Below are 111,465 nucleotides of genomic sequence, written 5' to 3'. Positions count from 1 at the left end.
GAAGGCCAGCAGTTTGCTGCCGCTCATGCGCGGCGCGACGCGCGCGGTGCGCACGCCTTGCTTCATCAATGCGGCCAGCTGGTTTTGCGCCGCGCCTTCGGTCTTGAACACGCCCAGCGAAATCCCCCAGCGCAGCGGCGAATTGTCGTTCATGATGAAGTAGTTGGTCACGCCCAGCGCGCGCAGTTCGCCGGCCTTCTTGTCGGCGCCTTCCTTGCTGCCCTGCGGCGGCATATAAACGATATAGCTCGATACTTCGCTGCCTGGCAGGTTGTGGCGCGACTGGCGGTCGCCCAGCTTGAGCGGCGCGAGCTGGGTTTCGAAGCGGCGCGCGTCGGCCAGCACGAAGCTGCCGATCTCCACGCAGGCCAGCACTTCCGGCGCCGGCTTGGCGCTGGCGGCGGCGCTGGCTGTTGCTGCCGTCGCCGCCGATGCCTCATTTGCCTTTTCGGCGGAGATGATGGCCAGCTTGTCGGCGTTGAGTTGATTGAGCAGGCGCTCCGGCTCACGCTCGTTGCCGCTGAAATGGCCGAGATATCCTTTGCCGTACGCGAACAGCGCGGCATTGACGGCGACCAGCGACCAGAAAATAAATTTCAGCACGGAGCTTCCCTTGCAACCTTAGTCGGCGCTGCCGGCGGCAGCATGCAAACCGATTAACACGATATTTTCGACGATACGGTACGGCACCTTCAGCATCGGCGCGATGTAGGGCGCCGCACCGCCGGAGATGATGCACTCGCTGGCCTTGTGCCACGCGAACGCATGCTCGATGGCGCCGCTCTGCGCGGCCAGGCAGCCGCTCAGGATGGCGTCGTCGGTGTTGTCGGCGAATCCGTCCGGCAGCTTACCGTCTTGCGCAATTTGCGGCAACTGCGCCGTGTTGCGCGCCAGCGAACTGGCCATCAGGCCCAGTCCCGGCAGGATCATCCCGCCCAGGAACATGCCGTCGGCCGTGATGGCGTCGATGGTGGTGGCGGTGCCGCAGTTGGCGACGATGACTTCGCGCCCGACCGCCAGCGCATGGCCGGCGATGGCGGCGGCGAAACGGTCGCAGCCCAGCTGCCCGGGATTGCGGTAGCCGTTGGTGACGCCGGCCAGCGCGGGCAGCGAGGCAAACCATTCGATGGCCTGCTCCGGCAGGATCATCGCGGGGAAGGTCCGTTGCAGCACATATTCCAGCTGCACGCGCAGCGCGCCGCCGGCCACGTTGGCGATCAGGATGCGGTCGACGCCGCGGTCGGCCACGGCCTCGCTCAGGTGCAGTTCCAGCTGTTGCAGGTCGGCGTGCATGACGGCGCCGTGGGCGATCCATGCGCCCAGTTCAGTACCCGTTTCGGCCAGCGCCCATTTGACGCGGGTGTTGCCGGCATCGATCAATAAAATCATGTTGGTCCGATAGAAGAAGCGATGGTTGACGACAGGCGCAGCGAGACGTCGCCGGACAGCACTTCGGCGCGGCCCTGTTCCGTGTCCAGCATCAGGCGGCCGATGGCGTCGACGCCGGCGGCGCGGCCCTGTTGCAGCACCTTGCCGTTGTCGAGGATGACGACTTCCTGGCCCTGCCACGCGTGCAGCTGGTTCCAGCGTTCGGCGAAGGGGGCGAAACCGGTGTCGTCGAATTCGGCCAGCACGGCGGCCAGGCGGCTGAGCAGGGCCGCCATCAACTGGTTGCGGTCCATCTTGGCCAGCCATGGCGCGGCGGCCACTTCGCGGCCGATCTGCGCTTCCAGCTCGTCCGGCATCAGCAGGTTGATGCCGACGCCGATCACGGCCCAGATGGCACCGTCGCCGTCCTTGCGGGCGGCCTGGGTTTCGACCAGGATGCCGGCCAGTTTTTTACCGTCGCGCAGCAGGTCGTTGGGCCACTTGATCTGCACCGGCACGCCCAGCGAGGCGATGGTTTCGGCCAGCGCCACGCCGACCGCCATCGGCAGGCCGGACATGCTGTGCAGCGGGCCCTTGAAGCGCCAGGCCAGCGAGAACATCAGCGCGGCGCCTGGCGCGGACAGCCAGCTGCGGCCGGCGCGGCCGCGTCCCGCCGTCTGGTTGCCGGCGATGCGCAGCACCGGGCCGGCCAGCGTGTCGACGCGGGCCAGCAGGTCGGCGTTGGTGGAGCCGGTTTCGGCGACGGTTTCTATCGCCACGTGCGAGGCGCTGGTGGCGCAGCTGGCGCGGATGGCGTCGGCGTCGAGAGTATTCATCATGCGGCCTTGCGTGGTTTGTGCGGCGCCTTGGCGAAGGCCAGGTCGTAGAGTGGGTTCGGCAGCATGCGCAGCACCTTGGCGACGACGCCCATCTGCCACGGGATCACCTTGTAGCTGCTGCCGGCGGCGATGGTGCGCGCGGCCTTGGCGGCGAATTTTTCAGGCGCCATCAGGAAGGGCATCGGGTAGGGATTCACCTGCGTCATCGGCGTGTCGATGTAGCCGGGGCAGATGGTGACGACGCGGATGCCGTAGGGTTTCATCTCCAGCCGCAGCGATTCGCAGTAGCTGATCACGGCGGCCTTGGAGGCGCTGTACGCCTCGGCGCCCGGCAGCCCGCGTATGCCGGCCACGCTGCCGATGCCGACCAGCCGCGCCGGTCGGTTTTGCGTTTTCATCTGGGCTTTCATCGCCGGAATGAAGGGCGCGAAGGTGGCGGCGGTGGCCACTACGTTGGTGGCGATGACGGCTTCGAATACCGGGATGTCTTCGGCGAACTCGGTCAGCGTGCCGACCGAGATGCCGGCGTTGGCGATCACCACGTCGATGCCGCCGGCGTGCGCCAGAAAGGCTTGCGCGGCGGCGGCGATGGCGGCGTGGTCGCGCACATCGACCGCGTAGGCGCGGTGGCGTTCAGGGTTGGGGAGGGAGGCGATCAGCTGGTCCAGCATCTCGCTGCGGCGGGCCAGCAGGCCCAGGGTGGCGCCCTGCGCCGCATACTGTGCGGCGAGAGCCGCACCGAGGCCGCTTGAGGCGCCGGTGATGAAGACCCGCTCCGGCCCGGCGCCCTGGTTGTTCATCTTTATTTCTTTTCCGCTTTCGCCTTGGCGACCAGGATGTCCATGACCTGCGTGGCCTGGGTGTGCAGTTCGGCCTCGGTGGTGGCGGACTTGGAACCTTCATTGGCCATGGTCGGCGAGGTGACGTACTTGCCGTCGATGGCGATCATCGGCCACGAATCGACGCCGTAGGCATCCATCATCGATGCCGAGCGGCGCACGCTGCCGCTCACGCCCAGGCCGCGATAGATCTCGATGAACTTCTGGCGGTCCGCGCCCTGCTTGGCGACGAAGTCGAAGGCCATCTCGTCGCGGTTCATGCGGTTGCGGTTGACGTGCATCTCGGTGAAGATCTTGGTGTGCATGGCGTCGTTGAGCAGGCCCATGGCGCTGAGCGTGAGGAACATCTTTTGCTGCGGCAGGTCGGTGCCGCTGCGCGAGATGTGCACGCGCTTGAAGACGATGGCGTCGCCCTGTTTCTTGATCCAGGCGGACAGCGATGGATCGAACGCGAAGCAGTGCGGGCAGGCATAGTCGAAGAACTCGATGACTTCGACCTTCTTGCCGCTGTTGACCGGCTGCGGCGCGGCCAGCGTCTTGTATTCGACGCCGTTTTTTGGATCGGCAGGGGAGGCTTGCGACAGGGCCGCAACGCTCAGCATCAACGCACCAACAACGAATTTCATGAATCGCATCTGGATACTCCTGGCTTATTTTTGATTGCGGACGACGGCGACATCGATGCCGTTTTCGGACAGTTTGCTACGAACTTTGTTCATGGTTTCGACCTGGTTGAACGGGCCCAGTCGCACGCGGTGCAGCACGCCGGTGTCGGTGGCGCGGTCGGAGACGTTGGCCTCGAAGCCCAGCAGGGCCAGCTTGGCGCGCGCGCTTTCGGCGTCGGCGATCTCGCGGAAGGCGCCCGCTTGCAGGTAGTAGATGAATTTGTCGTCGCCGCTGTCGGCAGCGGCGGCAGGTGCGGCCTTGGCCGGTACCGGCGCGACGTTGGCGGCGGCCGGCGTGGCCGGTGCAGCTTTCGGCTTTTCGGCAGGAGCCGGCGCCGGTGCTGGCGCCGCAGGCGCCGCCGGTGCGGCCGCGCCCTGGATCTTGTCGACCACCGCTTGCAATGGATCTGCCGGAGGCGGCGCCTTAGGCGGTTCCTTGGCGAAGTCCTTGGCCGCCTCGCGCGCCGCTTCCTTGTTGCCGTACATCGGCTTGTTCGGATCGGCGGCTTGTCCCGCAGTCGGTTCCGCGGCCTTGCTGGTACGCCCTTTGTCGGTGAACGGCGTCGAGCCCTTGTTGATCACCAGGGCCACGACCACGGCGATCGCCAGGCCGATGACCAGGCCGATGACGATGCCGATGATGGTGTTGCCGTTCTGACGGGTACGTGGGGTAAGGCTGGAGCGGAAATTCATTGTGCGGGATGTCCTTCGCAATTACATTTTGTTGGGAGCGGAGACGCCGATCAGCGCCAGGCCGTTGCGCAGCACCTGGCGGGTGGCGACCATCAGCGCGATACGGGCCGCCTTCAATGCCTCGTCGTCGACCAGCACGCGCTCGGCGAAGTAGAAGCTGTGCAGGTTGGCGGCCAGGTCGCGCAGATAGAACGCGATCTGGTGCGGGCCCAGTTCCGCTTGCGCGCGCGCCAGCGTTTCCGGGTAGGCGGCCAGGGTTGCCAGCAGCGTCGCTTCGGTCGGCGCGGTCAGCGGCGACAGGTCGACGCTGGCCAGGTCGGCTTCGGCGCCGGTCCACTGTTCCAGCATGCGGCAGATGCGCGCGTGGGCGTACTGCACGTAATACACCGGATTTTCGTCCGAGGTTTTCAGCGCGACGTCGACGTCGAATACGAATTCGGTGTCGGCCTTGCGGGAGATGAGGAAGAAGCGCACGGCGTCGCGGCCCTTCTCGATGTCGCCGCCGCCCGACCATTCGATCAGGTCGCGCACCGTCACGTAGGAGCCGGCGCGCTTGGAGATCTTGACCTCTTCGCCGCCCTTCATCACCGTGACCATCTTGTGCAGCACGTAGTCGGGGTAGCCCTGCGGGATGCCGACGTTGACCGCCTGCAGGCCGGCGCGCACGCGGGCGATGGTGCCGTGGTGGTCCGAACCCTGGACGTTGATCGCCTGGGTAAAGCCGCGCTGGAACTTGACGATGTGGTAGGCCACGTCCGGCACGAAGTAGGTGTAGGTGCCGTCCTTCTTGCGCATCACGCGGTTCTTGTCGTCGCCGTAGTCTTCGGTGCGCAGCCACAGCGCGCCTTCTTCTTCGTAGGTCTTGCCGGATTTGTTGAGCATGTCGACGGCGGCGTCCACCTTGCCGTCGGCGTACAGCGACGATTCGAGGTAGTAGTTGTCGAACTTGACGCCGAAGGCTTGCAGGTCGATGTCCTGCTCGTTGCGCAGGTAGGTGACGGCGAAGTGGCGGATCGATTCGATGTCTTCGATGTCGCCCGAGGCGGTGGCCGGCGAGCCGTCCGAGGCCGATACGGTTTTCTTCAGCAGGAAGTCGGCTGCGATGTCGGCGATGTAGTCGCCGTTGTAGGCCGATTCAGGCCAGGCGGCGTCGCCCGGCTTGTGGCCGCGCAGGCGGGCCTGCACCGAGTTGGCCAGGGTCTGGATCTGCACGCCGGCGTCGTTGTAGTAGAACTCGCGGGTGACGGCGTAGCCCTGGGAGCCGAACAGCGACGACAGCGCGTCGCCCAGCGCCGCCTGGCGGCCGTGGCCCACGTGCAGCGGGCCGGTCGGGTTGGCGGAGACGAATTCGATGATGACGCTCTTGCCTTTGCCGGCTTCGGCGGTGCCGAAAGCGGCGCCCTGCGCCAGCACGGCCTTGACCACGGCCTGCTTGGCGGCGGCGCTCACGCGCAGGTTGATGAAGCCCGGGCCGGCGATGTCCGCCGATTCGACCAGGCCTTGGCCGGCCGGGTTGGCCAGCAGAGCGTCGACCACTTTGGTGGCCAGTTCACGCGGGTTCATTTTCAGCTGCTTGGCCAGTTGCATGGCGATGTTGCAGGCCACGTCGCCATGGGACGGGTCGCGCGGTCGCTCCAGCACGACGTTGGCGGCGACTTCGGTGCCGGCCAGGATGGGAGCGAGGGCGGCCTGGAACAGGGCGGTGATATCTTGTTTTTGTTGGGCGAGCATGAGCAAAATGGCGGCTGAACCGCGTGTGTAAGTACATCCAGAAGCGAAAACGGACGGCGCGCTGGCACCGGCCAAACAGCGGTAATTATACTGGTTTGCCGCTGCCGGGTCATCGTAGCGGGACGGCGGGGCCTGGCAGCACAGTCTAGCCCGATTGTTGACGCAAAACAGAGGGGGAGTACTGAAAAAGTAAAACCATAGTCGCTGTGAACAACCAGCTGGAATGGACGAGCCAATGTTTCGACGATTCAGATCGCATCTTCCGCATGAGCACCGGAAGACGTATGCGGAATCGGTGATCGGCCTGGTCGGTCACTTGTTGGGGACCGGGGTAATTTTCGCTTCCTTCTTTCTGGTTGGCTGGGCAGTTTCCTTCTTCCTTCATTTTTTGAATGGAATTCATCCTTTTCCCTGCGGAGATATTGGACTTTATTACAAAGTTTGAACTATATTTGGTTTATGGTGACTCAGTGTTATGCGCGTTCGTGTTGTTGGGCGGCGCATTTCGCTTTATCGCCGAAGGATGGGAGGATCGGAAATGAAGAACAGACTGCTTAACGCGTTCTCCGAGGGCTTTAAAAACAGTTTCCGTCTATCGACGTCGCTTGTTACGTCGGTCGCCGCTACTATCGCCACCTTTGCCCATCATAGTCGTGCAGACATTCCTGCTGCATCCGGCAACCAGAAGGCGCCGAGAAAACACAGGAAGCGCTAGCCATCTATTGCCCCCAGTCCCCGCTATCGGGACGCGAAGGTTACAAGCGTTACAATCGTCTTCATCGCCTTGTCATATGCACTGCTGTATACTGCGCGATCACGCCCGCCGGCAATACCTGGAATTAGCATATGAACAAGCGTCCGACGCTCTCCTTAAAGTCCCCCGCCAAGGCGGCTGCGCCCAAGCTGCGCGCCAGCCATGCACGAGAGTTCAAGCCGGCGCTGCAAACCAGCTTCCAGACCGGCCTCAAGCCCGATTCGCTGGCCTACAGCCTGATTGGCGCCGCCCAGGCGGTGGCCCAGGTCCGCACCGGCACCAATCTGCCGCAGGCGCTGGCCCAGGTCTGGGCCAAGGGCGAGGCCACTCCGCAGGCGCGCGGCGCGATGCAGGACATCGCCTACCGCTGCATGCGCCAGTTGGGCCAGAGCGAAACCCTGATCGGCCTGATGGCGCCGAAAGCACCGGAGCCGCTGGTGGCGGCCCTGCTGGCCTGCGCGCTGGCGCTGATGACGGCGCCGGACGAGGTCTCGCCGTACGAAGAATTCACCGTGGTCGACCAGACCGTGACGGCGGCCGACGCCCACCCGGACACCGCCCGCGCCAAGGGCATGGTCAACGCCGTGCTGCGCCGCTTCCTGCGTGAGCGCAAGGCGCTGCTGGAGACCGCGCTGCTGCAGCCGCTGGCCAAGTGGAACTACCCGCAATGGTGGATCGACGCCGCCAAGGCGGCCTGGCCGCAGGACTGGCAGGGCGTGCTCACCACCGGCAACAGCGCGCCGCCGCTGACCTTGCGCATCAACGCCCGCAAGACCACGATGACCGCCTACCTGGCCACTCTGGAAGCGGCCGGCATGGCGGCGACCCAGATCGGGCCGTATGCGGTACGGCTGGCCAAGCCGGTCGGCGTGACGCTGATCCCCGGCTTCAGCGACGGCCTGGTGTCGGTGCAGGACGCCGGCGCCCAGCTGGCCGCGCCGCTGCTGGACGTGCGGGACGGCATGCGCGTGCTCGACGCCTGCGCCGCTCCCGGCGGCAAGACTTGTCACATCCTGGAACTGGCCGACGCCAGCGTGACGGCGCTGGACGCCGACGCCAAGCGCCTGGCCCGGGTCGGCGAGAACCTGGAACGGCTCGGCCAGCAGGCCACGCTGCGCACCGCCGACGCCCAGAGCGCCGGCTGGTGGGATGGCAAACCGTTCGACCGCATCCTGGCCGACGTGCCGTGCACGGCCTCGGGCATCGTGCGTCGCCACCCGGATATCCGCTGGCTGCGCCGCAAGGGCGACACGCTCCAACTTGCAACACTTTCGTCCAAAATCCTCGACAACCTTTGGCAGATGCTTGCACCGGGTGGTAAATTGCTATTCGTGACATGTTCCTTGTGGCCGCAGGAATCGGAGGCGCAGGCAGCCGCGTTTGCAGTACGAAACCAGGCTGTGCGGCTCGATGCGCCAGGCCAGTTGCTCCCCGCCGGTGGCGCAGGGCAGGATCACGATGGTTTGTTCTACGCGCTGTTCCAGAAAAATGCGTAACCGTTTTGCCTGTTTAGTTGCCAACCTAGCTGCCCATTTGCTACCGACGGACCTTTTGAGCACCGGCCCCCACGTGACATCACGATTTTTTCGCCTCCTGATCGGACAACTGCTGCTGGTACTGGCCTGCGTGCTGCCGCAGGCCGCGAACGCCGCCGACGGCGTGGAAATCCGCCGCTGGCTGATCGAGGCCAGCGACGAGGGCTACAAGCTCAACGCCAAATACAGCTTCGAACTGACCCACGACATGGAGGACACGCTGCAGTACGGCGTGACCCTGTACTTCACCACCGAAATCGAATTCACCCGTCCGCGCTGGTACTGGTTCGACGAGAAAGCCATCGTCAAGCGCCAGACCATCAGCCTGTACTACAACGTGCTGACCCGCCAGTACCATGTGACGGTCGACGGCAATGTGCGCCAGACCTTCTCGTCGCTGGACGATGCGCTGTTCCTGATCCGCAGCCCCAACCGCTGGCTGGTGGCGCCGCGCGGCGCGCTGGAGGTGGGCAAGACCTATAACGTCAAGCTGAGCATGGGGCTGGACCCGAACTATGTGTCCAAGCCGCTCAAGGTCACAGCCCTGAACAGCAGCGAATGGCGCCTGGCGTCCGACAAGAAAATCTTCCAGTACAAGGCGGAGTAAGTGAGCACGGCCTTGCGGTACTTTTCCGTCGTCGGCGGCGCCCTCATCAGTATCCTGCTGTTCCTGCTGGCCTCCGCCTCCGACAATTCCGGCTTCTTCGACCGCTACTACGCCTGGCTGCTGGGCTTGAACGCGGCCGTGGCCGGCGCGCTGCTGCTGCTGGTGGCGGTGTCGCTGTTCCGGCTCTACGCGCGCTACAAGAGCGGCAAGTTCGGCTCCAAGCTGATGACGCGGCTGGTGCTGCTGTTCGCCGCCATCGGCGTGCTGCCGGGGCTGGTGATCTTCCTGGTGTCGGTGCAGTTCGTCTCCCATTCGATCGAATCGTGGTTCAACGTGCCGGTCGAGGAGGCGCTGGAGTCCGGCATCAACCTCAGCCGCGCCGGCCTGGACACGGCGCTCAAGGACTTGAGCGCGACCGCCAACAAGACCGTGCTGCAACTGGCCGAACGGCCCTACGGCACCGAGCGCGCCGCGCTGGCCGGCCTGGTCAAGGAACACAGCGGCATGCAGAATGCCATCATCGTCGACGCCGATGGCGGCCTGATCATCAGCGCCCGCGCCAACCGCAGCGGCAACCTCAGCGCCGACCTGCCAACCCGCGAAATGATGGCCAAGGCCAAGGACGGCGGCTACGGCGCGCCCGAGGGCGGCAGCGAGCTGCGCAGCAACCTGATCAACGCCCCCGTCAACGCCCAGGACAGCGCCAGCCAGCTGCGGCTGCGGGTGGTGATGGCCATCCCGGACTTCGTGCAGGCCAACGGCACCCACCTGGCGCCGCGCTATCTGCAATTGATCCAGCTGGCGCCGGCGCAGCTGGCGGCCGACGGCGAGACCATCCGCAGCGCCTATTCGGACTACAAGGAACGCTTCGTGGCCCGCGTCGGCCTGCGCAAGATGTACATCGTGACGCTGACGCTGACCCTGCTGCTGGCGGTGTTTGGCGCCATCGCCAGTGCCTTCCTGATCGCCAGCGACCTGGCCCAGCCGCTGCTGCTGCTGGCCGAGGGCACGCGCGCGGTGGCCGAGGGCGACCTGTCACCGCGCCCCATCGTCGCCACCTCGGACGAGCTGGGCACGCTGACGCAATCGTTCAACACCATGACGCGCCAGCTGTCGGACGCCCGCAGCGCGGTCGAGCGCAACCGCGCCGCGCTGCAAAACGCCAAGACCCACCTGGAATCGGTGCTGGCCAATATGTCGGCCGGGGTGATGGTGCTGGACCATGAGTTCCACCTGATCAGCTGCAACGACTCGGTCGAGCGCATCCTGCAGCAGGCCGGCGTGACGATGATAGGCCAGAAGCTCGACGAGATCGAAGGCTTGCAGGAATTCGGCGGCGCCATCGTGGCGGCGTTCGCGGCGCAGAGCGCGCAGTCGGCGGCCGGGCGCAACCTGCAGCGGCTGCACTGGCAGCGCCAGATCGAGGTGCCGCGCCGCAGCGCCGCGCTGGACGACAACGACCAGACCCTGCTCACGCGCGGCTCGCGCCTGCCGATCGAGGGCGGCGGCAGCGGCTACCTGGTGGTGTTCGACGATATTTCCGACGTGATTTCGGCGCAGCGCTCGATCGCCTGGGGCGAGGTGGCGCGCCGCCTGGCGCACGAGATCAAGAATCCGCTGACGCCTATCCAGCTGTCGGCCGAGCGCCTGCAGATGAAGCTGGAAGGCAAGCTGGCGCCGGCCGACAACGAGCTGCTCAACAAGGGCACGGCCACCATCGTCAACCAGGTGGCGGCGATGAAGCGCATGGTCGACGACTTCCGCGACTATGCCAAGACCCCGCCGGCCATGCTGGAGCCGCTGGACCTGAACGCGCTGGTGGAGGAGATCCTGCACCTGTACCTGCGCGGCGAGGGCGACGACATCATCCACCCGCAACTGGCCCCCGGCCTGCCGCTGGTGATGGGCGATGCGACCCAGCTGCGCCAGGTCATCCACAATCTGCTGCAGAATTCCCAGGACGCGATGGCCGAGCTGCCGGCGGGCGCACCGCAGCCGCACATTGACGTGATCAGCGAAGCCATTCATTATCAGGGCGCGGACGGCAGCACGCGCACGGCGGTGCGGCTGGCGATCTCCGACAACGGCCCCGGATTCGCGCCGAAAATCCTGGCGCGGGCGTTCGAACCGTATGTCACCTCGAAGGCCAAAGGCACAGGCCTGGGGCTGGCGATGGTGAAAAAAATTATCGATGAACATGGGGGCAGGATCGATATCCAGAACCATGTCGATAGAAGTGGCGCGTCGGTAGTGATTTTGCTGTTAAAGTTAGCACCGGCGATGCAAATTACCTGAGTAGCACGGATTAGAAAAATCATTGCCGGCCATGAGCTGGCGAAATGAGGAAGGCAAGGGAAGATGGCAAACATTCTGGTAGTGGACGATGAAATGGGTATCCGTGAGTTGCTCTCGGAAATCTTGAGCGACGAAGGACATGCGATACAACTGGCGGAAAACGCCCAGCAGGCGCGTGAGGCGCGGGCCGGCGGTGCGCCCGACCTGGTGCTGCTCGATATCTGGATGCCGGATACCGACGGCGTCACGCTGCTCAAGGAGTGGCAGCGCGACGGTCTGCTGACCATGCCGGTGATTATGATGTCGGGTCATGCGACCATCGATACGGCGGTCGAGGCGACCCGCATCGGTGCGCTCAATTTCCTGGAAAAGCCGATCGCCCTGCAAAAACTGCTGAAGGCGGTCCAGCAAGGCCTGACCCGCGCGCAGGAAACGGTGCGCGCGCCGGCGCTGGCGCCGCGTCCGGTGGCGGCGGCCCAGCCCGAGGAGGCGCCCAACGCCGGCTTCAACCAGCCCAACCCGGCTGCGGCGATTGCCGTGCGCGGCGGCGCCACCATCGCCGGCGCCGACAACCACATGTTCAACCTGTCGTTCGACCTGCCGCTGCGCGAGGCGCGCGACGCTTTCGAGCGCATGTATTTCGAACACCACCTGGGCCGCGAAGGCGGCAGCATGACGCGCGTGGCCGAGAAAACCGGCCTGGAACGCACGCACTTGTACCGCAAGCTCAAGCAATTGGGCGTGGAGCCGGGCAAACTCGCAAAAAAGGGCGTCTGAGCCCGTGACCGGACCCAAGTCCGCCGGCGCAGCCCCATCACGGGCGCCGGTGCCGACCTGGCTGGTCATTGGCTCCCGCGCCCGCGAGCGCGAAACCGCCATCGCCGCACGCCTGGAAACAGGCGTGCCCAGCGTCGTTATCCTGGAAGGCCTGTCGGACGGTTGTCCGGCACTGGTCTTCGACCCCGCCGACGGCCCCATCCCCTTCGATCCCGTACCGCAAGTGTTGCGTATTGCCCCAGGCTGTCTCCATTGCAGCGGCAATCTCATTTTGCGAGTAACATTGAATCGCGTGCTGCGCCGTCCTCCGGCGCGGCTCTACATCAGTCTGGCTTCCGCCGAGCACCTTGAACTGCTGCGTTCCTGGTTGTCCGAGGCGCCCTACGGCGCGTTGCTGGAGTTGCAACCCGACATCGCGGCCTAAGCCCCGCCCGCTGATCGGCCTGTTTTTGGCCTTGAATCGTCCGCTTTCAGCCCCATTTCGGTACTGAAGGCGCAACCGAGTAGTGTTACGCCCCTTGTGAAAGGAAGCAACATGAACCTCATCTATAACAGCGAGCAATACAGTGTTGTCGAATTCGGCGCCGACCGTACCCTGGATGCGCTGCGTTTCGGCGGCTACGAAATCGTCGACAAAGGCGGCAAGCGCGAAATCTTCATCAACGGCATCCTGGCGCAGAACTTCCGCCGCGACGTCAACGAGTTGATCGCGGGCGAGCCGACGATGGCGGAAATCGACGAGTTTTTGGGCAGTTATGATGAGCTGATGAGCCATCCGGTGCTGCTGCACTAAAAAAAGCACGCGGCGCATGGTATGGTTCGCCTGTAACAACAGAGAACCAGACCATGTGCCAACTCCTAGGAATGAACTGCAATGTCCCGACCGACATTGTGTTCAGCTTTACCGGCTTCGCCATGCGCGGCGGCCAGACCGATACCCACCATGACGGCTGGGGCATCGCCTTTTTCGAAGGCGCCGGCGTGCGCCACTTCGTCGACCACCAGGCGGCGATCGCCTCGCCGATTGCCGAGCTGATCAAGCGCTACCCGATCAAGTCCACCAACGTCATCGCCCATATCCGCAAGGCCACGCAGGGCCAGGTGGCGCTGGAGAATTGCCATCCCTTCGTGCGTGAGCTGTGGGGCCAGTACTGGGTGTTCGCCCACAACGGCGACCTGAAGGAATTCGCGCCGGTGCTCAATGGCGCCTATCGCCCGGTCGGCAATACCGACAGCGAACAGGCGTTCTGCTACATCCTGCAGCACCTGCGGGCCCGCTTCGGCGAGCAGCGCCCGCCGCTGGCCGAGCTGCGCGCCGCGCTGGCCGACCTGACGCGCGAGATCGCCGGCTATGGCACGTTCAACATGCTGCTGTCGTCCGGCGGCGAGCTGTTCGCCCATTGCTCGACCAACTTGTTCTACCTGGTGCGCCAGCACCCGTTCGACAAGGCCGTCCTGTCGGACGAGGATGTCAGCGTCGATTTTTCTCAAGTGACCACGCCCAACGACCGCGTCGCCATCATCGTCACCCAGCCGCTGACCACCAACGAGCAATGGACGGCCTTCGGCGCCGGCGAGCTGAAACTGTTCATCGACGGCGTTCCGCAGGCCGGGGACTGAGCCAAATTATCCAAGACAGGGCCAGATATTGCTGTCAAAATATTAGTACGGCGAAATATCAGCCCCATGTTTTGTACTGATAGAAGCAATGATCGATCTCTCCCTACACGATACCGGTCCCCGGAATCTGCGCGTGCGCGAATTCTATCTGGGGCGCCAGCCCATCCTGGACCGTAACCAGACCCTGTTCGGCTACGAGTTGCTTTTCCGCAACGCTCCGGTGGGTCCGGCCAACGTCACCAACGAGCTGGCGGCGACGGCGGCGGTGATCGCCCATGCCTCGCAGCTGGGCATGGAAAAGACCATCGGCGACGCCCTGGGCTTCGTCAACGTGGATGCCGACGTCCTCATGACCGACATCTTCCCCTTCCTGCCGCGCGAAAAAGTGGTGCTGGAGGTCGCCGAAACCCTGCCGCTGACGCCGCCGCTGCTGGCGCGCATGACGGAGTTGGCCGGCCACGGCTTCCGTTTCGCGCTGGACGACGTCACCGGCGAATCGGCCAACGTGGCGGCGCTGCTGCCGCTGGTCGACTACGTCAAGATGGACTTGCGCAACCTGCCGCTGGCCACGCTGATGAAGCTGGCCCCGCGCTTCCGCCAGGAGCAGAAGAAGCTGGTGGCGGAAAAGGTCGAGACCCGCGAAGAATTCAAGAACTGCCTGGACCTGGGCTTCGACTACTTCCAGGGCTATTACTTCTCCAAGCCCGTCATCATGAGCGGCAAGAAGCTGTCGCCGTCGCAGCTGGCGGTGATGGAGCTGATGACACTGGTGACGTCCGAGGCGGACAACCAGGAAATCGAGCGCGCCATCAAGCGCGACGTGTCGCTGGCGCTGAACCTGCTGCGCCTGGTGAACACGCCGGCCGTCGGCGCGCGCCAGCGCATCGACTCGCTGAGCCAGGCCGTGACGATACTGGGCCGCCGCCAGCTGCAACGCTGGCTCCAGATCATGCTGTATGCCGAACCGAGCAAGCGCGGCCACAGCATGACGCCGCTGCTGATGCTGGCCACCACGCGCGGCCGCCTGCTGGAGCTGTTGGCCGGCAAGCTGCGCCCGAGCCAGCGCCACTCGGCCGATATCGCGTTCACGGTCGGCATCATGTCGCTGATGGACACGCTGTTCGGCATACCGATGTCCGAAATCCTGGCGCAGATCCCGGTCAACGAGGAAGTGTCGGAAGCGCTGCTGTATCGCGGCGGCTTCTTCGGCGACCTGCTCAAGCTGGCCGAATGCATCGAGCGCATCGAGGAAATGGACGACCACATCGTGCCGACACTGCGCGACCTCGCCATGTCCACCGACGAACTGGTGGAACTGGAAATGGCCGCCTTCGAGTGGAGCGACAACGTGGTGCGCTACGCGCTGTAACGCACCACGGCGGGCCGGGCTGACGTCACCTCAGGTTGCGTGGCCCGCGCCCGGCCAGTGCTTGTGCAGCTCGGGATCGGTGCGCATTTCCCACAGCGCCAGCACCACGACCGCGATGCCCACCACGACCGAGTTCCACATCAGCTCGCGGTTGTCGGCGATTTTCAGCACCCACGGTGAAATCGCAACCCATATCCCCACCAGCAGATTGAGCACCACGGCCCAGAAGTAGGTCTTGTACAGATCGAACGCGGCCAGCAGCGCCACCACCGCGCCGGAGATGAACGCGGTCCACGCCTGGATCGACGGGATCGGATACGCAAACACCCACGGTGAAATAAAGAACCACAGCCCCAGCAGCAGGATCAGCTGGTCCTGCCAGCGTTTGACGGACGGATTGGTTGCCATATGCGCCTCCCTAGTCAGGCCGCCCGGATGGCGGCATTCACTTCTTAGGCCCCGCAACAACGCAAAAGTTCACCGCCGGGACAGGCAACTTGCCATTTATGTATCGCGACGCTATGCTTGCCGCTTATCGAATACTCAACAGGGCGGCTATGGCTTCGGTACTACTCAGCGTGAATCAGGTCTCCAAATCCTACGGCGCGCGCAAGGCGGTGGACGGCGTGTCCTTCCAGGTGCAGCAGGGCCAGACCGTCGGCCTGATCGGCCCCAACGGCGCCGGCAAGTCGACCACCGTCAGCATGATCTGCGGCCTGCTGCGCAGCGACAGCGGCAGCATCGTCATGGACGGCGTCACCATCGGCCATGGCCCCAGCGAGGCCAAGCGCAAGATCGGCTTCGTGCCGCAGGACCTGGCGCTGTATGAAGACCTGTCGTCGCTGGAAAACCTCAAGCTGTTCGGCGCGCTGTACGGCCTCAAGGGCGCACCGCTGAAGCAGCGCTGCGATCAGGCGCTGGCGCTGGTCAACCTGGCCGACCGCGCGCAGGACAAGCCGGCCACCTTCTCGGGCGGCATGAAGCGCCGCCTCAACATCGCCGCCGCGCTGCTGCACGACCCGCAGCTGCTGATCCTCGACGAGCCGACCGTGGGCGTCGATCCGCAAAGCCGCAACGCCATCTTCGACACGCTGGAAACGCTGAAGACGCAAGGCCGTTCGCTGATCTACACCAGCCACTACATGGAGGAAGTGGAGCGGCTGGCCGACCACATCGTCATCATCGACCACGGCAAGGTGCTGGCCGACGAAACCCCGGCCGCGCTGTACCGCCGCCTGCCGGCCCAGGCCGCGCTGCGCGCCGAGCTGGCCGCCGTGCCGTCGGCCGCGCTGCTGTCCGGCGTGCAGGCCCAGCCCGGCGTGACCGGCGTGCAGGGCGAGGGCAACGCGCTCGACATCGGCCTGGCCGACGCCGTCCATGCGCCGGCCGTGCTGGCCTGGCTGGCGCAGCAGGGCACGCCGCTGCTGCACTTCGCCACCGCCAAGACTTCGCTGGAAAACATCTTCCTCAACCTGACCGGCCGCAGCCTGCGCGACTGATAGGAACACCATGACTGCATTGATCGCCCTGGTCCGCAAGGACTTGATCCTCTATATCAACGACAAGCGCGCGCTGATGCTGCACCTGCTGATGCCGGTCATCCTGGCGGCCTTCTTCGGTTCGCTGTTCGGCGGCGGCTCCGAAGCCAAGACCAGCAAGATCGAAGTCGGCCTGGTGCAGCTGGACCAGTCCGACAGCGGCAAGAAAATCGCCGCCGGCCTGAAAGCCGACAGCGCCCTGACCATCATCGATCTGAGCGACGCCGAGGCCCAGGACCGGGTGCGGCATGGCAAGCTGTCGGTGGCGGTGGTGATACCGGCCGGCTTCGGCGATGCCGCCGCCGGCGCGCTGTTCAGCGGCCGCAACAAGCCGGAGCTGCCGGTCTACTACGATCCTTCGCAATCGACCATGCTGGCCATGGTGAAGGGCTTGCTGACGCAGCAGGTGATGCAGGTGACCAGCGCCGCCGCCATGGGCCCCAAGGGCAACCTGACCACGGAGAAGCAGCTGGCCGAACTGCGCGCCGAAGCCGCCGGCGATCCCGCCAAGGCCCCGTTGAGCGAGTTCCTCACCAGCCTGAAGAAATTCCAGGACCAGCGCGCCGCCGACGACGCCGGCAAGGAAGCCGCCGCCAAGGCCGAGGGCAAGCCGGCGCCGGCCGATGCGCCGGTCGGCATGACCATGCCTTACACCACGCAGGATCAGGCGCTCAGCAGCGGTCCCAAGTACAACGGCTATGCGCATTCGTTTGCCGGCATGGGCGTGCAGTTCATCCTGTTCATGGGCATCGACATGGGTGTCGGCATTTTGCTGGCGCGTCGTACCGGCGTCTGGAACCGCCTGCTGGCGGCGCCGGTGTCGCTGGCCACGGTGCTGAGCGGCCGCGCCGTGTCGGGCGCCATCATCGCCATGGCGCTGATGTGCTCGATGTTCGTCTGCGCCATGCTGATCTTCAAGGTACAGATCAGCAGTTTGCCCGGCTTCCTCGGCATGGCCGCCAGCTTCTCGCTGATGACCGCGGCGTTCGGCCTGCTGATCGCCGCCTTTGGCAAGACGCCGGAAGCGGCGCGCGGCATCGCCACCTTCGCCACGCTGATCATGGTGATGCTGGGCGGGGCGTGGGTGCCGTCGTTCGTGTTCCCGGCCTGGGTGCAGCAGGCCACGCTGGTGGTGCCGACGCGCTGGGCGGTCGACGGTTTCGATGCCGTCACGTGGCGCGGCCTGGGCCTCGATGGTGCGCTGCAGCCGATCGCTGTGCAGCTGGCGTTTGCCGTGGTGTTTGGCGGCATCGCGGGCTGGAAATTCTTACGGGATCAGAAATGATGAAATTCGACTGGCATGGTGCGGAAATTTCGCGGGCGACTGAAATTGATGCGGACTATCGGAACACGCAAAACGTGCGCCGCTTTCTTTCCGGCCAGTGCGGACCGGATTTCAAGTTCGACCGTGAGCTGATGGCCTGGGTGCGCAGCGGTGCCGCGAAGAATATGGGCGACGTGGCGGATGAATGGACGCGCCGCCGCGAGCGGGGGCGGGCATGAAGGAATTCAGGTTTAATATTTTCGGAAAGTTTATAGCGATCACCGGCACAGCGGGGGCTTGGCGTGCCTTCTACCTTGGGGCCGACGGCAAGCGCCGGCCGGCAGATTTCATCGTCCCAGGCGACGTCGCCGAGCATGAGCTGTGCGAGTATCTGGCCGACCTCTATCATGAAAATGCTACGCCTCGAAATTGCAAGGCGGTGCAGCTATCGTGACAGGCGCAACTCTGCAGGTTCGAGTTCTGGATACTTCCTGTGTATCGGCTTCATGATGTCGAGATACATCGCCCCCATGATTTTTCCTATCTCTTCCCGGTAAGCGTCGAACTCCTCCTCGCTGCAGGCTTCCCGCACCCGGATGAGCGAATTATTCAGTTCTTTTGACTGTGCCTCAAGCATGGAAAGCACTTCCTGAGCTATCTCTTTTCGCATCACTACATCCATTGCAGATATCCTTGATTTAAGCCAAACCGAGCTGAACATTGACCTAAAGTTTCCGTAAATCAATCCGATACATAAGGATACAAATCGTTTTCGTGAGTTTTTGAATGCCTCAATCCGTCCGGGCTCTGATCGCGCACTGCGTGAACCAGGTGGTTCGCCAGTACTATCCCGAACAATACTGTTCGTTGTGCCATGTTTACGCCATCGTCGGCTCCAACCTGATCAGCATCGTACTGGGGCGGGTGTACCGGCCGGTGGCGGGCCTGGCCGCTGTCGATTGCGGCGGCGGCGAGTTGATGCGCATGATGGACAACAATGCCTTCTCCAACCCCGCCGGCGGCGCCTACCACTGCTGGATCGAATCTGCCGACGACGTGATGACCGAGCGCGAAGTGGTCGATCTGACCTTCCGTCACAATCACATCTACGCTGAAAAGAACGGCCACGGCTGGCGGCGCGAACTGCCGCCGGATTTTCTGTGGGGGCCGCAAAGCCAGATCGCCGTGCAGGCGCCGATCGACGCGATACCGACTTCCTTCCCGGATGGCATGGTATGGCTGCACGAAACCGACGAAGGCTGGGAATGGATGACGGCCCAGCTGCTGGAACACCAGAACGCCTTTGTGGCGCTGACGGCCGAAGCCTACAAGCTGTTCCAGGCCAGCCTGCCGCCAGATAGCCGGCTGCTGGCCCAGGCGCAGGCCGCGTCCGGCGCGAACACGGCGGCGGCCACCGAGACGATGGCCGCGCAGTAAAACATCAGGACAGGTTAGGGGCCAGCCAGCGCTCCATATCGGCCTTGTCCACCTTGCGGCGCGCAGCCATGTCGTTCAACTGATCCTCGCCGATCTTCCCGACCACGAAGTACTTCGATTCAGGGTGCGCGAAGTAGAAGCCCGACACCGCCGCGCCAGGATACATGGCGAACGATTCGGTCAGCACCATGCCGATATCCTCGGCCTGCATGGTGTCGAACATCTCGCGCTTGACGGTGTGCTCCGGGCAGGCCGGGTAGCCTGGCGCCGGACGGATACCCACATACTTCTCGGCGATCATGTCGTCGTTGCTCAGCGCCTCGGTCGGCGCATAGCCCCACAGGTCGGTCCGCACGCGCTCGTGCAGGTATTCGGCGAAGGCTTCGGCCAGACGGTCGGCCAAGGACTTGAGCATGATCGACGAGTAGTCGTCATGCGCATCCTCGAAGCGCTTCTCGTACTTCTCGATGCCCAGGCCCGCCGTTACGGCGAACATGCCGATGTAGTCCTTGATGCCCGATTCCTTGGGCGCGATGAAGTCGGCCAGGCACTGGTTGGGCCGCTGCACGCCGTCCACCACCGGCTTGACGCCTTGCTGGCGCAGGCCGTAGTAGGTGAAGTCGACGGTGCCGCGCGTGTCGTCGGTGTAGATCTCGATGTCGTCGTCGTTGACGCTGTTGGCCGGCAGCAGCGAGATCACGCCGTTGGCGGTCAGCCAGCGGCCGTCGATCAGCTTCTTCAGCAGCGCCTGGCCTTCTGCGTACACCTTGGTCGCCGCTTCGCCGACCACTTCATCGGTCAGGATGGCAGGGAAAGGGCCGGCCAGGTCCCAGGTCTGGAAGAACGGACCCCAGTCGATGTACTTGGCGATGGTGGCCAGGTCGACGTTCTTGAACTCGCGGCGGCCGATGAACTTCGGCTTGACCGGCGCGGCCGCGCCGGTGAACGGCACCACCATCTTGTTGGCGCGCGCGTCCTTCAGCGACAGCATCGGCAGCGCCTTCTTGTTGGCGTGCTGCTCGCGGATGCGCACATAATCCTGCTCGATCTCGTCGATGTACTGCTGGCGGCTCTCCGGCGTCAGCAGCGACTGCGCCACCGACACGGAACGCGACGCATCCGGCACGTACACCACCGGACCCTCGTAGTTGTGGGCGATCTTGACGGCCGTGTGGGCGCGGCTGGTGGTGGCGCCGCCGATCAGCAGCGGGATCTTCATCATGCGGAAGTGTTCGTCGCGCTGCATTTCCTTGGCCACGTGGGCCATCTCTTCCAGCGACGGCGTGATCAGGCCGGACAGGCCGATGATGTCGGCGTTTTCCAGCTTGGCGCGCGCCAGGATCTCGGAGCAGGGCACCATCACGCCCATGTTCACTACTTCGAAGTTATTACACTGCAGGACCACCGAGACGATGTTCTTGCCGATGTCGTGCACGTCGCCCTTGACGGTGGCGATGACGATCTTGCCCTTCGGTTTGGCGACGATGCCGGTGCGCGCTTCCTCGGCCTTCTTCTCTTCCTCGATGTACGGGATCAGGTGGGCCACGGCCTGCTTCATCACGCGCGCCGATTTGACCACCTGCGGCAGGAACATCTTGCCCTGTCCGAACAGGTCGCCGACGATGTTCATGCCGTCCATCAGCGGGCCTTCGATCACGTGGATAGGACGGCCGTTGGCAGCCAATACCTGCTGGCGCATCTCTTCGGTGTCGTCGGTGATGAACTGGGTGATGCCGTGCACCAGCGCGTGCGCCAGGCGCTTCTCGACCGGCGCGTTGCGCCACTCCAGATTCTGCGCATCCTGCTTGCCGGCGCCGGCCTTCAAGGTGCCGGCGATGTCGATCATGCGTTCGGTGGCGTCCTCGCGGCGGTTCAGCACCACGTCCTCGACGCGTTCGCGCAGCTCGGCCGGCAGGTCGTCATACACGCCGACCATGCCGGCGTTGACGATACCCATGGTCATGCCGGCCTTGATGGCGTGGTACAGGAACACAGTGTGGATCGCTTCACGCGCCGGGTCGTTGCCGCGGAAGGAGAACGAGACGTTGGATACGCCGCCCGAGATCTTCGCGTGCGGCAGGTTGTCCTTGATCCAGCGGGTGGCGTTGATGAAGTCCACCGCGTAGTTGTTGTGCTCTTCGATGCCGGTGGCGATGGCGAAGATGTTCGGGTCGAAGATGATGTCTTCCGGCGGGAAGCCGACGGTGTTCACCAGCAGCTTGTAGGCGCGTTCGCAGATTTCGATCTTGCGTTCGAAGGTGTCGGCCTGGCCTTTTTCGTCGAAGGCCATGACGATGACGGCGGCGCCGTAGCTGCGGCAAAGCTTGGCCTGGCGGATGAACTCTTCCTCGCCTTCCTTCATCGAGATCGAGTTGACGATGGACTTGCCCTGCACGCACTTCAGGCCCGCTTCGATCACCGACCATTTCGACGAGTCGATCATGATGGGCACGCGGGAGATGTCCGGTTCCGAGGCGATCAGGTTCAGGAAGCGCGTCATGGCCGCCAGCGAATCGAGCATCGCCTCGTCCATGTTGATGTCGATGACCTGGGCGCCGTTTTCCACCTGCTGGCGGGCCACGCTGAGCGCTTCGTCGTACTGCTCGTTCAGGATCATGCGGGCGAAGGCCTTGGAGCCGGTGACGTTGGTGCGCTCGCCGACGTTGACGAACAGCGAGTCGTCGTCAATGGTGAACGGCTCCAGGCCGGACAGGCGCTGCGCCACCGGCACTTTCGGCACGGTGCGCGGCGTGACCTTGGCGAGGATCTCGCCGATGGCCTTGATGTGGTCCGGCGTGGTGCCGCAGCAGCCGCCGGCGATGTTGATGAAGCCCGCTTCAGCGAACTCCTTCAGCAGCGCCGAGGTGTCGGCCGGCAGCTCGTCGAAGCCGGTGTCGCTCATCGGGTTGGGCAGGCCGGCGTTCGGGTAGATGCAGACAAAGGTATCGGCGATCTGCGACAGCTCTTCGGCGTAAGGGCGCATCAGCGCCGCGCCCAGCGCGCAATTGAGGCCGATGGTCAGCGGCTTGGCGTGGCGCACCGAGTTCCAGAAGGCCGGCACGGTCTGGCCGGACAGGATGCGGCCGGAGGCGTCGGTGACGGTGCCGGAGATCATCAGCGGCAGGCGCGGTTGGTCCGGGTTCTCTTCGTAGAATTTGTCGATGGCGAACAGCGCGGCCTTGCAGTTCAGCGTGTCGAAGATGGTTTCGACCAGCAGCACGTCGACGCCGCCTTCGATCAGGCCCTTGGTCTGCTGGTGGTAGGCGTCGACCAGCTGGTCGAAGGTGATGTTGCGGGCGGCGGGGTCGTTCACGTCCGGCGAGATCGACGCGGTCTTCGGCGTCGGCCCGAGCGCGCCGGCCACGAAGCGCGGCTTGTCGGCGCTGCTGTACTTGTCGCAGGCGGCGCGCGCCAGCTTGGCCGCTTGCACGTTCATCTCGTAGGCCAAGTGGCCCATGTGATAGTCGTCCTGCGCGATGGTGGTGGCGCCGAAGGTGTTGGTTTCGATCAGGTCGGCGCCGCCGGCCAGGTAGCGCTCGTGGATCTCCTGGATCACGTGCGGCTGGGTCAGCGTCAGCAGCTCGTTGTTACCCTTGACGAACAGCTCGCGCGCGCCGGAGTCTGCGGGGGCGGCGAAATCGATGAAACGGCCGTTGGGGCCGCCGCGGTATGCGGTTTCATCCAGCTTGTACTGCTGGATGATGGTGCCCATCGCGCCGTCGAGGATCATGATGCGGCGTGCGAGGATCTCACGCAGCTGGGCATCGGTCTTGGACATGACGGGGCGGGACACGTTGTTGTTCATTTATAACTTTCTGAGGTCGTGGACGAGCGCGACGGGAGTTGCCGACGGTCTAAAATTATACGGCATCACGGAATTTGCTTCAGAAGACTGCTGCGACGCAGCAACAATCTGCCAAATTTGCCTGTTTTTACATCACGCAGCTTTGCGACACATAGCGATACGCAGGCGCTACAGTGCGCAATCCGCCTGCAACATGGTGTCGAGAGAATAAGCTTTCCTTATTCTCCAGGCGCCACAATGAAAATCACCGTCATCATTTCGGCGCACCGCAAGGGCCGCGAGCTCGAATGCGTGCTGACCGGCTACGCCATGCAGACCCGCAAGCCCGATCAGATCATCATCGCGCAGGATGGCCGCGACCCGGCGATCGGCGCCGCGCTGGAGGCGGTGCGGCGGCGCGGCTGGACGATTCCGCTGCTGTACCAGAACCAGGAGCAGCGCGGCTTCGGCAAATACCGTGCGCTCAACCGCGCCGTGCTGGCGGCCAGCGGCGACCTGCTGCTGTTCACCGACGGCGACTGCGTCCCGCGCGACGATTATGTGGCCAACTATGTGCGGCTGATGCGGCGGGGGATTTTTCTGTCGGGCGGCAGCCATGTCAGCATCCCCGAGGCCTATCACCTGCGGCACGACCTGCTGGAGGCGGTGCGCGACCAGAGTTTGTTCGACTATGGCTACCTGAGTGCGATCCCGGGCTTTTGCAAGAGCGCCAACCGGCTCACGCGTAACCGCTGGCTGGCGCGGGCGCTGGACCTGCTCACGCAGCGCAACGCCTTCAGCGGCTCCAACAGCTGCGCCTGGCGTGACGATGTGCTGGCGGTGGGCGGTTTCGACGAGCAGATGGCTTACGGCGGCGGCGATCTCAATATGGGGCTGCGGCTGAACCACATCGGCGTGCGTGGCGTGCGTGCGCGGCATACGCTGGTCAGCCTGCATCTGGACCATGAGCGCAGCTACTACTGCGCCGACAAGGAACGCGCCAACCACGACTGGAACCGCCAGGTGCGCCACGGCCGCCTGGTGCTGCCACGCGAGTCGCAGATCCGCACGGATTTCGCCCAGGCTGTGTGAAGTCTGCCGCTGAAGTGAAACATTGTGTAATCTACACCGGCTCTCTGATGTTTTGCAGGCGGAAAGATCCTATACTTCCTTGATTGAAAAAATTAAGGAATTTCCAATGTCTATCTCCTCCTCTTGCCGCATGGTCTTTGTGGCTGGCGCACTGGCCGGTTCGCTGGCGGCGCACGCGGACAGTTTCGTTTCCTCCGCCTCCAGCGCTGGTTCGGCGTCCAGCGGCAGTATCTCGGATTCGCTCAACGGTTCGAGCAACAGCTCCGGCGGCGACAAGCGCAAGGTCGCCGACGGCGAGTACCGCATCATCCAGATCGCCGCCACCCCGGACCGCGCCGACCGCACCCGCATCACCATGCAAGCCAACGATCCGCAGCAGCGCATCGTGCTCGATCTGCCGCAGATCACCTTCGACAAGCAGCAGCTCGCCGTCGGCGATGCGTTGTATGCGCAGAACCGCGCCTACGGCATCGAGTTCGGCCGCAGCGACAAGCATCAGCCGTTCTACCTGGTGCTGGCCGACGAGTGGTACGGCGAGCTGGCTTCGCGCCCCGTCAGCCTTTGACGCCACACCGCGCGCTGGCGCTGGCCGCGCTGGCCTGCGCGGCGCTGGCGTCGTCGGGGGCGGCGCAGGCAGGCAGCGTGGCCGGCTCCTCCGGCGCCTCGCGCTTCTGCGACCGCGGCCAACCGCTGACCGCCGCCGAGCAGGATCGCCTGCTGCGCTTTGCCGCCGTGCTGCGCGAGGAACTGGCGGACGTCGACGACGGCGTGGCGCTGGTCAGCCGTTCGGGGCTGGACTTGTCGCGCTTCGATATCCGCTACTCGCACGCGGCGCTGGCGTGGCGCTCGGAGACCGGCGCCTGGTCCGCGCGCCAGCTGTACTATGCCTGCGATGAAAGCCGGCCCCGCATCTTCGACCAGGGCCTGGCCGGTTTTGCGCTCGGCACCGACGATCCGGCCATGGGCTATGTCTCGGTGGTGCGCCTGCCGGCGGAGGCGATTGCCGCGCTACGCCCGGCATTGCTGGACGGGCCGCGCGTGCAGCATCTGCTGGCGTCCCAATACAGCGCCAGCGCCTACGCGTTCAGCGTGCGCTACCAGAATTGCAATCAATGGGTGATGGAGATGCTGGCCGCAGGTTGGGGCGAGCTGCCCGACGGCGACGACCTGCGCGCACGCGCCCAGGCCTGGCTGCGCGACGCGCACTACGCGCCGCAACCGGTGCAGGTAGGCTCGCGCTGGCTGATGCTGGCCTCGCACTTCGTGCCCTTGCTGCATCTGGACGACCATCCGGACGAAGACCGCTCGGCCATGCAGCTGCGTATCAGTCTTCCGTCAACGGTGGAGGCGTTTGTGCAGCAGCGCTATCCGGCCAGTGCACGCGTGGAGATGTGCCACGATGATGAGCGCATTGTCATCCATCGCGGCTGGACGCCCATCGCCGCAGGCTGCAAGCCGGGCGAGGGCGACCGTGTGGTGTCGCTGCGCGATTAAGCGAGTTCGGTGATCAGATTCTCACGCGAGCGGCGCACCTTCTTCAGGTTGACCAGCCAGTCGCCTTCAGGCTGGCGATAGCCGATCGGCAGGATCACCACGCTGCGCAGGTTGCGCTCTTTCAGCGACAGGATCTCGTCGACGGCGGCCGGGTCGAAGCCTTCCATCGGCGTGGCGTCGACGCCTTCGAAGGCGGCTGCCACCATCGCCACGCCCAGCGCGATGTAGGCCTGGCGTGCGGCGGCGTCGAAGTTAGCCTTTTCGCCGCGAGCGGCCACGATGCCCAGCAGCTTCTGGCGATAGGCTTCCCAGCCTTCGTTGATGAAGCCGCGCTGCTCGTTGGTCAGGTCGAACATCATGTTGACGCGTGCTTCGGTGATGTTGTCCCACGCCGCGAACACCAGCAGGTGCGAGCTTTCCGTGATTTGTGCCTGGTTCCAGCCGACGGCCTGGATCTTGGCGCGCAGCTCGGGATTGTTGACGACGAAGACTTCGAACGGCTGCAGGCCGCTGGAGGTCGGCGCCAGGCGGATCGCTTCCAGGATGCGTTCCAGTTTTGCGTCGTCCACCTTCTTGGCGGCGTCGAACTTCTTGGTGGCGTAGCGCCAGTTTAGTTTGTCAATTACTTCGGTCATGGGTGAGCTCCAGTGAAAAATCGTTATGCGCCCCCGGTCAGCAAGCTCCAGGGTACCGCTCTATAATAAGTTTCAAGTCAACTTGAGAGTCAAGGCAGAAAATGAAAATAGGTGAACTCGCCCGGAAATCGGGGTTGACCCCATCGGCTATACGGTTTTATGAGGAGCAGGGCCTGCTGGCACCCATTTCGCGCACGGCTGCGGGCTATCGCGAGTACTCCAACTATGCGATGGAGCGGCTGCATGTGATCCAGGTGTCGAAGCGGTTGGGGTTTTCGCTCGATGTCATCAAGGGCATGTTTGGCGAAAACGGCCAATGCCTGAAAAAGGAGATCCTGGAGCGTACCGAAACCCGCCTGCTTGAAGTCGAGGAGCAGCAGGAGGCGCTGGCACGCCAGCACCGGGAGTTGCTGGCGCTGCGTGCCATACTGCGCGACGAGAGTGTCAGCCGGCCGTTTTGCGAGAATCTTGCTGTGAACTGAGCGCCATCGCCAGCGCGTCGTCGAGCCGGTCGTTCCCCCAGAACATGGCGTCGCCGACCAGGAAGGTGGGGGCGCCGAAGATGCGATGGGCCTTGGCCTGTTCGGTGCGTGCGCGCAGCCTGGCCTTGTTGTCGTCCGCCTGTGCGGCGCGCAGGATGGCTTCTGCATCCTGCCCCAGCGCGGACAAGATCTCCGACATGCATTGTTCGCTGCCGATATCGCGGTCGTCGGCGAAGTTGGCCAGCATGGTGCGTTCGCAGAAGTCCAGCATCCACGGCTGTTCCTCGCACAGGATGCCGATGCGCGCGGCCAGCAGCGAGTTGCGCGGGAAGGTGGACGGCTGCCGCCACGGCAGGCCGTACTTGGCGCACTGGCGCGGCATGTCCTGCCACACGTAGGCGCCTTTGTCCTTCTGCAGGACGAAGGGTGAGTTGTTCCAGCCGGCGTCCTTGAAGATGGGGCCGAGCAGGAAGGGGCGCCACGCCACATCCGTTTGTCCCAGCTGGCGCAGGCGCATCACGCTCAGGTAGCTGTAGTTGCTGGCGAAGTCGAACCAGAATTCCACTTTCATTTTCATCTCCCCTTGTAGATCAACAGGCAGCGGATCTCGATGCTTTCCCTCGGCGGCGCGTCGACCGGTGCGTCCGGATGTTCAAAGGCGGCGTGCGGCGTGTAGCGGGCCAGCGGGCCTGGCGCGGAATCGAACTGCTTGAACACCAGCACCTCGTCGCGCGTCATCGCCGGGAAGTAGGACCATGCATGGTCGCTATTGTGCACTGCCTGGTAGATTTCGCCGTTCCGCTCGGGATAAAAAATATCGCTGGCCACCAGGTCGGCGGGCGTTGCACTGCGGGCGTCGCACACGGCCAGCGGCGCGTCGAGTACCGGGTGGCGGATCGAGCGCCACAGGTTGATGATGCTGTAGCGTTGTACGTGCTCGGTGTCTCCGCGCAGTTCCAGTTCCAGCCGCCGTCGCGCCGATGCGGGCGTGAAGTCGCAATGCACGCGGCCTGCCGCGCCGGGGCGCTGGCCTTCGATGCGGCCGAAGGCTTGCGGCGTACCCGGCATACGCTTGCGCAGCAGGTGGTCGAACACGAAGGCCTCGCTGGCGCCGGTCAGCGCCAGGGCCAGTTCGGCTACTTCGGGGTAGTAGCGTCGGATGACTTCTTCCTTGTCGGTGAAGTCACGCACGGTGCTGGGGGCGTGGCGCAGCAGATAGCCTTCGCGGTCCAGCGACAGCGGCCCGGCTGTGTCGGCGCGGGCGTCGCGTATCGTCACCGGCACGCGGTGGTAGCTGGCGTTCTCCCATGGCTGGCCGTCGGGCGGCGGATACATATAGGTGTGGGGCCGCTCCGGCGTCGGGCGCAGATACTCCAGCGCGGCGGTGGTGGTGTGTGTCATCGCTTCCTCCCTGAAAGCTCCATTGAACCCGATCGTCACGCCGCGCTCAAACGATATCTCCGGCGGTTTCGCATTCCCAATTCGCATGCGTGATACATTGACGGAATGGCTAATCGACTTCTGGATCTTCCTCCTCTGGACCTGCTGCGCAGCCTGGTCGCAGTCGGCAGGCGCATGAGTATCACGCTCGCCGCGCAGGACATGTGTGTGACGCAATCGGCGCTCAGCCGCCAGGTGCAGGCGCTGGAGGCGACGCTTGGCTATCGCGTGCTGGTGCGCGGGTACCGCTCCATCGAGTTCACGCCGGAGGGGCGGCGGCTGTTCCGCCATGCCGATGCGATGCTGGAGCAGCTCGGCGAAGTGGTCGCCAGTCTGCGGCCAGAGCGTGGCCATGCGCGCCAGGCGGTAACGATCAGCGCCAGTATCGGCGTGACGGCCTTGTGGATCCTGCCGCGCCTGAACGCCTTCCAGCAGGCTGCCCCAAAGATCGATGTGCGCGTGGCGGCCAGCAACCGCTTCGTCGACCTGGAACGCGAGCAGGTGGACCTGTCGCTGCGCTATTGCCGCCCGCAGGATGCGCCCGAAGGCGCGCTGCGCTTGTTCGGCGAGGCGCTGGTGCCGGTGGCCCATCCATCATTGGCGGTGGATGCGATAGAAGATCCGGCGCAGCGCAAGCGGCAGGTGCTGCTGGAGTTCGACGACGTGTCGCGCCCCTGGCTGCAATGGCCGGCGTGGTTGCGTGGCGCCGGTGCGGGGCGCGCAAAGCCGAAGGGTGTGCTGAGTTTCAATCAATACGATCAGGTGGTGCAGGCGGCACTTGCGGGGCAGGGCGTGGCGCTGGGCCGGCTGGAACTGGTGCGGCCCTTGCTGGAGCAGGGCCGGCTGGCGCTGGCCAGCGCGCTGCCAGCGACAGCCAGCGATTATGCATACTGGCTGATTGCGCGCAGCGCGCTTAGCGCCGATGCAGCAGTCGTTCGTGATTGGATATGTGAAGAAGCGGCGCACAGCGGCGGTGCGCCGAATGCGCGCCGTGCCGCGCGGCGCAAGGCGCGCACGGCGGCGGGCTGAGGATCAGGCGAAACTCTGGCCTTCGAGCGGGAATCCTTTGATGAATTCCGCAGCCGGCAGGCGCTTGCCGCCTGGCTTTTGCAGTTCCGTCAAACGCAGCGAACCGCTGCCGCAGGCGACCACGATGCCATGCTGCGCATCGGCTGCCAGCACGCGGCCTGCCGGCCCTTTGCTGTCGGCTTCCAGCACTTCGGCGCCCCACAGCTTGACGTTGACGCCGTTGACCGCCGCATGCGCGCCGGGGAAGGGATTGAAGGCGCGGATTTTGCGGCCGATCTCCACCGCCGATTGCGTGAAGTCCAGCGCCGCTTCTTCCTTGCTGATTTTGGCGGCGTAGTTGACGCCCGCTTCCGGCTGCACCACGGCTTCCAGCTGGCCGTGCTGCATCTTGCGCAGCGCTTCGACGATCATCTTGCCGCCCAATGCGGCCAGCTTGTCGTGCACGATGCCGGTGGTGTCCTGCTCGCCGATGGCGATGCGTTCGATCAGCAGCATCGGGCCGGTGTCCAGGCCTTCTTCCATCTCCATGATGGTGATGCCGGTCTCGGTGTCGCCGGCCTCGATTGCGCGGTGAATCGGCGCGGCGCCGCGCCAGCGCGGCAGCAGCGAACCGTGGATGTTCAGGCAGGGCTTGATGTCCAGCGTGGCGCGCGGCAGGATCAGGCCATAGGCCGCCACCACCATCACGTCATATGGCGTGGACAGCAAACGCGCATGCGCTTCCTTCGCCTGCTCGGCGCGTACCGGGTCTTTGCTGTCGGTGCGCAGCGACAGCGGCTGCAGCACCTCGATGCCCTGCGTCAGCGCGTACTGCTTGACGGCCGACGGCTGCAGATGCATGCCGCGTCCGGCCGGACGGTCCGGCTGGGTCAGCACCAGCGGGATCTCGAAGCCCGCCTCGTGCAAGGCTTGCAGCGCCACGGCGGCAAATTCCGGCGTGCCGGCGAAGATGACTTTCATGCGGGTTCCCTGTGCGGCTTAGAAACGACGACCTGCGGCGCGCAGCTGGGCTTCACGGGCCATGCCGCGTTCTTCCTTGACCAGCTTGGCCTTGATACGGTTGCGCTTCAGCGGCGACAGGTATTCGACGAAGACCTTGCCCAGCAGGTGATCCATTTCGTGCTGGATGCAGACTGCCAGCAGGCCGTCGGCTTCCACTTCGAAAGGCTGGCCCTTGACGTCCAGCGCGCGCACCTTGATCTGGGCGTGGCGTTCGACGCCGTCGTAGATGCCCGGCACCGACAGGCAGCCTTCATCGTAGACCTGCTTCTCTTCGCTGGCCCAGATGATTTCCGGATTGATGTAGGCGACCAGCGCGTCCTTGGTTTCGGAGATGTCGATCACGACCAGTTGCTCGTGCACGTCGACCTGCGACGCGGCCAGGCCGATGCCCGGCGCGTCGTACATGGTCTCGGCCATGTCGGCGACCAGCTTTTCCAGCTTGGCGTCGAAGACGGTGACTGGCGTGGCGACTTTATGCAGACGCGGATCGGGGTAACGCAAAATATTTAAGATGGCCATATGCTGTAACTGTGTTGATAACTAAGTGAATGCCTTGATAACGCGGCCGCGCAGACTACGCCGCCGCCGTCATTTTCCCGATCAAAAATGCAACAACCGCGCGGGCTTCCGTTGCGCGGTTTCGCTTGCTAGTTCAGGGTTTTATGGGCAGAATTTGATTCAATTTAGCAAGCCTTTTCCATTGATAGGGCGCCTCTTGCTATGGTGTGCCTGCGCAATTTACGGCGCAATTACTGGATCTACTAATGAAAAATTTTAGCACAGTCGGCACCCGCTTAGTATTGGCGGCTCTTTTTTCGGGCTGGACGGCGGCCTCCGCGGCTCCGCTGAAATGTGAATTCCGTGCCGATGCGCCGGACCAGCATCTGGTGGTCAAGGGCGATACGCTGTGGGATATCTCCGGTAAATTCCTCGAACGCCCGTGGTGCTGGCCCACGGTCTGGGGCATGAACCGCGAGGAAATCGCCAATCCGCACTGGATTTATCCGGGCCAGATCATCTGGTTCGACCGCGCCGCCGGCCGTCTGCGCCTGGGCAACAAGATCGAGGCCAGCGGCGACGGCAGCGCCGGCAACCTGCGCCTGAAGCCGCAACTGCGCACCGAGGGTCTGGGCAAGGACGCCGTGATGTCGATCCCGGCCGGCGTGATCGAACCCTTCCTGACCCAGCCGCTGATTATCGAAAACGACGAACTGGCCGGCGCCCCGCGCGTGGTGGCCACGCAGGACGGCCACGTATTCCTCGGCAAGGACGACAAGGCCTATGTGCGCGGCGACCTCAAGGGCGGCACCTCGTTCCAGGTGTTCCGCCCCGGCAGCCCGCTGAAAGATCCCGTCACCAAGGCCGTCATCGGCTACGAGGCGTTTTACCTGGGCACGCTGAAACTGCAGGCCGAGGCCCAGCCCGGCAGCGGCAGCGATGTCCACACCTTCGTGGTGGCCAGCGCCAAGGAGGAGATGGGCAAGGGCGACCAGCTGCGCGCGATACCGCCGATGCCGATGCAGAACTATGTGCCGCATCCGCCCGAGCAAAAGGTGGGCGCGCGGGTGGTGGCCATCTACGGCGGCGTCACGCACGCCGGGCAGAACCAGGTAGTCAGCATTAATCGCGGAAAGCTTGATGGACTCGACATCGGCTCCGTGCTCCAGTTGTACCATGCGGGGAAGACTGTCAGCGACGGCACGGCGGCAAAAAGCTGGCTGGGCATGCGCGAACAGCAGGTCAAGCTGCCGGACGAGGAAGTGGGCAGCTTGTTTATCTTCCGCGTGTTTAAGCATATTTCCTACGGCTTGATCATGCAGGTGTCGGCGCCGGTGGAAGTGGGCGACGTCGCCAAGTCGCCGGAGTGACCCGCGCCGTGCAAGCCACGGATACCCCCAACGTTCCATTCCAGCCAGTCAGCGCCGCCGCGCTGGCCGGCTGGCTGCGCTTGCAGATGACCGACGGCGTCGGCCTGATGACGGCGCACCGGCTGCTGCTCCGCTTCCGCACGCCCGAGGCGGTGTTCGACGCCGACCGCGCGGCGCTGCTGCGCGAGGTCAAGCCCGGCCAGGCCGACGCGCTGTTGCAGCCGCCGCCGGATGCGCTGGCGGCCCTGGTCGACGCCACGCTGGCCTGGCAGCAGCAGCCCGGCAATTTCCTGCTGAGCCACGACGATCCCGCCTATCCCGAAGCATTGCGCAACATCGCCGCCGCGCCCTTGCTGCTCTATCTCAAGGGCAGGACCGAGTTGCTGGCGCGGCCGTCGCTGGCCGTGGTGGGCTCGCGCAACGCCAGCGCCCAGGGCATGCTGAACGCCGACCGCATGGCGCAGGCGCTGTCGGAGGCGGGGCTGACCATCGTTTCCGGCCTGGCGCTGGGCATCGACGCGGCGGCGCACGCGGGCGGCTTGAACGGGCCGGGCAGCACCATCGCCGTCATCGGCACAGGGCCGGATCGGATCTACCCGGCCCGCAACAAGCAACTGGCCCGGCGCATCGCCGAGGAGGGCTGCATCGTCAGCGAGTACGCGCTGGGGACGCCGCCGCTGCGCGACAACTTCCCGCGCCGCAACCGCGTCATCAGCGGCCTGGCGCGCGGGGTGCTGGTGGTGGAGGCGGCTGCCCAGTCCGGTTCGCTGATCACGGCGCGGCTGGCGGCGGCGCAGGGCAGGGAGCTGTACGCGGTGCCCGGCTCCATCCACGCCACGCTGGCCAAGGGCTGCCACACGCTGATACGCGAGGGCGCCAAGCTGGTGGAAACCGCCGCCGATATCCTGACCGACCTGGAACTGTTGTCACCCGATGCCCCCGGCGGCCGGCCGTCGCCGGACGACAGCTTTGTCGACCGCGTGCTGGAGGCGCTGGGTGAGGATCCGGCCGGGGCGGACTTGCTGGCGCTGCGGTTGCAGCAGTCCGCCGCCGACCTGCAAGGCCAGCTGCTGGCGCTGGAACTGGCCGGCCTGGTCGAACGTTTGCCTGGGGGCATGTTCCAGCGTTTGCGGGCTTAGTTTGCGGGCTTAAGCGGCATGAAATTGCCTGAAAAACAGGCGATCTGTGCGGCACTTGTGCGCGATCTGTTTTAACTGATAGAGTAGAGCCATGTTCGACATCCTTGTTTACCTCTACGAGACTTACTATCGTCCCGATGCCTGCCCTGAACCGGCGGCCTTGGCCAAGAAACTGTCGGCCGTCGGTTTTGACGATGTCGAGATTTCCGAGGCCCTGGTGTGGTTGACCGACCTGACTGCCATGGCCGGGGTGGAACATACGCTGACCGCGTCCTCGACCGGCACGCGTTTCTACGTCGAAGAAGAGCAGGATGTGCTGGGGCCGGGCGCGATCGGCTTCATCCAGTTCCTGGAGTCGGCCAAGGTGCTGTCGCCGTTGCAGCGCGAAATCGTCATCGAGCGCGCGCTGGCGCTGGAAGAGGCGCCGGTATCGCTGGGCAAGCTCAAGGTCATCGTCCTGATGTTGCTCTGGAGCCAAGGCAAGGAGCCGGACGCGCTGATGTTCGACGACCTGTTCGGCTCGGACGAAGACCAGGCGCCACGCCTGCTGCACTAATATATACACGCCGCTGCGGCCTGTATTTCCCTTCGAGCATTTATTTAAGCAACATTCGACGGCGTGATACGCTGTATTGTGCTGTTTGCTTGCAGTCTGGTCGGCAACGCGCTTATCATTGGCGCTTTGACAAGACTGTGACGCCTCGGCCTTGCCATCCGCATCGCAAAAGTGCAGACTGCGGCGCGATCCATGTATGATGCGCATGCTGCACCCATCCAAAGTGTTAAAAAACGAGATACAAAATATGACCAAAACCCTCATCATCGCCGAGAAGCCTTCTGTCGCGAACGACATCGCGAAGACGCTTGGCGGCTTTACCAAGCACGATGAGTACTTTGAATCCGACGAGTACGTGCTGTCCTCCGCCGTCGGCCACCTGCTGGAAATTGCCGTACCGGAAGAACACGACGTCAAGCGCGGCAAGTGGAGCTTCGCCCACCTGCCGATGATTCCGCCGTACTTCGCGCTGAACCCGATCGCCAAGACCGAGGCCCGCCTCAAGGTGCTCAACAAGCTGATCAAGCGTAAAGACGTCACCACCCTCATCAACGCATGTGACGCGGGCCGCGAAGGGGAACTGATTTTCCGTTTGATCGCGCAGAACGCCAAGGCCAAGCAACCGGTCAAGCGTCTGTGGCTGCAATCGATGACGCCGGGTGCGATCCGCGAAGGCTTCACCCAGCTGCGCACCGACGAAGACATGATGCCGCTGGCCGACGCCGCCCGCTGCCGCTCGGAAGCCGACTGGCTGATCGGCATCAACGGCACCCGCGCGATGACCGCGTTCAACTCGAAAGAGGGCGGTTTCTACCTGACCACCGTGGGCCGCGTGCAGACGCCGACCCTGTCGATCGTGGTCGAGCGCGAAGAGAAGATCAAGAAATTCGTCTCGCGCGACTTCTGGGAAGTGCGCGCCGAGTTCGTGTGCGCCGCCGGCGTCTACGAAGGCCGCTGGCTGGACACCAAGTTCAAGAAGGACGAGACCGATCCGGAGAAGCGTGCCGAGCGCCTGTGGAGCAAGGCCGCGGCCGACTCTATCGCGCTGGCCGTGCGCGGCAAGCAGGGCGCCGTCACCGAGGAAGCCAAGCCGACCACGTCGATGGCGCCCGCGCTGTTCGACCTGACCAGCTTGCAGCGCGAAGCCAACTCGCGCTTCGGCTTCTCCGCCAAGAACACGCTGGGCCTGGCCCAGGCGCTGTATGAAAAGCACAAGGTGCTGACTTACCCGCGTACCGATTCGCGCCACCTGCCGGAAGATTACATTCCGACCGTGATGCAGGCGCTGGAAGTGGTCAAGGAAAACCCGAACTACCACCAGTTCGCCAAGCAGATCCTGGACAAGAAGTGGGTCAAGCCGAACAAGCGCATCTTCGACAACACCAAGATCTCGGATCACTTCGCGATCATTCCGACCACCATCGCGCCGAAGAACCTGTCCGAGCCTGAGCAGAAGCTGTACGACCTGGTCACGCGCCGCTTCATGGCCGTGTTCTTCCCGCCTGCGGAATTCCAGGTCACGACCCGTTACACCGAAGTGGCCGGCCATCAGTTCAAGACTGAAGGCAAGGTCATGACCAACCCGGGCTGGCTGGCGATCTACGGCAAGGAAGCCTCGTCGGACGACGACAAGGAAGGCAACGCCAACGGCAACCTGGTACCGGTCGCCAAGGGCGAGAAGGTGCTGACCGACACGGTCAACGCCAACGGCCTGGTGACGAAGCCGCCTGCGCGCTACACCGAGGCGACGCTGCTGTCGGCCATGGAAGGCGCGGGCAAGCTGGTCGAGGACGACGAACTGCGCGATGCGATGGCCGGCAAGGGCCTGGGCACGCCGGCGACGCGAGCCGCCACCATCGAGGGTCTGTTGACCGAACGCTACCTGCTGCGCGAAGGCCGCGAACTGATGCCGACCGCGAAAGCGTTCCAGCTGATGACGCTGCTGCGCGGCCTGGGCGTGAACGAACTGACCGCGCCGGAACTGACCGGCGAATGGGAATACAAGCTGTCGCAAATGGAGAAGGGCAAGATTTCGCGTGACGAGTTCATGCGTGAAATCGCCCAGATGACGCAGGTCATCGTCAAGCGCGCCAAGGAATACGACAACGATACGATCCCGGGTGATTACCACACCCTGCACACGCCGTGCCCGAACTGCGGCAGCGTGGTCAAGGAAAACTATCGCCGCTTCGCCTGCACCAAGTGCGAATTCTCGATGAGCAAAACGCCGGGCAGCCGCCAGTTTGAAATCGAGGAAGTCGAGCAGTTGCTGAAGGATCGCACCATCGGCCCGCTGCAAGGTTTCCGTTCGAAGATGGGCCGTCCGTTCGCCGCCATCCTGCGCATCGTGCGCGACGAAGAGATCAAGAACTTCAAGTTGGAGTTCGACTTCGGCCAGAACGACGATTCGGAAGATGCGGAACCGGTCGACTTCACCGGCCAGACCGCTTTGGGTCCGTGCCCGAAGTGTGCCGGTGGCGTGTACGAGATGGGCTTGGCGTATGTTTGCGAAAACAGCGTCGCCAAGCCGAAGACTTGCGACTTCCGCAGCGGCCGCATCATTCTGCAGCAGGAGATCTTGCCTGAGCAGATGGCCAAGCTGATCAACGAAGGCAAGACCGATCTGCTGCCAGGCTTTGTTTCGCAGCGCACGCGCCGTCCGTTCAAGGCCTTCCTGACCAAGGGCAAGGACGGCAAGATCAGCTTCGAGTTCGAGGAACGTAAGGCCAAGGGCCCGACTGACAAGTCGGGCGCCAAAGGCAAGGCGGCCGCCGTAGCGGACGAGGGCGCGGAAGCTGCGGAAGGCGCGGCGCCAGCCAAGAAAGCGCCGGCCAAGAAGGCAGCAGCAGCCAAGGCTCCGGCCAAGGCGGCGGCAGCCAAAAAGCCGGCGGCCAAAAAAGCGCCTGCCAAAAAAGCAGCCCCTAAAAAGGCCGCCGCGACCGCTGAGTAATTTTCAGTAGCGCCAATAAAAACGGGACCTCGAAGGTCCCGTTTTTCATGCTGGGGTCAAGTCTGACATTCGGACACGGCCAGAGCCGTAGTTTGCCGTTTGTGGCCGAGCTCGTGTCCAAATGTCAGACTAGACCCTCGGTTGGCGTTAGACGCGCCAGGTTGTACCTGGCTGTATCGCTACCTCGACCAGATCACCGGCCTGCCATTGCAGCACTTGTTCCTTGCCGAGCGTGACCGCGTGCGTTGGCGCGGGCAGGTTGCTGGCGATGGCGGTCCATTGCTGGCGCTCGCGGCGATAGACGGTGATGTCGCACGCGCCGCTCGGGCTGCCGCAGGCCCAGGCCATCCACTCATCGCTGATCAGCAGATAGCCTAGCTGGTCGCTCTGCGTTGCGGCAAGACGGACGCCGTGCATGGGGCCGCTGGGTTCGCGGTACCAGTCTTCGTCGTAGCTGTTGTCCAGGCCCGTCTCGTGGACGTGGTCGGCGTCGTCGAAGCGCATCCAGCCGGCGTCGAGCTCGCCGCTGAGGGCGGGGTAGGCGATGGCGGGATGCCAGGTGCAGCGCGTGCCTTCCACCACCGTCTCGCCGGCGAAGCCGTTGATGCCGACGCGGTCGACGGGGATGCGCAAGTCGATGTGATAGCGCGCCGCCTGGAACCACCACACCTGCGTGGTCAGGTCGCTGCTGCCGTTGCTGCGCCAGATGCCGCTACGGCGCCACAAGCCTTCGTATTCCGCTGGAACCATGTCACTTCAAATCGTCGGTGTAAAAGTAGACCGTACCACGAATCGCACTGGCGGGCACGTGCAGCGCTGCGGCCAGCGCCGCCGCCTGCGGTTGCTGCAGCGCCTGCTTGTTCAGCGTGATGGCGGCAGTCGATGCGTCAGCGGCCGCCGCGTAAGAAACGATGTGGTCGAAATCCGGCCGGCTGTCGATCTGCTTGATCAGGTAGCGCTGACTGCCGCTGCCAATCTGCACGTAGCTGGCGTCGTTGCTGGTCTTCTGCGTTGGCGATAGCTGGCGGAACATCAGCACCTTGTCGACCACGATGGTGGAAGCGGCGAACTGCGTCTTGCCGCCTTGCTCGAAATGGCCTTGCACCAGGTCGGCCTTGAACTGCCGCAGCGGCGCCGGGCTCGTTGGCGCCAGGCGCGACAGTTCGAATTTCTCCGGCGCGATGGTCCACAGCGCGGTCTTGCCGTCGAGACGGCGGCGCAGCGCCGCGTCGGTGGCGCGATCGGCCACGTGTACTTGCAGGATCACCTGATAGTCATGCGGCGCATGGAACATCGGCAAGTGCGATGCGTACAGGCCTTGCCGGCCGCCGAACAGCGCCATGCCGTGCTCGCCGTAGGTGGCGTCGGCCGCGCCGGCGCCGCCCGCGATCAGGGCCAGGCTCAGCAGCAGCGCGGACTTCATGCCTTCACCAGCAGCTTGCCGCGATGCTCGCCGGTGAACAGCGAGTTCAGCGCGGCCGGCAATTGCGCGAAGCCGTCGATCACGGTTTCCTCGAACACGATCCCGCCCGCCTTCACCCACGGCGCGACGATGCGTATCATCTCGTCCATGCGGTGCAGGTAGTCGCGCGCCAGCATGCCCTGGATCGTGGCGCGCTGGTATAGCATGTGGTGCAGCAGGCGCGGCCCCAGTTCCGGCGTCTCCAGGCCGCCGCTGTACTGGCTGATCTGGCCGCAGATGACGATGCGCGCGCGGCGGTTGATGATGGGGATGATGGCGTCGGTCGCCATGCCGCCGACGTTATCGAAATACACGTCGACGCCGCCGGTCAGCCGCTTGATCTCCGCGCCCAGCGTGTCGGCGTCTGAGTAGGCCTTGTAGTCGATGGCCCAGTCGGCGTCCAGCGTGTTGCGCAGCCAGTCGCACTTGGCCGGGCCGCCGGCGATGCCGAGCACGCGCGCGCCGTGGCGCTTGGCGAACTGCACCACCAGCGAGCCCACCGCGCCGGCCGCGCCGGACACCACCACCACTTCGCCCGCGTGCGGCTTGCCCGACTCCGTCAGGCCGAACCACGCGGTGCGGCCCGGCATGCCGAGCACGCCGAGCGCGGTCGTCACCGGCGCCAGCGCCGGGTCGATGCGCTTCAGGCCGCTGGCGTGGACGCGCGCATGCGTCTGCCAGCCGGTGTAGCTCTGCACCCAGTCGCCGACCGCGTAGCCGGGCGCGTTCGACGCCAGCACCTGCGCCACTACGGCGCCTTGCTGCACGGTGTTCAGTGGATGCGGATCGGTGTCGTAGGTCGGCTTGGTCGACTGGCCGATGCGCATGTAGGGATCGACGCTGAACCAGCGCGCTTCGATCAATACCTCGCCATCGCCGAGCGTGGTCGACAGTTGTTGTTCGACGAGCTCGTAGTGCTCGGCCGTGATCTGGCCGACCGGCTGGCGGCGGTAGATCCATTGTTGTTGGGTGATTGTAGTCATGAGGCAGATGGTAAGATGCTCTTCGTATCCGGTAAAGCAACTTAAATTCACTATTCGTATCCTGTTGGGACATCATGAATCTATCCGACCTGCGCGTGTTTGTCAGCGCCGCCCGCCGTCCCTCGCTGGGCGCGGCCGCGCTGGAGCTGCATTTGACGCCGTCGGCAGTGTCCAAGGCGCTCAAGCGGCTGGAGGACAGCCTGGGCAAGCCGCTGTTCGACCGCAGCGCCAAGCAGCTGGTGCTGAACGATAGCGGCCAGTTGCTGCTGGCGCGCGCCCAGACCCTGCTGGCGCTGGCCGACCAGGCCAAGGCCGATCTGATGGGCGAGCGCGCCGCCGTCGACAGCCGCATTGCCGGCCCGGCGATTCTGCTGTGGCGGCATGGGCAGATGCTGTCGCAGGCCTTGCGCGCTTATCCCGAAGCCAGCCTGCGCATGCAGGCGATGTTTGAGGATGAAGCGCTGGCGGCGCTGCTGCGCGGCGATATCAACGCCGCCATCGTCACCGGCGACGTCATCGAAGGACGCGGCGAGCATTGGTCGGACGAGTGGCAGGTGACGCCGCTGGGCAGCGTCACCTTGCATCTGGTGGCGGGGCAGCGGCATCCGCTGGTGCAGTCGCTGCAGGTGGCAAGCATCGCGCCGCTGCTGGAGGCGGACACGGGGCAAGTGCTGGCGCATGATTTCGCCTGTCCGTCGCGCTCGCTGTTCTGCGGCGTGCAGCGCGGCGCCCGCTCCGACGGCTGGCGCGACGACCAGCTGCCGCGCAAGATACGCTACTGGACCGATGACTTGCAGTTGCTGCTGTCGCTGGTCAAGTCCGGCGAGGCGCTGGCCTATCTGCCGGACTTCGCGCTGGCCGATCCCGAGCTGCGCCGCATCCACGTCACCGATTGCGCGTTCGAATGCGTGGAGCAGGTGGCGCTGGTGTGGAACCACACCAAGGCCAGCGCCTGGCAGCGCGAACTGGCGGCCTCGCTTGCCGGATACAACTCGTAACTTTTCTTACGGAACTGTGGTCGTCTGCCGCCGGGGCGGTCGCGTTAATTGCTCAAGACGCTGATGAACAGCGATCTGCCAACCACTAGAAAAGGACACACCATCATGAAAACCAAATCCCTGATGATCGCCGGCGTGCTTTCCATGATCGGCGCCGCAGCCTTCGCGCAGACCAATCCAGTGGCACAAGTCCATCAGGACAATGCTCAGATCCGCCAGGACGTCAAACAAGTACATCAGGACACCCGCCAGATCCAGCGCGACAACGCGGTGATCGCCGCCAAGCAGACCCAGGTGGCTGCAGGCCAGCAGCAGCTGCAAGCGGAACGCGGTGAACGTAACGCGCTGGCCCGCGCCGAGCACGCCGATGTGAAGAAGGGCGACCTGGCCGGCGCCCAGCAGCTGGACCAGGCGCGCCGCGCCGAGCAGCAAAACATCAAGGTGGAAAAGCAGGCCATCAAGCACGACGAAAAAGTGATCGCCCACCGCACTGCCGACAAGCATGTGGAACAGGTGGCGCGTCACGAAGCAAAAGTGGAGCGTCATGCGGACAAGGTCAAGCGCGACCATGACGCCGCCAAGATCTGATCGCTGAAATTTCCAGAAAGCCGGGCGCCTCCAAACCGCCCGGCTTTTTTACGCTTGCGCCAGCCTGGGTGAGCAACTATATTGAAATCATCATGACAGTCGCCCTCAACACCGTCAGCGCAAGTCCGGCTTACCAGCCGTATGTTCCCGTCGTATCCAGCGCGACGGCGGGGGCCTTGTCGTCGGCCGCCGTCAGCCTGTCGGCGGAGTCGGCGGTGGTGGCTTCGCTGGGCGGATCGACCGGTGCGGCGGTCTACACGCCGTCGGGCTTGCTCGATACGCTGCAGCAGGCGGGCACAGTGACGGAGCCCGTCAACGTGCCTGTAGAAGGCAGCAACGCCGACACCTCATCCACTGCGCAGAACGCGCTGGACCAGGGGCTGCTTGCGAGCCTGGCCTCGGCACCGTCGGCTTCCGGCGTGTACACCGGCTCGGGGACGGTCAGCGGCCTGTCCGCGCAGGCCTCGTCCAACTGGGCGGACCTGCTGAAGCTCAACCCCGGCCTGGCCGGCACCGTCATCGCCGACTCCTACAACGCCGGCCTGGTCAGCACCCTGCAGGCCACGGCTTAACGACCCTTCAGCAATAAATTAATTGCCGTGGTACACTGGCGATTCTTTAGGGCAACTTTCATCCTTCTGCCCGATTCGCAGTTCCAACAGTAGCAACACTGAGCGGCAACGCTGCTTTATTTCCAATATTGCCTTAACGGGCACACATATCATGAAAAATTTGAAAATCGGCACGCGCCTTGCCGCGGGCTTTGGCTTGGTATTGGCGTTGATGACGCTGATGACCGCGATCGGCATCAGCCATATGCAAACCGTGGCCGAAGCCACCCGCGACATGATGCAGCAGCCGCTGGCCAAGGAACGCATGATCAGCGACTGGTATCGCCTGATCCACACCAGCGTGCGCCGGACGTCGGCGATTTCGAAGAGCAGCGATCCGTCGCTGGGGCCGTTCTTCTCCGAAGAGACCGCCGCGTCGACCGCCGAAGTCAACGGCCTGCAAAAGAAGGTCGAGCCGCTGCTGGAAACCGACAAGGAAAAAGCGCTGTTCGACGATATGAAGGCCAACCGCAAGCGCTACCTGGCGTCGCGCGACGCCATCGTCGCGCTGAAGAAGGATGGCAGGCTGGACGAGGCGGCCGCCATGCTGGACCAGCATTTCACGCCAGACGGCAAGGCCTATCTGGAATCGCTGCGCGGCCTGCTGGAATTGCAACGCAAGAGCATCGACGATAACGCGGCGGCGATTGAATCGCTGTACGAGCGCAGCCGCCAGTTCATGATCGTGTTCGGGCTGGCGGTGCTGGCGCTGGGCATCGTCTGCGCCTGGCGTCTGACGCGCGGCATCACCGTGCCGCTGAGCCAGGCGGTGGACATCGCCGTCGCCGTGGCCAACAAGGATTTGACCACCCGCATCGTGGTCAGCAGCAAGGATGAGACCGGCCGCTTGCTGGAAGCGTTGCGCACCATGAACGATGGCTTGATCGGCATCGTCACCGAAGTGCGCAGCGGTACCGAGAGCATTTCCAGCGCGTCGAGCCAGATTGCGGCCGGCAACCTGGACCTGTCCTCGCGCACCGAAGAGCAGGCGTCCAGTCTGGAAGAAACCGCGTCGTCGATGGAAGAGTTGACCTCGACCGTGAAGCAGAACGCGGACAATGCACGTCAGGCCAATCAGCTGGCGGTGAAGGCGTCGGAAGTGGCGCAGCGTGGCGGCGGCGTGGTGTCGGACGTGGTGCAGACCATGGATGCGATCAACGGTTCGGCGCGCAAGATTGTCGACATCATCAGCGTGATCGATGGCATTGCGTTCCAGACCAATATCCTGGCCTTGAACGCGGCGGTGGAAGCGGCGCGCGCGGGCGAGCAGGGACGTGGTTTCGCGGTGGTGGCGACCGAAGTGCGCAGCCTGGCGCAGCGCAGCGCGACGGCGGCCAAGGAAATCAAGACGCTGATCGATGATTCGCTGGAAAAAGTGGATGCCGGCAGCATGCTGGTCACGCAGGCAGGCAACACGATGAGCGAAGTGGTGGAGAGCATCCAGCGCGTGACCGACATCATGGGCGAGATCACCACGGCCAGCATGGAACAGAGCTCGGGCATCGAGCAGATCAACCAGGCAATAGGCCAGATGGATCAGGTCACGCAGCAGAACGCCGCGCTGGTGGAGGAAGCCGCCGCTGCAGCAGCAGCGCTGCACGACCAGGCCGATGCACTGACCGAAGTGGTCGCCGTCTTCAAGCTGGCGGCTTAAAAAAACCGGGGGTCAAGTCTGACATTTGGACACGAGCTGAACCGTAGCGCGGGCTACAGTTCAGTTCGTGTCCAAATGTCAGACTTGACCCCCGCTGTGTTACTGCGCTTGCAGCTCGACGGCGATCATGTTGTCGTCGGGCTTGCGGTCGATGAGCTTGTTGTCCGGGTCGATGCCGGCGCGGCCCGGGCGGCCGTTGATGACCACGGTGTACAGATTGTCCTTGCGCTCGACCAGCATGCGCTCGCGGTACAGGCTGTTGCCATCCTTGTCGTCGATGCCGATGTCGATCCAGTCCTTCAGCGGCGTATCCTTCTCCGCACCCTGGTCGTCGGCCCGCACCTTGGCCGCGCTGACCGCGAAGGTCACTTCATACTTGCCGTCCGCCAGCCTGCGCGCCGTGGCCGACACCGCATGGTTTTCATACAGCACGATGTGGTTGAACAAGTCGTCGATCAGGTAAGCCTGCTCCGGCGGCGTGATCTTGCGCAGCGCTTCGATCAGCACCGTCACGCTAGGGTAGGGCCCGCTCTTGCGGCCATACTGCGCCAGCATCTCCTTCAGCGCGCCGTTGACCTTGGCCTCGCCGACGATATCCTGCAACTGGTACATCGCCAGGCTGCCCTTGCGGTACTGGATGTAGTTCTGGTTTTCATTCTCCGCCAGCGGCAGTTCCTTCTTGCGCTCCAGCGCGCGGCCCACCAGGTACTGGTCCAGGTCGTAGTGCAGGAAGCGGCGCATCTTGTCCGCGCCGAAATTCTTCTTCATCACCATCAGCGCCGAATACTCGGCCAGCGTCTCGCTCAGCACCGTGCCGCCGCGCGTGTTGCCGCCGACCAGCTGGTGGCCCCACCACTGGTGCGCCACTTCATGCGCGGTGATGTAGAACGGATAGTCGATGTCCTTCGGATTCTTGTCGTTGACCTTGGCGATGAAGCCTATCGATTCCGCATACGGTATCGTGGTCGGGAACGATTGCGCGAACGTGGCGTAGCGCGGGAACTCGACGATGCGCACCAGCTTGTGCTGGTAAGGGCCGAAGTTGCGCGTGTAGTAGTCCAGCGATTCCTTGATGCCCTTGTCCATGCGGTCCAGGTTGTACTCGTGGCCGGGATGGTAGTACAGCTCGATGCCGACATCCTGCCACCAGTCGCGCTTGACCAGGTAGCGCGCCGACTGGAAGGCGTAGAAGTTGAGGATGGGCTGGTCCATCTTGTAGTGGTAGTAGTGCCGCCCCTGCTTGCTCCATTCCTTGACCAGCGTGCCCGGCGCGATGGCGATCTGGTCGGCGCTGGTGCTGACGGTGGCGTCGAAGGTCAGCCAGTCGGCGTCGCTGCTGGCGAAGTTGTTGGCCAGGCCGGCCGGGTCGTCGCGCGGCAGCATGCGCTCGCGCGCCGGCAGCTTGTGCTTCTTGCGGTCGCGGGCGTCGTTCAGTTCCATCATCTGCTGGTAGCCGATGTGCGGCAGCACGCTGTTGTTGAAGAAGGTGCCGTTGCCGATCACCGGCGTGTCCTGGCCTATGCCCAGGATGCCCTTGGGGACGTAGGCGACGTCGAAGTCCATCGTCAGCTGCGCGCCCGGCGCCAGCGGCTTGGCCAGCTTGTAGCTGTAGAAGCCCAGCTCTTCGTCCTGGAAGCCCGGCCGCACATCCTGGCTGAAGCGTACCTTGTACTGGGTGCTGGTGTTGTCCTGGTAGACCAGCACATCGCTGATCGGTTGCGCGGTCTTGTTCTCCAGCAGGTAGCGGCCCTTGACGATCAGGCTGCGCCGCTCCGGCACGATGGCGACGTCGAGCTTGACGTCGGTGATGCGCGGCTGCGGCACCACGGAGAACTTCTTGTATTTGCGTTCGTAGTCGGCGCGCTCGCCATCCTTCTGGTACTGCGTCTTGTAGCACTGTGCGATGTGGGTGTTATAGAACAGCACGCTGCCGGCGCCGACGAAGATCAGCAGGCCGGCCGCGACCGTGGTCAGCACCGGCACGGTCAGCGCGTGGCGGGCCAGTTGCAGGCGCTGGCGCCAGCCGTCGTTGGTGCCGCGCGCCCAGAACAGCAGCGACAGCACCGCCAGCAGCAGCGCCGCGCCGCCCCAGTAGGCTTCGAACCAGCGCTCGCGCGGCAGGAAGTGGCCGTAGCCGTTCATGGCGGAGTAGATGAAGCTCGGCACGTTGCCGTAGATGAGCATGGGGTCGTCGACGCCGACCGTGCCCAGCGTCAGGCTGGCCAGGTAGTAGACGATCATCGCGAAGTAGGCCAGGTATTTCTGGTTGATCAGCACTTGCAGCGCGATCGCCAGCACCGCCGACAGCGCATAGCCCGGCAGCTGGATCAGGAACAACTGGTAGAGGTAGAGGCCGGGTTCGAGGATGAAATAGCCTTTGACGATCTGGATCGCCATGCCGCACAACATCACCACGCCCATCAGCATCGCCTGCAGGCCGATCAGCGCGAACAGCTTGGCCAGCATCGGCAGCCAGCTCGGGATGGGCAGCGCGTCCAGCATCTGCCCCATGCGCGCCTCGCGTTCGCGCCACACCAGCTCGCCCGCGTAGAAGGTGGTGATGACGAACATGAACAGCGCGAAGGTTTCCGACACGGCTTCCAGCACCAGGTAGGTGACGGGGTAGGTGGTGGTGCCGAACATCGAGCCCATGTCCAGCGCGCTGGCGAACATCATCAGCACGCCGGCCAGCACGATCACCAGGAAGTAGATGTTCTTGGTGGTTTCACGCAGGTTCAGCCAGCTCATCTTGAACAGCAGCGCGGCCAGGCTGCGCGACGCGAAGTCGGGCTTTTCCTGGGTGCTGGTCGATTGGGCCGACAGGTGCAGCGGGGTTTCGCCTTCGCCGCGGCTGGTGCTGCCGGAGCCGCTGTCGATGGTGGCGATGAAGTGGAAGCGCCAGTAGCCCAGCAGCAGGCCGGCCAGCGCGAACGAACACCACAGCACGCGGTTCAGCAGGTACACGCCTTCCGGCCAGAACATGCGGGTATTGCGTTCGACGATGGGCCAGTATTCGGTCACGCGGATCACGGCGGTGGTGCCGAAGGGATCGATCAGCGCGGCCAGGGTCTTGAAGTCGAGGTCGCGCGCCAGGCCGGGAGCGACGATGTAGCCGATCAACATGACCACGCTGGAAATGTAGACCGGCAGCATGCGCCGCGTCAGCGCGGCCAGGATGAAGAACACGGCGCCGAAGATAAAGATGTTGGGCAGGATGACGATCAGGTAGGGGATCACATAGCCCAGCACGCCGGGCTGGCCCAGCCGCTCGGGATCGATGCCGGGGATGTAGCTGCCCAGCCAGGTGCCCAGCACTATGCTGGTGAAGATGATGGCCAGCGTCAGGTAGGCGCCGAGGAAGCGGCCGAACATGTACTGGTGCTTCTTGATCGGTGCGCTGAAGAAGAAGTGCTGCATGTCGTATTCGAAATCCTGCTGCACCGAGCGGCCCATCATGGCCGCCATCACCACCACGCCCAGCGAGCCGAGCAGGCTGGTGGTGAACATCAGCGAGCGGGGCGAATCGATAAATTGGGTGCCGAAGGTGACGGAAGCGCCCTTGAAGACGCCGCCGGCGGCGGCCATCCACAGCAGGGACAGCGCGAGGAAGCCGAGGAAATAGACCCAGGTGGACAGCAGCTTGAGGCGCTGGCGCGCTTCAAAATAGGCGATGGAAAACATGGGACCGCCTTAATCGCAGGTGGCCGCAGCAACGTGGCGGCCGGCGATGGTGGCGAAGTAGACGTCTTCCAGGTCGCCGATGGCTTCTTCGAAGCCGTCGCCGGGATCGCTCTCGCTGTAGACGTGGATGAGGGTGCGGCCGGACAGCAGGCGCGACGAGATCACCGGATGGCGCAGCTGGAACGACGGCAGGTCGCGCTTGTCGATGAAGCGGGCCCAGATCTTGTCGCTCACTTCGTGGATCAGTTCCTGGGTCGGGCCGCACAGCAGCAGGTGGCCCTTGTTGATGATGGCCATGTTGGCGCACAGGTCGGCGACGTCGCTGACGATGTGGGTCGACAGGATCACGGTCTTGTCTTCGCCGATGTCGGACAGCAGGTTGTGGAAGCGCACGCGCTCCTGCGGGTCGAGGCCGGCCGTCGGCTCGTCGACGATGATCAGCTTGGGATCGCCCAGCAGCGCCTGGGCGATGCCGAAGCGCTGGCGCATGCCGCCCGAGAAGCCGCCGAGGCGCTGGTTGCGCACGTCGAACAGATTGGTTTGCTGCAGCAGGCCGTCGACCACTTCGCGCCGGCGGTTGCGGTTGGACAGGCCCTTGAGCACGGCAAAATGGTCGAGCAGCTCGTAGGCGGTCACTTTCGGATACACGCCGAAATCCTGCGGCAGGTAGCCCAGCAGGCGGCGCACTTCGTCTTTTTCATCCAGCACGTCGATGTCGTCCAGGAAGACGGAACCGGAATCGCATTCCTGCAAGGTGGCCAGCGTACGCATCAGCGTCGACTTGCCGGCGCCGTTGGGCCCGAGCAAACCGAACATCCCGGTCGGGATGGTGAGCGAAATATTGTCCAGCGCTACGACGCCATTGCCGTAGGTTTTAGACAAGTTGCTGATACGTAATTCCATGCTAACTCCTGAATGATTCTGCCGGTGTCTGCTCCGTGTTTCTGCACGGCCATACACTTTTCACATGATGGCATTGTATTGGGTTTGCCCTATACATGGGGTTCCATTGCGACGGGCGGCGCAAACCGTGCGCCAGAGTGCAAAAAAGGCCGACCAGACGGCGGCCTGAGGCGGGGACTTTTCGGGCTAGTTGAATAGACAACTTGTTCAATTTCTAAACAAAACCTGCTCGCGGTTGAACCACCAGCGGCACAGGGCCAGCAGGGCGCCGGCGGTCAGCGTGGTCGACAGCAGGATCACCGAGAACATGCTGTAGTCCATGGTGCCCTTGACCAGCTCCTTCATCGCCAGCGACACATTGGTCAGCGGCACCATCGCCCATTTCCAGTTCAGCTCCACGCCGGGCAGCAGCGCCACCAGTGTCGGCAGGATGGTGACGATGATCAGCGGCGAGATCAGGCCGGCGGCCTCCTTGTAGCTCTTGGCGTAGACCGAGATCGACAGCAGGATGGCGGCGAAGATGGCGGCGGTCGGCACCAGCATCAGCGCCACCATGGCCAGGTCCAGCAGGCCGATGGCGCGCACCATCTGCACCAGGTCGCCGCCGATCAGCGGGCCGAAGAAGTACAGCAGCATGCCCATGCTGCCTATCATCAGCAGCGCCGAGGTCAGGCCGACGGTGAACAGCATCAGGAACTTGGCCATCACCAGCGCGGTGCGCGAGACCGGCGCCAGCAGCAGGGTTTCCAGCGTGCCGCGTTCCTTCTCGCCGGCGCCGGTGTCGATCGCCGGATACATCGCCGCCATCACGCACACCATCAGCAGGATGTAGGGCAGCATGCCGCCGACCACCGCGCCCATCTGCTCGCGCTTGTCGGCGGTGGAATGGTCTTCCAGCGTGATCGGGTCGAGCGCGAAGCGCAGCTGCTCCTTGTTGAGGTTGAGCGCGGACAGCGCCTGTTCGCGCAGCACGCGGTTCTGGCCGCCGATCACCGACATCACGCGCTTGCGCGTCAGGTCGACGGTGACGGCGCTGTTGTAGTGCAGCGCGATCACGCCTTGCTGCTGCTGGGCCAGGCTCTGTTCGAAGCCGGCCGGGATCACCAGCGCGAACTTGATGCGGTCGTCGCCGATGGCGGTCTTGATGTCGGCAGGGCTGGCCAGCACCACTTCGCGGAAGCCCTTCTCCTTGGCGAAGCGTTCGGCCAGATGCGGCGCGTGGTCTTTGCCGAAAATGGAGTAAGTCATCTCGGCCTGGCTGGCCTGCTTGAACAGGCTCTGGGAGACGAAGCCGAAGCCGGTGAAGATCAGCGGCATCGCGAACACGGGGATGAAGACGGTGAAGAAGAAGGTGCGGCGGTCGCGCGCCAGCTCCAGCAACTCCTTCAGATAGATGATCCACATGGCTCAGCCCCCCTGGTTGATGACGCCGACGAAAGCGTCGTACAGATCGGCGCTGCCGCCCAGGTGGCGCAGCTCGTCGACCGTGCCGTGGAAGGCGGTCTTGCCGTGGTTGATGATGCACACGCGGTCACACAGTTTTTCCACCTCGTGCAGGTGATGGGTGGAGAAGATCAGCGGCACATGCAGCGCCTTGTAGCTGGCGATGAAGTCCAGCAGGATCTTGGCCGACATCACGTCGAGGCCGGTGGTCGGCTCGTCGAGGATGACGATCTGCGGCTCGTGCACGACGGTGCGGGCGATCGAGCATTTCTGCTTCATGCCGGTGGACAGCTGGTCGGCGCGCTTGTTGCCGTATTCGGTCATTTGCAGCAGCTCGAACAGTTCATCGCAGCGGCGCTTCAGGTAGGCCGGGCTCATGCCGTGCAGGCGGCCGAAGTATTCGACGTTTTCGCGCGCGGTCAGGCGGCCGTACAAGCCGGTGGTGCCGGACAGGAAGCCGATGTGCTGGCGGGCCGCGACCGGATCGTGCAGCAGGTCGACGCCGTTGGCGTGTATGCTGCCGGCATCGGGTTTCAGCGCGGTGGAGAGCAGGCGCAGCGTGGTGGTCTTGCCGGCGCCGTTGGGTCCGAGCAGGCCCAGCACCTCACCGGGCGCGCAGCGGAAACTGACATCGCGCACTGCATGGAACCAGCCGTCGTGGTCGCGCGGATCGCGAGCCGCCTGCGCGGGTTTGCCGCCGCGCGACGGCAGCCGAAAACGCTTGGCGAGACCCCTGACCTCGATCATTGCAGTGTCCTTGTTAAAAAGATTTCAAGAGTAGCATGTAAAAATTCTCACACGCAAGCTACTAGCTGTACAAATGTCTTGCTATAGTCGGATATGGGAGAAGAATAAAAAATGAATCCTCAATTGCAGGAAAAAATACTGGCCGTGACGCATTGCGGCGTGGACCGTAACGAATCCACCGGCTTCTTCCGCGTGGCCTTGGGCCTGTATTACCTGTCGGGCCTGATGACCAAGGAAACGCTGGACTTCAAGCAGCTGGACCGCGACTTCAACCGCTTCATCTACCATAGCATCGGCAAGGGCCACAGCATCACTAGCATCCTGCAATACATGAGCGGGGAGAAGGTGGTGCCGGTGGTGGAGTCCAAGCGCTTCCTGCGGGCGTTCGCGCTGCACTGCACCGAAGTGCCGGTGGAGAACATCCCCTTCCTGCTCGGCCTGAACCTCAGCGTGGCGAAGGATATCTCCAAGATGGACGTGCGCGGGCCGGTGGCCGACTACATCGAACGCCAGCGCCAGTTGCGCGAGGCGGCCGAGGCAAATTAAGGCGTCCGCGCCTATAATATTGCTTTCGTCCGAATTCGAGTCTGCACATGGCCGCACATCACCACACCCCGCTGGACCGTTTGATTGCCGGCGCCGACAAGGCGCTGCGCGTGATTACCGGCGTCGCCTCCGCCTCGCGCCCGACGCCGGCGCTGCACGCGGCCGACGCCCGCATGAGCGAAGCGGAAATCCGCCACAGCGCTGGCTTGATGCGGGTGAATCATGTGGGCGAGGTCTGCGCGCAGGCGCTGTACAACTCGCAGAGCCGCTTCGCCAAGACCGAGCAGATGCGCGCGCAGTTCGAGCAGGCGGGCAGGGAAGAGGAAGACCATCTGGCCTGGACCGCGCAGCGCCTGGGCGAATTGAATTCGCACATCAGCGTGCTCAATCCCTTGTTCTATGCGGGCGCGTATGCACTGGGCACGGTGGCCGCGGTGCTGGGCGATGCGCGCAGCCTGGGCTTTGTGGTGGAGACGGAGCGGCAGGTGGAGGCGCATCTGGCCAGCCATCTGGACAAGCTGCCGCCGCAGGACGCCAAGTCGCGCGCCATTGTCGAGCAGATGCGGTTGGATGAAATCGAACACGGCGCCGCCGCGCAGGCACTGGGCGCCTCGCAGACGCCGGCTCCGGTGCAGGCGGTGATGGCGGTGATGGGCAAGGTCATGACCAGCACCGCGTATTACATTTAAGCCTCGACAATTTCAAACGAGTGGGTGATCTCGGCAGTCTTGCCGAGCATGATGGACGCCGAGCAGTACTTGTCGTGCGACAGCGTGATCGCCCGTTCCACAGCCTCCGGTTTCAAATCCTTGCCGGTCACGGTGAAGTGGAAGTTAATCTTGGTGAACACTTTCGGCTCCGTGTCCGCGCGCGCGGCCGTCAGCGTGCATTCGCAACCGCGGATGTCGGCGCGGCCCTTCTTCAAAATCAGCACCACGTCATACGCCGTGCAGCCGCCGGTGCCCAGCAACACCATCTCCATCGGCCGCGGCGCCAGGTTGTGACCGCCGCCCTCGGGCGCGCCATCCATGTTGACCATGTGGCCGGAGCCGGTCGTGGCCAAGAAACTCATGCCCGACGGGCCATTCCAGCTGACTTTGCATTCCATCATTCTCTCCGTTAAAAAGCGTTGCGCATATTGTAAAGGAGTCCGGCCGGACTGGCTTGCATGAGGTTTTATTGCTTGCTGTTACTCCGAACGAATCGCATACTTTATGACTTAGATCAAGGAGGCTCTGATGACTCATGCTATCAAGTACCTTTGTTCCTATGGCGATTTGACCGAGCCGGGCAGTACGCAGCCAGGTCCGTTGGCCGACGATTTCACGCTCAATTCCCCGGTCGGCGTGCATGCCGATAGTTACGGCAGGCTGTGGGTGTGCGATACCGGCAACAGCCGCGTGCTGATCTTCGACGCCGACCTGTCCACGCTGCTGCACGTGATCGAAGGCCCGGGCGAGGACACGCCCGACGCGCCGCGCCTGCTGATGCCCTTCCATGTCTGCCCCCATCCCACCCACCAGCTGATGTACTGCACCGACATGGGCCACGGCCGCGTGGTCGCGTTCGCGTACGACGAGGAGGACGTGTGGTTCAGCTACGCCTTCGGCGAGGGCGGCGACAGCTACCTGCCGCTGTCCGACCCGAACGGCATCACCGTGGTGCGCGAGCGCGACGGCGTCGACTACCTGTACGTCTGCGACGAGTTCTTCCACACGGCCGACGACCTGGCCAGCCGCTGCGTCAAGTTCACACTGGAAGGCGAATTCGTCAGCCAGTTCCGCCACGTCGCTGGCCCCGGCGTCAAGCATGAACTGCTGTGGCCGCAAGGCTTGGCCAGCGATGCGCGAGGCAACCTCTACCTCGCCAACACCGGCCACTACGAAGTGCTGAAGATCAGCACCGACTGGCCCATCGTCGGCGAATGCGTGCAGGCGCCGCATGACGCGGTGATGCTGCACCAGCACGGCAAGCCCACCGGCATCGGCAAGTTCAACGTGATGCGCTCGGTGTGCGTGATCGGCGACCGCGTGTTCGTGCCGGGGCACGTCGAGAACGCCATCACGGTGTACGACCTGGCCGGCAACGAGGTCAGCGAGGTCAACGGCTTGCGGCCCTTGTGGAACCACGCGCCGGAGCCGGTGCACAGCCTGTCCGACTTCGTCTACGGCGTGCTGGAGGATGTGGTGTTCGTCGGCCCCTACCAGGTCTGCGCGGCGGAAGGCGAACCGGATGTGTATTTCATCAGCGAGCCCTTTGCCTCCAGCGTGATCAAGGTGCGTATCCCGCGCGTGCAGGGCGATGAGAATGCGCTGCTGATCGAGTCGGTCGGCCACCGGCGCGACGACCAGAACCGGCTGCGCGACAGCTCGCAGTTCAATTGCATGACCTCGGTGATCGGCTTTAATCGCGAACGCCGCACCGTGCCGCGCGAGCCTCAGGCCGCCGGCAACTGGATCGACCAGTGGGCCACGGCCACGACCAGCATCTACAAGTATTGGTACGACCAGTTCCGTACCCACATGGGCATCGATCCGCTGGCGCGCATGGCGAACGCATCGCTGAACATCGATTCCGGCAACTGGTGCATGAAGACCTTCAACACCGAAAGCGATCCCTGCCATCAGTTGCAGGACATGATGCGCGGCTTCTTCGTGCCGGGCGACCTGGCGATGGATGTCTACTATCCGCACACGCCGCCGCTGGGGCAGATCTGTCCCGGCACGCCGATCGTGTTCGTCACCAACTTCAATCTGTGCACGGTGACGATGTACCAGTTCAATCCGGCCGGCTACCTGATCAACTACGGCATGCCGTTCGGCCGCGAGGGCATAGGCGGGGACGGCACGCTGAAGGCGCCGCAGGGCATCGCCATCAACGGCCAGGGCGAGATCTATATCGCCGATTCGCTCAACAACCGGATTTCGATGTGGCAGTTGCAAGCGACCGGCTACGTGGTGTTCCGCAAAAACTTCCGCTGGCAATCCGACGAAGACTTCACGCCCTGCGACATCGCCATCGACGCCCAGGATCGCCTGTTCGTCTGCGACCAGTTCAACAACTGCCTGCGCGTGTTCGACCGCGACGGCAACAGCCTGTGGAGCTACGGCTATCTAGGCTATTGTGATGATGTCAATGTTGACTATGAAAAGTTCATGCTGCCGGCCAGCGTCTGCATCGACGGCGAGCGCCTGATCGTCAACGACCTGGTCAACCGCGCGCTGAAAGTGTTCCGCATCGGCGAGCACACGCTGCACTACGAGACCGGCATTTCCGTGTTCAAGAAGTACCCGGACGCGGGCGGCGTCTGGATGCCGTACTTCATCTACGCCGACCGCGGCCGCCTGTACGTGCCCGACACGACTTTCAATGTGGTCAATGTTTTCCGCTATGGGGCCGCGGAGCCTGATTCCGCCAGCATTGCGGCTTGACGCGGCGGGGCTTTCCCGCTTATACTTGTCGGCTTTCCGTTCGCTCAGGAAAGTAAATAAGAAGGCCGAGTCCGCTGAAGCAATGGCGGAACCACCATTTGAGCGTGTTTTGATTATTTAGGAAGTCAACATGAAAACTTTTTCCGCTAAGGGCCATGAAGTCCAGCGTGATTGGTTCGTGATTGACGCGACGGACAAAGTCCTCGGACGTGTTGCCAGCGAAGTGGCACTCCGACTGCGCGGCAAACACAAGCCAGAATTTACTCCTCACGTCGATACCGGCGATTTCATCGTCATCGTCAATGCAGGCAAGCTGCGCGTGACCGGCACCAAAGCAACCGAGAAGACCTACTACCGTCACTCGGGCTACCCAGGTGGCATCTATGAGACCAACTTCCTGAAAATGCAACAGCGTTTCCCAGGCCGTGCTCTGGAAAAAGCCGTCAAAGGTATGCTGCCGAAGGGCCCACTGGGCTACGCAATGATCAAGAAGCTGAAAGTGTACGCTGAAGGTTCGCACCCGCACGCTGCTCAGCAACCTAAAGCACTCGAAATCTAAGGAACTGACATGATCGGTAACTACAATTACGGCACCGGCCGTCGCAAGAGTGCAGTAGCTCGTGTGTTTATCAAAGTTGGCACTGGCCAAATCATCGTTAACGGCAAGCCAGCGGCTGAGTACTTCTCCCGCGAAACCGGCCTGATGGTTATTCGTCAACCACTGGAACTGACCGGCAACGTTGAGCGTTTTGACATCAAAGTCAACGTTCACGGCGGCGGCGAGTCCGGCCAGGCAGGTGCTGTGCGTCACGGCATCACCCGCGCTCTGATCGACTACGATGCAGCGCTGAAGGGCGATCTGGCACGCGCCGGCTTCGTTACCCGCGATGCACGTGAAGTTGAACGTAAAAAAGTTGGTCTGCGCAAAGCACGTCGCGCAAAACAATTCTCGAAGCGTTAATTTTTACGCTGTGGTGCGCTGCTTGCGGCGCATCCTCAAAAAAGCCGCCGGCCTTGTGTCGGGCGGCTTTTTTGCTATCTGGCAGGCGTCATGCGTCTGTCGCATATGCCTGATAAAATGGCAGTCCCCTCCACGCATTACCTCATTCAAGGAAAGAACATGATCAAAGTTGGCATCGTCGGCGGCACCGGATACACCGGAGTGGAATTGCTGCGACTGTTGGCAGTCCACCCTGATGTGCAGCTGACGGCTATCACGTCGCGCAAGGAAGATGGTTTGCCGGTTGCCGATATGTTCCCTTCGCTGCGCGGCCGCGTGAACATCGCCTTCTCGTCGCCGGACAAGGCCGACCTGAGCAAGTGCGACGTGGTGTTCTTCGCCACCCCGCACGGCGTCGCCATGGCGCAGGCGCCCGAGCTGCTGGCGGCCGGCGTCAAGGTGATCGACCTGGCGGCGGACTTCCGCATCAAGGACAAGGCTGTCTTTGAAAAATGGTACAAGATCGAGCACACCTGCCCGGGCCTGCTGGATGAAGCCGCCTACGGCCTGGCTGAACTGAACCGCGACGCCATCAAGGGCGCGCGCCTGGTCGCCAATCCGGGCTGCTACCCGACCACCATGCAGCTGGGCTACTACCCGCTGCTGAAGGCCGGCCTGATCGACGCTGGTTCGCTGATCGCCGACTGCAAGTCTGGCGTGTCCGGCGCCGGCCGCAAGGCTGAGATCGCTACGCTGTTCTCGGAATCGAGCGACAACTTCAAGGCCTACGGCGTGGCCGGCCACCGCCACACGCCGGAAACCTCGGCGCAGCTGCAGAAGTTCACCGCCGACAAGGTCGGCCTGGTGTTCACGCCGCACCTGGTGCCGATGATACGCGGCATGCACTCGACGCTGTACGGCCGTCTGACCAAGGACATCAGCAACGAAGAGCTGCAAGCGCTGTTCGAAGCGCAGTACAAGGATTCGCCGTTCGTCGACGTGATGCCGTTCGGCTCGCATCCGGAAACTCGTTCCACCCGTGGCTCCAACATGCTGCGCCTGGCGCTGCATCGCCCGGACAACGGCAACACCGTGATCGTGCTGGTGGTGCAGGACAACCTGGTCAAGGGTGCATCCGGCCAGGCGGTGCAGTGCATGAATTTGATGTTCGGCCTGGAAGAAACCACCGGCCTGACCCAGATCGCGCTGCTGCCGTAAATCAAAGTGCGGCAGGGCGGGGATAGTAGATTGAAGATTCCCGCCCACCTCGCCAGCAGAGAGCCGCAGATGATAGCCATGGACAGCCTGATCGGCTCCGCCACCCGCGTGCAAGGCAATGTGTTGTTCCGGGGCGGCATGCGCATCGACGGCGAGGTCATCGGTAATGTTGTCGGGGAGGCAGGACATCCCAGCTATCTGGTCATCGCCGAGCATGCTCGTGTGGAAGGCGAGATACGCTGCGACCACCTGGTGGTCAACGGCGAGGTCCAGGGTTGCGTTTTCAGTAGCGACCTGCTTGAAATCCAGCCCAGTGCCCGTATCATTGGGGATGTGAGCTACAAAGTTCTTGAAATGCACGGCGGCGCGCAGGTGTTGGGCACCTTGACCCATCGCGACAGCTCCGGCGCGGAGCCGTTTTTGGCGGTCTCCGGAGCATAATTTACGCCAACGGTCTATAATGGATCAAATGTTTTCACGTAGGAGTCTGAAATGAATGCTGTCGCCGAATCGCTCGATGTAATCCCGTCGCCTATTATCTTCACCGACAGCGCGGCGGAGAAGGTCGCTCAACTGATCGAGGAAGAGGGTAATCCAGACCTCAAACTGCGCGTATTCGTGCAGGGTGGCGGCTGCTCCGGCTTCCAGTACGGCTTCACGTTTGACGAAATCGTCAACGAAGACGACACCACCATGGTCAAGAACGGCGTCCAGCTGTTGATCGATTCGATGAGCTACCAGTACCTGGTCGGCGCGGAAATCGACTACAAGGACGACCTGGAAGGCGCGCAGTTCGTGATCAAGAATCCGACCGCCACCTCGACCTGCGGCTGCGGCTCGTCGTTCTCGGTTTAAATTAGTTTGCCCCATCAACGGCGGACAACTTCGGTTGTGCCGCCGTTTTTGTTTTAACGAGGGTAGAGCGCGCCCAGGACGCGATCGCCCTTGGCGCCCGTCACCGACGGCAGGTTGCCCGCCGTGCGCTCCGTGAAGCGGTAGCCCAGCCAGGCGAAGGCCATCGCCTCGACCCGGTTCGGCGCCACGCCCAGCGCCTGCGTCGACGCCAGCACCACCTGCTGGCCTAGCGCCGCCCCCAGCTCATTCATCAGCACGCCGTTGCAGGCGCCGCCTCCGCACACATAGACCGCCTGCGCGCCCGCGCCATGGGCCTGTATCGCCTGCGCCAGCGTCAACGCCGTCAGCTGCGTCAGCGTGCGCTGCACGTCGGCCGGGGCTGCGCCGGGGAAGGCGGCCAGGTGCCGGTCCAGCCAATTGATGTGGAACAGGTCGCGGCCGGTGCTCTTGGGCGCCGGCAGCGCGAAATACGGTTCGGCCAGCATGGCCGCCAGCAAGCCAGGGATGACTTGGCCGCTGGCCGCCCAGGCGCCGTCCTGGTCGAACTCCTTGCCCTGATGGCGCGCGATCCACGCATCCATCAGCACATTGCCGGGGCCGGTATCGAAACCGGTGACGGTGCCATCTGCCAGCACGCTGATGTTCGAGATGCCGCCGATATTGGCCACCACCCGCGTCTGCCCGGCCTTGCCGAACAGCGCCTGGTGGAAGGCCGGCACCAGCGGCGCCCCCTGGCCGCCGGCGGCGATGTCGCGGCTGCGGAAATCGGCGATGACGTCGATGCCGCACAGTTCGGCCAGCAGGGCGGGGTTGTTGGTCTGGCGCGTGAAGCCCAGCTCGGGACGGTGGCGGATGGTCTGGCCGTGCACCGCGACCGCGCGGATATCCTGCGCTTGCAGCGAGGCGTCGGCCAGCAGCGCCTGCACGCATTCGGCGTAGTACCGCGCCAGTTGATTGGCGGCCAGCGCCTCGCGCTCGATCTCGTTGTGGCCGGCGGCCTGCAAGGCCATCAGGTCGGCGCGCAGCGCGGGCGGGAAGGGCACGTAGGCGGCCGCCAGCGTGTCGATGGCGTCATCGCTGAAGCGCGCCAGCGCGCCGTCGACGCCGTCCAGGCTGGTGCCGGACATCAAACCGATATACAAAGACATTGCCGCACCCCGAAACTGAAAAGCGTATTTTGCCTGAGTATGCGTGTGCTGTCGCACGGAAGAAGCGGCCTCGACGGCGCATGATGATAAAAAAACAGGCCGCCGAGGCGACCTGTTTTGATGTGGCTTATTTCGCCGCGACGCGGGTGCCGCCGGAGCCGCCCGGCTGCAGCAGCGCGAAGCGGTGCGACATGTCGGAGGCATAGGCCTTGAAGCGGGACATCTCGGCGGCCGTCAGCGGTGCCTGGGCTTGCACGTTCATCGTGCTCGGGTCCTTGGCTTCGCCGCCGACGCGGAATTCGTAGTGCAAGTGCGCGCCGGTCGACCAGCCGGTGGTGCCGACGTAGCCGATCACGTCACCCTGGCTGACCTTGCTGCCCTTTTTGATGCCAGGCGCAAAGCGGCTCATGTGGGCGTAGGCGGTGGTGTAGTTGGCCCAGTGCTTGATCATGACGAAGTTGCCGTAGCCGTTTTGCGTGCCGGCGAAATCGATCACGCCATCGCCAGAAGCGCGGATAGGGGTGCCGGTCGGAGCAGGGAAGTCGATGCCTTTGTGGGCTTTCCACTGGCCGGAAATCGGATGCACGCGCATCGCGAAGCCGGAGGAAATACGGGAGAATTCAACTGGGGATTTGAGGAAGGCTTTCTTGAGGGCTTTGCCGTCGAAGCTGTAGTAGCCGCCGCCCTGTTTGCTTTGCGGGTCTTCGAACCAGACCGACTGATACGTCGTGCCCTTGTTGGTGAACTCGCCCGCCAGAATGCGGCCCGCTCGCACGAACTCGCCGTCCTGCCAGAAGGTTTCATAGACCACGTTGAAATGGTCGCCGCGCTTCAGGTCGCCGCGGAAGTCGATGCTGGTCGAGAACATCTCGACGATCTGCTTGACGATGGTGTCCGGCAGCTTGGCGCCGTCTTCGCTCGAATCGGTCGCCGCATACAGCGTCGAGCTGATGGTACGCGCATGCATTTCCACGCGGCGTTCCAGCTTGGCCGCTACTTCTTCCGCGATAAAGCCGTCACCCTTGCGGCTGATCTTGATGTTCTTGACCGGAATGTCCTTGCCATCCACCACGACCGCGCGCAGCCATTGCAGATTGCCCTCGTCGTCCGTCTGCGCCTGTACGCGCTTGCCGGTCTTGAGCTGCATGACGCCTTTCGCCACTTTGTCTTTTTTGATAAAGTTCTCGGCCGCGTCGTCGTCGACGCCCAGACGGGTCAGCAGCGCAGCCAGCGTATCGCCGGCGCGGATTTTTTCTTCGTGGACGAAGTGTTCGGTGGAGGATTGCTGTTCAAGCGCGGAGATCTGGGAGCTGAGGTCTGGCAGTGCTACCGATTCCTGGACCGATTTGACCGGCAGGTCGGACGCGTCAGGGGCGAGCGGAGCTACGCCGGCGGCACCAAAAGCACATACTGCGAGAAACAATGCAGACGCGCTGATGATGCGCGCCTTGCGCGTAGAACCTAGCAGACTGAACAAGCGTGAGCTCGTGAATTTATGTATTTGGTTCATGCAATCAGTTAAAATTTGCCGCTTGAACTATTCAGGAACGTTTTATTTCTTCTAATTGTTATTAAAGTTCGTTTTCGTACGGCAAGATTGATGGATCGAGGATTATATCAAACTCCTGAAGCTGCCCCTCTTTTTCTGAAAAATACCTGCACAAAATTATGACTACCTCTTCTTCGACACCCGTGGCTCCCTCTAAAGCGTTGCCGTTGACCGACAAGGTTCTGGAGGCGCTCGCCATCACCAAACGCGGTGTCGACGAGCTGCTGATCGAAAGCGAGTTCGCCCAAAAGCTGGCGCGCTCCGAACAAAGCGGCGTGCCGCTGCGTATCAAGCTGGGCCTGGATCCTACCGCACCTGACCTGCACCTTGGCCACACCGTTGTATTGAACAAGATGCGCCAGCTGCAAGACCTGGGCCACCAGGTGATCTTCCTGATCGGCGATTTCACGTCCATGATCGGCGATCCGTCCGGCCGCAACGCCACCCGTCCGCCGCTGACGCGCGAGCAGGTCGAGCAGAACGCCATGACCTATTTCAAGCAGGCCTCGCTGGTGCTGGATCCGGCCAAGACCGAAATCCGCTACAACTCCGAATGGTGCGACCCGCTGGGCGCGCGCGGCCTGATCAAGCTGGCCTCGCACTACACGGTCGCCCGCATGATGGAGCGCGACGATTTCAGCAAACGCTTCAAGAGTGGGACTCCGATTGCGGTCCATGAGTTCCTTTATCCTTTGATGCAGGGCTACGATTCGGTCGCTTTGAAGGCCGACCTTGAGCTGGGTGGCACCGACCAGAAGTTCAACCTGCTGGTCGGCCGCGAGCTGCAGAAGGACTACGACCAGGAACCGCAGTGCATCCTGACCATGCCGCTGCTGGAAGGCCTGGACGGCGTCGACAAGATGTCCAAGTCGAAGAACAACTACATCGGCATCACCGAACCGGCTAATACCATGTTCGCCAAGATCATGAGCATTTCCGACGTGATGATGTGGAAATATTACGAACTGTTGTCGTTCCGCTCACTCGCAGACCTGGCCGCGCTGAAGGCCACCGTCGACGGCGGCGCCAATCCGCGCGACGCCAAAGTGGCGCTGGCGCAGGAAATCGTCGCCCGCTTCCATTCGCAGGCTGCGGCGGAAGAGGCGCTGAACGACTTCGTCAACCGCTCCAAGGGCGGTATTCCGGACGACGTGCCGGAAATCACGCTGCCGGGCGCTCCGGCCGGCATCCAGCAGCTGCTGAAGTCGGCCAATCTGTGCGCCTCGGTTTCCGAAGCCGGCCGCATGATCGACCAGGGCGGCGTGCGTATCGACGGCACGGTCATCAGCGACAAGACGGTCAAGATCGAGGCCGGCACCTTCGTGCTGCAAGTGGGCAAGCGCAAGTTCGCGCGCGTCACGCTGACGGCATGATCGGGCTGCTGCAACGCGTCAGCAGCGCCAGCGTGGTGGTCGACGGCGCCACCATCGGCGCCATCGACGCCGGTTTGATGGTGCTGGTGTGCGCCGAACGCAACGACACCGAGAAGGAAGCCGATGCACTGCTGGCCAAATTGCTGGGCTACCGCGTCTTCGCGGACGAGGCCGGCAAGATGAACCGCAGCGTCACCGACGTCGAGGGCGGCCTGCTGCTGGTGCCGCAGTTCACGCTGGCGGCCGACACCAAGTCCGGCACGCGGCCGTCGTTTACGCCGGCCGCCGCGCCGGCCGACGGCCTGCGTCTGTTCAACTATTTTGTCGAGCAGGCGCGGCTGAAGCATAAAGTGGTGCAAACCGGCCAGTTTGGCGCGGACATGAAGGTTGCGCTGACCAACGACGGTCCGGTGACGTTCTGGCTGCAAACGAACGCCAGGTAAAACCGTGGTTGGGAGACGGGCATGAAACTTTCAAGCGACAGCTTCCGCGACGGCGGCGCGATTCCGGCGCAATACGCTTTCGCGGCTTTGGATGCCTCGGGGCGGCAGGTCGGCCTGGCCGCCAACCGCAATCCCCAGCTGGCCTGGCGCGACGTGCCGGCCGGCACCGAGTCGCTGGTGCTGCTGTGCATAGACGGCGACGCGCCGCAGCATGAGGCCGACGTCAACCGCGCCGGCCGCATGCTGCCGGCCAGCCTGCCGCGTGGCGATTTCTTCCACTGGAGCCTGGTCGACATCCCGCCCGGCCTGCAAGCGATCGCCGAAGGCGCGCTGGCCGATGGCGTGATCGCGCGCGGCAAGCCGGGCCCGGACGTGCTGCTGGACGGTATGCCGCTGCGCCAGGGCGTCAACGACTACAGCGCCTGGTTTTCGGCCGACCCGGCAATGGCCGGCGACTATTACGGGTATGATGGCCCCTGTCCGCCGTTTAACGATGAGCGCGTGCACCACTACATTTTCCGCATCTACGCGCTGGACATACCGCGCCTGGCGCTGGGCGCGCGCTTCTGCTGCGCCGAGGTGCTCGACGCCATGTACGGCCACATCATCGACGAAGCCCAATTGATCGGCACCTACACCCTGAACCCGGCCCTGGCCGCCAAGCCACGCCGGTCCAGAAAAAAGATTGCATGAAGAACACCACTATTTTGCTGATCCGCCACGGCGAGACTTCCTGGAACGCCGTGCGCCGCCTGCAAGGCCACACCGATATCCCCTTGAATGAAGAGGGCGCCCGCCAGGCCGGCGCGCTGGCGCAGGCGCTGGCCGCCGAGCAGGTCGACGTGCTGGTTTCCAGCGACCTGCAGCGGGCGATGCAAACGGCGCAGGCCGTGGCCGACCAGTACGACAACCTGGCCGTGCACACCGACGACCAGTTGCGCGAACGCTGCTATGGCGTGTTCGAAGGCATGTTGTATGCCGAGATCGAGCAGCAGTACCCGGCCGAGTACGCGCTGTGGCAGGCGCGCGATATCGACGCCGTGATGCCATCCGGCGTGCGCGAGGCGGAAAGCTTCCGCCAGTTTTACCAGCGCTCGACCGAAGGCATCGCCGCCTGGGCGGAGCGCCACCCGGGCCGCACCATCGCCATCGTCGCCCACGGCGGCGTGCTGGAGTGTGCCTACCGGGAAGCGGTCGGCATGTCGCTCGACAGCCCGCGCGACTTCCAGGTCAAGAACGCCAGCATCAACCGTTTCACTTGGTCCGGCGGTAAGTTGGCACTCACCAGCTGGGGCGAAATCGACCACCTGAGCCTGGCCGCGATGGACGACATTATCTGACGACCGTGCTTAAAATTTTCGCACGGAAATGTTCGTTCATAACGGCAAGGCTGCACATTTGCCGAATTCATAAAAAATAGTGCTTATTATTTGAGCAGCCCTTCGGTTAAAATAGAGGGTTCCTTCTTCACGTTCAGGTATCGCCAGTGCAAATCGGCCCTCATTTACTGCGCAACAACGTTTTCGTCGCCCCCATGGCCGGCGTCACCGATCGCCCCTTCCGCCAGCTGTGCAAACAGCTCGGAGCAGGCTATGCGGTGTCCGAAATGGCGGCCTCGAATCCGCGCTTGTGGGCGACCGAAAAAAGCTCGCGCCGCACCGACCACACAGGCGAGATGGAACCGAAAGCGGTGCAGATCGCCGGCGCCGATCCGCAGGATCTGGCCGATTGCGCCCGCTTCAACGTCGAGCGCGGCGCCCAGATCATCGATATCAACATGGGCTGTCCGGTCAAGAAGGTCTGCAATGCGTGGTGCGGTTCGGCCCTGTTGCAGGACGAAGTGCTGGTCAAGCAGATCCTCGATGCCGTGGTGGGGGCGGTCGACGTGCCCGTCACGCTGAAATTCCGCACCGGCTGGAACCGCTCCAATAAAAACGCGCTGAACATCGCGCGCATTGCCGAGGACGCCGGCATCGCCATGCTGACCCTGCACGGCCGCACCCGCGCCGACGGCTACACCGGCGACGCCGAGTACGACACCATCGCAGCGGTCAAGCGCTCGGTTGCCATCCCGGTGGTGGCCAACGGCGACATCACCTCGCCCGAAAAGGCGAAGTTCGTGCTCGACTACACCGGCGCCGACGCTGTCATGGTGGGCCGCGCCGCCCAGGGCCGTCCGTGGATCTTCCGCGAGATCGACCATTACCTGCGCACCGGCACCCATCTGCCGGCGCCGTATGTGGACGAAGTGCGCGCCCTGATGGATGAACACCTGCGCGCCCACTATGCTTTCTACGGCGATTATCTGGGCGTGCGCACGGCGCGCAAGCACATCGGCTGGTATGTGCGCGACCTGCAAGGCGGCGAGGAATTCCGCCAGAGAATGAACCTGCTGGAATCCACCGAGGAACAACTGATTGCCGTCGATCAATTCTTCGAATCCCAGTGGAGTTACGGCGAGCGGTTACAATACCGCCTCCCCGAAGAATTGGAAGCGGCGTAAGACGGCGTAGAGAGCCTAAAAAAGTCGGATCAGAAGGGTAAGCGCCCGGGCCACAAGCCCTTGGAGCGATTTACCAGCGTCAACAGATTAAAACAGCGAACGATATAAAATGAGCAAAGAAAGCATCCAGGAAGTAGTCCAGAAGAGCCTCGAAGATTACTTCAACGACCTGGGCGAGCAGCAGGCATCGAACATCTACGACATGGTCGTGCTGACCGTGGAAAAACCGATCCTGGAAGTGGTCATGACGCGCGCCGACGGCAACCAGTCTCATGCCGCGCAGATGCTGGGCATCAACCGCAATACCTTGCGCAAAAAACTGCAAGAACACGGCCTGCTGTAACAGCGCGCGTTTTTCCGGCATGAGTGGCTGGGGACGGCCGCCGATGCCGCACCCGCAATACCGAATACGTTTTACCTCATATTCAACCACTAGCCCTCTCAAGCCATGATTAAACAAGCTCTCATCTCCGTCTCCGACAAAACCGGTGTGCTGGACTTCGCCCGCGCGCTGTCCGCCATGGGCGTCAACATCCTGTCGACCGGCGGCACCGCCAAACTGCTGGCCGACAACGGCGTCGCTGTCACCGAAGTGGCCGACTACACCGGCTTCCCGGAGATGCTCGATGGCCGCGTCAAGACGTTGCACCCGAAAGTCCACGGCGGCATCCTGGCCCGCCGCGATTTCCCGGAGCACATGGCCAAGCTGGCAGAGCACAACATCCCGACCATCGACATGGTGGTGGTCAACCTGTACCCGTTCCAGGCCACCGTGGCCAAGGATACCTGCACGCTGGAAGACGCGATCGAGAACATCGACATCGGCGGCCCGGCCATGCTGCGTTCGTCCGCCAAGAACCACAAGGACGTGGTCGTCATCTGCGACCCGGCCGACTACGGCGTGGTGCTGGCTGAAATGAAGGCCTCCGACAACGCCCCAGGCCACGTCAGCTACGACACCCGCTTCACGCTGGCCACCAAGGTCTACGCGCACACCGCGCAGTACGACGGCGCCATCGCCAACTACCTGACCAGCCTGGACGCGAGCCGCGCCCACGCCAGCCGCAACACCTATCCGAAGACGCTGAACGTGGCGTTTGAAAAAGTGCAGGACATGCGCTACGGCGAAAACCCGCACCAGTCGGCCGCGTTCTACCGCGACGTCGCCGCGACCGAAGGCGCGCTGGCCAACTACAAGCAGCTGCAGGGCAAGGAACTGTCGTTCAACAACATCGCCGATGCGGACGCCGCATGGGAATGCGTGAAGAGCATGGGCAGCTTCGACCAGAGCGCCGCCTGCGTGATCGTCAAGCACGCCAATCCGTGCGGCGTGGCGCTGGGCGCCAACGCGGCCGACGCGTACAAGCGCGCGCTGCAGACTGATCCGACCTCGGCGTTCGGCGGCATCATCGCCTTCAACGTCGAAGTGGACGCGGCTGCCGCGACCGAGCTGGCCAAGCTGTTCGTCGAAGTGCTGATCGCGCCGACCTTCACCGCTGAAGCCAAGCAGATCCTGTCGGCCAAGCAGAACGTGCGCCTGCTGGAAATCCCATTGGGTAACGGCGTCAACGCCATGGACTTCAAGCGCGTCGGTGGCGGCCTGCTGGTGCAGTCGGCCGATTCGAAGAACGTGCTGATCGCCGACCTGAAAGTGGTCAGCAAGCTGCAGCCTACGCCGCAGCAACTGCAAGACATGATGTTTGCCTGGCGCGTGGCCAAGTACGTCAAGTCCAACGCCATCGTCTTCTGCGGTAACAACATGACCTTGGGCGTGGGCGCAGGCCAGATGAGCCGTATCGACTCGGCCCGCATCGCTTCGATCAAGGCGCAGAACGCCGGCCTGTCGCTGACCGGTTCGGTCGTGGCGTCGGATGCCTTCTTCCCGTTCCGCGACGGCCTGGACGTGGTGGTCGATGCGGGCGCGACCTGCGTGATCCACCCGGGCGGCTCGATGCGCGACCAGGAAGTGATCGACGCGGCCGATGAGCGCGGCGTGGTCATGCTGTACACCGGCACCCGTCATTTCCGCCATTAAGACCTAGGTAGCATGCACAGTGCGGCGGATCTGCGGATCCGCCGCACTGTTTTTATATACAGCATTCAATGTTCCCGGTTACAATCCGGGAATGATTATTCTAGGCATCGACCCCGGCTTGCGCACGACCGGCTTTGGCGTCATCCACAAGCAGGGTGCCAAGCTGCGCTACATCGCTTCCGGCACCATCAAGAGTGGCGAGGGGGATCTGCCCACCCGCCTCAAGGTGATCCTGGACGGCGTGGCCGAAGTGGCCCGCACCTACCAACCCGACTACGCCGCCATCGAGCAGGTGTTCGTCAACGTCAATCCACAATCGACTTTGCTGCTGGGTCAGGCCCGCGGCGCAGCCATCTGCGCGCTGGTGTCGGCCGATTTGAGCGTAGCCGAGTATTCGCCGACGCAGGTCAAGCAGGCGGTGGTGGGCACGGGGCGCGCGGTCAAGGCGCAGGTGCAGGACATGGTGGCGCGGCTGTTGTCGCTGCCCGGTCTGCCCGGCACCGATGCCGCCGATGCGCTCGGTGTCGCCATCTGCCACGCGCACAGCCGCGAAACGCTGACCTTGATCGCCGGCGCCGACCAGGGCACGACCACGGCCGCGCGCGGTCCGCTGGCCGGCCTGCGCATGAAAAACGGCCGCCTGGTCGGCTAAACCTCCCTCTTTAAAGGCCTTAATACGATGATCGGTCGTCTCTCCGGTATTCTGCTTGAAAAAAATCCGCCGCAACTGCTGGTTGACTGCGGCGGCGTCGGCTACGAAGTCGATGTGTCGATGAGCACTTTCTACAACCTGCCCGGCGTGGGCGAGAAAGTGGTGCTGTTCACGCACCAGGCGATCCGCGAGGACGCGCATCTGCTGTTCGGCTTCGGCAACGCCGAGGAGCGGGCGGTGTTTCGCCAGCTGATCAAGATCACCGGTGTCGGCGCGCGCACCGCGCTGTCGATTTTGTCGGGCATGTCGATCGCCGACCTGGCGCAGGCGGTGACGTTGCAGGAATCGGGCCGCCTGGTCAAGGTGCCGGGCATCGGCAAGAAGACGGCCGAGCGTTTGCTGTTGGAACTGAAAGGCAAGCTGGGCGCGGACATCGGCGCCGGCGGCGCGCACGCCGTGCCGGACTCGCAATCCGATATCCTGAACGCGCTGCTGGCGCTGGGCTATTCCGACAAGGAAGCCTTGCTGGCACTGAAGACCGTCCCCGCCGGCAGCGGCGTTTCGGACGGCATCAAGCAAGCACTGAAGGCGCTGTCCAAAGGCTGATACGCCTCAATCGAATCGCAAGCGGCTCCGCCTAAGCTCGACCATCGAGCCAAGCGGAGCTGCCGATCATGGACCAAGCGATACGCTTTCCCTGGAACCACTTCCCACCCGTCTACATTCACGCGTCGGAGAATTTCGTCAAGATGCACCATGCTTATCCAGCAGCCACGGCAGGAGATACGTGGGCGGCCATGGAATTGGTTGCCGACGCGATTTCCTTTCCAGTGCTGGAGCAACTTTGGAAGCGTTTTGATGCGCAAGCCCCTGTATTGGTCAGTGTGCGTACGACGGAGGCGTCTGGTGTCAGCGTCATCCCCGATGCGATGGCGAGGACTATCTCTGCTCTTCTGCGGTGGCCCTGGGAGCGTAGGATAGTTCAGGCAAATAAGCTGAAACACGCTGGTGCAAGCGGATACGAACGGCTGCAACGCCAAGTGATTTTCAGTGGTCGAGTTTTAATTGGACTAAACTATTTGCTGGTAGATGACGTCCTCGGACAAGGCGGAACTCTCGCTAATTTGCGAGGTCACATACTTGCGCAGAAAGGCTGTGTCATAGGCGCGACGGTTTTAAGGGGCAGGGATTATTCGGCTGAGCTAGCCCTTACGGATGCAAAACTCTCAGAGCTACGGAGGCAGCATGGACACATCGAATATTGGTGGCGACAGCGGTTCGGCTTCGGATTCGAATCCCTTACCGCGTCAGAAGCCAGATTTCTCAGTCGAGCTCGCACGGCTGAAAGGATCATTGAGGGCTTGGAAGCAGTTGATGGATGAAGGCAAGGTAGAATCACTGGTGGTGAAAATAGACTCTCCACCGGAATTGGATGGTATTCCCTACCGTATGCTGACTGAGCGGGAACTGCGCCTACTCAGGATAAGCAAAAGACAGATACACAATTACATCACCCGCATACTGCAAACACCACCGAAACTTGATTAGGCAACCAGCAACTGCATGAGCATCCAGACCGACAGCTTCACCGAACAACGCATCATCGACGCGGCGCCATCGTCGCCGAATGAAGAGGCGATCGAGCGCGCCTTGCGGCCCAAGCATCTCGATGAATACGTCGGCCAGTCCAAGATCCGCGACCAGCTGGAAATCTTCATCGCCGCCGCCCGCAACCGCAAAGAAGCGCTCGACCACACGCTGCTGTTCGGCCCGCCCGGCCTGGGCAAGACCACGCTGGCCAACATCATCGCCCGCGAGATGGGCGTGAACCTGCGCCAGACTTCCGGCCCGGTGCTGGAACGTCCCGGCGACCTGGCCGCGATCCTGACCAACCTGGAAGCCAACGACGTCCTGTTCATCGATGAAATCCACCGCTTGTCGCCGGTGGTCGAGGAGATCCTGTACCCGGCGCTGGAAGACTACCAGATCGACATCATGATCGGCGAAGGCCCGGCCGCGCGCTCCGTCAAGCTGGACCTGCAACCGTTCACGCTGGTCGGCGCCACCACCCGCGCCGGCATGCTGACCAATCCGCTGCGCGACCGCTTCGGCATCGTCGCCCGCCTGGAGTTCTACAACACCGAGGAACTGACCAAGATCGTCACGCGCAGCGCCGCACTGCTGAAGGCCAACATCGCTCCCGACGGCGCGGTCGAGATCGCACGCCGCGCGCGCGGCACGCCGCGTATCGCCAACCGCCTGCTGCGCCGCGTGCGCGACTACGCCGAAGTCAAAGGCAACGGCGACATCACCAAGACCGTGGCCGACGCCGCGCTGGTCATGCTCGACGTCGACACCGTCGGCTTCGACGTCATGGACCGCAAGCTGCTCGAAGCGGTGCTGTACAAGTTCGGCGGCGGCCCGGTCGGCATCGGCAACCTGGCGGCGGCCATCGGCGAAGCGGCCGACACCATCGAGGACGTGTTGGAACCCTACCTTATCCAGCAAGGCTTCCTGCAACGCACGCCGCGCGGCCGCGTCGCCACGCCGGCCGCGTACAAGCACTTCGGCGTCACGCCGCCGCGCACCAATCCCAACGGCGAACTGTGGGATCTGTGATGCAGATCTGGGTCGACGCCGACGCCTGCCCGGCGGTCATCAAGGAAATCCTCTACCGCGTGGCCGACCGCGTGCCGCTGCAAGTCACGCTGGTGGCCAACCAGCTGCTGCGGGTGCCGCCGTCGCGCCACATCCGTTCGGTGCAAGTGCCGTCCGGCGCCGACGTGGCCGACCAGGAAATCGTGCGCCTGCTGGAACCGGGTGACCTGGTCGTCACCGGCGACATCCCGCTGGCCTCGGACGTGCTGAAGAAGGGCGGCTACGCGCTCAACCCGCGCGGCGAGTTCTACACCGACGACAACATCGCGCAGATGCTGACCATGCGCGCCTTCATGGACGAGCTGCGTGGCAGCGGCGTCGACACCGGCGGCCCGGCCGCCTTCAGCCAGGGCGACCGGCAGAACTTCGCCAACAGCCTGGACCGCCACATCAGCAAGATCCAGCGCGAGTCCGCCAGCCGTGGATGAACTGCGCGCCATCTCGACTTTCGTCAGAGCCGCCGAACTGGGCAGCTTCAACAAGGTCGCCGAAGCGCAGGGCACCACGCCGCAGGCCGTCAGCAAAACCATCCGCCAGTTCGAGCAGCACCTCGGCGTGCGCCTGTTCCACCGCACCACCCGCAACAGCTCGCTGACCGAGGAAGGCCAGCGCCTGCTGGAGTCGGTCAAGCCCAGCCTGGACGGCATGGTCGGCGCGCTCAACCGCGCCCGCAGCGCGGCGCGCGAAGACGAGGGCATGATACGCATCGCCACCTCGGGCTCGATGGCGCGCAAGATGCTGGCGCCTCTGCTGGCCGAGTTCCAACAACGCTATCCGCTGATCCAGTTCGACCTGCTGCAGGAAGACGGCTTCGCCGACCTGGTGGGCGACCGCATCGACGTCGGCTTCCGAGGCGGCAACGCGCCGGATGCGCAAGTGGTCAGCCGCCGCCTGTTCCCGGTGCAGCAGATCGTCTGCGCCACGCCCGGGTACTTGCAGCGCCACGGCGTGCCGCGCACGCTGGACGATTTGCAGGCGCACCGCTGCACCGGCTACCGCCAGCCGGGCAGCGGCCGAGCGATGGCGTGGGAATTCGAGGTCGATGGCGGCGTCGTGTTCCATCACGTGCAGACCGTCCTGCTGAGCAATGACCCCGACACGGAAATGCACATGGTGCTGGCCGGCATGGGCGTCGGCCAGATCGACAGCATCAACGGCGCCGCCGCCATCCGCGACGGGCGCCTGAAGCCGCTGCTGGTCGAGCATGTCAGTGAGCGCATGGGCTTGTATCTGTACTTCGCCCAGCGCGCCGACATGCCGGGCCGGGTGCGGCGCTTTATCGACTTCGCGGTCGAGCGGCTGCGCGACAGCGGGCAGTTTTACCTGTCCGCCGCCGAGCTGCGCAAGCACGCTTTGTAAACTTTAAGTTGGTACTGTAACGGGGTTTTGCGACTACTCCGGTTGGGGTTGCGCACCTATAGTTCACCTGTCGCCGGCGCTTCCGGCGCTTAACCAACAGGAGAACTACCATGACTCAATTATCGAACCGTGTTGCCGTCATCACCGGCGCCTCCAGCGGCATCGGCCGCGCCACCGCCAAACTGCTGGCCGCACGCGGCGCCAAGGTCGCCGTGCTGGCACGCCGTGGCGACATGCTGGAACAGCTGGTCGCCGAGATCCGCGCAGCCGGCGGCACCGCGATGGCATTGACGGTCGACGTCACCGACCAGGCATCGATCGACAAGGCCGCAGCGACCATCGAACAAAGCTGGGGCCCGGCCAACCTGGTTTTCAACAACGCAGGCGTGATGCTGCCCGCTGCAATTGAAGCGCGCGAGACCGGTCCATGGGAACAGCAGATCGACCTCAACGTCACCGGCGCGATGCGCGTGATCTCGGCCTTCGTGCCGCAACTGCTGAAGTCGGCGGAGGCGGGCGCCACGGTCGACCTGGTCAACACCTCGTCGATCGCCGCGCAAAACATCTATCCCTACTTTGCCGTCTACAGCGCCACCAAGGCCTACGTCAGCCACCTGACGCGCCACCTGCGGGCGGAGCTGGGGCCGAAGAATGTGCGCGTGTCGGTGATCGAGCCGGGCTGCACCGACACGGAACTGCAAGGCCACTTCCAGTTCCCCGGCGCGATCGCATGGCTGGAAGGGGCGAAGCAAACCATCAACTTCCTGAAGCCGGAAGACGTGGCGGAGGTGGTCGGTTTCCTGGCCACGCAGCCCAAGCACGTGAACCTGCAGCAGGTCGTCGTGATGCCGACCAATCAGGCGTCGTAATTACTTGGGGATGCGCAGGGTAGGCACGAAGCGGGTCAGGTAGATGGTCACGCCGACACCGATGGCCACCAGCATGATCTGCAACGGCAGCTTACCCACGCGCCATATCGAATAGCCCAGCGAGGCCCACATGAAGATCAGCACCCAGACCTTGCCGCGCAGCGGGATGCCCTGGCCGTTCTCGTAGTCGCGCAGGTATTTGCCGAAGACGCGGTTGGTCTGCAGCCAGTGGTGCATGCGGGTCGAGCCGCGTGCGAAGCAGGCGGAAGCCAGTAGTAGAAAGGGTGTGGTCGGCAGCAGCGGCAAAAAAATGCCGAGGACGCCCAGAGCGATGGCCAGGCAGCCGACCAGGTTCAGGAATATTTTCATGCAATCAGCCTGGTGGGGAACCGCCCCATTATCCACGCTCTGCCGCAGCGTGGATAGTAGGGGCGTCCCGCCCTGGCTTGCTTACTTGGCGACGGTACGGGTGCCGACCACTTCAACCGTCACGCGGCGGTTCTTGGCGCGGCCTTCCGCTGTGCGGTTGTCGGCCAGCGGCTGGGTTTCGCCCTTGCCCTCGGTGTAGATGCGCGTAGCGTCCACGCCCTTGCTCACCAGGTAGGCCTTGACCGCTTCGGCGCGGCGCAGCGACAGCTTCTGGTTGTAGTCGCTGGCGCCCACCGAGTCGGTATGGCCGACAGTCACCATCACCTCGGTGTCCATGCCTCGCAGCTTGAGCAGCAAGTCGTCCAGCGCGGCCTTGCCGTCCGGCTTGACGGCGGAGTTGTCGAAATCGAACAGCGCTTCAGCGGCGAACGATACTTTCTCCGATGTCGGCTGGGGCGCTTTCGGCGGCGGTGGTGGCAGCGGCGTTACCACCGGCGCTGGCGCTGGCGCCGCCTCGGCCGGCGGCGGCACGTAGACCGGTGCGCTGTGCGCCGGCCGGCCCAGCTTGTAGACCAGGCTGACCGACAACAGGTCGACATCGCCACGGTTGCCGACGGCGTCGTTGACGCGATAGCGTTCCACTTCGCCGCGCAGCGCCAGGGCTTCGCTCAGTTTGTATTCCAGGCCCAGGCCGGCCTTGGCGTTGAGCTTGCGTTCGCTATGATCGGGGCCGGTCACTGCCGCCAGGCGGTTGCCGCCGAAATGCGTGCTGGTCTTGGCGTAGTTCGCACCGACCCGGCCCAGCAGCGACAGGCGCTCGGTCAGCGGCAGTTGCGCCAGCAAGTCCAGGTTGGCGCCACGGAAGCCGGCCTCGCCGTTGAGCGTGCCGTTGCCGGACGTGGTGGCGTCGAAGCCGAACTGGCCCAGGTCGAAGTAACCCAGCTCCAGCGCCAGGTAGCGGTTCAGCTGCTTGCCGACAAACAGCTTGTAGCCGGTGTCGCGCTGGTCCGTGTTGAAGGCGGTGACGGTGGCGCCGTTCGCTTGCAGGCTGTTGGTCAGGCGCTGCTGGTCGATGTTGGCGCGCGAGCGGCCGACGCCCGCGCCCAGGTACCAGGCGCTGTTGGCCCAGTCCGGATTGACGAAAGGCTCTTCCGCTTGCGCGGCTTGCATGGCGAGCATGGCGCACGCGAGCGCGCTCAGTGTTCCTAGTTTTTTTGCGATGGTCATGATGGTGTCCCTGAGAGGTGAGCGTTTATTTGGTGATCTGGTTGTTGCGCAGCGTGACGGCGGCGGCGGTCAGCACGCGGCCGCTGAGCAGCGTGGTGTTGTCGCCGACGGTGATCGCGGCGGACTGGCCGAGGATCGTGCCTTTGAAGACGCTGTTGGCGCCCAGCGTGGTCGGGCCGACCGGCAGCCAGTTCACATTGGCCGCGGTGGCGCCGTTGCTCAGGGCGACGATGGAATTGGCGGTCGAGTTCAGCGTCAGTGCGGTGCGGAAGATGTACACGCCGGGACCGCTCAGCGTCATGGTGCCGGTGATGTTGATGGCGCCGGCGTAGCAGTACACGCCCGGTGCGAAGGTCTGGCCGCCGAGATCGACGCCGCCGGCAAAGCTGACGTCGCAGCTGCGGCCGTTGGCGTTGCTGATCGCGGTTTGCAGATCGGCCAGCGCGCCGGACAGGATGGCGCCGGATTTGTAGTTGGTGTAGCCGGCGGCCAGCGTCGGATCGGTGGTCTGCGAAGGCGAGCCGACATCGCCGGTGATCAGCGTGGTGCCGCCGGCGTTATTGGTCAGCGAGGTGCCGGCCAGTACCGCGAAGCTGGCGGCGCCGCCCAGTGGAACCGGCAGGGCGACCGGCGGCAGCACGATGGCGGACACCGTCAGCGCGGCGCTGCCCGATTTGGCGCCGACGGTGGCGGTGATGGTGGCGGTGCCGGCGGCGACGCCGGTCGCCATGCCGCTGCCGGCGATGGTGGCGATCGACGGGCTGGCCGACGTCCAGGTGGCGCTGCCGGTGACGAAGGCGGTGCTGTTATCCGAGTAGGTGGCGGTGGCGACGAATTGCTGCTGGCCGCCGATCAGGACGGTGGCGGCGGCCGGCGTGACGGCGATGCTGGTCAGCGTGGCGGCGGGCACCGTGACGGTGGTGGCGGCGCTCTTGCCGTTGCTGGTGGCGGTGATCACCGAAGTGCCGAGCGCGACACCGGAGACCAGGCCGCCGGTGCTGACGGTGGCGCTGGCCGGCGTTGCCGACACGAAGGTCGAACTGGCGGTCAGGTCAAGCGTGGTGTTGTCCGAGTAGGTGCCGACCACCGCCAGCTGGCGCGTGGCGGCGATCTGCACGGTGGGCGCTTGCGGCGTGACGGCGATGGACAGCAGCACGGCCGGCGTGACGGTCAGCGTGGCCGATGCGGTCTTGCCGTTGTAGGCGGCGCTGATGACGGCGCTGCCGACACCGGTGCCGGTGGCCAGGCCGGTGGCCGCGGCGACGGTGGCGACGGCCGGCGTGGCGGAGCTCCACGCGGCGACTACCGCTTGCGTGGAGCCGTCGCTGAAGGTGGCGTTGGCGTTGAACTGCTGCGTCGCGCCCAGCGCGATGCCGGGCGCCGGCGGCGTAACGGCCAGCGACACCAGCGTGGCGGCCGGCAGGCCGAGTATGGGATCGCGTCCCTGGTCGCCACCGCCGCCGCATCCGGCCAGCAGGGCTACGGCAAGCAGGCCGACGGAACAGACCAGGGTCTGGGTATATCTCTTCAGGGATTTCATGATGTTTCCTTTGTGCTGAAACAGTGGACCAACAAGCAGCCTTCGCGCTGGGCGTAAGGCAAGTGGTCCACGATGTCATGCCCGGCCGGGCCGGTATGTGCGCTTGCGCGCATAGCACCTTGATATCAGGAAACTTTGTGGGATTTAAACGTCGGAGCGCTTAGTCGGCGCCGCGCCGTCTTCCTTACGGCGGATACAAAAAATATAAAAATGAAATCATTGTAAGGACGATGCGATGTCATGTGACCAACACGGGCCGCGCGGCTGCGCGGCATCCCGTTCACATTCCACCAGGAGACATCAGATGAAACCTTACCCTCTCGCCAAGGCCGTGCTGGCCGCTTGCGTCGGCCTGTCGGCCTGCGCCGCCCAGGCGGCAGACGTTACCTTCACCTTCACCAACACCGCGCCGGTCGGCGGAGTCGGCGTCGCGCCGCTGTGGCTGGGCCTGCACAACGGCAGCTTCGACAGCTTCGATGTCGGCAGCGCGGCGTCGGTGGCGATCGAGCGCGCGGCCGAAGACGGCAATGCCGGCGTGCTGACCTCCGACTTCGCCAGCCAGGTCGCGGGCGGCTTGCAGACCAGGCTGCCGCTGGGACCGCGCTTTCCCGGCGCCAGCAGCACGTTCACGCTGCACAACGTCGATTTGAGCGGCGCCAACCGCTACCTGAGCTACGCCGCGATGGTCGTGCTCAGCAATGATTTCTTTATCGGCAATGACAACGCCAAGGCGATCGACCTGTCGTCGCTGGCGGGTGGCGGCAGCCTGTCGCTGGCGCTGGGCGGCGCCGGCCATGTGTATGACGCCGGCACCGAGCAGAACAACTTCGCCTACTCGCTGGCCAACGGCGCCTACGGTATCGGCGGCGGCCAGAGTGGACCGAATCAGGGGATAGACGAGCATGGCGTGGTGCACGTTGTCACCGGCAATCCCTATGCGGACTTTGTCGATGGCGGCAACTACGTGCCGGCCAACTTCGACTGGACTGCGCTGAACTTCAACAACCAGCAAGCCATCGGCCGCCTCGATATTTCGGTGACGGCCGTGCCGGAGCCGGAAACCTATGCGATGCTGTTCGCCGGCCTCGGCCTGCTGGGCGTGGTGGCGCGTCGCCGCAACAGCGCCGGCGCTTAAGCGACAACTGCGCCGGGATGGCTGTGTGCGTTTATTCCTGGCGCACCCACACCTGCGAGCGGCCCAGCATCGGCACGCCGATGTAGCCGCGCACGCTCAGCTTCTTGCCGCTGTCGGTCAGGTGCATTTTGCTGCGGTAGACCTTGCCGTTGTCCGGATCGAGGATCTCGCCGCCGTTGTATTCGTCGCCGTCTTTTTTCAGGCCGGTCATGATCACCAGGCCGACGACCGGCTGATCCTTGCGCGCGCCTTCGCACTTTTCGCATTTCGGATTCTGGTCTTCGTTCGGCGCGCGGAACAGCTGTTCGATCTTGCCTTGCAGCGCGCCATTGCTTTCGGTGATGCGTATCAGCGCTTTCGGCTTGCCGCTGACGTCGTCGATGTTTTTCCACAGGCCGACCGGGGAGGCGTCGTCGGCAAAGGCCGGCGCGATGGACAGCGCGGCGGTGATGATGAAGGCGAGGTATTTCATGTGGTGTCTCCAGGGTGATTTTTTGTCCAAAGAGTGTAGCAAATAAATGACCGGTCGTACTATTTTTACGGGTTTTACACAAAATATCTAAAACAAGATAATATGTGTAAATGAAGAAAACGCCCGAACAGCAAAACCTGCTCCAGCAGATGCAGCAAATCGCCGACGGCCTGGGCAGGACCCTGGCGCCGTTCTGCGAAGTGGTGCTGCACGACCTGACCGATCCCGAGCACGCCATTTTAGCGATCCACAACAACCTGTCCGGGCGCAGCATCGGCGCACCGGCGACGGAGCTGGGCCTGGCGCGCGCCGCCGACCCCGACATCGCCCAGGTCATCGCCAACTATCCCAACACCTTCGCCGACGGCCGCCGCGCCAAGAGTACTTCGATCGGCATCAAGGATAGCACCGGGCAGTACGTCGCCGCGCTGTGCATGAATGTCGACCTGACGGTGTTCCGCAGCCTGAACACCTTGCTGACGCAGTTCAGCTCGGTCGACAACGATTCCGCCATCCGCGAGACGCTGGAGCCGGCCGGCGCCGACGCGCTGCGCGCCCGTATCGACCAGTTCGCCGCGCGCCTGGCCACCACGCCGCGCGCGCTCAAGGCCGACGAGCGCAAGGCGCTGATGCGCGAGCTCAAGGAGTCCGGCCTGAGCGACGTGCGCCGCGCCATGGACATCGTCGCCAATTACCTCAACGTCTCGCGCGCCACGGTGTACAACGATGCCAGATAAAGCCCAACTGCTGTTGCTGGACCGCGACCAGGCCGCCGCGCTGTTGCAGCCGGAACTGGTGATGGCCGCCGTGCGCGAAGCCTTCCTGCTGCACGCCAACGGCGAAGGCCGCATCTTTCCGCTGGTGCGCGAAGTCTTGCCGGCCGGCGTGTTCGGCATCAAGTCCGGCGGCGTGATGCAGCAGGAGCTGCTGGGCATGAAGGCGGCCGGCTTCTGGCCCGGCAACCGCCAGCACGGCGCCGACGGCCACCAGGCCACGATCATGCTGTTCGATCCGGCCAGCGGACGGCCGCAATGCCTGATCGACGGCAACGCCGTCACCACCACCCGCACCGCGGCGGCGGGCGCGCTGGGCCTGCTGGCATTGGCGCGGCGCGACAGTGCGGCGCTGTGCGTGTTCGGCACCGGCGTGCAAGCCGCGGCGCATGTGGACTACGCGCTGCGCGTGCTGCCCGCGCTGCGCCGCGTGCGCTACCTGACGTCCGACGGCCGCCGCGATCCGCAGTTCGAAGCGCGCTTCGCGCAGCGCTGCGACATCGCCCCCGGCGCCAGCCCCGACGCGGCGGTGGCCGACAGCGACATCGTTATCACCGCCACGCCCGGACGCGGCCCGCTGTTCGCGGCGCAGGCCGTGCGTCCCGGCACCCATCTGAATTGCGTCGGCAGCGACACACGCGGCAAGCGCGAACTGCCGGAAGGCTTGCCGGCGCGGGCGCGCGTCTGGGCCGACGATTTGACGCAGGCGCTGACCATCGGCGAGCTGCAATGGGCGCCGCAGACGCCGGCGCAGGAATTCGGCACGCTGCTGGCCGCCGGCGGGCGCGCGCGCCACGGCATCGCGGCGGACACCATCACGCTGTTCGACATGACGGGCATCGCCCTGCAGGATCTTTCGGTGGCGCGCATGCTGCAGCAGCGCGCTTTGGCAACTGGCACAGGCACCAACGTCGCCTGGCCCTGGTAACGCAAGAAATCAATACGAGGAATATGATGAGCGAACTGAAACTCCCAACCTACGCCGACGTGGTCGCCGCCTCGGAACGCATCGCCGGCCACGCGCACCGCACGCCGGTGGCCACCTCGCGCACCGCCAACGAGGAACTGGGCGCCGAGGTGTTCTTCAAGTGCGAGAACCTGCAGCGCATGGGCGCGTTCAAATTCCGCGGCGGCTACAACGCGCTGGCGCGCTTCGACGACGTGCAGCGCCGCGCCGGCGTGGTGGCCTTCTCGTCGGGCAACCATGCGCAGGCGATCGCGCTGTCGGCCAGGCTGCTGGGCATACCCGCCACCATCATCATGCCGCACGACGCGCCGGCTTCGAAGATCGCCGCCACGCGCGGCTACGGCGCCGAGTTGGTGCTCTACGACCGCTACACCGAAGACCGCGAACAGATAGGCCGCGACCTGGCCGCCAAACATGGCCTGACGCTGATCCCGCCCTACGACCACGCCGACGTGATCGCAGGCCAAGGCACGGCGGCCAAGGAATTGCTGGAGGATGTGCCCCGTCTTGATGCACTGTTCGTCTGCCTCGGCGGCGGCGGCTTGCTGAGCGGTTCGGCCTTGGCGGCGCGGGCGATTTCGCCGTCCACCAAAATCTACGGCGTGGAACCGGAAGCGGGCAACGACGGCCAGCAATCCTTCCGCAGCGGCAGCATCGTGCACATCGATACGCCCAAGACCATTGCCGACGGCGCGCAGACCCAGCACCTGGGCAAGCTGACTTTTCCCATCATCCAGCGCGACGTCGACGATATCCTGACCGTCAGCGACGAACAGCTGCGCGCTGAAATGCGCTTCTTCGCCGCCCGCATGAAGATGGTGGTGGAGCCGACCGGCTGCCTGGGCTTCGCCGCCGCACGCGCCATGAAGGAGCAACTGCGCGGCAAGCGCGTGGGCGTCATCATCAGCGGCGGCAACGTCGATATCGAGCGCTACGCCGCCTTGCTGGCGCCGTGATCAGGCGTACTTCTTCAGCTTGAAATCCCGCAGCACTTCGCGTGCGGCGTTGTGGCCGGGCGCACCGGTGACGCCGCCGCCGGGATGCGTGCCCGCGCCGCAGGTGTAGAGCCCGGCGATCGGGCCGCGATAGTCGGCATGGCCCAGCATGGGGCGTGCCGAGAACAGCTGGTCCAGCCCCAGCGCGCCGTGGAAGATGTCGCCGCCGACCAGGCCGAAGGTGCGCTCCAGGTCGAGCGGACTCATGATCTGCCGGCCCAGTACCGAAGCCTTGAAGTTGGGCGCGTGGCTGTTGACGGTGTCTATCATCAGGTCCGCCACGGTATCGCGGTGATCGTCCCAGCTGGCGCCGTCGGGCAGCTGCGGCGCCACGTGCTGGCAGAACAGGCTGGCGACATGCTGGCCGGGCGGCGCCAGCGTCGGATCCAGCGTGGACGGAATCAGCACTTCCACAATCGGCTTGCGCGACCAGCCCAGGGCGCGGGCGTCGTGATAGGCGCGCTCCATGTAGTCCAGGCTGGGGGCGATGATGATGCCGCTGCCGTGGTGTTCCGCCATCTGCTTGCCGGGCAGGCAGCTGAAGTCCGGCAGTTCCGACAGCGCGACGTTCATGCGGAAGGTGCCGGAGCCGCAACGCCATCCTTCCATGCGGCGCAGGAAGTCGGCGGGCAGTGCGGCCGCGTCCACCAGCGAGGTGTACAGCAAACGCGGATTGAGGTTGGACACCACCACCCGCGCATCGAGCCGCTCGCCGCGTGCGGTGACGACGCCCACGGCCTGGCCCTTATCCAGCAGCACTTCCCGCACGCCGCAGTCGGTGCGGATCTCGACGCCGCTGGCCTCGGCCGAGCGCGCCATCGCCTGCGTGATCGCGCCCATGCCGCCGATGGCGTGGCCCCATGCGCCTTTCTTGCCGTTCACCTCGCCGAACACATGATGCAGCAGCACGTAGGCCGAGCCGGGCGTGTACGGACTGGCGTAGTTGCCGACGATGCTGTCGAAACCGTAGGCGGCCTTGATCGGCGCGCTGTCGAACCAGCCGTCCAGATAGTCGCCGGCCGATTTGGTGAACAGGTCGAGCAATTCGCGCTGGGTGGCGATGGGCAGCTTGCGCAGGCGGTTGCCGAGGCTGCCGGCCTTGAACAGCTCGGGCAGGGCGCCCAGCCAGCCGCCCTGGACCACGTTGGGCGGCGTTTGCAGCACGGTGTCGCGCAGCAAGGCGGCGGCCGTTTCCAGATGCTCGGCGTAGGCTTGCAGGCGGCCGGCGTCGCGTGGAGAAAACTTCGCCACTTCGGCCTCGGTCTGGCCGGCGCCTATCTTCAGGTAGCGGCCATCCTCCAGTGGCAGGAAGTTCGACAGCGGACGCTCGACGATGCGCAAGCCATGCCTGGCCAGCTCCAGGTCGGCGATCACCTTGGGATTGAGCAGCGACACGGTGTACGCGGCCACGGAGTTGCGGAAGCCTGGATGGAATTCCTCCGTCACCGCCGCGCCGCCGACCACGGAGCGCCGCTCCAGCACCGTGACTTTCAAGCCGGCCTTGGCCAGATAATGGGCACACACCAGACCGTTGTGGCCGCCGCCGATAATCACCACGTCGCGCATCAGATCACTCCTTGAACTCAGAACCTCCATTGTGCGGACAGGTTCGGCAAATTGCATTGCTCAGGTAGACGAATTGCGGGAAAATACTAGTCAAAATGCCGAATATTTCGGCAAAAGGAAAACATGGACGAGATCGACCAACAACTGCTGGCGCTGCTGCGCGAAAACGCACGGGCCACGACGACCGAGCTGGCGCGCAAGCTGGGGATGTCGCGCACGACAGTGCAAAGCCGCATCGAGCGGCTGGAACGTTCCGGCGTGGTGATCGGCTACACCGTGCGCACCAGCGCCGACTATCAGGCTGGGCTGGTGCGGGCGCTGGTGATGATCACGGCCACGCCCAAGCTGACGCCCGCCATCGAGCGGGCCTTGCGCCGTGTCGCGCAGGTACGCACGCTGCATTCGGTGAACGGCATTTACGACTTCATCGCCGGCGTTGAAGCGGCATCAGTGGAAGAACTGGACGGCGTAGTGGACCGCATTGGCGCGCTGGATGGCGTGGAGCGCACCACAACGTCGATCATGATGACCACGCGTATCGACCGCTGACTCCGGTTCTCCGGTTTTCGCGGAGGATACAGGGGGTGGTTCGCTTTTTTTCGGGTTTTACTAAAACGCGATAACCACTACTACCTCGTGATAACCATCGATATTTCGCCAGAGTTCGCACTAATCGGGAACTAACTGCTGCTAATCGGTTCTAACGAATACAGGCTCCAAAATTTTAGTATCAGTTAGCGATCGGTACGGAAATTTTAGTAAGCCTTAGCGCGCTGTAGTACGCCTTAGCGGTGGTTAGCAGCGGTTAGTAAAAACCCGATTTTGGAGAACCCCCATGCCTACTCATAGCCTTCAATTCCCGATCCGCGTGCCCGACGATGTGCTGGTAGAGCTGGGCGAATTCACAGGCTTGTTCTGGTCGGATGTTTTCGGCCTGGAGCCCTTCGTCTGCGAGGCCATCCGCAACTACATCAATCCACCGCCGCCACCTCCGCAGCAGCAGCCGGCGACACTATCCGAAGCAGGCTACCAATGGAAGGAGTTGTTTCTTCCCGAAGGAACAAGGCTGCGCGCCAGCTTCGACCGCCAGCAATATTTCGCCATAGTGGAAGGGGCGGAAATCAAGTATGGCAAGCACGCGGTGTCGCCGTCCTGTTTTGCGAACCTGCAGGGCAGCGGCAACCGCAATGCGTGGAAAGCCATCTGGCTGCGCCTTCCAGGCAGTGATGCATGGCTGTTGGCCGACGTCTGCCGGGCGGCCAGGAAAGCGGCGATAGCGCGTTTGCTCGCTGGCGAGACGCAGGAAGATCGACGCCCCCCTCCGGCGGCAATCGAACCGGCGCAAGACCAGGTCACGCAGGCATCAAAGCGCCGCACGGCCAGTCCAGCAGCGGCCGACATTGAACGCACTCGCACTGGACGGCAGCCCACAGCGCGCCAATCAGCGCCGCGACAACCCAGCCTCCGCCCACCCAGCGCGCCAGCAGCGACGCCCGGCAACGGCACACAGCCCAAGAACGGTTCCGGACGAGGCGCCCGCCGTCGCAAACGTCGTGCGACCAAACACGTTTCCGGAAATCCATGAAGAATAAAAAAAGCCGCACGGTTTGCACCGGGCGGCTTTTTGCTTAGAGGCAGACCTTATCAGGCAGCCGGCAGCTTGGCGAACTGCTCGCGCATCTTGTCCAGCGTGGCCGAGAAGTTGGCGACGCGTTCCTTCTCCTGCGCCACCACCTCGGCCGGTGCGCGGGCGACGAAGCTTTCGTTCGACAGCTTGCCGTTGGCCTTGTTGATCTCGCCTTCAACGCGGGCGATCTCCTTGGCCAGACGCTCACGCTCGGCCTTCACATCGATCTCCACCTTCAGCATCAGCTTGGTCGTGCCGACGATGGACACGGCGGCTGGCGATTCCGGCAGCGCATCCACAATCTGCACCTCGGCCAGCTTGCCCAGCGACTGGATGTACGGTGCGAACACTTCCATCGCCGCCTTGTCGGCCGCATTGGTCGGTTCGACGATCAGCGGCACGCGCAGCGACGGCGCCAGTTGCATTTCGCCGCGCAGGTTGCGGGTCGCATCGGTCAGTGCCTTCAGCTGCTGCATCCACGCCTCGGCCGATTCATCGATGGCGGAGGTGTTGGCGATCGGGTAAGGCTGGGTCATGATCGAATCGCCGGTCTTGCCTGCCAGCGGCGCGACGGCCTGCCACAGCGCTTCGGTGACGAACGGGATGACTGGATGCGCCAGACGCAGCACCACTTCCAGCACGCGCAGCAGCGTGTGGCGGGTGGCGCGTTGCTGGCCTTCGGTGCCGCTCTGCACCTGGACTTTGGCCACTTCCAGATACCAGTCGCAGTACTCGTCCCAGACGAACTTGTAGATGGTCGAAGCGATGTTGTCGAAGCGGTAGTCTTCGAAGCCCTTGGCCACGTCCAGCTCGGCTTTTTGCAGCAGCGAGATGATCCACTTGTCGGCGTTCGACAGGTCGGCCACGCTGGCGCTGCAATCCTTGCCTTCGGTATTCATCAGCACGAAGCGGGTGGCGTTCCACAGCTTGTTGCAGAAGTTGCGATAGCCTTCGGCGCGGCCCAGGTCGAAGTTGATGTTGCGGCCCAGCGAGGCGTAGGACGCCATCGTGAAGCGCACCGCATCGGTGCCGTAGGCGGCGATACCTTCCGGGAATTCCTTGCGGGTAGCCTTGGCGATCTTCTCGGCCGCTTTCGGATTCATCAGGCCGGTGGTGCGTTTCTCCACCAGCGCATCGATGCCGATGCCGTCGATCAGGTCGATCGGGTCCAGCGTGTTGCCCTTGGACTTGGACATCTTCTGGCCGGTCGAATCGCGCACCAGGCCGTGCACGTACACGGTCTCGAACGGTACCTTGCCGGTGAAGTGCGCGGTCATCATGACCATGCGCGCCACCCAGAAGAAGATGATGTCGAAGCCCGTGACCAGCACCGACGACGGCAGGAAGGCCTTGATATCAGGCGTTTCTTCCGGCCAGCCCAGCGTGGAGAACGGCACCAGCGCGGACGAGAACCACGTGTCGAGCACGTCGTTGTCGCGGCGCAGCGGGCCGGTCACGCCCTTGGCGGCCGCTTGCGCGATCGCTTCGGCTTCGGTCTTGGCGACGAAGATGTTGCCGGCGTCGTCATACCATGCCGGGATCTGGTGGCCCCACCACAGCTGGCGCGAGATGCACCAGTCCTGGATGTTGTTGAGCCACTGGTTGTAAGTGGTGCTCCAGTTTTCCGGCACGAACTTGATCTCGCCGTTGGCGACCTTGTCCAGCGCGGTTTCGGCGATCGATTTGCCCGGGAAGAAAGTGCCTTCCGGCGCCGGCTTGCTCATGGCGACGAACCACTGGTCGGTCAGCATCGGTTCGATGATGACGCCGGTACGGTCGCCGCGCGGCACCATCAGCTTGTGCGGCTTGACTTGTTCCAGCAAGCCTTGCGCGTCCAGGTCGGCGACGATCTGCTTGCGGGCCACGAAGCGGTCCATGCCGCGATAGGCGACCGGCGCTTCATCGTTGATCTTCGCTTCCAGCGTCATGATGGTCAGCAGCGGCAGCTTGTGGCGCTGGCCGACGGCGTAGTCGTTCAGGTCGTGCGCAGGGGTGATCTTGACGCAGCCGGTGCCGAATTCCTTGTCGACGTATTCGTCGGCGATGATCGGGATTTCGCGGTCGGTCAACGGCAGCTTCAGCATCTTGCCGACCAGCGGCAGGTAGCGCTCGTCGGTCGGGTCCACGGCCACGGCGACGTCGCCCAGCATGGTTTCAGGACGGGTGGTGGCGACGGTCAGCATGCCGCTGCCATCGGCCAGCGGGTACTTGATGTACCACATCGAGCCGTCTTCCTCTTCCGACACCACTTCCAGGTCGGAGACGGCGGTGCCCAGCACCGGATCCCAGTTGACCAGGCGCTTGCCGCGGTAGATCAGGCCTTGCTCATGCAGGCGCACGAAGACGTCGGTGACGACTTTCGAGCGCGGCTCGTCCATCGTGAAGTACTCGCGCTGCCAGTCCGGCGACGTGCCCAGGCGGCGCATCTGGCCGGTGATGGTGGAGCCGGATTTCTCTTTCCACTCCCAGACTTTCTTGACGAACTCTTCGCGGCCGAGGTCGTGGCGCGAGATTTTCTGCGCGTCCAGCTGGCGCTCCACCACGATCTGGGTGGCGATGCCGGCGTGGTCGGTGCCCGGGATCCAGGCGGTGTTATGGCCCAGCATGCGATGGTAGCGGGTCAGGCCGTCCATGATGGTCTGGTTGAAGGCATGGCCCATGTGCAGGGTGCCGGTCACGTTCGGCGGCGGCAGCTGGATGCTGAAAGAAGGTTTGCCGGCGTCGAGGGTGGCGGTGTAGTAACCGCGCTGTTCCCACTCGGTACGCCAGAATTGTTCAATGTCGGCAGGCTCGAAAGACTTGGCTAATTCCATGATTTGGCAGATTAAATTTGGAGAAACAGCCATTATAGATGACGCGGCAAGCCATGCGCAGATTAGCAGCTTGTTAAACTCTGGACATTTGCGGCCAGGATGTCGAATTCTGGAATTTTTTTGACTCGTCTCCGTCAAAGGCATACCGTTGTCGGCCCCGATAATGGTTTTAATGACAAGGAGACGGAAATGACAACACGCATCATTGCTGTGCTGATCGCTGGCTTATTCGCCGGTGCTTCGGCTTCCGCGCTGGCCCAGTCCAACAAGATCTGGATCAGCGTCGGCGACGCCGCCTATGCCCAGTTGCAGAAGGTGGCGCCGCAGGTGCAGGCGCGCGAGAGCCGCGCCACGTTCGCCGCTTCGGCGGGGCAGGAAAAGCTGCATCTGGTCGAGGTCGACGAGCAGCAGATGCTGTCGCTGTCGGCCGCCGTGCACAAGAAGCTGCGCCGCTGCGGCGGTTTCATGTTCCATGCCAGCGAGGCGGCCGGCCTGGCCGCGCTGTCGCCGGCCAAGGACCAGGCCCGCACTGCGCAACTGGCCGCGATCCGGCCGTCGTATGTGATCGACCAGCAAAGCGTGGTCAATCCCATGCTGAGCCAGATGCAGGCCAGTAACATCGGCCAGACCATCGTCGACATGTCGTCCTACGCCAACCGCTACTACACCACCAACAACGGCGTCAACGCATCCAACTGGCTCAAGCAGCGCTGGACCACGATGGCGGCCGGCCGCAGCGACATCGCCGTGACCCAGTACACGCACGCATCGTGGCCGCAGAAATCGGTGATCCTGACCATCACCGGCACCGACAATCCGAACGAAGTGGTGGTGCTGGGCGGCCACCTGGACTCGATCAACCAGTCCGGCACCAGCGAGACCACGCGCGCGCCCGGCGCCGACGACGACGCCTCCGGCATCGCCAGCCTGACCGAGGTGCTGCGGGTGATGGTGGCCAGCGGCTACAAGCCGCGCCGCACCATCAAGCTGATCGGCTACGCCGCCGAGGAAGTGGGCCTGCGCGGCTCGCAGGACATCGCCCAGAACCACAAGGCCAACAACGTCAACGTGGTCGGCGTGATGCAGCTCGACATGACCAACTACAAGGGCTCGGTCAACGACATTTACCTGTACACCGACTACACCGACAATGCGCAGAACACCTTCGTCGGCAACCTGATCACGACCTATCTGCCGACCTTGAAAATCGGCTACGACCAGTGCGGCTACGCCTGCTCCGACCATGCATCGTGGACCTCGGCCGGCTACTGGTCGTCGATGCCGTTCGAGGCGGCGATGGGCGAGGATGATCCCTACATCCACACCGCCAACGACACCTACGCCAACACCGGCAACCAGGCCGACCACGCGCTGAAGTTTGCGCGCATGGCGCTGGCCTACGCGGTTGAGCTGGGCAGCGACGGCGGCGGCGTGACGCCGCCGGCCGACCACACCGAAACCTTCACCGGCACGCTGACCAAGGGCCAGACCCGCGCCTACGGTCCGTACAAGGTGGCGGCCAACGGCAGCTTCAAGGCCGCGCTCAGCGGCAGCGGCGACACCGACCTGTACGTGCGCAAGGCCGGCACGCCGACCACCACCACCTACGACTGCAAGTCCGACGGCCCGACCAGCACCGAGAACTGCAGCGTGTCGTACACGGCCGCCGGCAATGCCTATGTGCTGTTGAACGGCTACACCGCGTCCAGCTACACGCTGACCGTGACGTATCCGCCGCAGTAATGCCGCCCATTGGGTGCGCCGGGGCGGCCGGCCTGTTGTTGCGGCCGCCCCACCTGGGGTATTCTTGAGCGAACCATAACAGGAGACCCCGATGCCCAGCTTTGAAACCGTCACCCTCAGCGTTGAAAACCACATCGCCACCGTGCGCCTGAACCGCCCGGAGAAACTGAACGCGATGAATCTGGCAATGTGGAACGATATCCGCAGCGTGTTCCAGCACATCGACGCCACGCCGGAGATCCGCGTGGCGGTGCTGGAAGGGGAGGGCAAGGCCTTCACGTCCGGCATCGACCTGCAGATGATGATGGGCCTGGGCGCGCAGATCCGCGACGATTGCGACGGCCGCACGCGCGAGAACCTGCGCCGCGTGATCCTCGACCTGCAGGACACATTGACCAGCCTGGAGCGCTGCCGCAAGCCGGTGCTGGCGGCCGTGCACGGCGCCTGCGTCGGCGGCGGCATCGACCTGATCTGCTGCGCCGACATGCGCTACTGCTCGGCCGACGCCTGGTTCACCATCAAGGAAATCGATATCGGCATGACGGCCGACGTGGGCACCTTGCAGCGCCTGCCCAAACTGATCGGCGACGGCATGGCGCGCGAGCTGGCCTACACGGCGCGCAAGGTCGACGCCGCCGAGGCGAAGGAAATCCGCCTGGTCAACCGCGTGTTCGACACGCCGGAAGCGCTGCGCGAGGGCGTGCACGCGATCGCCGCCGACATCGCCGCCAAGGCGCCGCTGGCGATACGCGGCGTGAAGGAAATGATCACCTACGCCCGCGACCACTCGGTAGCCGACGGCCTCAACTACAACGCCACCTGGAACGCCGCCATGCTGATGTCGGCCGACTTGCATGAAGCCATGATGTCCGGCATGAGCAAGCGGCCGCCGGCTTTCAAGGACTAAGTGTTGCCTCTGGGTATTAAAAACATTGCATTTTGAAATCACACCGTGTACCTTGCTGGCTGGATATTTGTAAAATAATCTACCAAAAGGGATAACATGCTGCAGAGACTAGCGATAGTGGGAAGTCTGGCCATTTTGTTGAGCGCCTGCGCGTCGCCGCCGCGGATCGCCTTGACGCCGGACGTGCGCCAGCAGATCAGCGACGTCAGGGCGCAGGCCGTGGTGTGGCAGGACGAGCTGATCGTCCGCGCCGAAGCGCCCGGCGTTAGCGCCGCGTTGGGTGGCGGCTTGCTGGGGGCGATGATCGATTCGAACATCATCGAAGGCCGGCAGAACGCCGTGCAGGGCGCGATCGATCCGTTCTATGCGTCGATCGACGACCTGGATTTTCGCCAGCAGATGTGGACTGCGATGGACCCGGCTTTCCAGAGCGATTTCGGTTTCAAGTTCAGCCAGGTCGACAAGGGCGCGCTGATCCGACAAGGCAAGGAGCTCAACGCCACGGTCGAAGCGTTAAAGCCGAATCAGGGATATTTGTACGTCAAAACCGAGTACACGCTGACACCCGATTACTCGCGCCTGAATATCCACACCTGGGCGCTGATGTGGAAGGGTGGTAACACCACGCCGGTGTATCAGAATACGCTGTTCTATCAGTCGGCCGCGGTGGGGCCGGGCGGCGTTGCGTCGGTGCCGGTGTGGGCGGCGGACCATGGCCAGAAGTACCGCGCCGCCGTGGCCGAGGGCATAGCCCAGACGGTGCAGATGCTGAAGCTGGATCTGGCCGCCAACGCCGCAGACAAGGAAGGCCGGTCGGTCGTGGTCAAGCAATATACCGGTGCCGCGTCGGTCGATATCAGCGGCCCCTTGATGTCCGAGCAGAACGGCCGCGTGATCGCCCGCCATGCCAACGGCACCGTTTACTCCTTAGTCAACTGATCGGATCGAGCGCATGAAACTGAAACAGATCGTATTGCCGGCGCTGCTGGCCGCCGCCGTGCACGCCCCGGCCGCCCAGGCGGTCGAGAACGCCGTATTGGCCTATGACGCCGCCACCCGCGACACGCCGCCGGTGCGCTATCCCAACGCCTGCGCCATCAATCTGCTGAGCGTAACGGACGGCCGCAACAACAAGGAAACCATAGGCAACGCCGTCATTCCTATCGTCGCCGGCGAGCCGCTGACCTGGCTCAATGGCGGGCTGGATAACCTGGCCGCCTACGGCTTCAAGGTCCAGCACAGCCCGACGCCGGTGGCGGGCGCGGTGAACCTGGATATCAGCCTGATCCGTGCCTACACCTTCCACGCCGGCATGCGCATCAACGGCACAGTGGCGATGGATATGGGCGTGCTGCGCTCGGGCAAGCGCGACGTGGTCAAGGTGCGGGCGGCCGGCAGCAAAGCCAATATGATGAATTCGACCTCCGAGTTCGTCACCGCGCTGAACTATGCGCTCAACAACGCCACCGGCAGCATGGCCTTCACGCTGAAGAGTCTGTGTTCGGACAAGGACGTCGTGGCGCTGGCCAACTGATCTCGGCGTCCGGGCCTGATCAGAAAACCTCCACCTTCGTCCGTATCATACGAAAAACAAACTAACCGGTATTTTTTGCGCAACCTGGAAAGGCCGGCGTATAATTAGTCCGCTGCCGCAAGGCGGCACACGCTAGGGGTCCTGCGCATCATTGCGATGCGCGGGTGAGAAATACCCTCCGAACCTGATCTGGATAATGCCAGCGAAGGGAAGCTTAGGACATCGCCGCCACATATCGTTCCCTCTGTGGCCCGGCGCCGTCCAACCTCCTTTGCTGGCTCCTGTAGCTAACGAAGGAGCCAAATGAACGCCAATCCTAAATTCCTCTCCGCCACCGCCACGGTGGACGAGGCAGCCATCAAGCCCTTACCGAATTCCCGCAAAGTCTACGTCGAAGGCAGCCGTCCCGATATCCGCGTGCCGATGCGCGAAATCACCCAAGCCGATACGCCGGCCTCGTTCGGTTTCGAAGCCAATCCGCCGATCTACGTCTACGACACCTCCGGCCCCTACACCGACCCGGACGCCACCATCGACATCCGCTCCGGCCTGGCCGCGACCCCGCGCCTGCCATGGATACTGGAGCGCGACGATACCGAGGAACTGGACGGCCCGACCTCCGAGTACGGCCAGGCCCGCCTTGCCGATCCGGCGCTGGCCGAGCTGCGCTTCAACCTGCACCGCAAGCCGCGCCGCGCCCGCGAGGGCAAGAACGTCACGCAGATGCACTACGCGCGCCAGGGCATCATCACGCCCGAGATGGAGTTCGTCGCCATCCGTGAAAACCTGCGCCGCCAGGAATACCTGGAAAACCTGAAGAACTCCGGCCCGATGGGCCAGCGCCTGGCCGACCTGATGGGCCGCCAGCATCCGGGCCAGTCGTTCGGCGCCAGCATCCCGGCCACCATCACGCCGGAATTCGTGCGCGAGGAAATCGCCCGTGGCCGCGCCATCATCCCGGCCAACATCAACCACCCGGAAATCGAACCGATGATCATCGGCCGCAACTTCCTCGTGAAGATCAACGCCAACATCGGCAACTCCGCCGTCACCTCGTCGATCGGCGAGGAAGTCGAGAAGATGACCTGGGCCATCCGCTGGGGCGGCGACAACGTCATGGACCTGTCCACCGGCAAGCACATCCACGAAACGCGCGAATGGATCATCCGCAACAGCCCGGTCCCCATCGGCACCGTGCCGATCTACCAGGCGCTGGAAAAAGTCAACGGCAAGGCCGAAGACCTGACCTGGGAAATCTTCCGCGACACGCTGATCGAACAGGCCGAGCAGGGCGTCGACTACTTCACCATCCACGCCGGCGTGCTGCTGCGCTACGTGCCGATGACGGCCAAGCGCCTGACCGGCATCGTCTCGCGCGGCGGCTCCATCATGGCCAAGTGGTGCCTGGCGCATCACAAGGAATCCTTCCTGTACACGCACTTCGAAGAGATCTGCCAGATCATGAAGGCCTACGACGTGTCGTTCTCGCTGGGCGACGGCCTGCGCCCAGGCTCGATCTACGACGCCAACGACGAAGCCCAGCTGGGCGAACTGAAGACCCTGGGCGAACTGACCCAGATCGCCTGGAAGCACGACGTACAGGTGATGATCGAAGGCCCGGGCCACGTGCCGATGCAGCTCATCAAGGAGAACATGGACCTGCAACTGGAACAGTGCCACGAAGCGCCGTTCTACACGCTGGGCCCTTTGACCACCGACATCGCGCCCGGCTACGACCACATCACCTCCGGCATCGGCGCCGCGCAGATCGGCTGGTACGGCACGGCCATGCTGTGCTACGTCACGCCGAAGGAGCACCTGGGCCTGCCCGACAAGAACGACGTCAAGGACGGCATCATCACCTACAAGATCGCCGCCCACGCGGCCGACCTGGCCAAGGGCCATCCGGGCGCGCAGATCCGCGACAACGCGCTGTCCAAGGCGCGCTTCGAGTTCCGCTGGGACGACCAGTTCAACATCGGCCTCGACCCCGACAAGGCGCGCGAGTTCCACGACGAGACGCTGCCCAAGGATTCGGCCAAGGTGGCGCACTTCTGCTCGATGTGCGGCCCGCATTTCTGCTCGATGAAGATCACGCAGGAAGTGCGCGAGTTCGCCGCCGCCAACGGCATGAGCGACGGCGCGGCGCTGGAGCAGGGCATGCAGGTCAAGGCGGTGGAGTTCATCAAGAACGGCGCCGAACTGTATCGCAAGCTGTGAGGCCGGCATGATCGACATCGAATTGAACGGCGCCCCGCACCAGGTGCCGCCGCGCCAGACGCTGGGTGAACTGATAGCCGCTTTGTCGCTGACGGGACAGGCGCTGGCGCTGGCGGTCAACCGCGCGGTGGTGCCGCGCCAGCAGTGGCCGCAGCGCGAGCTGCAGCCGCAGGACAAGGTCGACATCGTGCGCGCCATCGGCGGCGGTTAAACACATCAAGGAATCATCATGGAAAATCAGGACTTGCTCACCATCGCAGGCAAGAGCTACAAATCGCGGCTGCTGGTCGGCAGCGGCAAGTACAAGGACTTGCAACAGACCCGCGAGGCGACCGACGCCGCCGAAGCGGAAATCATCACCGTTGCCATCCGCCGCGTCAACATCGGCCAGGATCCGAAAGCGCCCAGCCTGCTGGACGTGCTGCCGCCGTCGCAGTACACCATCCTGCCCAACACGGCCGGCTGCTACACCGCCAAGGACGCGGTCTACACGCTGCAGATGGCGCGTGAACTGCTGAACGGCCACAAGCTGGTCAAGCTGGAAGTGCTGGGCGACGAAAAGACGCTGTTCCCGCACATGCCGGAAACGCTGGTGGCCGCCGAGGCGCTGGTCAAGGACGGCTTCGACGTCATGGTCTATTGCAGCGACGATCCCATCCAGGCCAAGATCCTGGAAGACATCGGCTGCGTGGCGGTGATGCCGCTGGCGTCGCTGATCGGCTCCGGCATGGGCATCCTCAATCCGTGGAACCTGTCGCTGATCATCGAGCAGGCCAAGGTGCCGGTGCTGGTCGATGCCGGCGTCGGCACGGCCTCGGACGCGGCCATCGCCATGGAACTGGGCTGCGACGGCGTGCTGATGAACACCGCCATCGCCGGCGCGCAGGATCCGGTGCGCATGGCGCGCGCCATGAAGCTGGGCGTGCAGGCCGGCCGCGAGGCTTACCTGGCCGGCCGCATCGCCCGCAAGTTCGCAGCCTCGCCGTCGTCGCCGATGGCGGGCCGGCTGGCATGAGCGTGCCCTTGTCCGCCGAACTGGCCGCGCAGCTGATGGCGCAACTGGTGGCGCGGCCTTGCGTGCTGGTGTTCGCCGGACTCGATCCGTCGGGCGGCGCTGGCATCGCGGCCGATCTGCAATCGGTGGCCGGGCAGGGCGCGCATGCGCTCACCGTGGCCACCGCGCTGACGGTGCAGGACAACGACCGCGTCTACGGCGTGCAGCCGGTCGACGGCGCCATGGTGCTGCGCCAGGCGCAGGCGCTGGTCGACAAGGTGACGGTGCGGGCGGTGAAGATCGGCATCCCCGGCAGTGCCGCCAACGCGCAGGCGATCGCCGAGGTGATCGCGCGGCTGCGCCGCCGCCAGCCGGAACTGCCGGTGGTGCTGGACCCGGTGCTGGCCAGCGGCCACGGCGATCTGCTGTCGCGCGACGACGCGGTGCAGGCGCTGGCGCCGCTGCTGCCATTGGTGACGGTGCTCACGCCCAACGGCCCGGAGGCGCTGGCGCTGACCGGCGCCGCCGATCCGTCCGCGCAGGCGCAGGCCTTGCGCGCGCGCGGCTGCCGTCATGTGCTGATCACCGGCGGCCACGGCGACGGCGACGAAGTGGTCAACCGCTGGTTCGGCCCCGGCGCGGCGCCGATGCAGCGGCTGTCCGACCCCGGCCCGCAGGAAGATTCGCGCAACTGGAACTGGCCGCGTTTGAGCGGCGCCTTCCACGGCAGCGGCTGCACGCTGGCTTCGGCCATCGCCGGCCAGCTGGCGCTGGGCATGCCGATGGAGCGCGCGCTGGAACTGGCGCAGCAGTATTGCTACCGTTCGCTGCGCGGCGCCTACACCGTGGCGCCCGGCCAGCGCATCCCGCAGCGCTTACCCCACATCTGAGAGAACATCATGCAAGGACTTTATCTGGTCACGCCCAACTGGGACGACACCGCCCGCCTGCTGGACCTGAGCGAGCAGGCGCTGGCCGCCGGCCAAGGCGCGCGCCCCGGCATCGCGCTGCTGCAATACCGCCACAAGGAAGCCGGCCCGGCGTTGCGGCTGGAGCAGGCTGGCGCGCTGCTGGCGTTGTGCCGGCGCTACGGCGTGCCCTTCATCGTCAACGATTATGTCGAACTGTGCGAGCAGATCGGCGCCGACGGCGTCCACGTCGGCGGCACCGATGCCGAGGTGGCGCAGGTGCGCGCCCAGCTGGGCACGGACAAGATCATCGGCGCCTCCTGCTACGGCGACCTGCCGCGCGCGCTGGACGCGCAGGCGGCCGGCGCCAGCTACGTGGCCTTCGGCGGTTTCTATCCGTCGCGCGTGAAAAAATACGCAGTCACTACCAAGATGGAGATCCTCGACCAGGCGCGCGAAGCCATCCGCGTGCCGACCGTGGTGATCGGCGGCATGACGCCGGAAAACGCCGCACCGCTGGCGGCGCGCGGCGCTTCGATGGTGGCGGCCATCAGCAGCGTCTACCAGGCCGACGATGTGGCGGCCGCGGTGGCGGCTTTTACCCGCCTGTATGCGGCGGAAAAGGCGGGTGTACAAATCGCTTGAGGCGGGCGCGGTTTTCCGCTTTATAATTGGGGCGTTAGCTTAAGCCCAAGGTTGCCGCCCTATGAATGTCCCTACCAGCCCGAAGCGTCTGATACTCATCGTCGACGACGATCAACTGCTGCTCGATTTCCTCGGCGAGGTGCTGGGCAGCTCCGGCTACGATATCCTCAAGGCGTCGTCGGCCGAACAGGCGCTGCAGCTGATCGCCCAGCGCGAGCCGGACCTGGCCCTGCTCGACATCCACATGCCCGGCATGAACGGGCTGGAACTGGCCAAGCAGCTGCACGCCACCAGTTCGGTGCCGTTCATGTTCCTGTCCGGCCGCGGCGATGCCGACGCCGGCAAGCAGGCCGCCTCCTACGGCGCGGTCGGCTTCCTGGTCAAGCCGGTCGACGAGAAGCACCTGATGCCGGCCTTTACCGCCGGCCTGGCGCGCGCCGACGAAATCCGCCAGCTGCGCCGCACCGAGCTGAACCTGAACGCCGCGCTGGCCGCCGGCCGCGAAACCAGCCTGGCCGTCGGCCTGCTGATGTGCAAATTCCAGACCGACCGCAACACCGCCTTCGAAGTGCTGCGCGACCACGCCCGCTCCAACCGCCGCAAGGTCAACGAGGTGGCCGACCAGCTGCTGGCGGCGGAAGAAACATTGAACAGTTTGCACCTGGCCTTCAGCCAGCGTCTGAAAAAGTAGACGCCGGCTGTTTTTCGCCCAGCATTTTCTTGCTTTGTGGCATTCATGATGTAGACTGTGTTTGTTAGCGGCGGGTTTTCATACCCGCCCGCTTCGATGTGCGGCAGGGCCTCCAACCTGCGCTTGCCGCCTCTCCGGCCGCCTTTCCCCTGCGACCGTCATGACCCCTCGGCCCAACTCCGCCGACCCCGCGTTGCCCCGGCTATCCCTTTGCTGCCGGCACCGCATTTCCATTTGCTTTGTGTGCGGAGACACTTATGACGAACGATTTTTCCCAGGAAACCTACCGTCCCTTCAGCGACCAGGAAGGCGGCGGCGCCATCGGCTTTTCGATCTTCGCGGAAGCGCCGCGCGTGCTGCACGTGGACGGCGACGCCGACACGGCGCTGGTGCTGTCCACGCTGCTCGTGCCGGAAACCCAGGTGACGCACGCGGCCACGCTGGCCGATGCCGAATCCCTGCTGCGGCTGCAGCGCTTCGCGCTGGTGGTGATCGACCCCGACCTGCCGGACGGCGACGGCGGCAGCCTGCTGTCGCTGGTGCGCCAGCGCCAGGGCGAGGCGCGCGTGCTGCTGTACTCGGCCCGCCATCCGGAGCAGCATCTGGCCGGCAGCGCCTTCCTGCCCAAGCCGTGGACTTCGCCGCGCCAGCTGTGGCGCACGGTGTCGGACCTGCTGTGCCTGGGCCAGGCGATGCCGGTCGAACCGCAGTAGCGGAGCGCGCACCACAGATCGCCCTCGGCTTGTTATCATGGCGGACCACCGGAACGGCCCTCCGTTCCGGTCCCCCGAATAACACAGCCACAGGACGAACAATGAAAACCAAAGCAGCTATCGCATGGCAGGCGGGCAAACCGCTGACGATCGAGGAAGTGGAACTGGGCGGCCCGCGCGAAGGCGAGGTGCTGGTCGAGATCAAGGCCACCGGCATCTGCCACACCGATTACTACACGCTGTCCGGCGCCGATCCGGAAGGCATCTTCCCGGCCATTCTCGGCCATGAGGGCGCGGGCGTGGTGGTCGATGTCGGCCCCGGCGTCAAGTCGCTGAAAAAGGACGACCACGTCATTCCGCTGTACACGCCGGAATGCCGCCAGTGCAAATTCTGCCTGTCGCAAAAGACCAACCTGTGCCAGTCGATCCGGGCTACCCAGGGCCGCGGCCTGATGCCGGACGCCACCAGCCGCTTCTCCATAGCCGGCAAGCCTATCTACCACTACATGGGCACGTCGACCTTCTCCAACTACATCGTGGTGCCGGAAATCGCGCTGGCCAAGATCCGCGAAGATGCGCCGTTCGACAAGGTGTGCTACATCGGTTGCGGCGTCACCACCGGCGTCGGCGCGGTGCTGTTCACGGCCAAGGTCGAGGCGGGCGCGAACGTGGTGGTGTTCGGCCTGGGCGGCATCGGCCTGAACGTGATCCAGGCGGCCAAGATGGTCGGCGCGGACAAGATCATCGGCGTCGACATCAACCCGGCCCGCCAGGAAATGGCGCGCAAGTTCGGCATGACCCATTTCATCAATCCGACCGAAGTCGAGAACGTGGTCGACGCCATCATCCAGCTGACCGACGGCGGCGCCGACTACTCCTTCGAGTGCATCGGCAACACCACCACCATGCGCCAGTCGCTGGAGTGCTGCCACAAGGGTTGGGGCCAGTCCATCATCATCGGCGTGGCGGCGGCGGGGCAGGAGATTTCCACCCGTCCGTTCCAGCTGGTCACGGGGCGGGTGTGGAAGGGTTCGGCCTTCGGCGGCGCGCGCGGCCGCACCGACGTGCCGAAGATCGTCGACTGGTACATGGAAGGCAAGCTCAATATCGACGACCTGATCACCCACCGCCTGCCGCTGGAACGCATCAACGAAGGCTTCGATCTGATGAAGAGCGGCGAATCGATCCGCTCGGTCGTCATTTATTGACGCCTGTCGCGGCGGAATGCAGCTGGCTCCGGTGAAGCTGCATTCCGTCGCAATCCGCAGGCGTTCATCGATGTGTTTGGCTACAGTGGAGTCATGGAAGTAAGGCCCACCACTGAAGGAGAAACATCATGAACGTACTGAAAAACATGGAAATCATCTTCGTCGCCAGCGCTGTCATCCTGTGCGCCACCGGCTACGCCAGCGCCGAAGCGCGCGCCACCCAAGCCATCGACGCAGGCAAGATCAAGGTGGTCGTGGTCGATGGTGTCAAGATGCCGGTCGTCACCATCAGCGCCAAGCGCGCCCACTAAATCCCGGTGCGATGAATGTAGAAAAAAAGTTCTAGACAACGACATCTAGATAATTTATTCTACATCCATCAACTGGGGAGTGCGGCATGGAAGCGATACGCAGTCATAAGATTTCACGGCAGGCAGGACGCTCATGAGCAGCGTCCTGGCCGCCCTGGTGCCCGCCATCGGCTGGGCGCTGTTGCACTTTATCTGGCAAGGCCTGCTGATCGGCTGGGCCGTCGCGCTGGCGATGTATGCGCTGCGCGGTGCCCGTCCGCAGACCCGCTACGCCGTGGCCTGCGCCGGCATGTTGTTGTGCGCCGCGCTGCCGCTGGCCGGCATCCTGGTCCAGTTGTCCGATGCCGAGCAGGGCGCCGGAGCCGCCACGCTGCTGCGCGCGCTGGCCGGGCAGGGCGCCGGCATCGCGGACGCCGCAGGCCAGGCCGCCGCTGCCGCCGCGCCGGGCCTGCTGGGCGACCTCACTTTCTCCTCCTTTGAAGCAGTGCTGCGGCGCCAGTTGCCGTGGGTGGTAGGCCTGTGGCTGGCCGGCGCGGTGCTGATGTCGCTGCGGCTGGCGCTGGGCCTGCAATGGGTGGCTGCGCGCACCCGCGCCGGCGAGTACACCGTCAATCATTACTGGCAGCGGCGCCTGTCCGAACTGGCCCGCCGCTTCGACATCGAACGCCATGTGCGGCTGGGCGTGGCCGATCTGCTGGACAGTCCTATCACCGCCGGTTGCTGGCGCCCCATCGTGCTGGTGCCGACCGCGCTGGTCAGCGGCATGCCGCCGGACTTGCTGGAAGCCCTGCTGGCGCACGAGCTGGCGCATATCAAGCGGCATGATTATCTGGTCAACCTGGTTCAAAGCGCGATCGAGATCGTGCTGTTCTATCACCCTAGTGTTTGGGCGCTGTCGCGCAGGATACGGATCGAGCGGGAACAAATCGCCGACGACCTCGCAGTGGACATGCTCGGCCAGCCCCAGAGGCTGGCGAAGGCCCTGTCGGAACTGGATCGGTTCCAGTTCGACACCACACAACTAGCCCACGCGGCTCACGGAGGAAATCTCATGTCTCGTATTAAACGCCTGCTGCGTCCCGATGTCGAACCAGTCAGCTGGAAGATGGCCTTGCCCCTGATGGGTTTGTTTGCTGCCGGCGCCGTGTTCTATGCGCACGCCGCGCCCTTGCCCCCGGTTGCCGCCCAGGCCGCAACGGTGGAGCAGTCCGACCAGACGCAGCCTCCCGCACCACCGGCTCCGCCAGCGCCGGCCGCGCCTGCCGAACCGATGGCGGCCGAAGCTGCGCCAGCCGTTCCCGCCGCGCCAGCCAAACCGGCCAAGCCAGCCAAGCCTGTCAAGGCGATGCGTGCCTTGCCTGCAGTGCCCGCCGTGCCTGCCGTGCCGATGATGGCCGCGCCGGCCGCGCCGGCAGCCCCCGCCGCGCCGGCCGCGATTGCTGCTCCGGCGGCTCCTGCCGCGCCACCCGCACCACCGGCACCGCGTCTGGCCAGCGTGCAGAACCTCCGCTACGACCGTGACAGCCACAATGCCGGCTACGCGCTGGTGCACGGCAACAAGGAAGGCATCACGGTGTCCGCCTCCCGCACGGACCTGAACAGAATCGAGGCCGCGCGCCGCACCGTCAAGGGCGATTTCATCTGGTTCCGCGACGGCGACAAGACTTACCTGATCCAGGATCCAGCGGCGATCGCCAAGGCCGACGAAGCCTGGGCGCCGGTCAACCGCCTCGGTGAAAAAATGGATGCGCAGGGCAAGAAAATGGACGCCCAAGGCAAGGTCATGGACGAGCTGGGCCGGCAGATGGACAAGCTGGGCCGTGAGAGCGGGGACAAGATCCAGCTGGACATGGACCGCCAGCAGCGCCAGATGGACCGGATAGCGCGGCAGCAGGAAGCCGTGGGACGGCGCATCGAACAGGCGGCGCGCGAGATGGGCGACGATCCGACGCCGGAAAGAATGCGCCGCTTCCACGAGCGCCAGGCCGCGCTGCAAGCGGAAATGGAGCCGTTGCAAAAGCAGATGGCGCAATACCAGCGCGAACTGGCGCCGCAGCAGGCGAAAATCCAGGCCATGCAGCAGCCCATGCAGGCGCTGAGCAAGCAGATGGCGGAAGCCGGCAAGCCGATGGCTGAGCTGGGCCAGGCCATGGGCGAGCTGGGCCGCGAGCAAGCCAAGGCCAGCCGCGAAGCCGAACGCACCATGAAGGAGCTGATCAAGGACGCCGTCAAGACCGGCAAAGCCGTGCCCGCGCCGTCCACCTAAATAACCCCAAAGTACTGTGTATGCAGCCAGTACCGGTATAATCATGGGATGCACAATCTTCTTCATAACCTCAACGACGAACAACTCGCCGCCGTGACCCTGCCGGCACAAAGCGCCCTCATCCTCGCGGGCGCCGGCTCCGGCAAAACCCGTGTACTGACGACCCGCATCGCCTGGCTGATTCAAACCGGCCAGGTGTCGCCGTCGGGCCTGCTGGCCGTCACCTTCACCAACAAGGCGGCCAAGGAAATGATGACGCGTTTGTCGGCGATGTTGCCGATTAATACGCGCGGCATGTGGATCGGCACCTTCCACGGCCTGTGCAACCGCCTGCTGCGCACCCATCACCGCGACGCCGCGCTGCCCCAGACCTTCCAGATCCTCGATACCCAGGACCAGCTGTCGGCCATCAAGCGCCTGATCAAGGCCCACAATGTCGACGACGAGAAGTTCCCGCCGAAAGAGGTGATGTACTTCATCAACGGCGCCAAGGACCAGGGCCTGCGCGCCGACAAGATCGAACCCTACAACGCCGACGAGCGCAAGAAGTGCGAGCTCTACCAGCTCTACGACGACCAGTGCCAGCGCGAAGGCGTGGTCGATTTCGCCGAGCTGCTGCTGCGCACCTACGAGCTGCTCAGCCGTAACCAGCCGCTGCGCGAACACTACCAGCAGCGCTTCAAGCACATCCTGGTCGACGAGTTCCAGGACACCAATGACCTGCAATACAAGTGGCTCAAGCTGCTGTCCGGCCATGGCGAGCGCGACGGCGGCAGCGCGCTGTTTGCCGTCGGCGACGACGACCAGAGCATCTACGCCTTCCGCGGCGCCAACGTCGGCAATATGAGCGCCTTCGAACGCGAGTTCAAGGTGCAGAACCTGATCAAGCTGGAGCAGAACTACCGCTCGCACGGCCACATCCTGGATGCCGCCAACGTGCTGATCGCCAACAACAGCAAGCGCCTGGGCAAGAACCTGCGCACCGACGCCGGCCACGGCGAGCAGGTGCGCGTGTACGAAGCCAGCTCCGACCTGGCCGAGGCGCAGTGGATCATCGAAGAAACCAAGAGCCTGATCTCCGACGGCGCCGCCCGCAGCGAGATCGCCGTGCTGTACCGCTCCAATGCGCAGTCGCGCGTGATCGAGCATGCGCTGTTCTCGGCCGGCATTCCGTACCACGTGTACGGCGGCCTGCGCTACTTCCAGCGCGCCGAGGTCAAGCACGCGATCGCCTACCTGCAGCTGATGGACAATCCGCACAACGACTCGGCCTTCCTGCGTGTGGTGAATTTCCCGACGCGCGGCATCGGCCTGCGCTCGATCGAGGCATTGCAGGCGGCCGCCGAGCAGCACCGCATTTCGCTGTACGCCGCCGTGCCGTATGTAGCGGGCAAGGCCGGCTCGTCGCTGGGCGGCTTCGTCAAGCTGGTCGAGGGCGCGCGCTTTGAAACGCAGCAGATGGCCTTGCCGGAACTGGTGCGCGTGGTGCTGGAGGCTTCCGGCCTGCTGACCCACTACCAGACCGAAAAAGAAGGCGCCGACCGCATCGAGAACTTGGAGCAGATGGTCAGCGCGGCAACCCAGTTCGTGTCGGAAGAAGGCTACGGCCAGGGCGCCCCGGCGCATCTGGGCCCGCAGGCGCAGGCGCAGGCCGGCGTCCCCATCGTCAACGAAGACGGCTTCGAGATCCTCGACGCCGACGCCGCGCTGCCGACCGTGATGTCGCCGCTGTCGGCCTTCCTGTCGCACGCGTCGCTGGAGGCGGGCGACAACCAGGCCACCGCCGGCCAGGAAGCCGTGCAGATGATGACGGTGCACTCGGCCAAGGGGCTGGAGTTCAACAACGTCTTCATCACCGGTCTGGAAGAGGGCCTGTTCCCGCACGAGAGCAGCTCACGCGAGCACGACGGCGTGGAAGAGGAACGCCGCCTGATGTACGTGGCGATCACGCGCGCGCGCCAGCGCCTGTACATGTGCTTCGCGCAGACGCGCATGCTGCACGGCCAGACCCGCTACAACATGAAGTCGCGCTTCTTCGACGAGTTGCCGGAGGAATCGCTGAAGTGGCTGTCGCCGAAGGTGCAGTCGCACTGGTTCGCCAACAAGAAGTCGGCCTGGGACGAGACGCCGCTGGTCGGCTCGGACAACGCCATCGCGCAAAAGATCGCGCAGAAGTCGCCCGGCTCCGGCTGGCGCATCGGCGAGTCCGTCGCGCACGGCAAGTTCGGCGAGGGTGTGATCGTCAACATCGAGGGCAGCGGCAACAACGCCCGCGCGCAGATCAACTTCGGCAGCCACGGCATGAAGGTGCTAGACCTGAGCATCGCCAAGCTGGAGCGGCTGGGCCGCTGAGCCGAACCGCAAGTCGTTCCCGCGCAGGCGGGAACCCATGCTGAACGTGCGTCGCACGCGGCCTATGGGTTCCCGCCTGCGCGGGAACGACGCGCTTATGCCGTCGGCGGAGCCGCCGGCGGCGCGCTGGCCTCCGGCGTGCCGAAGATCTGGCGGTAGCAGGCGTACAGCGTGCAATGCATCAGGACCACCATGATCAGGAACAACGTAAAGATGGCGGTCACTTCCAGCTGCGCCGAATCGAACAGCAGCACCGGGATCGCACTGCCGATCTGGAACATCAGGAACAGCACCACGGCCGCCGCCAGGAAGGCCTTGAAGTCGCGCGCCACCGTCACCACGCTGAAGAACAGCGCCTTGGCCAGCGTCATCTTCTGCCAGTAGATCAGCGGCGCGGCCAGGCTGGTCAGCATCCAGCCCAGCATGTAGATGCCGGACGACACGAACAGCGCGCTGCGCGAGTTTTCCAGCATGTCCTTGTCCATCGGGATCTGGCGCGTGGCCATCTTGATCAGCACGCCGTCGTCCAGCCAGCTCAGCACCGCCAGCGCGAACAGCATCACCAGCAGATACAGCAGGCCCAGGCCCAGCAGCGGTCCGCGCGCGGGTTTGCGGAAGCCGCAGAACACCAGCCGGGGCAAGGCGCGCTGGTCATGGTCGATGTCGGCGCAGGCTTGCAGCAGGGCGATGCTGAACATCGGCGCCAGCAGCGTCGGCGCCACGGAGCCGAGCAGCGGTACCACCAGCGAAAACAGCGACATGAACATGCAGCAGAAGAACAGCGCCATCAGCGCGCCCGGCTGCTTGCGGAACAGCTGCAAAGCCTGCTTGACCCAATGCCAGCCGGTGCGTGCGGGAAGTGTGCTCATCCGCGCAGCTCCGGCGCCGACGTGGCGATGCGTTCGCGCAGGATGCGCTCGAAGTGGCCCGGGTCGTGCGGGGTCAGCATCTCCGCTTCGCGCGGCAGGTGGAAGTCGTACAGGCGCGACAGCCAGAAGCGCAGCGCCGCCGCGCGCAGCATCGGCTGCCACGCGGTCTGTTCGGCATCGGTGAACGGGCGCACGGCGTGGTAGGCGTCCAGCATGGCGCGTACGCGGGCTGCGTCCAGCACGCCGGTGTCGAGATCTATGCACCAGTCGTTGACGGTGACGGCGACATCGAACAGCCAGGTGTCGCAGCCGGCGAAGTAAAAGTCGAAGAAGCCGGTCAGGCGCTCGCCGTCGAACATCACGTTGTTGCGGAACAGGTCGGCGTGCACGGGGCCGCGCTGCAACTGGCGGTAGGTGTCGCAGCCGGCAAACGCTTCCTGGAAGTGCATTTCGGCGCGCAGCAGGTGGGCGCAGCTCTCGTCCAGGAAGGGCAGTACCTGCGGCGTGGTCTCGTTCCACCAGTCCAGGCCGCGCAGATTGGGCTGTTGCAGCGGATAGTCGACGGCGGCCAGGTGCATGCGCGCCAGCATGGCCCCGACGGCGGCGCAATGCACCGGCTGCGGATCCATCTGCGACTTGCCTTCCAGCTTGGTGACGATGGACGCGGGCTTGCCGTGCAGGGCGACGATCAGCTCGCCCTGGTCGTTGGCGATGGGCGCCGGCACCAGCACGCCGCGGTCGGCCAGGTGGTGCATCAGCTTGAGGTAGAACGGCAACTGCTCGAAGGACAGGTTCTCGAAGATGGTCAGCACGAACTCGCCGCGCTCCGTCGTCAGGAAGAAGTTGCTGTTTTCAATGCCGCTGGCGATGCCTTTGAGCGCCAAGGCTTGGCCGAGGGGAAACTGCTTGATCCACGGGGTAAGGTCATCCAGGCTGACCGGGGTAAAAACTGCCATGTGAAAACTTGATGAGGTTCGGTGAGCGGCGCCGCAGTCGTGCGGGCGCCGGGGGACGCCCGCTGGGCGGGCGTGCGCTTTATTTCACGGCAGGCGGCGCGGCGGTATCCGTCGAGCCGTCTTCTTCCGTGGTTTTTTTCTTCTTCTTGCCGATGTCGAACTCCATCACCGTCCATTGCGGGCCGCGGTTGGCGCTGCCCATGGCGTCGCCGGGCAGGGCGGTGCCGACGGGATGGTTGGGTTTCACTTTGTAAGTGCTGGGACCGCTTTTGACGGTGGCTTCCACGACCTGGCCGCTGTTGTCGCGCTTTTCCGTGATCTGGCGTTCCTGTGCCGGCTTGGCCGTCACGGTGATCGGATCGTCGGCCATTTCCTCTATCTTTTCCAGTTTTGGCGGCGCCTGGCTCGGAGTCGACTGGGCAAACGCCGTGTGGGCGAACAGCGTCAGGAGGAGGGCAGGCAAGAGGGTGGTCGTGCGCATCATGATGGATCGCCTTAGGGGTGAAAGTCGGGTGTGAAAAACCGTCAAATTTTTATGTATGATCCATTGTAACAAACAGACACGGTTCGCTGTTTTTAAAAGCCGATTTCCCCACAGTGGCGCCGGGGTATTGTTATTTTGAAAAGACGACGGCGGGCTGCTGAAGCGCCGCCAAAACCTGCGATAATGCGCCATTCGTGGCCTTGCCGCCATTGTTGCGCGGCGCCCTCACCCAAATCTAGTGTCTATGCAAAATACCCTGCTGTTAGTTGACGGTTCCAGTTACCTCTATCGCGCCTTCCACGCGCTGCCCGACCTGCGCAGCGCGGACGGTTATCCGACCGGCGCCATGCACGGCATGGTCAATATGTTGCGCCGCTTGCGCGCCGACTTCCCGGCGGCCTACATCGCCTGCGTGTTCGACGCCAAGGGCAAGACCTTCCGCGACGACATGTATCCCGAGTACAAGGCCACGCGCGCCTCGATGCCGGACGACCTGCGCCTGCAGATCGAGCCCATCCACGAGGCGGTCAAGGCCATGGGCTGGCCCATCCTGATGGTCGAGGGCGTGGAGGCGGACGACGTCATCGGCACGCTGTCGGTGCAGGCGGCGCAGGCCGGCATGAACGTGGTGGTCTCCACCGGCGACAAGGACCTGGCGCAGCTGGTCAACGACAAGGTCATGCTGATCAACACCATGACCAACGAGAAGATGGACGAGGCCGGCGTGCTGGCCAAGTTCGGCGTGCCGCCGAACCGCATCATCGACTACCTGACCCTGATCGGCGACACCGTCGACAACGTGCCGGGCGTGTCCAAGTGCGGCCCGAAGACCGCGCTGAAGTGGCTGACGGCCTACGACTCACTGGACGGCGTGATCGCCAATGCCGCCCAGATCGGCGGCGCGGTCGGCGAGAACCTGCGCAACGCGCTGGAATGGCTGCCGAAAGGCCGCGAGCTGATCACCGTGAAGCTGGACTGCGACCTGTCGGAGCACATGACGACGATCGCCGAATCGCTGGTGGCGCGCGGCGAGGACAAGGAAACGTTGTTGGCCTTCTTCAGCAAGTACGGCTTCAAGACGCTGCTACGCGAGCTGGGCACGGCCACGCCGCAGGCGCCGGTCGGCAAGGCTGCCGCTGCCGCCGCTGAGCCTGCCGCTGGCGGCGCCGTCTCCGCCAACCTGGACATGTTTGGTGATGCGCCCAAGCTCAACACCAGCTACGAAACCGTGCTGACCGATGAACAGCTGGACAAGTGGATCGCCCTGATCGACGCCGCCAAGCTGACCGCCGTCGATACCGAAACCACGTCGCTGGAGCCGATGACGGCGCAGATGGTCGGCATTTCGCTGTCGGTGGAGCCGGGCGTGGCTTGCTACATCCCGGTGGCGCACAGCTACCAGGGCGTGCCGGAACAGCTGTCGCGCGAGCACGTGCTGGCCAAGCTGAAGCCATGGCTGGAAGACGCGACCAAGCTCAAGGTCGGCCAGAACCTCAAGTACGACAGCCACATCTTCGCCAACCACGGCGTGCAGCTGAAAGGCATCCAGCACGACACGCTGCTCGAATCGTATGTATTCGAATCGCACCGCACGCACGACATGGACAGCCTGGCGCTGCGCCACCTGAACCACACGACGATTCCTTTCGTGGACGTGTGCGGCAAGGGCGCCAGCATGATCACCTTCGACAAGGTGGAGATCGGCCGCGCCACCGAGTACGCGGCGGAAGACGCCGACATCACGCTGCGCCTGCACCAGGCCATGATCGGCGAGGTGGAGAACGACGCCAAGCTGAACTTCATCTACCGCAACATCGAACTGCCGACCGCTGTGGTGCTGCAAAAGATCGAGCGCAACGGCGTGCACATCGACGCCGAGCTGCTCAACATCCAGTCGGCCGAGCTGGGCGCGCGGATTGTCGAGCTGGAAGCGAAGGCGCATGAGCTGGCCGAGCAGCCGTTCAACCTCGGTTCACCGAAGCAGATCGGTGAGATCTTCTTCGAGAAGCTGAAACTGCCGGTGGTGAAGAAGACCCCGAGCGGCGCACCATCGACCGACGAGGAAGTGCTGCAAAAGCTGGCCGAGGATTATCCGCTGCCGAAAGTGCTGCTGGAATACCGCAGCCTGTCCAAGCTGAAGTCGACCTACACCGACAAGCTGCCGAAAGGGATCAACCAGGAAACCGGCCGCGTGCACACCAACTACGCGCAGGCGGTGGCGGTGACGGGCCGCCTGGCCTCCAACGATCCGAACTTGCAGAACATCCCGATCCGCACCAAGGAAGGTCGCCGCATCCGCGAGGCCTTCATCGCGCCGCCGGGCAGCCACATCGTGTCGGCCGACTATTCGCAGATCGAGCTGCGCATCATGGCGCACATCTCGGAAGACGAGAACATGCTGCGCGCGTTTGCCGAAGGCGTCGACATTCACCGTGCAACTGCGGCCGAGATCTTCGGCGTGGAGAAGGACGACGTCTCCAGCGAGCAGCGCCGCTACGCCAAGGTCATCAACTTCGGCCTGATCTACGGCATGAGCGCCTTCGGCCTGGCCGGCAACCTGGGCATCGAGCGTGGCGCGGCGCAAAGCTATATCGACCGCTACTTCGCGCGCTTCTCGGGCGTCAAGCAGTACATGGACGACACGCGCTTGCAGGCCAAGGCGCGCGGCTATGTGGAGACGGTGTTCGGCCGCCGCCTGTGGCTGCCGGAGATCAATTCGCCGAACGGCCCGCGCCGCCAGGGCGCCGAACGCGCCGCGATCAACGCGCCGATGCAGGGCACGGCGGCCGACCTGATTAAGCTCGCCATGGTGGCGGTGCAGGATTGGTTGGAAAAGGATAAGCTGCAAACCAAGATGATCATGCAGGTGCATGATGAACTGGTGCTGGAAGTGCCGGATGCCGAACTGGCGCTGGTCAAGGATATGCTGCCGAAGCTGATGGCCGGCGTGGCGGAGCTGAAGGTTCCGCTGACCGCCGAAGTCGGTGTCGGGAAAAATTGGGAGGAAGCTCACTGAGCTTCCGCGCACTAATCAGGAGGAATCGCATGGATGATTTGACGCAGGATGCAAAGAGTTTATTGACCAAAACCAGTCTGTCGGACGGCGTCGACCGCCGCGACTTCCTGAAGGTGGCGCTGGGCACCGGCTTTGCCGCCGCCGCGCTGCCGGTGGTGGCGCAGAACGTCATCAAGACCGACACCGCCGGCCTGACCGCCGGCACCATCACCCTCACGGTGGACGGCGTGCAAGTACCCGTGTACCGCGCCCAGCCGGAAGGCAAGACCAATCTGCCGGTGATCCTGGTGGTATCGGAAATCTTCGGCGTGCACGAGCACATCGCCGACGTCGCCCGCCGCCTGGCCAAACAGGGCTACCTGGCGCTGGCGCCGGACCTGTTCGTGCGCCAGGGCGATCCGCAAAAAGCCGCCTCGATTGCCGAGCTGCAGCGCGACATCATCTCCAAAACGCCGGACGCGCAAGTGATGGCCGACCTGGACGCGACCGTGGCCTGGGCCAAGGCCAACGGTGGCAACGGCGACAAGATCGGCATCACCGGCTTCTGCTGGGGCGGCCGCATCACCTGGATGTACGCCGCGCACAATCCGAGCATCAAGGCCGGCGTGGCCTGGTACGGCCGGCTGCTGGGCGACAGCACTCCGGTGACTCCCAGGCACCCAGTTGATATCGCTGGATCTCTGAGCGTGCCGGTGCTGGGCCTGTATGGTTTGAAGGACACCGGCATCAGCCAGGAGTCGATCGCCGCGATGAAGGCGGCGCTGGCCAAGGGGCCGAACAAGTCCACTTTCGTCGTCTACCCGAACTCCGGCCATGCCTTTAATGCCGACTACCGCGCCAGCTACGTCGAAGCCGACGCCAAGGATGGCTGGGGTCGTCTGCTGGCCTGGTTCAAGCAAAACGGCGTCATCTAAGGGCTGTTTTTCCGGGCTTTTAGCCAAAGATGAGCATAAAACCGGGCCGGGCGGTAAAATAACGCCCCCGGCCCGCGCGCAGCGGCACGGTCCCTGCTACAAGAGGCTATAACATCGATCCCGTACTCATCTCCATCCTACTGGCCACCACGGTTGCCGGCGTCGTCAGCATCACCGCTGCCGCGGTGTTCTCGTTTACGCTGCTGTCCAAGGTGGTGGAGCGCATGGTCAGCCTGTCGGTGGGCATCATGCTGTCGACCTCATTGCTGCACGCCTTGCCGGAAGCGTTCGAATCGGGCGCCAGCGCGCGCAGCCTGTTCGCGACCCTGCTGGCGGGGCTGCTGGCCTTCTTCCTGCTGGAGAAGACTGCCATCCTGCGCCATTCGCACCATCACGAGGGCGACGGCCACCACCACCACCACGGCCACGACAAGCGCGAGGCGGGCAAGGCCGGCTGGATGATCCTGGTCGGCGACGGCATGCACAACTTCACCGACGGCATCCTGATCGCGGCGGCCTTCCTGGCCAATCCGGAGCTGGGGCTGGTGACGGGGCTGGCCATCATCGCGCACGAGATACCGCAGGAGATCGGCGACTTCATCGTGCTGCTCAACGCCGGCTTCTCGCGCACGCGGGCCTACATCTACAATTTGCTGTGCAGCCTGCTGGCGATCGCCGGTGGTTTGCTGGGCTATTACACGCTGGACCGCGCCAGCAGTCTGATACCGTATGTGCTGGTGTTTGCGTCGTCGGGCTTCATCTACATCGCCGTCAGCGACCTGATGCCGCAGATGCAGCGCCGCGCCACGCTGCGCGAAACCATCCCGCAAGTACTGCTGATCGCCCTCGGCGTCATCATCGTGCTGTTCCTCACGCGCGGCCACTGAGCCTTGTGACCGCTCAATCCCGCGCGCTTGCGCCAGGCGGTGCCGGGAGTATCATGACGGGATGAACTCCAGACAAAAAAAGCAAGCTGAAGCATTAGCGGCCCTCTCCGCCGCCGATCGCGTTCGCCTGGAGCGCCTGGCGGCCTTGGCTCAAGTGACCGCAGAACATCTTTGGCCAGAAGTTTGGCAGTACGGATTCGACGATGTAGAGGAGAGCATACAGGCTGACCTGGACGCGGACGCGGATATAGCGGCGGGCCGAACCATTCCGAACGAAGAGGTAATGGCGCAGGCGAGACGTATCGTGGAAGCCCATGTCAAACTCAAGCGTAAAACCGGCTAGGCTGGCAATACGCTGGTCATCGACGGCACGCAGATCGCTCGATCGGACCATTGCTCATATTCACGCGGAAGATGCTTCCGCAAGCCAGCTTGTCTTGCGGCGATTGCAAAATGCCTTGGATGTAATCGCAGACCAGCCGGGAATCGGCACGCTCACCGACAGGCGCGATACGCGCCGATTCCCTATTCCAAAGACCGGCCACACGATTGATTATCGTGTCCATCAAGGCGAAATCTTGGTCACACGTTGGGCGCGCCAGAGGCGCAAAGGTTAAGCCCCAGTCGCCACCGGCCGGGCCGGATCGGCGCACCATTCGCTCCAGGAGCCGGGGTAGAGCGCCGCGCCTGACAGACCCGCCACTTCCAGTGCCAGCAGGTTGTGGCAGGCCGTCACGCCCGAGCCGCATTGCATGATCGCCTGCGGCGCGCTGGCGAACAGCGGTGCGAATTCTTCCTTCAATTGCGCGGCATCCTTGAAGCGGCCGTCGGCGCTCAGGTTGTCCTTGAAGAAGCGGTTCTTGGCGCCGGGAATATGGCCGCCCACCGGATCGATGGTCTCGTTCTCGCCGCGATAACGGTCGGCCGCACGCGCATCGACCACGGTGCGGACCTGCGTGCCCAGGTTGGCCACCACATCCTCCACCGACACCGTCGTCGTCAGCGAAACACGCTCGATGATGGCACCGCGTGCGCGTGGCGCCTCGGCCGTCACCATCGGCAAGCCTTGCGACTGCCATGCGGCCAGGCCGCCGTCCAGCACCGCCACCGCCGGATGTCCCACCCAACGCAACAACCACCACAAGCGTGCCGCGAACATGCCGCCATGCGCGTCATACGCCACCACCTGCGTGCCGTCGTTGATGCCCCAGCCGCGCAGCGTGTCGATCAGCACCGCGCGCTCCGGCAGCGGATGGCGGCCGCGGAACTTGCCGTCCGCACCGACCTTGGCGCCCGACAGGTCGCTGTCGATATTGGCAAACTGCGCGTTCTGGATATGGCCGATGGCAAAGCCGTCGCGGCCCGCGTTCGGATTCATCAGGTCATGGCGGCAATCGAGTATCACCCAATTGTCATCGGTCAGGTGCTGGGACAGTTCGGCTGCGCCGATCAGAGTGGTGTGCATATTCCGGGGTTCCTTAGACTTCGCTGGCTATCGGATCGGTAATGGCTATCGCCTTACCGCGCTCGGTGTTACGCGTATTGTAAAACGTTGCGGCCACGCCGGACACCAGTATCAGACCGATGCCCACCCAGCTGAGCCAGCTGAACGCGTCGCCGAACACCAGCACGCCCCACACGCTGGAAAACACGATGCCGGTGTACTGCAGATTGGCCACCACCAGCGTCTGGCCCAGGCGGTAGGCGCGCGTCATGGCGATCTGCGCGCTGGTGGCGCAGATGCCTATGCCCAGCAACAGCAGGCCGCCGTGCACGGTGTGGATAGGATGCCATACCGCGCCCTGGTCGCCGGCAAACACGAAATTGCCGGCGATACCGGCCAGCAGGTTCATCACGGAGAAGTAGAACACCACGCGGTTCTCAGGCTCGCCCGCCAGGCCCAGCTTGCGCACCTGCATATAGGCCATGGCCGACAGCACGCTGGAACTGAGCGCGATCAGCGCCGGTGTCAGTTGATTCGCATGGAAGGCCGGTTGCAGCAGCAGCGTCACGCCGACAAAGCTCATGCCGACCGCCGCCAGCAGCGGCCACTTGACCTGGTTCTTGGCATGCCACCAGCCCATCGCGAACAGCCAGACGGCGATCCAGATCGGCGCCATGTAGTTGAGGGTCATGGCGGTGGCCAGCGGCAGCTTGGCGATGGCGTAGAACCACAGCCACAGCGACACCACGCCGACCAGCCCGCGCCACAGATGGGCGCCCGGCATGGTGGTGGTGAATTTGCCGCCTTGGAGTTTGATGATGGTGAACAGCACAGCCACGCCGACCACGCCACGGTACATCACGATTTCGGATGTGGAGAACTGCTCCGAGGCCAGCTTCACGCACACCCCCATGGCGGCGAACATGAAACTGGCAAACAACATCCAAAGTGACTGCATCGTTTTCCTAAAGCTCGATATTGGCCCGGTACCACTCGTGGAAGTGCTGCATGCCGTCTTCCATCGGCGACTGGTAAGGACCGGCATCGCTGGTGCCGCGCTTCATCAGCGCCTTGCGGCCGGCGTCCATGCGCTGGGCGATCTCGTCGTCCTCGACGCAGGTTTCCATGTAGGCCGCGCGTTCCGCCTCGATGAACTCGCGCTCGAACAGCACGATCTCTTCAGGGTAGTAGAACTCCACCACGTTCTTGGTGCGTTGCGGGCCGTCCGGCCACAGGGTCGAGACGATCAGCACGTGCGGATACCATTCGACCATGATGTTCGGGTACAGCGTCAGCCAGATCGCGCCGTACGGTGGCGGTTCGCCGCCGCGGAACTTGAGCACCTGCTCCTGCCAGCGCTTGTAGATCTCGGAGCCGGACTTCTGCAAGCCCTTGTTGACGCCCACGGTCTGCACGCTGTAGTCGCGGCCGAATTCCCAGCGCAGGTCGTCGCAGCTGACGAAGCCGC

General features: G+C 64.1%; 111 protein-coding genes and 1 riboswitch (2 of these 112 running past the window's edge). Of the genes, 74 read left to right on the top strand and 37 right to left on the bottom strand.

Annotated elements, in window-relative coordinates:
- The 7 genes in view from GEV01_RS14740 to argS are tightly spaced (at most 21 nt apart) and all read right to left on the bottom strand, a layout consistent with a single transcriptional unit that may run on beyond the window.
- Positions 1–603, bottom strand: partial view of an SPOR domain-containing protein gene (locus GEV01_RS14740; RefSeq protein ID WP_328595525.1) — the 5' portion only. The gene continues 90 nt to the left of window position 1, outside the view; the window shows 603 of its 693 coding nt (coding positions 1–603); its start codon is at positions 601–603; its stop codon lies beyond the left edge, outside the window.
- Between the two features lie 18 nt (positions 604–621).
- Complete coding sequence (locus tag GEV01_RS14735) at positions 622–1,389, bottom strand: type III pantothenate kinase (RefSeq protein ID WP_152805452.1); 768 nt, start codon at positions 1,387–1,389, stop codon at positions 622–624.
- The gene (locus GEV01_RS14730) at positions 1,386–2,204 is read right to left on the bottom strand and encodes a biotin--[acetyl-CoA-carboxylase] ligase (RefSeq protein WP_152805758.1); all 819 of its coding nucleotides are present in this window, start codon (positions 2,202–2,204) and stop codon (positions 1,386–1,388) included. The genes GEV01_RS14735 and GEV01_RS14730 overlap by 4 nt, the downstream gene beginning before the upstream one ends.
- Complete coding sequence (locus GEV01_RS14725; protein WP_152805451.1) at positions 2,204–3,007, bottom strand: SDR family oxidoreductase; 804 nt, start codon at positions 3,005–3,007, stop codon at positions 2,204–2,206. The genes GEV01_RS14730 and GEV01_RS14725 overlap by 1 nt, the downstream gene beginning before the upstream one ends.
- A gap of 2 nt (positions 3,008–3,009) precedes the next feature.
- Entirely contained in the window at positions 3,010–3,681 is a 672-nt protein-coding gene (locus GEV01_RS14720) for a thiol:disulfide interchange protein DsbA/DsbL (protein WP_152805449.1), read from the bottom strand.
- A gap of 15 nt (positions 3,682–3,696) precedes the next feature.
- Positions 3,697–4,404 (bottom strand): SPOR domain-containing protein, encoded by a 708-nt coding sequence (locus GEV01_RS14715; RefSeq protein ID WP_152805447.1) that lies wholly within the window; start codon positions 4,402–4,404, stop codon positions 3,697–3,699.
- Positions 4,405–4,425: 21 nt separating this feature from the next.
- Positions 4,426–6,135 carry an arginine--tRNA ligase gene (gene argS, locus GEV01_RS14710; RefSeq protein ID WP_152805445.1) on the bottom strand — a complete coding sequence of 570 codons (1,710 nt, stop codon included), beginning with the start codon at positions 6,133–6,135 and terminating at the stop codon, positions 4,426–4,428.
- 846 nt (positions 6,136–6,981) lie between these two features.
- Here argS and rsmB point away from each other — a divergent pair.
- The 8 genes from rsmB (at position 6,982) to GEV01_RS14670 (ending at position 15,092) form a co-directional block, all read left to right on the top strand.
- A complete protein-coding gene (rsmB, locus tag GEV01_RS14705) occupies positions 6,982–8,385 on the top strand; it encodes a 16S rRNA (cytosine(967)-C(5))-methyltransferase RsmB (RefSeq protein ID WP_152805442.1) in 1,404 nt (467 codons plus the stop codon).
- Positions 8,378–9,031, top strand: coding sequence for a DUF4390 domain-containing protein (locus GEV01_RS14700; RefSeq protein WP_152805441.1), 654 nt, complete (start codon positions 8,378–8,380; stop codon positions 9,029–9,031). The genes rsmB and GEV01_RS14700 overlap by 8 nt, the downstream gene beginning before the upstream one ends.
- A complete protein-coding gene (locus tag GEV01_RS14695) occupies positions 9,032–11,326 on the top strand; it encodes a sensor histidine kinase (protein ID WP_328595524.1) in 2,295 nt (764 codons plus the stop codon). It begins immediately after the preceding gene.
- Positions 11,327–11,389: 63 nt separating this feature from the next.
- Positions 11,390–12,103 (top strand): response regulator, encoded by a 714-nt coding sequence (locus GEV01_RS14690; RefSeq protein ID WP_008445040.1) that lies wholly within the window; start codon positions 11,390–11,392, stop codon positions 12,101–12,103.
- 49 nt (positions 12,104–12,152) lie between these two features.
- On the top strand, positions 12,153–12,527 hold the full coding sequence (locus GEV01_RS14685; protein WP_328595523.1) for a GTPase: 375 nt from the start codon (positions 12,153–12,155) through the stop codon (positions 12,525–12,527).
- 111 nt (positions 12,528–12,638) lie between these two features.
- Positions 12,639–12,896, top strand: coding sequence for a BTH_I0359 family protein (locus GEV01_RS14680; protein ID WP_020704859.1), 258 nt, complete (start codon positions 12,639–12,641; stop codon positions 12,894–12,896).
- A gap of 53 nt (positions 12,897–12,949) precedes the next feature.
- A complete protein-coding gene (locus tag GEV01_RS14675) occupies positions 12,950–13,723 on the top strand; it encodes a class II glutamine amidotransferase (protein ID WP_152805437.1) in 774 nt (257 codons plus the stop codon).
- 88 nt (positions 13,724–13,811) lie between these two features.
- Entirely contained in the window at positions 13,812–15,092 is a 1,281-nt protein-coding gene (locus GEV01_RS14670; protein ID WP_152805435.1) for an EAL and HDOD domain-containing protein, read from the top strand.
- Between the two features lie 30 nt (positions 15,093–15,122).
- Here the strand turns inward: GEV01_RS14670 and GEV01_RS14665 are convergent, their stop codons facing one another.
- Positions 15,123–15,500: an SPW repeat protein gene (locus GEV01_RS14665; protein ID WP_152805431.1), complete on the bottom strand. Its 378-nt coding sequence runs from the start codon at positions 15,498–15,500 to the stop codon at positions 15,123–15,125.
- A gap of 149 nt (positions 15,501–15,649) precedes the next feature.
- Here GEV01_RS14665 and GEV01_RS14660 point away from each other — a divergent pair, with 149 nt between their 5' ends.
- The 4 genes from GEV01_RS14660 to GEV01_RS14645 are packed head-to-tail and all read left to right on the top strand — an operon-like array spanning position 15,650 to position 18,348.
- On the top strand, positions 15,650–16,591 hold the full coding sequence (locus tag GEV01_RS14660; RefSeq protein ID WP_152805428.1) for an ABC transporter ATP-binding protein: 942 nt from the start codon (positions 15,650–15,652) through the stop codon (positions 16,589–16,591).
- A 10-nt stretch (positions 16,592–16,601) separates the two neighbouring features.
- Positions 16,602–17,915 carry an ABC transporter permease gene (locus tag GEV01_RS14655; protein ID WP_152805425.1) on the top strand — a complete coding sequence of 438 codons (1,314 nt, stop codon included), beginning with the start codon at positions 16,602–16,604 and terminating at the stop codon, positions 17,913–17,915.
- Entirely contained in the window at positions 17,912–18,133 is a 222-nt protein-coding gene (locus GEV01_RS14650; RefSeq protein ID WP_235914356.1) for a DUF6434 domain-containing protein, read from the top strand. The genes GEV01_RS14655 and GEV01_RS14650 overlap by 4 nt, the downstream gene beginning before the upstream one ends.
- Entirely contained in the window at positions 18,130–18,348 is a 219-nt protein-coding gene (locus GEV01_RS14645; RefSeq protein ID WP_152805422.1) for a DUF7661 family protein, read from the top strand. The genes GEV01_RS14650 and GEV01_RS14645 overlap by 4 nt, the downstream gene beginning before the upstream one ends.
- Here GEV01_RS14645 and GEV01_RS14640 read toward each other — a convergent pair.
- Positions 18,340–18,576 carry a hypothetical protein gene (locus GEV01_RS14640; RefSeq protein ID WP_217428396.1) on the bottom strand — a complete coding sequence of 79 codons (237 nt, stop codon included), beginning with the start codon at positions 18,574–18,576 and terminating at the stop codon, positions 18,340–18,342. The genes GEV01_RS14645 and GEV01_RS14640 overlap by 9 nt on opposite strands.
- A gap of 104 nt (positions 18,577–18,680) precedes the next feature.
- Here GEV01_RS14640 and GEV01_RS14635 point away from each other — a divergent pair, with 104 nt between their 5' ends.
- On the top strand, positions 18,681–19,331 hold the full coding sequence (locus GEV01_RS14635) for a hypothetical protein (RefSeq protein WP_152805417.1): 651 nt from the start codon (positions 18,681–18,683) through the stop codon (positions 19,329–19,331).
- A 4-nt stretch (positions 19,332–19,335) separates the two neighbouring features.
- On the opposite strand, the gene metH is transcribed toward GEV01_RS14635, so the two are convergent.
- Complete coding sequence (gene metH, locus GEV01_RS14630) at positions 19,336–23,109, bottom strand: methionine synthase (RefSeq protein WP_152805742.1); 3,774 nt, start codon at positions 23,107–23,109, stop codon at positions 19,336–19,338.
- A gap of 264 nt (positions 23,110–23,373) precedes the next feature.
- Between metH and GEV01_RS14625 the strand changes: the two genes are divergently transcribed.
- The 3 genes from GEV01_RS14625 (at position 23,374) to GEV01_RS14615 (ending at position 25,701) form a co-directional block, all read left to right on the top strand.
- Positions 23,374–24,207, top strand: a complete 834-nt coding sequence (locus GEV01_RS14625; protein ID WP_152805414.1) for a glycosyltransferase — start codon at positions 23,374–23,376, stop codon at positions 24,205–24,207.
- 106 nt (positions 24,208–24,313) lie between these two features.
- The gene (locus GEV01_RS14620) at positions 24,314–24,772 is read left to right on the top strand and encodes a hypothetical protein (RefSeq protein ID WP_152805411.1); all 459 of its coding nucleotides are present in this window, start codon (positions 24,314–24,316) and stop codon (positions 24,770–24,772) included.
- Positions 24,769–25,701 carry a DUF2145 domain-containing protein gene (locus tag GEV01_RS14615; RefSeq protein ID WP_152805408.1) on the top strand — a complete coding sequence of 311 codons (933 nt, stop codon included), beginning with the start codon at positions 24,769–24,771 and terminating at the stop codon, positions 25,699–25,701. Before GEV01_RS14620 ends, GEV01_RS14615 begins: the two co-directional genes overlap by 4 nt.
- On the opposite strand, the gene GEV01_RS14610 is transcribed toward GEV01_RS14615, so the two are convergent.
- Entirely contained in the window at positions 25,698–26,336 is a 639-nt protein-coding gene (locus GEV01_RS14610) for an NAD(P)H-dependent oxidoreductase (protein ID WP_152805405.1), read from the bottom strand. The genes GEV01_RS14615 and GEV01_RS14610 overlap by 4 nt on opposite strands.
- 101 nt (positions 26,337–26,437) lie before the next feature.
- On the opposite strand from GEV01_RS14610, the gene GEV01_RS14605 reads away from it, so the two are divergent.
- Complete coding sequence (locus GEV01_RS14605) at positions 26,438–26,818, top strand: MerR family transcriptional regulator (RefSeq protein ID WP_152805402.1); 381 nt, start codon at positions 26,438–26,440, stop codon at positions 26,816–26,818.
- Here the strand turns inward: GEV01_RS14605 and GEV01_RS14600 are convergent.
- Positions 26,781–27,389 carry a 2-hydroxychromene-2-carboxylate isomerase gene (locus GEV01_RS14600; protein ID WP_152805399.1) on the bottom strand — a complete coding sequence of 203 codons (609 nt, stop codon included), beginning with the start codon at positions 27,387–27,389 and terminating at the stop codon, positions 26,781–26,783. The genes GEV01_RS14605 and GEV01_RS14600 overlap by 38 nt on opposite strands.
- Before the next feature lie 2 nt (positions 27,390–27,391).
- Complete coding sequence (locus GEV01_RS14595; RefSeq protein WP_152805396.1) at positions 27,392–28,219, bottom strand: CmcJ/NvfI family oxidoreductase; 828 nt, start codon at positions 28,217–28,219, stop codon at positions 27,392–27,394.
- A gap of 105 nt (positions 28,220–28,324) precedes the next feature.
- Here GEV01_RS14595 and GEV01_RS14590 point away from each other — a divergent pair, with 105 nt between their 5' ends.
- Entirely contained in the window at positions 28,325–29,287 is a 963-nt protein-coding gene (locus GEV01_RS14590; protein WP_152805394.1) for a LysR substrate-binding domain-containing protein, read from the top strand.
- Between the two features lie 3 nt (positions 29,288–29,290).
- On the opposite strand, the gene fmt is transcribed toward GEV01_RS14590, so the two are convergent.
- Together fmt and def are read right to left on the bottom strand one after the other, a co-directional pair.
- The gene (gene fmt, locus GEV01_RS14585) at positions 29,291–30,247 is read right to left on the bottom strand and encodes a methionyl-tRNA formyltransferase (protein ID WP_152805391.1); all 957 of its coding nucleotides are present in this window, start codon (positions 30,245–30,247) and stop codon (positions 29,291–29,293) included.
- 18 nt (positions 30,248–30,265) lie between these two features.
- Positions 30,266–30,808 carry a peptide deformylase gene (gene def / locus GEV01_RS14580; RefSeq protein WP_008445085.1) on the bottom strand — a complete coding sequence of 181 codons (543 nt, stop codon included), beginning with the start codon at positions 30,806–30,808 and terminating at the stop codon, positions 30,266–30,268.
- Positions 30,809–31,053: 245 nt separating this feature from the next.
- On the opposite strand from def, the gene GEV01_RS14575 reads away from it, so the two are divergent.
- The 4 genes from GEV01_RS14575 (at position 31,054) to GEV01_RS14560 (ending at position 36,802) form a co-directional block, all read left to right on the top strand.
- Entirely contained in the window at positions 31,054–32,157 is a 1,104-nt protein-coding gene (locus tag GEV01_RS14575) for a LysM peptidoglycan-binding domain-containing protein (protein ID WP_152805389.1), read from the top strand.
- The gene (dprA, locus tag GEV01_RS14570) at positions 32,154–33,296 is read left to right on the top strand and encodes a DNA-processing protein DprA (RefSeq protein ID WP_328595522.1); all 1,143 of its coding nucleotides are present in this window, start codon (positions 32,154–32,156) and stop codon (positions 33,294–33,296) included. Before GEV01_RS14575 ends, dprA begins: the two co-directional genes overlap by 4 nt.
- 91 nt (positions 33,297–33,387) lie before the next feature.
- Entirely contained in the window at positions 33,388–33,852 is a 465-nt protein-coding gene (locus GEV01_RS14565; protein WP_008445092.1) for a DUF494 family protein, read from the top strand.
- 247 nt (positions 33,853–34,099) lie between these two features.
- Positions 34,100–36,802 (top strand): DNA topoisomerase III, encoded by a 2,703-nt coding sequence (locus tag GEV01_RS14560; protein ID WP_152805386.1) that lies wholly within the window; start codon positions 34,100–34,102, stop codon positions 36,800–36,802.
- 147 nt (positions 36,803–36,949) lie between these two features.
- Here GEV01_RS14560 and GEV01_RS14555 read toward each other — a convergent pair whose 3' ends face one another.
- The 3 genes from GEV01_RS14555 to GEV01_RS14545 are packed head-to-tail and all read right to left on the bottom strand — an operon-like array spanning position 36,950 to position 39,247.
- Positions 36,950–37,552, bottom strand: coding sequence for a hypothetical protein (locus GEV01_RS14555; RefSeq protein WP_152805384.1), 603 nt, complete (start codon positions 37,550–37,552; stop codon positions 36,950–36,952).
- Position 37,553: 1 nt separating this feature from the next.
- Positions 37,554–38,225, bottom strand: coding sequence for a F0F1 ATP synthase subunit delta (locus GEV01_RS14550; RefSeq protein WP_152805382.1), 672 nt, complete (start codon positions 38,223–38,225; stop codon positions 37,554–37,556).
- Positions 38,222–39,247: an NADP-dependent oxidoreductase gene (locus GEV01_RS14545; RefSeq protein ID WP_152805380.1), complete on the bottom strand. Its 1,026-nt coding sequence runs from the start codon at positions 39,245–39,247 to the stop codon at positions 38,222–38,224. Before GEV01_RS14545 ends, GEV01_RS14550 begins: the two co-directional genes overlap by 4 nt.
- Before the next feature lie 74 nt (positions 39,248–39,321).
- On the opposite strand from GEV01_RS14545, the gene GEV01_RS14540 reads away from it, so the two are divergent.
- From GEV01_RS14540 to GEV01_RS14525, 4 genes are all read left to right on the top strand, one after another.
- Complete coding sequence (locus tag GEV01_RS14540) at positions 39,322–40,245, top strand: LysR family transcriptional regulator (RefSeq protein WP_152805379.1); 924 nt, start codon at positions 39,322–39,324, stop codon at positions 40,243–40,245.
- A 105-nt stretch (positions 40,246–40,350) separates the two neighbouring features.
- The gene (locus GEV01_RS14535; RefSeq protein ID WP_070358103.1) at positions 40,351–40,833 is read left to right on the top strand and encodes a hypothetical protein; all 483 of its coding nucleotides are present in this window, start codon (positions 40,351–40,353) and stop codon (positions 40,831–40,833) included.
- 92 nt (positions 40,834–40,925) lie between these two features.
- Positions 40,926–41,405: a hypothetical protein gene (locus tag GEV01_RS14530; protein WP_152805377.1), complete on the top strand. Its 480-nt coding sequence runs from the start codon at positions 40,926–40,928 to the stop codon at positions 41,403–41,405.
- Positions 41,406–41,556: 151 nt separating this feature from the next.
- A complete protein-coding gene (locus GEV01_RS14525) occupies positions 41,557–43,098 on the top strand; it encodes a methyl-accepting chemotaxis protein (RefSeq protein ID WP_152805375.1) in 1,542 nt (513 codons plus the stop codon).
- A 99-nt stretch (positions 43,099–43,197) separates the two neighbouring features.
- Here GEV01_RS14525 and GEV01_RS14520 read toward each other — a convergent pair whose 3' ends face one another.
- From GEV01_RS14520 to GEV01_RS14505, 4 genes are all read right to left on the bottom strand, one after another.
- A complete protein-coding gene (locus GEV01_RS14520; protein ID WP_152805373.1) occupies positions 43,198–46,779 on the bottom strand; it encodes an ABC transporter permease/M1 family aminopeptidase in 3,582 nt (1,193 codons plus the stop codon).
- A gap of 9 nt (positions 46,780–46,788) precedes the next feature.
- Positions 46,789–47,682 (bottom strand): ABC transporter ATP-binding protein, encoded by an 894-nt coding sequence (locus GEV01_RS14515; protein ID WP_152805371.1) that lies wholly within the window; start codon positions 47,680–47,682, stop codon positions 46,789–46,791.
- 207 nt (positions 47,683–47,889) lie between these two features.
- The gene (locus tag GEV01_RS14510; protein ID WP_152805369.1) at positions 47,890–49,086 is read right to left on the bottom strand and encodes an ABC transporter permease; all 1,197 of its coding nucleotides are present in this window, start codon (positions 49,084–49,086) and stop codon (positions 47,890–47,892) included.
- 3 nt (positions 49,087–49,089) lie between these two features.
- Positions 49,090–49,872 carry an ABC transporter ATP-binding protein gene (locus tag GEV01_RS14505; RefSeq protein ID WP_152805367.1) on the bottom strand — a complete coding sequence of 261 codons (783 nt, stop codon included), beginning with the start codon at positions 49,870–49,872 and terminating at the stop codon, positions 49,090–49,092.
- 111 nt (positions 49,873–49,983) lie between these two features.
- Between GEV01_RS14505 and GEV01_RS14500 the strand changes: the two genes are divergently transcribed.
- Entirely contained in the window at positions 49,984–50,418 is a 435-nt protein-coding gene (locus GEV01_RS14500; protein WP_152805365.1) for a hypothetical protein, read from the top strand.
- 47 nt (positions 50,419–50,465) lie between these two features.
- Positions 50,466–51,107 (top strand): 2-polyprenyl-3-methyl-6-methoxy-1,4-benzoquinone monooxygenase, encoded by a 642-nt coding sequence (gene coq7, locus GEV01_RS14495; protein ID WP_152805363.1) that lies wholly within the window; start codon positions 50,466–50,468, stop codon positions 51,105–51,107.
- Here the strand turns inward: coq7 and GEV01_RS14490 are convergent.
- The gene (locus tag GEV01_RS14490) at positions 51,104–51,526 is read right to left on the bottom strand and encodes an OsmC family protein (protein WP_152805361.1); all 423 of its coding nucleotides are present in this window, start codon (positions 51,524–51,526) and stop codon (positions 51,104–51,106) included. The two genes, coq7 and GEV01_RS14490, sit on opposite strands and share 4 nt — an antisense overlap.
- A gap of 130 nt (positions 51,527–51,656) precedes the next feature.
- On the opposite strand from GEV01_RS14490, the gene GEV01_RS14485 reads away from it, so the two are divergent.
- From GEV01_RS14485 to erpA, 6 genes are all read left to right on the top strand, one after another.
- Entirely contained in the window at positions 51,657–53,849 is a 2,193-nt protein-coding gene (locus tag GEV01_RS14485) for an NHL repeat-containing protein (RefSeq protein ID WP_152805359.1), read from the top strand.
- 130 nt (positions 53,850–53,979) lie between these two features.
- The gene (gene rplM / locus GEV01_RS14480) at positions 53,980–54,408 is read left to right on the top strand and encodes a 50S ribosomal protein L13 (RefSeq protein WP_008445136.1); all 429 of its coding nucleotides are present in this window, start codon (positions 53,980–53,982) and stop codon (positions 54,406–54,408) included.
- Between the two features lie 9 nt (positions 54,409–54,417).
- A complete protein-coding gene (gene rpsI / locus GEV01_RS14475; protein WP_008445137.1) occupies positions 54,418–54,810 on the top strand; it encodes a 30S ribosomal protein S9 in 393 nt (130 codons plus the stop codon).
- 159 nt (positions 54,811–54,969) lie between these two features.
- Entirely contained in the window at positions 54,970–56,007 is a 1,038-nt protein-coding gene (argC, locus tag GEV01_RS14470) for an N-acetyl-gamma-glutamyl-phosphate reductase (protein ID WP_152805357.1), read from the top strand.
- Positions 56,008–56,076: 69 nt separating this feature from the next.
- Positions 56,077–56,448: a bactofilin family protein gene (locus GEV01_RS14465; protein ID WP_152805736.1), complete on the top strand. Its 372-nt coding sequence runs from the start codon at positions 56,077–56,079 to the stop codon at positions 56,446–56,448.
- 51 nt (positions 56,449–56,499) lie between these two features.
- The gene (gene erpA, locus GEV01_RS14460; protein WP_008445143.1) at positions 56,500–56,862 is read left to right on the top strand and encodes an iron-sulfur cluster insertion protein ErpA; all 363 of its coding nucleotides are present in this window, start codon (positions 56,500–56,502) and stop codon (positions 56,860–56,862) included.
- A 53-nt stretch (positions 56,863–56,915) separates the two neighbouring features.
- On the opposite strand, the gene GEV01_RS14455 is transcribed toward erpA, so the two are convergent.
- Together GEV01_RS14455 and GEV01_RS14450 are read right to left on the bottom strand one after the other, a co-directional pair.
- Positions 56,916–58,010, bottom strand: a complete 1,095-nt coding sequence (locus tag GEV01_RS14455) for an anhydro-N-acetylmuramic acid kinase (RefSeq protein WP_152805356.1) — start codon at positions 58,008–58,010, stop codon at positions 56,916–56,918.
- 127 nt (positions 58,011–58,137) lie between these two features.
- Complete coding sequence (locus GEV01_RS14450) at positions 58,138–59,520, bottom strand: M23 family metallopeptidase (RefSeq protein WP_043479745.1); 1,383 nt, start codon at positions 59,518–59,520, stop codon at positions 58,138–58,140.
- A gap of 158 nt (positions 59,521–59,678) precedes the next feature.
- Between GEV01_RS14450 and tyrS the strand changes: the two genes are divergently transcribed.
- The 14 genes from tyrS (at position 59,679) to GEV01_RS14380 (ending at position 71,451) form a co-directional block, all read left to right on the top strand.
- On the top strand, positions 59,679–60,932 hold the full coding sequence (gene tyrS, locus GEV01_RS14445; RefSeq protein ID WP_152805354.1) for a tyrosine--tRNA ligase: 1,254 nt from the start codon (positions 59,679–59,681) through the stop codon (positions 60,930–60,932).
- Complete coding sequence (gene dtd / locus GEV01_RS14440) at positions 60,929–61,375, top strand: D-aminoacyl-tRNA deacylase (RefSeq protein WP_152805352.1); 447 nt, start codon at positions 60,929–60,931, stop codon at positions 61,373–61,375. The genes tyrS and dtd overlap by 4 nt, the downstream gene beginning before the upstream one ends.
- A 21-nt stretch (positions 61,376–61,396) precedes the next feature.
- Positions 61,397–62,068, top strand: coding sequence for a YbhB/YbcL family Raf kinase inhibitor-like protein (locus GEV01_RS14435; RefSeq protein WP_152805350.1), 672 nt, complete (start codon positions 61,397–61,399; stop codon positions 62,066–62,068).
- A complete protein-coding gene (locus GEV01_RS14430; protein WP_152805348.1) occupies positions 62,065–62,715 on the top strand; it encodes a histidine phosphatase family protein in 651 nt (216 codons plus the stop codon). The genes GEV01_RS14435 and GEV01_RS14430 overlap by 4 nt, the downstream gene beginning before the upstream one ends.
- 146 nt (positions 62,716–62,861) lie before the next feature.
- The gene (gene dusB / locus GEV01_RS14425) at positions 62,862–63,878 is read left to right on the top strand and encodes a tRNA dihydrouridine synthase DusB (protein ID WP_328595521.1); all 1,017 of its coding nucleotides are present in this window, start codon (positions 62,862–62,864) and stop codon (positions 63,876–63,878) included.
- 109 nt (positions 63,879–63,987) lie between these two features.
- Positions 63,988–64,221: a helix-turn-helix domain-containing protein gene (locus GEV01_RS14420; RefSeq protein WP_008445162.1), complete on the top strand. Its 234-nt coding sequence runs from the start codon at positions 63,988–63,990 to the stop codon at positions 64,219–64,221.
- 105 nt (positions 64,222–64,326) lie between these two features.
- A complete protein-coding gene (gene purH / locus GEV01_RS14415; RefSeq protein WP_152805346.1) occupies positions 64,327–65,913 on the top strand; it encodes a bifunctional phosphoribosylaminoimidazolecarboxamide formyltransferase/IMP cyclohydrolase in 1,587 nt (528 codons plus the stop codon).
- A gap of 91 nt (positions 65,914–66,004) precedes the next feature.
- On the top strand, positions 66,005–66,565 hold the full coding sequence (gene ruvC, locus GEV01_RS14410; RefSeq protein WP_152805344.1) for a crossover junction endodeoxyribonuclease RuvC: 561 nt from the start codon (positions 66,005–66,007) through the stop codon (positions 66,563–66,565).
- Positions 66,566–66,592: 27 nt separating this feature from the next.
- A complete protein-coding gene (gene ruvA, locus GEV01_RS14405; RefSeq protein WP_043479752.1) occupies positions 66,593–67,171 on the top strand; it encodes a Holliday junction branch migration protein RuvA in 579 nt (192 codons plus the stop codon).
- A gap of 639 nt (positions 67,172–67,810) precedes the next feature.
- Positions 67,811–68,113 carry a hypothetical protein gene (locus GEV01_RS30760; RefSeq protein ID WP_175023052.1) on the top strand — a complete coding sequence of 101 codons (303 nt, stop codon included), beginning with the start codon at positions 67,811–67,813 and terminating at the stop codon, positions 68,111–68,113.
- 15 nt (positions 68,114–68,128) lie between these two features.
- The gene (gene ruvB, locus GEV01_RS14395) at positions 68,129–69,184 is read left to right on the top strand and encodes a Holliday junction branch migration DNA helicase RuvB (protein ID WP_008445167.1); all 1,056 of its coding nucleotides are present in this window, start codon (positions 68,129–68,131) and stop codon (positions 69,182–69,184) included.
- Entirely contained in the window at positions 69,184–69,651 is a 468-nt protein-coding gene (locus GEV01_RS14390) for a YaiI/YqxD family protein (protein ID WP_152805340.1), read from the top strand. Before ruvB ends, GEV01_RS14390 begins: the two co-directional genes overlap by 1 nt.
- Positions 69,644–70,582 (top strand): LysR family transcriptional regulator, encoded by a 939-nt coding sequence (locus GEV01_RS14385; protein ID WP_328595520.1) that lies wholly within the window; start codon positions 69,644–69,646, stop codon positions 70,580–70,582. The genes GEV01_RS14390 and GEV01_RS14385 overlap by 8 nt, the downstream gene beginning before the upstream one ends.
- 110 nt (positions 70,583–70,692) lie before the next feature.
- The gene (locus GEV01_RS14380; RefSeq protein WP_152805338.1) at positions 70,693–71,451 is read left to right on the top strand and encodes an SDR family oxidoreductase; all 759 of its coding nucleotides are present in this window, start codon (positions 70,693–70,695) and stop codon (positions 71,449–71,451) included.
- Here GEV01_RS14380 and GEV01_RS14375 read toward each other — a convergent pair whose 3' ends face one another.
- The 3 genes from GEV01_RS14375 to GEV01_RS14365 form a co-directional block, all read right to left on the bottom strand.
- Positions 71,452–71,820: a YbaN family protein gene (locus tag GEV01_RS14375; RefSeq protein WP_152805335.1), complete on the bottom strand. Its 369-nt coding sequence runs from the start codon at positions 71,818–71,820 to the stop codon at positions 71,452–71,454. It abuts the gene before it with no gap.
- A gap of 81 nt (positions 71,821–71,901) precedes the next feature.
- On the bottom strand, positions 71,902–73,047 hold the full coding sequence (locus GEV01_RS14370; RefSeq protein ID WP_175023050.1) for an OmpA family protein: 1,146 nt from the start codon (positions 73,045–73,047) through the stop codon (positions 71,902–71,904).
- Between the two features lie 25 nt (positions 73,048–73,072).
- Positions 73,073–74,587: an Ig-like domain-containing protein gene (locus GEV01_RS14365; RefSeq protein ID WP_152805333.1), complete on the bottom strand. Its 1,515-nt coding sequence runs from the start codon at positions 74,585–74,587 to the stop codon at positions 73,073–73,075.
- Positions 74,588–74,891: 304 nt separating this feature from the next.
- Between GEV01_RS14365 and GEV01_RS14360 the strand changes: the two genes are divergently transcribed.
- Positions 74,892–75,722 (top strand): spondin domain-containing protein, encoded by an 831-nt coding sequence (locus GEV01_RS14360; protein WP_152805331.1) that lies wholly within the window; start codon positions 74,892–74,894, stop codon positions 75,720–75,722.
- Positions 75,723–75,753: 31 nt separating this feature from the next.
- Here GEV01_RS14360 and GEV01_RS14355 read toward each other — a convergent pair whose 3' ends face one another.
- Positions 75,754–76,194, bottom strand: a complete 441-nt coding sequence (locus GEV01_RS14355; protein ID WP_008445177.1) for a DUF2147 domain-containing protein — start codon at positions 76,192–76,194, stop codon at positions 75,754–75,756.
- A 110-nt stretch (positions 76,195–76,304) separates the two neighbouring features.
- Between GEV01_RS14355 and GEV01_RS14350 the strand changes: the two genes are divergently transcribed.
- Genes GEV01_RS14350 through GEV01_RS14340 form a run of 3 tightly spaced genes read left to right on the top strand, consistent with a single transcriptional unit; the run spans position 76,305 to position 78,890 of the window.
- Entirely contained in the window at positions 76,305–76,931 is a 627-nt protein-coding gene (locus tag GEV01_RS14350; protein ID WP_152805329.1) for a helix-turn-helix transcriptional regulator, read from the top strand.
- Entirely contained in the window at positions 76,921–77,895 is a 975-nt protein-coding gene (locus GEV01_RS14345; RefSeq protein ID WP_152805327.1) for an ornithine cyclodeaminase family protein, read from the top strand. Before GEV01_RS14350 ends, GEV01_RS14345 begins: the two co-directional genes overlap by 11 nt.
- Positions 77,896–77,921: 26 nt before the next feature.
- On the top strand, positions 77,922–78,890 hold the full coding sequence (locus tag GEV01_RS14340) for a threo-3-hydroxy-L-aspartate ammonia-lyase (RefSeq protein WP_152805325.1): 969 nt from the start codon (positions 77,922–77,924) through the stop codon (positions 78,888–78,890).
- Here GEV01_RS14340 and GEV01_RS14335 read toward each other — a convergent pair whose 3' ends face one another.
- Entirely contained in the window at positions 78,891–80,495 is a 1,605-nt protein-coding gene (locus GEV01_RS14335; protein ID WP_152805323.1) for a phytoene desaturase family protein, read from the bottom strand.
- 123 nt (positions 80,496–80,618) lie between these two features.
- Here GEV01_RS14335 and GEV01_RS14330 point away from each other — a divergent pair, with 123 nt between their 5' ends.
- Positions 80,619–81,044 (top strand): Lrp/AsnC family transcriptional regulator, encoded by a 426-nt coding sequence (locus GEV01_RS14330; RefSeq protein WP_070271115.1) that lies wholly within the window; start codon positions 80,619–80,621, stop codon positions 81,042–81,044.
- A gap of 286 nt (positions 81,045–81,330) precedes the next feature.
- Positions 81,331–82,080, top strand: coding sequence for a hypothetical protein (locus GEV01_RS14325; RefSeq protein WP_152805322.1), 750 nt, complete (start codon positions 81,331–81,333; stop codon positions 82,078–82,080).
- Between the two features lie 59 nt (positions 82,081–82,139).
- On the opposite strand, the gene GEV01_RS14320 is transcribed toward GEV01_RS14325, so the two are convergent.
- Positions 82,140–84,935, bottom strand: coding sequence for a valine--tRNA ligase (locus GEV01_RS14320; RefSeq protein ID WP_152805320.1), 2,796 nt, complete (start codon positions 84,933–84,935; stop codon positions 82,140–82,142).
- 189 nt (positions 84,936–85,124) lie between these two features.
- Between GEV01_RS14320 and GEV01_RS14315 the strand changes: the two genes are divergently transcribed.
- The 15 genes from GEV01_RS14315 (at position 85,125) to GEV01_RS14245 (ending at position 101,427) form a co-directional block, all read left to right on the top strand.
- The gene (locus tag GEV01_RS14315) at positions 85,125–86,678 is read left to right on the top strand and encodes a M28 family metallopeptidase (RefSeq protein WP_152805318.1); all 1,554 of its coding nucleotides are present in this window, start codon (positions 85,125–85,127) and stop codon (positions 86,676–86,678) included.
- Positions 86,679–86,769: 91 nt separating this feature from the next.
- Positions 86,770–87,585, top strand: a complete 816-nt coding sequence (locus tag GEV01_RS14310) for a crotonase/enoyl-CoA hydratase family protein (RefSeq protein WP_152805316.1) — start codon at positions 86,770–86,772, stop codon at positions 87,583–87,585.
- A gap of 96 nt (positions 87,586–87,681) precedes the next feature.
- Positions 87,682–88,524, top strand: coding sequence for a hypothetical protein (locus GEV01_RS14305; protein ID WP_152805314.1), 843 nt, complete (start codon positions 87,682–87,684; stop codon positions 88,522–88,524).
- 13 nt (positions 88,525–88,537) lie between these two features.
- Entirely contained in the window at positions 88,538–89,119 is a 582-nt protein-coding gene (locus GEV01_RS14300; RefSeq protein ID WP_152805312.1) for a hypothetical protein, read from the top strand.
- A 124-nt stretch (positions 89,120–89,243) separates the two neighbouring features.
- Positions 89,244–89,347, top strand: a riboswitch (TPP riboswitch).
- A 75-nt stretch (positions 89,348–89,422) separates the two neighbouring features.
- The gene (gene thiC / locus GEV01_RS14295; RefSeq protein WP_152805310.1) at positions 89,423–91,339 is read left to right on the top strand and encodes a phosphomethylpyrimidine synthase ThiC; all 1,917 of its coding nucleotides are present in this window, start codon (positions 89,423–89,425) and stop codon (positions 91,337–91,339) included.
- A 7-nt stretch (positions 91,340–91,346) separates the two neighbouring features.
- Complete coding sequence (thiS, locus tag GEV01_RS14290; protein WP_152805309.1) at positions 91,347–91,550, top strand: sulfur carrier protein ThiS; 204 nt, start codon at positions 91,347–91,349, stop codon at positions 91,548–91,550.
- A gap of 18 nt (positions 91,551–91,568) precedes the next feature.
- On the top strand, positions 91,569–92,354 hold the full coding sequence (locus tag GEV01_RS14285; RefSeq protein WP_152805307.1) for a thiazole synthase: 786 nt from the start codon (positions 91,569–91,571) through the stop codon (positions 92,352–92,354).
- Positions 92,351–93,223 (top strand): bifunctional hydroxymethylpyrimidine kinase/phosphomethylpyrimidine kinase, encoded by an 873-nt coding sequence (gene thiD / locus GEV01_RS14280; RefSeq protein WP_152805304.1) that lies wholly within the window; start codon positions 92,351–92,353, stop codon positions 93,221–93,223. The genes GEV01_RS14285 and thiD overlap by 4 nt, the downstream gene beginning before the upstream one ends.
- Before the next feature lie 9 nt (positions 93,224–93,232).
- Complete coding sequence (gene thiE / locus GEV01_RS14275; protein WP_152805302.1) at positions 93,233–93,886, top strand: thiamine phosphate synthase; 654 nt, start codon at positions 93,233–93,235, stop codon at positions 93,884–93,886.
- Between the two features lie 61 nt (positions 93,887–93,947).
- Positions 93,948–94,577, top strand: a complete 630-nt coding sequence (locus GEV01_RS14270) for an ANTAR domain-containing response regulator (protein ID WP_152805300.1) — start codon at positions 93,948–93,950, stop codon at positions 94,575–94,577.
- Positions 94,578–94,834: 257 nt separating this feature from the next.
- Positions 94,835–95,290 (top strand): DNA-binding transcriptional response regulator, encoded by a 456-nt coding sequence (locus tag GEV01_RS14265; RefSeq protein ID WP_152805297.1) that lies wholly within the window; start codon positions 94,835–94,837, stop codon positions 95,288–95,290.
- 101 nt (positions 95,291–95,391) lie between these two features.
- A complete protein-coding gene (locus tag GEV01_RS14260; protein WP_152805295.1) occupies positions 95,392–96,498 on the top strand; it encodes an S-(hydroxymethyl)glutathione dehydrogenase/class III alcohol dehydrogenase in 1,107 nt (368 codons plus the stop codon).
- A gap of 128 nt (positions 96,499–96,626) precedes the next feature.
- A complete protein-coding gene (locus tag GEV01_RS14255; protein WP_152805293.1) occupies positions 96,627–96,809 on the top strand; it encodes a hypothetical protein in 183 nt (60 codons plus the stop codon).
- A gap of 133 nt (positions 96,810–96,942) precedes the next feature.
- Positions 96,943–99,075 (top strand): M56 family metallopeptidase, encoded by a 2,133-nt coding sequence (locus tag GEV01_RS14250; protein ID WP_152805291.1) that lies wholly within the window; start codon positions 96,943–96,945, stop codon positions 99,073–99,075.
- Between the two features lie 48 nt (positions 99,076–99,123).
- Positions 99,124–101,427: a UvrD-helicase domain-containing protein gene (locus GEV01_RS14245; RefSeq protein ID WP_152805288.1), complete on the top strand. Its 2,304-nt coding sequence runs from the start codon at positions 99,124–99,126 to the stop codon at positions 101,425–101,427.
- Between the two features lie 95 nt (positions 101,428–101,522).
- Here GEV01_RS14245 and GEV01_RS14240 read toward each other — a convergent pair whose 3' ends face one another.
- The 3 genes from GEV01_RS14240 to GEV01_RS14230 all read right to left on the bottom strand — a co-directional run bounded on the left by GEV01_RS14240 (position 101,523) and on the right by GEV01_RS14230 (position 103,736).
- The gene (locus GEV01_RS14240) at positions 101,523–102,296 is read right to left on the bottom strand and encodes a BPSS1780 family membrane protein (RefSeq protein WP_152805286.1); all 774 of its coding nucleotides are present in this window, start codon (positions 102,294–102,296) and stop codon (positions 101,523–101,525) included.
- Positions 102,293–103,252 carry a homoserine kinase gene (locus tag GEV01_RS14235; protein WP_152805284.1) on the bottom strand — a complete coding sequence of 320 codons (960 nt, stop codon included), beginning with the start codon at positions 103,250–103,252 and terminating at the stop codon, positions 102,293–102,295. Before GEV01_RS14235 ends, GEV01_RS14240 begins: the two co-directional genes overlap by 4 nt.
- Positions 103,253–103,331: 79 nt before the next feature.
- Positions 103,332–103,736: a hypothetical protein gene (locus GEV01_RS14230; RefSeq protein ID WP_152805283.1), complete on the bottom strand. Its 405-nt coding sequence runs from the start codon at positions 103,734–103,736 to the stop codon at positions 103,332–103,334.
- A 244-nt stretch (positions 103,737–103,980) separates the two neighbouring features.
- Here GEV01_RS14230 and polA point away from each other — a divergent pair, with 244 nt between their 5' ends.
- The 5 genes from polA (at position 103,981) to GEV01_RS31515 (ending at position 109,170) form a co-directional block, all read left to right on the top strand.
- Entirely contained in the window at positions 103,981–106,752 is a 2,772-nt protein-coding gene (polA, locus tag GEV01_RS14225) for a DNA polymerase I (protein WP_152805281.1), read from the top strand.
- A 29-nt stretch (positions 106,753–106,781) separates the two neighbouring features.
- Positions 106,782–107,666 (top strand): dienelactone hydrolase family protein, encoded by an 885-nt coding sequence (locus GEV01_RS14220; protein WP_152805279.1) that lies wholly within the window; start codon positions 106,782–106,784, stop codon positions 107,664–107,666.
- Between the two features lie 185 nt (positions 107,667–107,851).
- Entirely contained in the window at positions 107,852–108,553 is a 702-nt protein-coding gene (locus GEV01_RS14215) for a ZIP family metal transporter (protein WP_008445231.1), read from the top strand.
- A gap of 61 nt (positions 108,554–108,614) precedes the next feature.
- Complete coding sequence (locus GEV01_RS14210; protein ID WP_152805275.1) at positions 108,615–108,896, top strand: hypothetical protein; 282 nt, start codon at positions 108,615–108,617, stop codon at positions 108,894–108,896.
- On the top strand, positions 108,868–109,170 hold the full coding sequence (locus GEV01_RS31515; RefSeq protein ID WP_152805273.1) for a type II toxin-antitoxin system RelE/ParE family toxin: 303 nt from the start codon (positions 108,868–108,870) through the stop codon (positions 109,168–109,170). Before GEV01_RS14210 ends, GEV01_RS31515 begins: the two co-directional genes overlap by 29 nt.
- Here the strand turns inward: GEV01_RS31515 and GEV01_RS14200 are convergent.
- The 3 genes in view from GEV01_RS14200 to GEV01_RS14190 are tightly spaced (at most 13 nt apart) and all read right to left on the bottom strand, a layout consistent with a single transcriptional unit that may run on beyond the window.
- Positions 109,167–110,018, bottom strand: coding sequence for a sulfurtransferase (locus GEV01_RS14200; RefSeq protein ID WP_152805271.1), 852 nt, complete (start codon positions 110,016–110,018; stop codon positions 109,167–109,169). The genes GEV01_RS31515 and GEV01_RS14200 overlap by 4 nt on opposite strands.
- A 13-nt stretch (positions 110,019–110,031) precedes the next feature.
- Positions 110,032–110,955 carry a DMT family transporter gene (locus tag GEV01_RS14195; protein WP_152805269.1) on the bottom strand — a complete coding sequence of 308 codons (924 nt, stop codon included), beginning with the start codon at positions 110,953–110,955 and terminating at the stop codon, positions 110,032–110,034.
- Positions 110,956–110,962: 7 nt separating this feature from the next.
- Positions 110,963–111,465, bottom strand: partial view of an aromatic ring-hydroxylating oxygenase subunit alpha gene (locus GEV01_RS14190; protein WP_070267118.1) — the 3' end only. Its footprint extends 598 nt past the window's final position; only the last 503 of its 1,101 coding nucleotides appear in the window; the start codon falls outside the window, past its right edge; it ends in the stop codon at positions 110,963–110,965.

Source organism: Rugamonas rivuli (genome assembly GCF_009380165.1).
GTDB lineage: Bacteria > Pseudomonadota > Gammaproteobacteria > Burkholderiales > Burkholderiaceae_D > Rugamonas > Rugamonas rivuli.
The sequence above is the reverse complement of the archived record's forward strand: the minus strand, read 5'-3'. Positions and strand labels throughout refer to the sequence as shown.

Excerpts from the sequence above, each read along its gene's own strand:
- GEV01_RS14575 (WP_152805389.1), top strand. The coding sequence starts at position 31,054 with ATGAAAAATTTTAGCACAGTCGGCACCCGCTTAGTATTGGCGGCTCTT.
- GEV01_RS14370 (WP_175023050.1), bottom strand. The coding sequence starts at position 73,047 with ATGACCATCGCAAAAAAACTAGGAACACTGAGCGCGCTCGCGTGCGCC.
- GEV01_RS14560 (WP_152805386.1), top strand. The coding sequence starts at position 34,100 with ATGACCAAAACCCTCATCATCGCCGAGAAGCCTTCTGTCGCGAACGAC.
- metH (WP_152805742.1), bottom strand. The coding sequence starts at position 23,109 with ATGTCCAAGACCGATGCCCAGCTGCGTGAGATCCTCGCACGCCGCATC.
- ruvB (WP_008445167.1), top strand. The coding sequence starts at position 68,129 with ATGAGCATCCAGACCGACAGCTTCACCGAACAACGCATCATCGACGCG.
- thiS (WP_152805309.1), top strand. The coding sequence starts at position 91,347 with ATGATCGACATCGAATTGAACGGCGCCCCGCACCAGGTGCCGCCGCGC.
- GEV01_RS14340 (WP_152805325.1), top strand. The coding sequence starts at position 77,922 with ATGAGCGAACTGAAACTCCCAACCTACGCCGACGTGGTCGCCGCCTCG.
- GEV01_RS14715 (WP_152805447.1), bottom strand. The coding sequence starts at position 4,404 with ATGAATTTCCGCTCCAGCCTTACCCCACGTACCCGTCAGAACGGCAAC.
- GEV01_RS14245 (WP_152805288.1), top strand. The coding sequence starts at position 99,124 with ATGCACAATCTTCTTCATAACCTCAACGACGAACAACTCGCCGCCGTG.
- thiE (WP_152805302.1), top strand. The coding sequence starts at position 93,233 with ATGCAAGGACTTTATCTGGTCACGCCCAACTGGGACGACACCGCCCGC.
- GEV01_RS14680 (WP_020704859.1), top strand. The coding sequence starts at position 12,639 with ATGAACCTCATCTATAACAGCGAGCAATACAGTGTTGTCGAATTCGGC.
- GEV01_RS14525 (WP_152805375.1), top strand. The coding sequence starts at position 41,557 with ATGAAAAATTTGAAAATCGGCACGCGCCTTGCCGCGGGCTTTGGCTTG.
- GEV01_RS14540 (WP_152805379.1), top strand. The coding sequence starts at position 39,322 with ATGAATCTATCCGACCTGCGCGTGTTTGTCAGCGCCGCCCGCCGTCCC.
- GEV01_RS14270 (WP_152805300.1), top strand. The coding sequence starts at position 93,948 with ATGAATGTCCCTACCAGCCCGAAGCGTCTGATACTCATCGTCGACGAC.
- GEV01_RS14355 (WP_008445177.1), bottom strand. The coding sequence starts at position 76,194 with ATGAAATACCTCGCCTTCATCATCACCGCCGCGCTGTCCATCGCGCCG.
- GEV01_RS14490 (WP_152805361.1), bottom strand. The coding sequence starts at position 51,526 with ATGGAATGCAAAGTCAGCTGGAATGGCCCGTCGGGCATGAGTTTCTTG.
- GEV01_RS14305 (WP_152805314.1), top strand. The coding sequence starts at position 87,682 with ATGCTGCAGAGACTAGCGATAGTGGGAAGTCTGGCCATTTTGTTGAGC.
- GEV01_RS14520 (WP_152805373.1), bottom strand. The coding sequence starts at position 46,779 with ATGTTTTCCATCGCCTATTTTGAAGCGCGCCAGCGCCTCAAGCTGCTG.
- GEV01_RS14595 (WP_152805396.1), bottom strand. The coding sequence starts at position 28,219 with ATGACACACACCACCACCGCCGCGCTGGAGTATCTGCGCCCGACGCCG.
- argS (WP_152805445.1), bottom strand. The coding sequence starts at position 6,135 with ATGCTCGCCCAACAAAAACAAGATATCACCGCCCTGTTCCAGGCCGCC.
- GEV01_RS14545 (WP_152805380.1), bottom strand. The coding sequence starts at position 39,247 with ATGACTACAATCACCCAACAACAATGGATCTACCGCCGCCAGCCGGTC.
- GEV01_RS14310 (WP_152805316.1), top strand. The coding sequence starts at position 86,770 with ATGCCCAGCTTTGAAACCGTCACCCTCAGCGTTGAAAACCACATCGCC.
- GEV01_RS14240 (WP_152805286.1), bottom strand. The coding sequence starts at position 102,296 with ATGAGCACACTTCCCGCACGCACCGGCTGGCATTGGGTCAAGCAGGCT.
- def (WP_008445085.1), bottom strand. The coding sequence starts at position 30,808 with ATGGCCATCTTAAATATTTTGCGTTACCCCGATCCGCGTCTGCATAAA.
- ruvC (WP_152805344.1), top strand. The coding sequence starts at position 66,005 with ATGATTATTCTAGGCATCGACCCCGGCTTGCGCACGACCGGCTTTGGC.
- GEV01_RS14235 (WP_152805284.1), bottom strand. The coding sequence starts at position 103,252 with ATGGCAGTTTTTACCCCGGTCAGCCTGGATGACCTTACCCCGTGGATC.
- GEV01_RS14675 (WP_152805437.1), top strand. The coding sequence starts at position 12,950 with ATGTGCCAACTCCTAGGAATGAACTGCAATGTCCCGACCGACATTGTG.
- rsmB (WP_152805442.1), top strand. The coding sequence starts at position 6,982 with ATGAACAAGCGTCCGACGCTCTCCTTAAAGTCCCCCGCCAAGGCGGCT.
- GEV01_RS14390 (WP_152805340.1), top strand. The coding sequence starts at position 69,184 with ATGCAGATCTGGGTCGACGCCGACGCCTGCCCGGCGGTCATCAAGGAA.
- GEV01_RS14350 (WP_152805329.1), top strand. The coding sequence starts at position 76,305 with ATGAAGAAAACGCCCGAACAGCAAAACCTGCTCCAGCAGATGCAGCAA.
- thiD (WP_152805304.1), top strand. The coding sequence starts at position 92,351 with ATGAGCGTGCCCTTGTCCGCCGAACTGGCCGCGCAGCTGATGGCGCAA.
- GEV01_RS14375 (WP_152805335.1), bottom strand. The coding sequence starts at position 71,820 with ATGAAAATATTCCTGAACCTGGTCGGCTGCCTGGCCATCGCTCTGGGC.
- GEV01_RS14500 (WP_152805365.1), top strand. The coding sequence starts at position 49,984 with ATGAATCCTCAATTGCAGGAAAAAATACTGGCCGTGACGCATTGCGGC.
- GEV01_RS14665 (WP_152805431.1), bottom strand. The coding sequence starts at position 15,500 with ATGGCAACCAATCCGTCCGTCAAACGCTGGCAGGACCAGCTGATCCTG.
- polA (WP_152805281.1), top strand. The coding sequence starts at position 103,981 with ATGCAAAATACCCTGCTGTTAGTTGACGGTTCCAGTTACCTCTATCGC.
- GEV01_RS14250 (WP_152805291.1), top strand. The coding sequence starts at position 96,943 with ATGAGCAGCGTCCTGGCCGCCCTGGTGCCCGCCATCGGCTGGGCGCTG.
- GEV01_RS14590 (WP_152805394.1), top strand. The coding sequence starts at position 28,325 with ATGGCTAATCGACTTCTGGATCTTCCTCCTCTGGACCTGCTGCGCAGC.
- GEV01_RS14605 (WP_152805402.1), top strand. The coding sequence starts at position 26,438 with ATGAAAATAGGTGAACTCGCCCGGAAATCGGGGTTGACCCCATCGGCT.
- fmt (WP_152805391.1), bottom strand. The coding sequence starts at position 30,247 with ATGAAAGTCATCTTCGCCGGCACGCCGGAATTTGCCGCCGTGGCGCTG.
- GEV01_RS14265 (WP_152805297.1), top strand. The coding sequence starts at position 94,835 with ATGACGAACGATTTTTCCCAGGAAACCTACCGTCCCTTCAGCGACCAG.
- GEV01_RS14220 (WP_152805279.1), top strand. The coding sequence starts at position 106,782 with ATGGATGATTTGACGCAGGATGCAAAGAGTTTATTGACCAAAACCAGT.
- GEV01_RS14690 (WP_008445040.1), top strand. The coding sequence starts at position 11,390 with ATGGCAAACATTCTGGTAGTGGACGATGAAATGGGTATCCGTGAGTTG.
- GEV01_RS14600 (WP_152805399.1), bottom strand. The coding sequence starts at position 27,389 with ATGAAAGTGGAATTCTGGTTCGACTTCGCCAGCAACTACAGCTACCTG.
- GEV01_RS14515 (WP_152805371.1), bottom strand. The coding sequence starts at position 47,682 with ATGGAATTACGTATCAGCAACTTGTCTAAAACCTACGGCAATGGCGTC.
- tyrS (WP_152805354.1), top strand. The coding sequence starts at position 59,679 with ATGACTACCTCTTCTTCGACACCCGTGGCTCCCTCTAAAGCGTTGCCG.
- GEV01_RS14645 (WP_152805422.1), top strand. The coding sequence starts at position 18,130 with ATGAAGGAATTCAGGTTTAATATTTTCGGAAAGTTTATAGCGATCACC.
- GEV01_RS14735 (WP_152805452.1), bottom strand. The coding sequence starts at position 1,389 with ATGATTTTATTGATCGATGCCGGCAACACCCGCGTCAAATGGGCGCTG.
- GEV01_RS14345 (WP_152805327.1), top strand. The coding sequence starts at position 76,921 with ATGCCAGATAAAGCCCAACTGCTGTTGCTGGACCGCGACCAGGCCGCC.
- ruvA (WP_043479752.1), top strand. The coding sequence starts at position 66,593 with ATGATCGGTCGTCTCTCCGGTATTCTGCTTGAAAAAAATCCGCCGCAA.
- GEV01_RS14230 (WP_152805283.1), bottom strand. The coding sequence starts at position 103,736 with ATGATGCGCACGACCACCCTCTTGCCTGCCCTCCTCCTGACGCTGTTC.
- argC (WP_152805357.1), top strand. The coding sequence starts at position 54,970 with ATGATCAAAGTTGGCATCGTCGGCGGCACCGGATACACCGGAGTGGAA.
- GEV01_RS14255 (WP_152805293.1), top strand. The coding sequence starts at position 96,627 with ATGAACGTACTGAAAAACATGGAAATCATCTTCGTCGCCAGCGCTGTC.
- GEV01_RS14555 (WP_152805384.1), bottom strand. The coding sequence starts at position 37,552 with ATGGTTCCAGCGGAATACGAAGGCTTGTGGCGCCGTAGCGGCATCTGG.
- coq7 (WP_152805363.1), top strand. The coding sequence starts at position 50,466 with ATGGCCGCACATCACCACACCCCGCTGGACCGTTTGATTGCCGGCGCC.
- GEV01_RS14700 (WP_152805441.1), top strand. The coding sequence starts at position 8,378 with ATGCGTAACCGTTTTGCCTGTTTAGTTGCCAACCTAGCTGCCCATTTG.
- GEV01_RS14435 (WP_152805350.1), top strand. The coding sequence starts at position 61,397 with ATGAAACTTTCAAGCGACAGCTTCCGCGACGGCGGCGCGATTCCGGCG.
- GEV01_RS14640 (WP_217428396.1), bottom strand. The coding sequence starts at position 18,576 with ATGGATGTAGTGATGCGAAAAGAGATAGCTCAGGAAGTGCTTTCCATG.
- dtd (WP_152805352.1), top strand. The coding sequence starts at position 60,929 with ATGATCGGGCTGCTGCAACGCGTCAGCAGCGCCAGCGTGGTGGTCGAC.
- GEV01_RS14285 (WP_152805307.1), top strand. The coding sequence starts at position 91,569 with ATGGAAAATCAGGACTTGCTCACCATCGCAGGCAAGAGCTACAAATCG.
- GEV01_RS14670 (WP_152805435.1), top strand. The coding sequence starts at position 13,812 with ATGATCGATCTCTCCCTACACGATACCGGTCCCCGGAATCTGCGCGTG.
- GEV01_RS14535 (WP_070358103.1), top strand. The coding sequence starts at position 40,351 with ATGAAAACCAAATCCCTGATGATCGCCGGCGTGCTTTCCATGATCGGC.
- GEV01_RS14360 (WP_152805331.1), top strand. The coding sequence starts at position 74,892 with ATGAAACCTTACCCTCTCGCCAAGGCCGTGCTGGCCGCTTGCGTCGGC.
- GEV01_RS14380 (WP_152805338.1), top strand. The coding sequence starts at position 70,693 with ATGACTCAATTATCGAACCGTGTTGCCGTCATCACCGGCGCCTCCAGC.
- GEV01_RS14550 (WP_152805382.1), bottom strand. The coding sequence starts at position 38,225 with ATGAAGTCCGCGCTGCTGCTGAGCCTGGCCCTGATCGCGGGCGGCGCC.
- GEV01_RS14465 (WP_152805736.1), top strand. The coding sequence starts at position 56,077 with ATGATAGCCATGGACAGCCTGATCGGCTCCGCCACCCGCGTGCAAGGC.
- thiC (WP_152805310.1), top strand. The coding sequence starts at position 89,423 with ATGAACGCCAATCCTAAATTCCTCTCCGCCACCGCCACGGTGGACGAG.
- GEV01_RS14650 (WP_235914356.1), top strand. The coding sequence starts at position 17,912 with ATGATGAAATTCGACTGGCATGGTGCGGAAATTTCGCGGGCGACTGAA.
- GEV01_RS14660 (WP_152805428.1), top strand. The coding sequence starts at position 15,650 with ATGGCTTCGGTACTACTCAGCGTGAATCAGGTCTCCAAATCCTACGGC.
- rpsI (WP_008445137.1), top strand. The coding sequence starts at position 54,418 with ATGATCGGTAACTACAATTACGGCACCGGCCGTCGCAAGAGTGCAGTA.
- GEV01_RS14330 (WP_070271115.1), top strand. The coding sequence starts at position 80,619 with ATGGACGAGATCGACCAACAACTGCTGGCGCTGCTGCGCGAAAACGCA.
- GEV01_RS14365 (WP_152805333.1), bottom strand. The coding sequence starts at position 74,587 with ATGAAATCCCTGAAGAGATATACCCAGACCCTGGTCTGTTCCGTCGGC.
- GEV01_RS14510 (WP_152805369.1), bottom strand. The coding sequence starts at position 49,086 with ATGTGGATCATCTATCTGAAGGAGTTGCTGGAGCTGGCGCGCGACCGC.
- rplM (WP_008445136.1), top strand. The coding sequence starts at position 53,980 with ATGAAAACTTTTTCCGCTAAGGGCCATGAAGTCCAGCGTGATTGGTTC.
- GEV01_RS14505 (WP_152805367.1), bottom strand. The coding sequence starts at position 49,872 with ATGATCGAGGTCAGGGGTCTCGCCAAGCGTTTTCGGCTGCCGTCGCGC.
- GEV01_RS14300 (WP_152805312.1), top strand. The coding sequence starts at position 88,538 with ATGAAACTGAAACAGATCGTATTGCCGGCGCTGCTGGCCGCCGCCGTG.
- GEV01_RS31515 (WP_152805273.1), top strand. The coding sequence starts at position 108,868 with ATGTCAAACTCAAGCGTAAAACCGGCTAGGCTGGCAATACGCTGGTCA.
- GEV01_RS14455 (WP_152805356.1), bottom strand. The coding sequence starts at position 58,010 with ATGTCTTTGTATATCGGTTTGATGTCCGGCACCAGCCTGGACGGCGTC.
- GEV01_RS14200 (WP_152805271.1), bottom strand. The coding sequence starts at position 110,018 with ATGCACACCACTCTGATCGGCGCAGCCGAACTGTCCCAGCACCTGACC.
- GEV01_RS14720 (WP_152805449.1), bottom strand. The coding sequence starts at position 3,681 with ATGCGATTCATGAAATTCGTTGTTGGTGCGTTGATGCTGAGCGTTGCG.
- GEV01_RS14725 (WP_152805451.1), bottom strand. The coding sequence starts at position 3,007 with ATGAACAACCAGGGCGCCGGGCCGGAGCGGGTCTTCATCACCGGCGCC.
- GEV01_RS14730 (WP_152805758.1), bottom strand. The coding sequence starts at position 2,204 with ATGAATACTCTCGACGCCGACGCCATCCGCGCCAGCTGCGCCACCAGC.
- GEV01_RS14450 (WP_043479745.1), bottom strand. The coding sequence starts at position 59,520 with ATGAACCAAATACATAAATTCACGAGCTCACGCTTGTTCAGTCTGCTA.
- GEV01_RS14530 (WP_152805377.1), top strand. The coding sequence starts at position 40,926 with ATGACAGTCGCCCTCAACACCGTCAGCGCAAGTCCGGCTTACCAGCCG.
- GEV01_RS14620 (WP_152805411.1), top strand. The coding sequence starts at position 24,314 with ATGTCTATCTCCTCCTCTTGCCGCATGGTCTTTGTGGCTGGCGCACTG.
- GEV01_RS14260 (WP_152805295.1), top strand. The coding sequence starts at position 95,392 with ATGAAAACCAAAGCAGCTATCGCATGGCAGGCGGGCAAACCGCTGACG.
- GEV01_RS14485 (WP_152805359.1), top strand. The coding sequence starts at position 51,657 with ATGACTCATGCTATCAAGTACCTTTGTTCCTATGGCGATTTGACCGAG.
- GEV01_RS14195 (WP_152805269.1), bottom strand. The coding sequence starts at position 110,955 with ATGCAGTCACTTTGGATGTTGTTTGCCAGTTTCATGTTCGCCGCCATG.
- GEV01_RS14655 (WP_152805425.1), top strand. The coding sequence starts at position 16,602 with ATGACTGCATTGATCGCCCTGGTCCGCAAGGACTTGATCCTCTATATC.
- GEV01_RS14625 (WP_152805414.1), top strand. The coding sequence starts at position 23,374 with ATGAAAATCACCGTCATCATTTCGGCGCACCGCAAGGGCCGCGAGCTC.
- erpA (WP_008445143.1), top strand. The coding sequence starts at position 56,500 with ATGAATGCTGTCGCCGAATCGCTCGATGTAATCCCGTCGCCTATTATC.
- GEV01_RS30760 (WP_175023052.1), top strand. The coding sequence starts at position 67,811 with ATGGACACATCGAATATTGGTGGCGACAGCGGTTCGGCTTCGGATTCG.
- GEV01_RS14610 (WP_152805405.1), bottom strand. The coding sequence starts at position 26,336 with ATGACCGAAGTAATTGACAAACTAAACTGGCGCTACGCCACCAAGAAG.
- purH (WP_152805346.1), top strand. The coding sequence starts at position 64,327 with ATGATTAAACAAGCTCTCATCTCCGTCTCCGACAAAACCGGTGTGCTG.
- GEV01_RS14635 (WP_152805417.1), top strand. The coding sequence starts at position 18,681 with ATGCCTCAATCCGTCCGGGCTCTGATCGCGCACTGCGTGAACCAGGTG.
- GEV01_RS14335 (WP_152805323.1), bottom strand. The coding sequence starts at position 80,495 with ATGCGCGACGTGGTGATTATCGGCGGCGGCCACAACGGTCTGGTGTGT.
- GEV01_RS14565 (WP_008445092.1), top strand. The coding sequence starts at position 33,388 with ATGTTCGACATCCTTGTTTACCTCTACGAGACTTACTATCGTCCCGAT.
- GEV01_RS14320 (WP_152805320.1), bottom strand. The coding sequence starts at position 84,935 with ATGGAATTAGCCAAGTCTTTCGAGCCTGCCGACATTGAACAATTCTGG.
- GEV01_RS14420 (WP_008445162.1), top strand. The coding sequence starts at position 63,988 with ATGAGCAAAGAAAGCATCCAGGAAGTAGTCCAGAAGAGCCTCGAAGAT.
- GEV01_RS14430 (WP_152805348.1), top strand. The coding sequence starts at position 62,065 with ATGAAGAACACCACTATTTTGCTGATCCGCCACGGCGAGACTTCCTGG.
- GEV01_RS14325 (WP_152805322.1), top strand. The coding sequence starts at position 81,331 with ATGCCTACTCATAGCCTTCAATTCCCGATCCGCGTGCCCGACGATGTG.
- GEV01_RS14315 (WP_152805318.1), top strand. The coding sequence starts at position 85,125 with ATGACAACACGCATCATTGCTGTGCTGATCGCTGGCTTATTCGCCGGT.
- GEV01_RS14210 (WP_152805275.1), top strand. The coding sequence starts at position 108,615 with ATGAACTCCAGACAAAAAAAGCAAGCTGAAGCATTAGCGGCCCTCTCC.